The sequence below is a fragment of the Wenyingzhuangia heitensis genome (assembly GCF_011762155.1).
GTDB classification, from domain to species: Bacteria; Bacteroidota; Bacteroidia; order Flavobacteriales; family Flavobacteriaceae; genus Wenyingzhuangia; species Wenyingzhuangia heitensis.
This window is the reverse complement of record NZ_JAASQL010000003.1, coordinates 1-115343: the sequence shown is the minus strand read 5'-3', so window position 1 is coordinate 115343 and position 115343 is coordinate 1. Positions and strand designations below refer to the sequence as shown.

At 31.4% G+C, this 115343-nt stretch carries 126 protein-coding genes and 1 tRNA gene (1 of these 127 running past the window's edge); 88 read left to right on the top strand and 39 right to left on the bottom strand.

The genetic code is table 11. From position 1 onward, the window contains the following. On the top strand, positions 1-800 hold the 3' portion of the coding sequence (locus FHR24_RS11425; RefSeq protein ID WP_167188687.1) for a DUF6786 family protein. 382 nt of this gene lie to the left of the window's left edge; only the last 800 of its 1182 coding nucleotides appear in the window; the start codon falls outside the window, past its left edge; it ends in the stop codon at positions 798-800. 66 nt (positions 801-866) lie between these two features. Here FHR24_RS11425 and FHR24_RS11420 read toward each other — a convergent pair whose 3' ends face one another. From FHR24_RS11420 to FHR24_RS11405, 5 genes are all read right to left on the bottom strand, one after another. Then, positions 867-2276, bottom strand: a complete 1410-nt coding sequence (locus FHR24_RS11420; protein ID WP_167188684.1) for an FAD-dependent oxidoreductase — start codon at positions 2274-2276, stop codon at positions 867-869. 78 nt (positions 2277-2354) lie between these two features. Beyond that, the gene (locus FHR24_RS11415) at positions 2355-3230 is read right to left on the bottom strand and encodes a cupin-like domain-containing protein (RefSeq protein ID WP_167188681.1); all 876 of its coding nucleotides are present in this window, start codon (positions 3228-3230) and stop codon (positions 2355-2357) included. A gap of 440 nt (positions 3231-3670) precedes the next feature. After that, a complete protein-coding gene (locus tag FHR24_RS11410) occupies positions 3671-4651 on the bottom strand; it encodes a LamG domain-containing protein (RefSeq protein ID WP_167188678.1) in 981 nt (326 codons plus the stop codon). A 71-nt stretch (positions 4652-4722) separates the two neighbouring features. Then, complete coding sequence (locus FHR24_RS15790; RefSeq protein WP_394352394.1) at positions 4723-4893, bottom strand: InlB B-repeat-containing protein; 171 nt, start codon at positions 4891-4893, stop codon at positions 4723-4725. 87 nt (positions 4894-4980) lie between these two features. Further along, positions 4981-5928: an RluA family pseudouridine synthase gene (locus FHR24_RS11405; protein ID WP_167188675.1), complete on the bottom strand. Its 948-nt coding sequence runs from the start codon at positions 5926-5928 to the stop codon at positions 4981-4983. A gap of 140 nt (positions 5929-6068) precedes the next feature. Between FHR24_RS11405 and nrfH the strand changes: the two genes are divergently transcribed. The 3 genes from nrfH (at position 6069) to ccsA (ending at position 11416) form a co-directional block, all read left to right on the top strand. After that, positions 6069-6668: a cytochrome c nitrite reductase small subunit gene (gene nrfH / locus FHR24_RS11400; RefSeq protein ID WP_167188672.1), complete on the top strand. Its 600-nt coding sequence runs from the start codon at positions 6069-6071 to the stop codon at positions 6666-6668. Between the two features lie 30 nt (positions 6669-6698). Then, positions 6699-8192: an ammonia-forming cytochrome c nitrite reductase gene (gene nrfA / locus FHR24_RS11395; RefSeq protein WP_317166203.1), complete on the top strand. Its 1494-nt coding sequence runs from the start codon at positions 6699-6701 to the stop codon at positions 8190-8192. An 83-nt stretch (positions 8193-8275) separates the two neighbouring features. Further along, entirely contained in the window at positions 8276-11416 is a 3141-nt protein-coding gene (gene ccsA / locus FHR24_RS11390; RefSeq protein ID WP_167188665.1) for a cytochrome c biogenesis protein, read from the top strand. A gap of 52 nt (positions 11417-11468) precedes the next feature. Here the strand turns inward: ccsA and FHR24_RS11385 are convergent, their stop codons facing one another. Genes FHR24_RS11385 through FHR24_RS11375 form a run of 3 tightly spaced genes read right to left on the bottom strand, consistent with a single transcriptional unit; the run spans position 11469 to position 14389 of the window. Further along, positions 11469-12068 carry a PhnA domain-containing protein gene (locus FHR24_RS11385; RefSeq protein ID WP_167188648.1) on the bottom strand — a complete coding sequence of 200 codons (600 nt, stop codon included), beginning with the start codon at positions 12066-12068 and terminating at the stop codon, positions 11469-11471. Positions 12069-12097: 29 nt separating this feature from the next. Beyond that, complete coding sequence (gene rlmB, locus FHR24_RS11380) at positions 12098-12841, bottom strand: 23S rRNA (guanosine(2251)-2'-O)-methyltransferase RlmB (protein WP_167188645.1); 744 nt, start codon at positions 12839-12841, stop codon at positions 12098-12100. A 57-nt stretch (positions 12842-12898) separates the two neighbouring features. Then, positions 12899-14389, bottom strand: a complete 1491-nt coding sequence (locus tag FHR24_RS11375) for a BamA/TamA family outer membrane protein (RefSeq protein ID WP_167188642.1) — start codon at positions 14387-14389, stop codon at positions 12899-12901. Positions 14390-14723: 334 nt separating this feature from the next. On the opposite strand from FHR24_RS11375, the gene rpsL reads away from it, so the two are divergent. The 33 genes from rpsL (at position 14724) to carA (ending at position 32975) form a co-directional block, all read left to right on the top strand. Next, on the top strand, positions 14724-15098 hold the full coding sequence (gene rpsL, locus FHR24_RS11370; RefSeq protein ID WP_068827466.1) for a 30S ribosomal protein S12: 375 nt from the start codon (positions 14724-14726) through the stop codon (positions 15096-15098). A gap of 30 nt (positions 15099-15128) precedes the next feature. Then, positions 15129-15608, top strand: a complete 480-nt coding sequence (rpsG, locus tag FHR24_RS11365) for a 30S ribosomal protein S7 (protein ID WP_167188638.1) — start codon at positions 15129-15131, stop codon at positions 15606-15608. A gap of 5 nt (positions 15609-15613) precedes the next feature. Continuing rightward, complete coding sequence (fusA, locus tag FHR24_RS11360; RefSeq protein WP_167188635.1) at positions 15614-17737, top strand: elongation factor G; 2124 nt, start codon at positions 15614-15616, stop codon at positions 17735-17737. Between the two features lie 17 nt (positions 17738-17754). Beyond that, positions 17755-18060 (top strand): 30S ribosomal protein S10, encoded by a 306-nt coding sequence (gene rpsJ, locus FHR24_RS11355; RefSeq protein ID WP_010137088.1) that lies wholly within the window; start codon positions 17755-17757, stop codon positions 18058-18060. 98 nt (positions 18061-18158) lie between these two features. Continuing rightward, the gene (gene rplC, locus FHR24_RS11350) at positions 18159-18773 is read left to right on the top strand and encodes a 50S ribosomal protein L3 (RefSeq protein ID WP_167188631.1); all 615 of its coding nucleotides are present in this window, start codon (positions 18159-18161) and stop codon (positions 18771-18773) included. Further along, positions 18773-19402 (top strand): 50S ribosomal protein L4, encoded by a 630-nt coding sequence (gene rplD / locus FHR24_RS11345; RefSeq protein WP_167188628.1) that lies wholly within the window; start codon positions 18773-18775, stop codon positions 19400-19402. The genes rplC and rplD overlap by 1 nt, the downstream gene beginning before the upstream one ends. Before the next feature lie 9 nt (positions 19403-19411). Continuing rightward, positions 19412-19702, top strand: coding sequence for a 50S ribosomal protein L23 (gene rplW / locus FHR24_RS11340; RefSeq protein ID WP_167188625.1), 291 nt, complete (start codon positions 19412-19414; stop codon positions 19700-19702). Between the two features lie 24 nt (positions 19703-19726). Further along, positions 19727-20554 (top strand): 50S ribosomal protein L2, encoded by an 828-nt coding sequence (rplB, locus tag FHR24_RS11335; RefSeq protein ID WP_167188620.1) that lies wholly within the window; start codon positions 19727-19729, stop codon positions 20552-20554. 6 nt (positions 20555-20560) lie between these two features. After that, a complete protein-coding gene (gene rpsS / locus FHR24_RS11330; RefSeq protein ID WP_167188617.1) occupies positions 20561-20842 on the top strand; it encodes a 30S ribosomal protein S19 in 282 nt (93 codons plus the stop codon). 6 nt (positions 20843-20848) lie between these two features. Next, positions 20849-21256 carry a 50S ribosomal protein L22 gene (rplV, locus tag FHR24_RS11325; protein ID WP_167188613.1) on the top strand — a complete coding sequence of 136 codons (408 nt, stop codon included), beginning with the start codon at positions 20849-20851 and terminating at the stop codon, positions 21254-21256. A 12-nt stretch (positions 21257-21268) separates the two neighbouring features. Beyond that, positions 21269-21991: a 30S ribosomal protein S3 gene (gene rpsC / locus FHR24_RS11320; RefSeq protein WP_167188610.1), complete on the top strand. Its 723-nt coding sequence runs from the start codon at positions 21269-21271 to the stop codon at positions 21989-21991. 26 nt (positions 21992-22017) lie between these two features. Further along, positions 22018-22446 carry a 50S ribosomal protein L16 gene (rplP, locus tag FHR24_RS11315; RefSeq protein WP_167188607.1) on the top strand — a complete coding sequence of 143 codons (429 nt, stop codon included), beginning with the start codon at positions 22018-22020 and terminating at the stop codon, positions 22444-22446. Positions 22447-22457: 11 nt separating this feature from the next. Beyond that, on the top strand, positions 22458-22643 hold the full coding sequence (gene rpmC / locus FHR24_RS11310) for a 50S ribosomal protein L29 (protein ID WP_167188604.1): 186 nt from the start codon (positions 22458-22460) through the stop codon (positions 22641-22643). A gap of 13 nt (positions 22644-22656) precedes the next feature. Continuing rightward, entirely contained in the window at positions 22657-22914 is a 258-nt protein-coding gene (gene rpsQ / locus FHR24_RS11305; protein ID WP_068827442.1) for a 30S ribosomal protein S17, read from the top strand. A 1-nt stretch (position 22915) separates the two neighbouring features. Beyond that, positions 22916-23284 (top strand): 50S ribosomal protein L14, encoded by a 369-nt coding sequence (gene rplN / locus FHR24_RS11300; RefSeq protein WP_167188601.1) that lies wholly within the window; start codon positions 22916-22918, stop codon positions 23282-23284. Positions 23285-23296: 12 nt separating this feature from the next. Further along, complete coding sequence (gene rplX, locus FHR24_RS11295) at positions 23297-23605, top strand: 50S ribosomal protein L24 (RefSeq protein ID WP_167188598.1); 309 nt, start codon at positions 23297-23299, stop codon at positions 23603-23605. A gap of 1 nt (position 23606) precedes the next feature. Next, positions 23607-24158 carry a 50S ribosomal protein L5 gene (rplE, locus tag FHR24_RS11290; protein ID WP_167188595.1) on the top strand — a complete coding sequence of 184 codons (552 nt, stop codon included), beginning with the start codon at positions 23607-23609 and terminating at the stop codon, positions 24156-24158. A gap of 2 nt (positions 24159-24160) precedes the next feature. Next, positions 24161-24430, top strand: coding sequence for a 30S ribosomal protein S14 (rpsN, locus tag FHR24_RS11285; protein ID WP_073121980.1), 270 nt, complete (start codon positions 24161-24163; stop codon positions 24428-24430). A 73-nt stretch (positions 24431-24503) separates the two neighbouring features. Continuing rightward, positions 24504-24902, top strand: coding sequence for a 30S ribosomal protein S8 (gene rpsH, locus FHR24_RS11280; RefSeq protein WP_167188592.1), 399 nt, complete (start codon positions 24504-24506; stop codon positions 24900-24902). Between the two features lie 13 nt (positions 24903-24915). Beyond that, the gene (rplF, locus tag FHR24_RS11275) at positions 24916-25461 is read left to right on the top strand and encodes a 50S ribosomal protein L6 (RefSeq protein WP_167188589.1); all 546 of its coding nucleotides are present in this window, start codon (positions 24916-24918) and stop codon (positions 25459-25461) included. 11 nt (positions 25462-25472) lie between these two features. Further along, positions 25473-25826: a 50S ribosomal protein L18 gene (gene rplR / locus FHR24_RS11270; RefSeq protein ID WP_167188586.1), complete on the top strand. Its 354-nt coding sequence runs from the start codon at positions 25473-25475 to the stop codon at positions 25824-25826. A gap of 9 nt (positions 25827-25835) precedes the next feature. Beyond that, positions 25836-26360 (top strand): 30S ribosomal protein S5, encoded by a 525-nt coding sequence (gene rpsE / locus FHR24_RS11265; protein WP_167189119.1) that lies wholly within the window; start codon positions 25836-25838, stop codon positions 26358-26360. A gap of 11 nt (positions 26361-26371) precedes the next feature. Further along, positions 26372-26554 (top strand): 50S ribosomal protein L30, encoded by a 183-nt coding sequence (rpmD, locus tag FHR24_RS11260; protein WP_167188583.1) that lies wholly within the window; start codon positions 26372-26374, stop codon positions 26552-26554. Positions 26555-26565: 11 nt separating this feature from the next. Next, complete coding sequence (gene rplO, locus FHR24_RS11255; protein WP_167188580.1) at positions 26566-27015, top strand: 50S ribosomal protein L15; 450 nt, start codon at positions 26566-26568, stop codon at positions 27013-27015. Between the two features lie 14 nt (positions 27016-27029). Then, positions 27030-28364: a preprotein translocase subunit SecY gene (gene secY, locus FHR24_RS11250; RefSeq protein ID WP_167188577.1), complete on the top strand. Its 1335-nt coding sequence runs from the start codon at positions 27030-27032 to the stop codon at positions 28362-28364. Positions 28365-28366: 2 nt separating this feature from the next. Next, positions 28367-28582 (top strand): translation initiation factor IF-1, encoded by a 216-nt coding sequence (gene infA, locus FHR24_RS11245; RefSeq protein ID WP_010137062.1) that lies wholly within the window; start codon positions 28367-28369, stop codon positions 28580-28582. 11 nt (positions 28583-28593) lie between these two features. Beyond that, positions 28594-28710, top strand: coding sequence for a type B 50S ribosomal protein L36 (gene ykgO / locus FHR24_RS11240; protein ID WP_013621733.1), 117 nt, complete (start codon positions 28594-28596; stop codon positions 28708-28710). 2 nt (positions 28711-28712) lie between these two features. Beyond that, the gene (gene rpsM, locus FHR24_RS11235) at positions 28713-29078 is read left to right on the top strand and encodes a 30S ribosomal protein S13 (protein WP_167188574.1); all 366 of its coding nucleotides are present in this window, start codon (positions 28713-28715) and stop codon (positions 29076-29078) included. Positions 29079-29085: 7 nt separating this feature from the next. Next, on the top strand, positions 29086-29478 hold the full coding sequence (gene rpsK / locus FHR24_RS11230; protein ID WP_167188571.1) for a 30S ribosomal protein S11: 393 nt from the start codon (positions 29086-29088) through the stop codon (positions 29476-29478). An 89-nt stretch (positions 29479-29567) separates the two neighbouring features. Beyond that, a complete protein-coding gene (gene rpsD, locus FHR24_RS11225; RefSeq protein ID WP_167188568.1) occupies positions 29568-30173 on the top strand; it encodes a 30S ribosomal protein S4 in 606 nt (201 codons plus the stop codon). A 20-nt stretch (positions 30174-30193) separates the two neighbouring features. Continuing rightward, the gene (locus FHR24_RS11220) at positions 30194-31186 is read left to right on the top strand and encodes a DNA-directed RNA polymerase subunit alpha (RefSeq protein ID WP_167188565.1); all 993 of its coding nucleotides are present in this window, start codon (positions 30194-30196) and stop codon (positions 31184-31186) included. Positions 31187-31250: 64 nt separating this feature from the next. Further along, positions 31251-31724 (top strand): 50S ribosomal protein L17, encoded by a 474-nt coding sequence (gene rplQ, locus FHR24_RS11215; protein WP_167188562.1) that lies wholly within the window; start codon positions 31251-31253, stop codon positions 31722-31724. A 150-nt stretch (positions 31725-31874) separates the two neighbouring features. Further along, positions 31875-32975 (top strand): glutamine-hydrolyzing carbamoyl-phosphate synthase small subunit, encoded by a 1101-nt coding sequence (carA, locus tag FHR24_RS11210; RefSeq protein ID WP_167188559.1) that lies wholly within the window; start codon positions 31875-31877, stop codon positions 32973-32975. A 63-nt stretch (positions 32976-33038) separates the two neighbouring features. Here the strand turns inward: carA and FHR24_RS11205 are convergent, their stop codons facing one another. Next, positions 33039-33596 (bottom strand): acyl-CoA thioesterase, encoded by a 558-nt coding sequence (locus FHR24_RS11205; RefSeq protein ID WP_167188556.1) that lies wholly within the window; start codon positions 33594-33596, stop codon positions 33039-33041. Positions 33597-33719: 123 nt separating this feature from the next. Here FHR24_RS11205 and FHR24_RS11200 point away from each other — a divergent pair, with 123 nt between their 5' ends. Continuing rightward, positions 33720-34628: a glycosyl transferase family 90 gene (locus tag FHR24_RS11200; RefSeq protein WP_167188553.1), complete on the top strand. Its 909-nt coding sequence runs from the start codon at positions 33720-33722 to the stop codon at positions 34626-34628. A gap of 1 nt (position 34629) precedes the next feature. On the opposite strand, the gene mazG is transcribed toward FHR24_RS11200, so the two are convergent. The 7 genes from mazG to rfbA all read right to left on the bottom strand — a co-directional run bounded on the left by mazG (position 34630) and on the right by rfbA (position 40016). Beyond that, positions 34630-35409, bottom strand: coding sequence for a nucleoside triphosphate pyrophosphohydrolase (gene mazG / locus FHR24_RS11195; protein WP_167188550.1), 780 nt, complete (start codon positions 35407-35409; stop codon positions 34630-34632). A gap of 81 nt (positions 35410-35490) precedes the next feature. Further along, positions 35491-35925, bottom strand: coding sequence for a DUF5606 family protein (locus FHR24_RS11190; RefSeq protein ID WP_167188547.1), 435 nt, complete (start codon positions 35923-35925; stop codon positions 35491-35493). A 16-nt stretch (positions 35926-35941) separates the two neighbouring features. Next, a complete protein-coding gene (gene def / locus FHR24_RS11185) occupies positions 35942-36529 on the bottom strand; it encodes a peptide deformylase (RefSeq protein WP_167188544.1) in 588 nt (195 codons plus the stop codon). Positions 36530-36637: 108 nt separating this feature from the next. Then, positions 36638-37648, bottom strand: coding sequence for a dTDP-glucose 4,6-dehydratase (rfbB, locus tag FHR24_RS11180; protein WP_167188541.1), 1011 nt, complete (start codon positions 37646-37648; stop codon positions 36638-36640). 68 nt (positions 37649-37716) lie between these two features. Beyond that, positions 37717-38574 (bottom strand): dTDP-4-dehydrorhamnose reductase, encoded by an 858-nt coding sequence (gene rfbD / locus FHR24_RS11175; protein ID WP_167188538.1) that lies wholly within the window; start codon positions 38572-38574, stop codon positions 37717-37719. Beyond that, on the bottom strand, positions 38567-39139 hold the full coding sequence (gene rfbC / locus FHR24_RS11170) for a dTDP-4-dehydrorhamnose 3,5-epimerase (RefSeq protein WP_167188535.1): 573 nt from the start codon (positions 39137-39139) through the stop codon (positions 38567-38569). Before rfbC ends, rfbD begins: the two co-directional genes overlap by 8 nt. A 1-nt stretch (position 39140) precedes the next feature. Next, positions 39141-40016 (bottom strand): glucose-1-phosphate thymidylyltransferase RfbA, encoded by an 876-nt coding sequence (rfbA, locus tag FHR24_RS11165; protein ID WP_167188532.1) that lies wholly within the window; start codon positions 40014-40016, stop codon positions 39141-39143. 157 nt (positions 40017-40173) lie between these two features. Between rfbA and FHR24_RS11160 the strand changes: the two genes are divergently transcribed. Beyond that, positions 40174-40962, top strand: a complete 789-nt coding sequence (locus FHR24_RS11160) for a glycosyltransferase (RefSeq protein WP_167188529.1) — start codon at positions 40174-40176, stop codon at positions 40960-40962. Here the strand turns inward: FHR24_RS11160 and ruvX are convergent. Continuing rightward, on the bottom strand, positions 40957-41364 hold the full coding sequence (ruvX, locus tag FHR24_RS11155; RefSeq protein WP_167188526.1) for a Holliday junction resolvase RuvX: 408 nt from the start codon (positions 41362-41364) through the stop codon (positions 40957-40959). The two genes, FHR24_RS11160 and ruvX, sit on opposite strands and share 6 nt — an antisense overlap. Before the next feature lie 95 nt (positions 41365-41459). Here ruvX and FHR24_RS11150 point away from each other — a divergent pair, with 95 nt between their 5' ends. The 3 genes from FHR24_RS11150 to FHR24_RS11140 are packed head-to-tail and all read left to right on the top strand — an operon-like array spanning position 41460 to position 44527. Further along, positions 41460-42335: a GT-D fold domain-containing glycosyltransferase gene (locus FHR24_RS11150; protein WP_167188523.1), complete on the top strand. Its 876-nt coding sequence runs from the start codon at positions 41460-41462 to the stop codon at positions 42333-42335. 4 nt (positions 42336-42339) lie between these two features. Continuing rightward, positions 42340-43449, top strand: a complete 1110-nt coding sequence (locus FHR24_RS11145; RefSeq protein WP_167188520.1) for a glycosyltransferase family 4 protein — start codon at positions 42340-42342, stop codon at positions 43447-43449. Between the two features lies 1 nt (position 43450). Then, positions 43451-44527 carry a glycosyltransferase gene (locus FHR24_RS11140; protein WP_167188517.1) on the top strand — a complete coding sequence of 359 codons (1077 nt, stop codon included), beginning with the start codon at positions 43451-43453 and terminating at the stop codon, positions 44525-44527. On the opposite strand, the gene FHR24_RS11135 is transcribed toward FHR24_RS11140, so the two are convergent. Then, the gene (locus FHR24_RS11135; protein WP_167188514.1) at positions 44524-45264 is read right to left on the bottom strand and encodes a glycosyltransferase domain-containing protein; all 741 of its coding nucleotides are present in this window, start codon (positions 45262-45264) and stop codon (positions 44524-44526) included. The genes FHR24_RS11140 and FHR24_RS11135 overlap by 4 nt on opposite strands. A 303-nt stretch (positions 45265-45567) precedes the next feature. On the opposite strand from FHR24_RS11135, the gene FHR24_RS11130 reads away from it, so the two are divergent. Next, positions 45568-46677 carry a glycosyltransferase family 4 protein gene (locus tag FHR24_RS11130; protein WP_167188511.1) on the top strand — a complete coding sequence of 370 codons (1110 nt, stop codon included), beginning with the start codon at positions 45568-45570 and terminating at the stop codon, positions 46675-46677. A 42-nt stretch (positions 46678-46719) separates the two neighbouring features. On the opposite strand, the gene FHR24_RS11125 is transcribed toward FHR24_RS11130, so the two are convergent. Beyond that, positions 46720-47958 carry a glycosyltransferase family 4 protein gene (locus FHR24_RS11125; RefSeq protein WP_167188508.1) on the bottom strand — a complete coding sequence of 413 codons (1239 nt, stop codon included), beginning with the start codon at positions 47956-47958 and terminating at the stop codon, positions 46720-46722. 281 nt (positions 47959-48239) lie between these two features. Between FHR24_RS11125 and FHR24_RS11120 the strand changes: the two genes are divergently transcribed. Further along, entirely contained in the window at positions 48240-49379 is a 1140-nt protein-coding gene (locus FHR24_RS11120; protein ID WP_167188505.1) for a glycosyltransferase family 4 protein, read from the top strand. Further along, a complete protein-coding gene (locus FHR24_RS11115; protein WP_167188502.1) occupies positions 49376-50221 on the top strand; it encodes a glycosyltransferase family 2 protein in 846 nt (281 codons plus the stop codon). The genes FHR24_RS11120 and FHR24_RS11115 overlap by 4 nt, the downstream gene beginning before the upstream one ends. A 157-nt stretch (positions 50222-50378) precedes the next feature. Here FHR24_RS11115 and FHR24_RS11110 read toward each other — a convergent pair whose 3' ends face one another. Beyond that, a complete protein-coding gene (locus FHR24_RS11110) occupies positions 50379-51590 on the bottom strand; it encodes a hypothetical protein (protein WP_167188499.1) in 1212 nt (403 codons plus the stop codon). A gap of 201 nt (positions 51591-51791) precedes the next feature. Between FHR24_RS11110 and FHR24_RS11105 the strand changes: the two genes are divergently transcribed. The 15 genes from FHR24_RS11105 (at position 51792) to FHR24_RS11035 (ending at position 72469) form a co-directional block, all read left to right on the top strand. Then, positions 51792-53630, top strand: coding sequence for an ABC transporter ATP-binding protein (locus FHR24_RS11105; RefSeq protein ID WP_167188496.1), 1839 nt, complete (start codon positions 51792-51794; stop codon positions 53628-53630). Between the two features lie 16 nt (positions 53631-53646). Further along, the gene (locus FHR24_RS11100; protein ID WP_317166200.1) at positions 53647-54180 is read left to right on the top strand and encodes an L-threonylcarbamoyladenylate synthase; all 534 of its coding nucleotides are present in this window, start codon (positions 53647-53649) and stop codon (positions 54178-54180) included. Next, entirely contained in the window at positions 54180-55607 is a 1428-nt protein-coding gene (locus FHR24_RS11095; protein ID WP_167188493.1) for a CCA tRNA nucleotidyltransferase, read from the top strand. The genes FHR24_RS11100 and FHR24_RS11095 overlap by 1 nt, the downstream gene beginning before the upstream one ends. Before the next feature lie 180 nt (positions 55608-55787). Continuing rightward, positions 55788-58112, top strand: coding sequence for a polysaccharide lyase 6 family protein (locus tag FHR24_RS11090; RefSeq protein ID WP_167188490.1), 2325 nt, complete (start codon positions 55788-55790; stop codon positions 58110-58112). Between the two features lie 22 nt (positions 58113-58134). Next, positions 58135-60390: a heparinase II/III domain-containing protein gene (locus tag FHR24_RS11085; RefSeq protein ID WP_167188487.1), complete on the top strand. Its 2256-nt coding sequence runs from the start codon at positions 58135-58137 to the stop codon at positions 60388-60390. A gap of 9 nt (positions 60391-60399) precedes the next feature. Further along, entirely contained in the window at positions 60400-60750 is a 351-nt protein-coding gene (locus tag FHR24_RS11080; RefSeq protein WP_167188484.1) for a cupin domain-containing protein, read from the top strand. Between the two features lie 455 nt (positions 60751-61205). Then, positions 61206-64376 (top strand): SusC/RagA family TonB-linked outer membrane protein, encoded by a 3171-nt coding sequence (locus tag FHR24_RS11075; protein WP_167188481.1) that lies wholly within the window; start codon positions 61206-61208, stop codon positions 64374-64376. Positions 64377-64395: 19 nt separating this feature from the next. Continuing rightward, entirely contained in the window at positions 64396-65826 is a 1431-nt protein-coding gene (locus tag FHR24_RS11070; RefSeq protein WP_167188478.1) for a RagB/SusD family nutrient uptake outer membrane protein, read from the top strand. A 32-nt stretch (positions 65827-65858) separates the two neighbouring features. Continuing rightward, entirely contained in the window at positions 65859-66791 is a 933-nt protein-coding gene (locus FHR24_RS11065) for a PKD domain-containing protein (RefSeq protein WP_167188474.1), read from the top strand. A 22-nt stretch (positions 66792-66813) separates the two neighbouring features. Then, positions 66814-67728 (top strand): polysaccharide lyase family 7 protein, encoded by a 915-nt coding sequence (locus FHR24_RS11060; protein ID WP_167188471.1) that lies wholly within the window; start codon positions 66814-66816, stop codon positions 67726-67728. Positions 67729-67739: 11 nt separating this feature from the next. Then, positions 67740-68648 (top strand): polysaccharide lyase family 7 protein, encoded by a 909-nt coding sequence (locus FHR24_RS11055; RefSeq protein ID WP_167188468.1) that lies wholly within the window; start codon positions 67740-67742, stop codon positions 68646-68648. 75 nt (positions 68649-68723) lie between these two features. After that, positions 68724-69431 carry a FadR/GntR family transcriptional regulator gene (locus FHR24_RS11050; RefSeq protein ID WP_167188465.1) on the top strand — a complete coding sequence of 236 codons (708 nt, stop codon included), beginning with the start codon at positions 68724-68726 and terminating at the stop codon, positions 69429-69431. Between the two features lie 209 nt (positions 69432-69640). Further along, positions 69641-70915: an MFS transporter gene (locus FHR24_RS11045; RefSeq protein ID WP_167188462.1), complete on the top strand. Its 1275-nt coding sequence runs from the start codon at positions 69641-69643 to the stop codon at positions 70913-70915. 23 nt (positions 70916-70938) lie between these two features. After that, positions 70939-71700, top strand: a complete 762-nt coding sequence (locus tag FHR24_RS11040) for an SDR family NAD(P)-dependent oxidoreductase (protein WP_167188459.1) — start codon at positions 70939-70941, stop codon at positions 71698-71700. A gap of 16 nt (positions 71701-71716) precedes the next feature. Further along, entirely contained in the window at positions 71717-72469 is a 753-nt protein-coding gene (locus FHR24_RS11035) for an SDR family NAD(P)-dependent oxidoreductase (RefSeq protein WP_167188455.1), read from the top strand. A gap of 90 nt (positions 72470-72559) precedes the next feature. Here FHR24_RS11035 and fbp read toward each other — a convergent pair whose 3' ends face one another. Together fbp and FHR24_RS11025 are read right to left on the bottom strand one after the other, a co-directional pair. Beyond that, positions 72560-73570, bottom strand: coding sequence for a class 1 fructose-bisphosphatase (gene fbp / locus FHR24_RS11030; protein ID WP_167188452.1), 1011 nt, complete (start codon positions 73568-73570; stop codon positions 72560-72562). 169 nt (positions 73571-73739) lie between these two features. Next, positions 73740-74849, bottom strand: coding sequence for a M42 family metallopeptidase (locus FHR24_RS11025; RefSeq protein WP_167188449.1), 1110 nt, complete (start codon positions 74847-74849; stop codon positions 73740-73742). A gap of 102 nt (positions 74850-74951) precedes the next feature. Between FHR24_RS11025 and FHR24_RS11020 the strand changes: the two genes are divergently transcribed. From FHR24_RS11020 to FHR24_RS11010, 3 genes are all read left to right on the top strand, one after another. After that, on the top strand, positions 74952-75638 hold the full coding sequence (locus FHR24_RS11020) for a DUF4294 domain-containing protein (protein ID WP_167188447.1): 687 nt from the start codon (positions 74952-74954) through the stop codon (positions 75636-75638). A gap of 71 nt (positions 75639-75709) precedes the next feature. Next, positions 75710-76090, top strand: a complete 381-nt coding sequence (locus tag FHR24_RS11015; RefSeq protein ID WP_208412340.1) for an START-like domain-containing protein — start codon at positions 75710-75712, stop codon at positions 76088-76090. Positions 76091-76176: 86 nt separating this feature from the next. Beyond that, positions 76177-76995, top strand: coding sequence for an aminotransferase class IV (locus FHR24_RS11010; protein ID WP_167188444.1), 819 nt, complete (start codon positions 76177-76179; stop codon positions 76993-76995). Here the strand turns inward: FHR24_RS11010 and FHR24_RS11005 are convergent. The 5 genes from FHR24_RS11005 to FHR24_RS10985 all read right to left on the bottom strand — a co-directional run bounded on the left by FHR24_RS11005 (position 76982) and on the right by FHR24_RS10985 (position 81431). Next, positions 76982-77539, bottom strand: a complete 558-nt coding sequence (locus FHR24_RS11005; protein WP_167188440.1) for a YqgE/AlgH family protein — start codon at positions 77537-77539, stop codon at positions 76982-76984. The genes FHR24_RS11010 and FHR24_RS11005 overlap by 14 nt on opposite strands. Positions 77540-77632: 93 nt before the next feature. Continuing rightward, on the bottom strand, positions 77633-77905 hold the full coding sequence (locus FHR24_RS11000) for an HU family DNA-binding protein (protein ID WP_167188437.1): 273 nt from the start codon (positions 77903-77905) through the stop codon (positions 77633-77635). A gap of 163 nt (positions 77906-78068) precedes the next feature. Further along, positions 78069-79013 (bottom strand): methionyl-tRNA formyltransferase, encoded by a 945-nt coding sequence (fmt, locus tag FHR24_RS10995; RefSeq protein WP_167188434.1) that lies wholly within the window; start codon positions 79011-79013, stop codon positions 78069-78071. Further along, positions 79010-80902: a RecQ family ATP-dependent DNA helicase gene (locus FHR24_RS10990; RefSeq protein ID WP_167188431.1), complete on the bottom strand. Its 1893-nt coding sequence runs from the start codon at positions 80900-80902 to the stop codon at positions 79010-79012. The genes fmt and FHR24_RS10990 overlap by 4 nt, the downstream gene beginning before the upstream one ends. After that, entirely contained in the window at positions 80895-81431 is a 537-nt protein-coding gene (locus tag FHR24_RS10985; RefSeq protein ID WP_167188428.1) for an AAA family ATPase, read from the bottom strand. Before FHR24_RS10985 ends, FHR24_RS10990 begins: the two co-directional genes overlap by 8 nt. A gap of 85 nt (positions 81432-81516) precedes the next feature. Between FHR24_RS10985 and FHR24_RS10980 the strand changes: the two genes are divergently transcribed. The 6 genes from FHR24_RS10980 to FHR24_RS10955 are packed head-to-tail and all read left to right on the top strand — an operon-like array spanning position 81517 to position 86553. Next, positions 81517-81798 carry a DUF493 family protein gene (locus FHR24_RS10980; protein ID WP_167188425.1) on the top strand — a complete coding sequence of 94 codons (282 nt, stop codon included), beginning with the start codon at positions 81517-81519 and terminating at the stop codon, positions 81796-81798. Between the two features lie 13 nt (positions 81799-81811). Beyond that, positions 81812-83410, top strand: coding sequence for a peptidylprolyl isomerase (locus FHR24_RS10975; protein WP_167188422.1), 1599 nt, complete (start codon positions 81812-81814; stop codon positions 83408-83410). Further along, on the top strand, positions 83403-84245 hold the full coding sequence (locus FHR24_RS10970; RefSeq protein WP_167188418.1) for a hypothetical protein: 843 nt from the start codon (positions 83403-83405) through the stop codon (positions 84243-84245). The genes FHR24_RS10975 and FHR24_RS10970 overlap by 8 nt, the downstream gene beginning before the upstream one ends. Next, a complete protein-coding gene (locus FHR24_RS10965; protein WP_167188415.1) occupies positions 84232-85584 on the top strand; it encodes a peptidylprolyl isomerase in 1353 nt (450 codons plus the stop codon). The genes FHR24_RS10970 and FHR24_RS10965 overlap by 14 nt, the downstream gene beginning before the upstream one ends. A gap of 54 nt (positions 85585-85638) precedes the next feature. Beyond that, complete coding sequence (locus FHR24_RS10960) at positions 85639-86325, top strand: ion channel (RefSeq protein ID WP_167188412.1); 687 nt, start codon at positions 85639-85641, stop codon at positions 86323-86325. Positions 86326-86331: 6 nt separating this feature from the next. Next, the gene (locus FHR24_RS10955) at positions 86332-86553 is read left to right on the top strand and encodes a hypothetical protein (protein ID WP_167188409.1); all 222 of its coding nucleotides are present in this window, start codon (positions 86332-86334) and stop codon (positions 86551-86553) included. On the opposite strand, the gene FHR24_RS10950 is transcribed toward FHR24_RS10955, so the two are convergent. Continuing rightward, positions 86554-86742, bottom strand: a complete 189-nt coding sequence (locus FHR24_RS10950; RefSeq protein ID WP_167188406.1) for a hypothetical protein — start codon at positions 86740-86742, stop codon at positions 86554-86556. It abuts the gene before it with no gap. Between the two features lie 32 nt (positions 86743-86774). Here FHR24_RS10950 and FHR24_RS10945 point away from each other — a divergent pair, with 32 nt between their 5' ends. Genes FHR24_RS10945 through FHR24_RS10925 form a run of 5 tightly spaced genes read left to right on the top strand, consistent with a single transcriptional unit; the run spans position 86775 to position 91032 of the window. Continuing rightward, positions 86775-87161 (top strand): pyrophosphohydrolase domain-containing protein, encoded by a 387-nt coding sequence (locus tag FHR24_RS10945; protein ID WP_167188403.1) that lies wholly within the window; start codon positions 86775-86777, stop codon positions 87159-87161. A gap of 40 nt (positions 87162-87201) precedes the next feature. Further along, complete coding sequence (locus FHR24_RS10940) at positions 87202-88512, top strand: D-arabinono-1,4-lactone oxidase (RefSeq protein WP_243846545.1); 1311 nt, start codon at positions 87202-87204, stop codon at positions 88510-88512. 48 nt (positions 88513-88560) lie between these two features. Further along, positions 88561-89226, top strand: a complete 666-nt coding sequence (locus FHR24_RS10935) for an HAD family hydrolase (protein ID WP_167188402.1) — start codon at positions 88561-88563, stop codon at positions 89224-89226. A 3-nt stretch (positions 89227-89229) separates the two neighbouring features. Next, positions 89230-90459 (top strand): BaiN/RdsA family NAD(P)/FAD-dependent oxidoreductase, encoded by a 1230-nt coding sequence (locus tag FHR24_RS10930; protein ID WP_167188399.1) that lies wholly within the window; start codon positions 89230-89232, stop codon positions 90457-90459. Between the two features lie 3 nt (positions 90460-90462). Then, entirely contained in the window at positions 90463-91032 is a 570-nt protein-coding gene (locus tag FHR24_RS10925; RefSeq protein ID WP_167188397.1) for a pentapeptide repeat-containing protein, read from the top strand. On the opposite strand, the gene FHR24_RS10920 is transcribed toward FHR24_RS10925, so the two are convergent. After that, positions 91022-91258, bottom strand: coding sequence for a hypothetical protein (locus FHR24_RS10920; protein ID WP_167188395.1), 237 nt, complete (start codon positions 91256-91258; stop codon positions 91022-91024). The two genes, FHR24_RS10925 and FHR24_RS10920, sit on opposite strands and share 11 nt — an antisense overlap. A gap of 102 nt (positions 91259-91360) precedes the next feature. Here FHR24_RS10920 and FHR24_RS10915 point away from each other — a divergent pair, with 102 nt between their 5' ends. The 4 genes from FHR24_RS10915 to FHR24_RS10900 are packed head-to-tail and all read left to right on the top strand — an operon-like array spanning position 91361 to position 95342. Then, on the top strand, positions 91361-92446 hold the full coding sequence (locus FHR24_RS10915; protein WP_167188393.1) for a diphosphomevalonate/mevalonate 3,5-bisphosphate decarboxylase family protein: 1086 nt from the start codon (positions 91361-91363) through the stop codon (positions 92444-92446). A 41-nt stretch (positions 92447-92487) separates the two neighbouring features. Continuing rightward, positions 92488-93414, top strand: a complete 927-nt coding sequence (locus FHR24_RS10910) for a mevalonate kinase family protein (RefSeq protein ID WP_167188391.1) — start codon at positions 92488-92490, stop codon at positions 93412-93414. A 14-nt stretch (positions 93415-93428) separates the two neighbouring features. Then, positions 93429-94343 (top strand): geranylgeranylglycerol-phosphate geranylgeranyltransferase, encoded by a 915-nt coding sequence (locus tag FHR24_RS10905; RefSeq protein WP_167188389.1) that lies wholly within the window; start codon positions 93429-93431, stop codon positions 94341-94343. Between the two features lie 48 nt (positions 94344-94391). Further along, on the top strand, positions 94392-95342 hold the full coding sequence (locus FHR24_RS10900; RefSeq protein WP_167188387.1) for a pseudouridine synthase: 951 nt from the start codon (positions 94392-94394) through the stop codon (positions 95340-95342). A gap of 39 nt (positions 95343-95381) precedes the next feature. Here the strand turns inward: FHR24_RS10900 and FHR24_RS10895 are convergent, their stop codons facing one another. Continuing rightward, positions 95382-96122 (bottom strand): tyrosine-protein phosphatase, encoded by a 741-nt coding sequence (locus tag FHR24_RS10895; protein ID WP_208412339.1) that lies wholly within the window; start codon positions 96120-96122, stop codon positions 95382-95384. Positions 96123-96271: 149 nt separating this feature from the next. Between FHR24_RS10895 and FHR24_RS10890 the strand changes: the two genes are divergently transcribed. Beyond that, on the top strand, positions 96272-97228 hold the full coding sequence (locus tag FHR24_RS10890; protein ID WP_167188385.1) for an acetyl-CoA carboxylase carboxyltransferase subunit alpha: 957 nt from the start codon (positions 96272-96274) through the stop codon (positions 97226-97228). 35 nt (positions 97229-97263) lie between these two features. On the opposite strand, the gene FHR24_RS10885 is transcribed toward FHR24_RS10890, so the two are convergent. Further along, on the bottom strand, positions 97264-97674 hold the full coding sequence (locus FHR24_RS10885; RefSeq protein WP_167188382.1) for a DoxX family protein: 411 nt from the start codon (positions 97672-97674) through the stop codon (positions 97264-97266). Between the two features lie 20 nt (positions 97675-97694). After that, complete coding sequence (locus FHR24_RS10880; protein ID WP_167188379.1) at positions 97695-98282, bottom strand: uracil-DNA glycosylase family protein; 588 nt, start codon at positions 98280-98282, stop codon at positions 97695-97697. Positions 98283-98398: 116 nt separating this feature from the next. Between FHR24_RS10880 and FHR24_RS10875 the strand changes: the two genes are divergently transcribed. Beyond that, positions 98399-99439, top strand: a complete 1041-nt coding sequence (locus FHR24_RS10875; RefSeq protein WP_167188375.1) for a GMP reductase — start codon at positions 98399-98401, stop codon at positions 99437-99439. Between the two features lie 80 nt (positions 99440-99519). Here the strand turns inward: FHR24_RS10875 and FHR24_RS10870 are convergent, their stop codons facing one another. The 5 genes from FHR24_RS10870 to FHR24_RS10850 all read right to left on the bottom strand — a co-directional run bounded on the left by FHR24_RS10870 (position 99520) and on the right by FHR24_RS10850 (position 108285). Beyond that, positions 99520-100887: a 3-keto-disaccharide hydrolase gene (locus FHR24_RS10870; protein WP_167188372.1), complete on the bottom strand. Its 1368-nt coding sequence runs from the start codon at positions 100885-100887 to the stop codon at positions 99520-99522. A gap of 148 nt (positions 100888-101035) precedes the next feature. Next, positions 101036-105370, bottom strand: a complete 4335-nt coding sequence (locus tag FHR24_RS10865) for a PAS domain S-box protein (protein ID WP_167188368.1) — start codon at positions 105368-105370, stop codon at positions 101036-101038. A gap of 167 nt (positions 105371-105537) precedes the next feature. Next, positions 105538-106881, bottom strand: coding sequence for a glycosyltransferase family 2 protein (locus tag FHR24_RS10860; protein ID WP_167188365.1), 1344 nt, complete (start codon positions 106879-106881; stop codon positions 105538-105540). Next, on the bottom strand, positions 106868-107920 hold the full coding sequence (locus FHR24_RS10855; RefSeq protein ID WP_208412338.1) for a HEAT repeat domain-containing protein: 1053 nt from the start codon (positions 107918-107920) through the stop codon (positions 106868-106870). Before FHR24_RS10855 ends, FHR24_RS10860 begins: the two co-directional genes overlap by 14 nt. Next, positions 107920-108285, bottom strand: a complete 366-nt coding sequence (locus FHR24_RS10850) for a response regulator transcription factor (RefSeq protein WP_167188359.1) — start codon at positions 108283-108285, stop codon at positions 107920-107922. Before FHR24_RS10850 ends, FHR24_RS10855 begins: the two co-directional genes overlap by 1 nt. Positions 108286-108524: 239 nt before the next feature. Here FHR24_RS10850 and FHR24_RS10845 point away from each other — a divergent pair. Beyond that, positions 108525-108609, top strand: a tRNA-Ser gene (locus FHR24_RS10845). A 141-nt stretch (positions 108610-108750) separates the two neighbouring features. Here FHR24_RS10845 and FHR24_RS10840 read toward each other — a convergent pair. Both FHR24_RS10840 and FHR24_RS10835 read right to left on the bottom strand, forming a co-directional pair. Continuing rightward, positions 108751-109704: an ISAon1 family transposase gene (locus tag FHR24_RS10840; protein WP_167189105.1), complete on the bottom strand. Its 954-nt coding sequence runs from the start codon at positions 109702-109704 to the stop codon at positions 108751-108753. Between the two features lie 19 nt (positions 109705-109723). After that, positions 109724-110077 (bottom strand): ISAon1 family transposase N-terminal region protein, encoded by a 354-nt coding sequence (locus tag FHR24_RS10835; RefSeq protein WP_167188356.1) that lies wholly within the window; start codon positions 110075-110077, stop codon positions 109724-109726. Positions 110078-110190: 113 nt separating this feature from the next. Between FHR24_RS10835 and FHR24_RS15785 the strand changes: the two genes are divergently transcribed. The 7 genes from FHR24_RS15785 to FHR24_RS10805 all read left to right on the top strand — a co-directional run. Beyond that, a complete protein-coding gene (locus FHR24_RS15785) occupies positions 110191-110343 on the top strand; it encodes a DDE-type integrase/transposase/recombinase (RefSeq protein ID WP_394352395.1) in 153 nt (50 codons plus the stop codon). Next, positions 110340-110783, top strand: a complete 444-nt coding sequence (locus tag FHR24_RS10830) for an integrase core domain-containing protein (RefSeq protein WP_167188353.1) — start codon at positions 110340-110342, stop codon at positions 110781-110783. The genes FHR24_RS15785 and FHR24_RS10830 overlap by 4 nt, the downstream gene beginning before the upstream one ends. A gap of 18 nt (positions 110784-110801) precedes the next feature. Then, positions 110802-111995, top strand: coding sequence for a TlpA family protein disulfide reductase (locus FHR24_RS10825; RefSeq protein ID WP_167188350.1), 1194 nt, complete (start codon positions 110802-110804; stop codon positions 111993-111995). 121 nt (positions 111996-112116) lie between these two features. After that, the gene (locus FHR24_RS10820) at positions 112117-112395 is read left to right on the top strand and encodes a transposase (RefSeq protein WP_167188347.1); all 279 of its coding nucleotides are present in this window, start codon (positions 112117-112119) and stop codon (positions 112393-112395) included. A 50-nt stretch (positions 112396-112445) separates the two neighbouring features. Next, positions 112446-113291, top strand: coding sequence for an IS3 family transposase (locus FHR24_RS10815; RefSeq protein ID WP_208412337.1), 846 nt, complete (start codon positions 112446-112448; stop codon positions 113289-113291). Positions 113292-113739: 448 nt separating this feature from the next. Then, a complete protein-coding gene (locus FHR24_RS10810; RefSeq protein WP_167188343.1) occupies positions 113740-114399 on the top strand; it encodes an ATP-binding cassette domain-containing protein in 660 nt (219 codons plus the stop codon). A gap of 333 nt (positions 114400-114732) precedes the next feature. Continuing rightward, positions 114733-115343 (top strand): efflux RND transporter periplasmic adaptor subunit (locus FHR24_RS10805; protein ID WP_208412336.1); only part of this gene is annotated, 611 nt, incomplete at its 3' end.

The window sequence follows — 115343 nt, the reverse complement described above, 5'->3', positions numbered from 1 at the left end:
TCACACCTAAAGAAATAGATACAGAGGCTTTTGATGTGGTAAATCAATCAGACAAAAGCGTGCTGTTTCATAAAAAAATGAAGTTAGTTAATTACAAAGGTTTTGCTTTTGATATTGATGTAAATCGAGAAGTAACCATTTTTAACAATCAAGAAATTAAAACAGATTTAGAAATTGATCTTTCAGATGATGTAGATTGTGTAGGATATCAATCTTTTAATGAAATTATAAATACAGGGGAAGAGGCTTGGTCAAAAGATACGGGGTTACTTTCTGTTTGGATTTTAGGAATGTTTATGCCATCAGACAACACAACGGTAATTTTACCCTATAAAAATGAATTGGTTTTAAATACATCCTATTTTGGAGAAGTGCCTCCTGGCAGGTTGACAAAAACGGACAAACATGTAACTTATAAAGGTAACGGAACGGCAAGATTTAAATTAGGATTGTCACCACGTAATATTATACCTTATGTAGGTAGTTATGATGCAGATACTAAAATGTTGACAATTGTAAATTATACATTTAAGGGAGATTCTACGTATGTAAATTCTATTTGGAAATTGCAAGATGAACCTTATAAGGGAGATGTAGTAAATTCTTACAATGATGGACCTTTAGATAATGGAGACCAATTAGGGCCATTTTATGAGTTAGAATCATCCTCAAGTGCAAAAGAGTTAACTCCAGGAGCATCAATCAAACATATTCACAAAACTTATCATTTTGAAGGTAAGTTTGAAGAGTTAAATAAGATTGCTATTAAGTTATTGGGAAAAGATTTAAAAAGTTTATAAATCAAAAAGGATATTGATTATAAGAAACCTTCAAAGCTTTTATTCAAAAGCTTTGAAGGTTTTGACTTATTTCAAAAAATCTCTAATTCCATAACTTGCCAAAACACCTTCTCCTGTAGCAGCTGCTACTTGTGCAATGGCACCTTCTCTACAATCACCAGCTGCAAAAATTCCTTTTACAGAGGTTTCTGCTAGGTTTTGGGTAGTGATAAATCCTTTTTCGTTTAGATTTACAATTTCTTTAAAGCTTTTGGTGTTGGGTATTAATCCCACAAAAATAAAAGCACCATCTGCTGTAATTTCTTTTTCTTCTTTAGTAGTATTATCTTTTACAACAATTCCTTTAAATAAATTTTTATCATTTTTGGTGAATTTCACAGGAGTGTTGTCTGTATAAATTTCAATATTATCTATTGTTTCTAATTTTTCTATATAAGTTTTAGAAGCTTTAAATTGAGCTGATCTATTGATTATTTTTACTTTTTTACAAAAACCAGCTAAAAAGATACCTTCTTCTAAAGCAGAATTTCCGCCTCCAATAACAACGACTTCTTTGTTTCTATAAAAGGCACCATCGCAAGTAGCACAAAAGTGAACTCCAGAACCAATTAGGTCACTTTCATTAGGGATTCCTAGTTTTCTATAGGTAGATCCTGTAGATAGTACAACGGTTTTTGCTAAGTAAGTTCCCATAATGGTAGTGATCTCAAACAATTCTCCTTTTTTTTCTATGTTAGAAACTTCTTCTCCTGTTTTAATTTCAGCACCATAAGTTTTGGCTTGGTTTTCCATACGCTCCATAAGCTTGGGGCCAGAAATTTCATTAAAACCAGGGTAGTTCTCAATCTTTTCGGTTAAAAAAGCATTTCCACCAATATTTTTTCTTTCTAAAATTAAAGTATTAAAACGGTCTCTTTGTGCATAAATAGCTGTTGTTAAACCAGCAGCACCTCCTCCAATAATAATGCTATCATATACTTTGTGTTCTTTGTCAGCATCAATATTTAATAACTCTTTAAGTTTAGCGTTGTTTGGGTTGGTATATGGGGTTCCGTTTAAAATAATTGTAGGTATAATTCTTTTTCCGTTATTAATAGCTTCTACTTGATCGGTAGCCCATTCGTGTTGGTCTACATCAATAAATTGATAGTTGATTAAATTGTCATCTAAATAACTTTTAGCTCTTCTACAGTCTGGACACCAATCGGCACCAAATAAAATTAACTGTCCTTGCGGGTTGATACCTAATACACTTGCTAACACAGCATTATTTGGGTTGGTATAGGTGTTTTTGTTAATGATTACAGTAGGGATAATTCGCTTTCCATTATTAATAGCTTCTACTTTTTCTGTAGCTTCTTTGTCTAAATCTACATCAATAAATTGATAGTTGATATTGTTGCTGTCTAGGTAAGATTTAGCTCTTCTGCAATCCGGACACCAATCGGCACCATATAATACTATTGCTTTTTCCATTGTTTTTGTTTTGTGTATGTTGTCGTTGATAAAAAAGTTTTTTTACAGATACAAGATAATAATTGTGGTTGTATAATTTTATACAGCAATGTTTTTTATAATTTCATCAGTATCTTCTTTGGCTTTTTTGTTTTTCCAATTCATCCACTTTTCTCCTAGTGTTTTTCTCATTAAATTCTCTAGCGGAATCATTACTGTAAAATTATAAAGTGCATGTGTTAGGTTTTTAGGATGGGTTGCTAAACTGCGTAGACTCATAGAAAACCCTGGGGTTATATATTTCATATAGTGCCAATAGCCTTCAGGAATATATAGCATATCTCCGTGTTCTAGTTCTGTAATGTAGCCTTTTGCATTTTTTAAAGCAGGCCATTTTTTGATGTCTGGTTTAGAAAAATCAATTCCTCTATGCGCAATAAGTGAGTTGGGAACTTTGTAAAGATATTTTGATTGACTTTGATCGAATAAAATACATTCTTTTTTACCTTCAAAGTGAAAATGAAATATGTTGGCCAAATCAATATCATAATGCATAAATGTGTAAGAATTGTAGCCTCCAAAAAAAAGAGTAGGAATAGATTTTAAAAAAGTAACTCCTAGGTTGGGGTATTTAAAATCTTTTTGAAGATTAGGAACCTCTTTAAAAATATTCCATAAAAATATTCTGTATTTGGTGGGTTTGTTTTTAAGTAGGTTGATGTATTTGTCCATTCGCATATATGCGTGAGGACTGTTAAATTTTGCTTTAGGATCAATAGGTCTATCATCATACAAAGGAACAGATTTGTTACCAGCAACTTCTTTAATGTAGTCTAAATCCCATTTTTTATAAGCAGACCATTCTTTGGTAAATTGTTTAACAACTACAGGTTTTTGTTTTTTATAATAATTTTTAATAAAATCTTCTTTGCTGATTTTTGTAACAATGTCTACTTTTTTTAAATTTAACTCCATACCTAAATCATTTTCGTTAAAATTCTACTCTATAAAATTAAAGGAACAAATTCTAAAATTCAAATTATGGATATTGATTGTAGTCAACTTAAAAATAAGTTATCTAAATTTTTGTGGACAAGAAGCTTCTATTCAAAATCTTGATAGTGATAAAGTTTACATGCTTGTAAAAACAAATAATTTGTGGTGTAGTTAAGTGAATTGTTTTTGAAACAATTAGAGTCTTTAGTTTTGTTTAGGCCTATTTGGGTGCGAGTGTGAAAAAAATCCTATGTAGGGATTCTTTTTACTAAAACCAAGTGTTTTTGTTTGATGTTGTAGTTGTTTTGAGAGGGTAGATTTGCAAATAAAATCCCTCATTAAAAACATTTTAATGAGGGATTTGTAAACGTAATTTTTTTTTAAAATTAAAAAAATCTTAAAAACTGAATTTGTTGTGATTAGGGTATTAAAATTTTTTCAAGTTGAATAACTCCATTTTTGTTTTGAAAAAGAACCATATACAGTCCTCTTAGGTGTTGGTTTTCTACTTGTTGTCCTAATAGGTTTAATACTTTAATGGTAATTTGTGGTAGGTTTGTTTTGATAGTTCTATTTTCTGTTTTTATTTCTAATCCTTTTATTTTAGGATCTTTTGCATGTAAGGAAGAACCAAACTCTTGATATAAGAGAGCAATATCGTTTACTGATAATGCACTGGTGTAAACTCTAAAACTATCCATGCTATCTTGAAATTGTACAGAACCAATCTTTAAGTCTGGATTTCCTTCAAATAAATAGACATCTTGGTCATAATCAAACCCTTCTGCAGTTGATCCAGATTTGTCTAAAATATTGTCTATATACAATTTATAGTCATATTTTACAAGAGTATAAGCCGGATTAACAGGGTGTAGTCGGTGTTTATAAGCACCTGTTATTACAATATGATGCCAGTTGCCATCTGCAATACTACTTGATCTTAAATAAGTTTCTGCATTGTAATTAGAAGTACCTAATCTAAAGTTACCTGCGAATATAATGATTCCATTATTTAAATAAGCTCTAATACCAGCATTGCTATTAGTGTTTCTTATTCCGTATTGGCGGAAAATATATTGAGAATTTACTCCAGTATAGCTTGTTTTTATCCAAAAACTAATAGAGAAATCGGCCTCTATTATTGCATTTGTAGGGTGTTGACCTCCTAGAAGTTGTTCTCCATTTAATACAATTGCATTATTAGTGTTTATTGGGTCTGCTGTTTGAGTAAAAGTTGATGTTGTTGCAACTGTAGTCAAATCATTTGTACCAGGGTTTACAGTGTTTTGTAAACTACCATTGGTAAAGGTGTACTCTTTTATTAAGTTAGTCGTTGGGATTTGTGAAAAGGCATTAGTTGCAATTAGTAAGCCTAGTGATAGAAGTAATTTTGTTTTCATATTTATCTATTTTTATTAGACAAATTAAAGACAAGCTCTTCGTTATATGGGTTCTTTATTTCCTAACAAAGCTATTTAGTTTCCAGAAAAAAATTAGTGCTTTCTAAGCAAATTAGTAAAAGATTGTTTTCTTTCTTATCGGTATTCATGGTTGTAGATAATCGATTTGTTGTTTCCGAAGTATCTTTAGACCAATTATTAAATTGATATTCATCATCAAGGGTTGCTGTTAATACAATCAAAGCTCCAAAATCATTTTAACTAAAATTTCTCTTTATAAAATTAAGGGAACAAGTTTTTGATATTGATTGTAGCTAGGTTAAAATTAGTTATCTAAATTTTTGTGGACAAGGAGCTTCTATTAAAAAATCTTGATTGTGATGTTTAAAGCTAAGTTTCCATGCGTGTAAAAACAAACAATCTGTGGTGTAGGTAAGTGGATGGTTTTTGAAATAATTAGAATCTTTGTAACCAATATCTCCTACAATAGGGAATTCTAACTGAGCTAGATGTAATCGTATTTGATTGGTTCTTCCCGTATGTGGGGTAACTTCTAATAGTGTTTGGTTATAAGATTTTCTGCGTTCTAAAACTTTAAACTCTGTAAAAGCATCTATTCCGTTTTCTGATGAGGCTCTACCTCCTCCAGCAGTTTTGTCTAGCCCTATTTTGGTGTTGGTGTTAAAGTAGTCTTCTGTAGGGAGTCCCTCAACTAAAGCTAAGTATGTTTTTTGCGTTTGTTTACTTTCAAACTGAGCTCCTATTGTTTTTACAATTTCTTTATTTCTTCCTAAAATTACAATTCCTGTAGTATTAGCATCTAGTCTATGAATGATTTTTAAATCCTCTTTAGGAAAAGCTAATTTTAAAATTTCCGTCAAGGAGTTTCTATTAAATCTTCCGCTCGGATGCATGGGTAATGGAGCAGGTTTGTTGATTATAAAAATGTCTGCATCGCTATATAATAATTCAATAGTAGTGTTAATCCAAGGTTCTGTTTTTGGAGCAGAGCTATGTTCGGTAATGTCTCCACCTTTTACAATGGTTAGCTCTGTAGCGGGTTTTTTATTAATTAGTAAGGTTTGGTTGTTTATTTTTTCTAACCAAATATCTTTTGTAGATCTAGGTACAAGTTGTAAAAAGAAATCAATAATAAATAATCCTTCATATTTTTTTTTAACAGGTAGTTTGTAATGTGTAGGCATAGCTATGCTACCTGGCAATGGTTGTGTTGCCTTATGGATTTGACTGTTAAAATATTCTTGATTGATTTCCATTAGATTGCAAAGATAAAAGATAAGTATTTATTAATTTTTTGTTTTTATGATTTATATCATATAAGCTGATTTTTGTAACCTATAAATTTATAATCAATTGTAAAGTCCTAATTACAGCGTAACAATCTTTAGAAAAGGATATGGAAAAAAGTAAAATGTTTTTGCCTGAGAAAAAGACAAAATGGAGGTTGGTAGCAGTTTTATCAATAGCTATAGTTGTTGGTTTAGGGGCTTTTATGGCAAAAGAATCTTCTATAGTGTCTTATATGTCCGATGATCCAAAGGCTTGTGTAAATTGTCATGTTATGGTTCCTGTTTACAACGCTTGGATGCATAGCTCGCACAGGGAATGGGCTAATTGTAACGATTGTCATGTGCCTCACAACAACGTATTTAATAAATATTTTTTTAAGGCAAAAGATGGATTGTTTCACGCTTCTGTTTTTACGGCAAGAGCAGAACCAGAAGTAATGTTTATGAGGTCTGAGTCTGCAACAGTAGTACAAAATAACTGTTTAAGATGCCATATACAACAGGTAACACAAACTAAATATGATGGTTTTATAGCTACTCATGGAAAAAATAGAACTGAAAGAAAGTGTTGGGAGTGTCATCAAGAAGTGCCTCATGGAACAATTCATGGAATTTCTACGGTAAAATATAATATTGCACCCTTGCCTACAGATTCTCAAAAAACAGTAGTTCCTAAATGGTTGCAAAAATCGTTAGATAAAGAATAATCAAATCAAAAAAAACGTAAACTAAAAACTATACAAATGAAAAATAAGGTACTATTTGCTTTAACAGCAGTATTTGTGTTTTTGTTGGGGTTGTTGGCCTCAAGCATCATTAATAGAAAAAATGAAGCAAAATACAAGTATCTGCCTAAAGTAAAAATTAATGAAAATGAGCCGAGGAATGAAGTTTGGGGAGAAAATTTTCCAGCAGAATATCAATCTTATATAAAAACAGCAGATACTACTTTTGCTTCTTTTCAAGGAGGTTCTGCAAAAAGAGATATGTTAGAAGAGGATCCAAGATTGGTAGTGCTTTGGGCTGGATATGGTTTTTCTAAAGATTACAATCAGGGAGGAGGACATATGAATGCGGTAAAAGATATTAGAAACTCTTTAAGAACAGGTGGTCCAAAAGGAGAGGGAGATGGACCTATGCCCGCTACGTGTTGGACTTGTAAGGGACCTGATGTACCTCGTTTAATGAATGAAAAAGGAGTGACTGAGTTTTACTCTGGTAAATGGGCAGATAAAGGTGCTGAAGTTGTAAATCCTATTGGATGTGCAGATTGTCACGATTCTAAAACAATGAAATTAACCATAACAAGACCTGCTTTAATAGAAGGATTTAAAGCAATGGGGAAAGACATTAACAAAGCTTCTCATCAAGAAATGAGATCTTTGGTGTGTGCACAATGTCACGTAGAATATTATTTTGATAAAAAGAAACCTGGAAAAGAAGGAGTTCCTTATTTAACGTTTCCTTGGAAAAATGGAATGTCTGTAGAAGACATGGAAAAGTATTATGATGAGATTGAATTTTCTGATTGGACTCATAAATTAAGTAAAACACCTATGTTAAAAGCTCAACATCCTGGCTATGAAACATATTTAACAGGAGTGCATGCAGATAGAGGAGTTTCTTGTGCAGATTGTCACATGCCATACAAGAGTGAGGGAGGGCAAAAATATACAGATCATCATATTCAATCTCCTTTAAACAATGTGGCAAATTCATGTCAGGTATGTCATAGAGAAGATAAAGATAAGTTGATAGAGAATGTTTATGAACGTCAACAAAAATCTACAGAAAGTAGATTGAAATTAGAAGACTTTTTGGTAAAAGCACATATAGAAGCTAAAAAAGCGTGGGATTTGGGAGCAACAGATCTTCAAATGAAAGATATTTTAATGGATATTCGTCATGCTCAATGGAGATGGGATTATGCTGCGGCTTCTCATGGAGCTTCTTTTCACTCACCTGTAGAGATTGCAAGAGTTATAAGTTCTGGGTTAGATGTTGTGCAAGAAGGTCGTGTAAAGTTAGCAAGGTTGTTGGCCGATTTAGGATATAACAAACCTGTAGATATGCCAGATATTTCTTCTAAAGAAAAAGCACAAGCTTATATTGGTCTAGACATGAAACAGCTTCACTTAGAAAAAGAAGAGTTTAAAAAGACTTTATTACCAAAATGGTTAAAAGAGGCTAAAGAGCGTGAAGCTAATTATCCTGAAATAACGATAGAATAAACTAAACTAAATCTATAATTTACGGTAAAGGCACATAAGGTAATATACCTGTTGTGTCTTTACTTATTTAAAAAGTAAACGCTATGAAAATTTTATATAGAATTTTTGCTTCTCCTGCATTAGCGGTCTTATCACTAGTAACCTTTGCTGTATCTATGGCAGTAGCTACTTTTGTAGAAAATGATTATGGTACCGCAACTGCCTGGGTATTGGTTTATGATGCTTGGTGGTTTGAGATGATTATGTTGTTAATGACTGTAAGTTTTGTCTTTAATATTTTTAAATACAAATTGTTAAAGAAAGAAAAGTGGGCGGTGTTAATGTTTCATTTAGCATTTGTTCTTATTATGGTAGGAGCGGCTGTTACCAGGTATTGTTCCTATGGAGGTGTGTTAAGAGTTAGAGAAGGAAAACAAACCAACACTGTATTGTCTACTAATAATTATGTGACAATAAAATTACACCATAATGGACAAACTAAAGTTGTTCAAAAAAAGGCATCTTTTTCTCACGCAAAAGGCAATTCTTTTTATTTGTCTACAGATTATAATAATACTCCTGTAGCGTTAGAATATGTGAATTACATTCCAGATGCAACGTCAAAAATAGTGGTAGATTCAGTAGTTGGTAAACCAATTTTAGAGTTGGTAGTTTCTGTAGGAGATGGACGAAAAACAATTTTTTTAAAAGAAGGTGAAATTAGATCTGTAGGAAAAGAAGCGTATAAAATAGGGTTGAATACAGATGAAAAGAATGTAATTAATATTGTTTATCAAAAAGAAGAGTTTAAAATAAAAGCACCTAGTCAGTTAGATTATTTTATCATGGCTTCGCAAGATGCTGGAAAAATAGAAAGTAATACTTGGGGTAAAATGCATTTAAGTACATTGTATAGATTTCAGAATTTATCTATTGTGCCTTTGGCTTTTCATCCAAAAGGGAAAGTAGCTTTTGTGTCGGGAACAAAAAAAGGATCTAAAGAGAATGACAAGAATAAAGACGATGTTTTATTGTTGTTGGCAAGCTCAGGAGATCAACAAATAGAGGTTTCTTTGTTGTATCGTGAAGGATTTGCACCAGAGCCTTACAGTGTTAATTTAAAAGGAACTCATATAGATGTTTTCTACGGTTCTAAAGAAATTAAGTTGCCGTTTTCTATCAAATTAAATGATTTTCAGTTAGATCGTTATCCTGGTTCTACAAGTCCTGCCGCTTATGCGAGTGAGGTTTCTGTATTAGATGGGGATAAGGTGATTCCTTTTAGAATTTTTATGAACAATGTATTGGATTATAAAGGCTATCGTTTTTTTCAGGCAAGCTATGATACTGATGAGAAAGGAACGGTGTTGTCTGTAAATCATGATGCTATAGGAACTAATCTAACTTACTTAGGATATTTATTAATGGGTTTAGGGATGTTTTTTACTTTGTTTGGCAAAGGGACTAGATTTAGAACAATTTTGAATAAAATGAAAAAGTTAGAATCGTTAAAAGTTTGTATTCTGTTTATTGCATTATTTTCATCTTTTTTAGGGCATACACAATCGGTGCCTTTAGATAAAAATGTAGCAAACTTTGTAGCGGTTTCTATGGATAACAATCATTCTAAAAAGTTTGAAAAATTATTGGTTCAAGATTTAGATGGAAGAATAAAACCCATTGGAACTTTAGCTTCAGAATTTCTAAGAAAAATATCAGGAAAAACGTATTACAAGTATAGAGAGAATGGAGTTGTTAAAAAGTTAAACGCGAGTCAGGTGTTTTTGGCTTTGCAAATGGCATCAGAAGTAAGTCAGAATATTCCAATTATTAAGGTAGATGTAAAAAAGACCAAAGATGTTTTTAAGAACTTAAGTATTTCAGAATTTAAGACCGTTGCTTTTAGAGATTTATTACAAGATGATGGTAGTTATATGTTGTCTAAAAATGTAGAACAAGCAAATCAGAAAAAGCCAGCAGAAAGATCGGAATTTGATAAAGAGATTTTAAAAATTGACGAACGATTTAATATTTTATACAATTTGTTTATTGGGAGTTATTTAAAAATATTTCCGAACAAGTTAGATACCAATGATACTTGGTTTACTTATACACATCATTTTAAAGATTTTCCAAATGAGGATGCTCAGTTTGCAAAAAGTGTAATTGTCAATTATTTTAAAAATTTAACCTTAAAAAATTGGGAAGCTGCCGAAAAAGATTTGGCTTACATCAGTACATATCAACAAGTGTTAGGAAAAGAGATTATTCCTTCTCAAAAAAGAATTAACGCAGAATTACTATACAATAAGCTGAATTTAAATTTTTGGCTGTTTCAGTTATTTTTTAGCCTTGGTTTTGTTTTGTTAATTTTTGCAGTCGTACGTGTTTTTACCCATCATAAAGTAATTCATTATTCGTGGAAAGGAATTGTAAGCTTGGTTTGGTTAGGTTTTTTGTTGTTTGCTGCCAATATAATTTTACGCTGGTATATAGCGCAACATGCACCGTGGAGTAATGGGTATGAAATGTTGGTTTTTGTAGCTTGGGTATTGTTGTTGTGTGGTTTGGTTATTAATAAAAAATCTGATTTTGCATTGCCACTAGCCACCATATTTACAGGTGCATTATTGTTTGTAAGTTATCTAGATTGGTTAAGCCCAGAAATAACCAACTTAATGCCTGTGCTAAAATCTTATTGGCTAAAAGTACACGTGGCTACTATTGTAAGCAGTTATGCACCGTTAGCTTTGTCTGCTGTTTTAGGTATGATGGCTTTACTTTTAATGATGGTAAGAACAAACCAAAATAAAGATAGAATTAATATAAAAATAAAAGAGCTAACCTATTTAAATGAATTAGCTATGACTGTTGGTTTGTTTGTTCTTTCTATAGGAACTTTTTTAGGAGGGGTTTGGGCAAATGAATCTTGGGGGAGATATTGGGCTTGGGATCCAAAGGAGACTTGGGCATTGATTAGTATTATTGTATATGCGGTAGTGCTACATTTACGTTTAATTCCAAAGCTAAAAAACGATTATGTTTTAAATATGGTAAGTATGTTTGCTTTTTGGTCTATTATAATGACTTCATTTGGGGTGAATTATTATTTAACGGGCTTGCATAGTTATGCATCAGGTGATCCTATACCTATTCCAAAATTTACATATGTAATAATGGCACTTATGATTTTAATTTCATTAGTTGCTTACTATAAAAATAGACAGCTTAAAAATGTTAAATAACAAAAAAGCTCGTAGATATAATCTACGAGCTTTTTTGTTTTGTAAAAAGATTTTAAGACTGTTGAGGAGCATTTGCTTTTTTAACAAATTTGGTTAAAATTACAATATGTGTTCCTTCTACACGTCCTTCAATATGTTCTGCATTGTCGTGTACTAAAGAAATGTTTCTTACAGCAGTACCTCTTTTTGCAGTAAAGTTTCCACCTCCTTTAACATCTAAATCTTTAATTAAAGTAATGGTGTCTCCGTTTTCTAAAATAGCTCCGTTAGAATCTCTATGGATAATTTTTTCATCATCACTTAAATGATCTCCTGTAGCTTCAGCAAAGCGTAAGTCTGTATCTTCAAAATACATCATATCAATTAGGTCTTGTGGCCATCCTTCACCTTTTAACCTATTTAACATTCTCCAAGCTGTAATTTGCACAGCTTTATGTTCGCTCCACATAGAATCATTTAAACATCTCCAGTGATTTGCATCTATGTTTTCAGGATTCTCTATTTGATCTTTACAAGTATCACACACTAAAATATTTGTGTCTAATGTGTCTGTTAAGCTTGGTTTTAATCTAATATCGTTTAAGTTTCCTGTAGCTGTACATAGCTCGCATTTATTTCCGCTTCTGTTTTCTAATTCTTCTCTAATATTCATTTTTAAATTTTATAATTGTCAATAATCAATTAAGACATTCTCTGTCTTACGGTTTCATATAAAAATGCACCACAAGCTACGGATACATTTAAAGAACCAATTTTTCCTAACAAAGGTAATTTTGCTTTTGTGTCAGCAATTTTTAAAATAGAAGGATTAATTCCTCTGTCCTCAGATCCCATTACGATGGCTGTAGGCTGATTAAAATTAACATCAAAAATAGTATCTTCTGTTTTTTCGGTAGCACAAACAATTTTAATGTCTGCGGCTTGTAGCATAAAAATAGCATCTTTAATATGGTCTACTTTACAAACAGGTACATTAAAAGCAGCACCAGCCGATGTTTTTACGGTTTCTCCATTAATAGGAGCGTTTCCTGTTTTTGGAATAATAATTCCGTGTACACCTGTACATTCTGCAGTACGAATAATAGCTCCAAAATTACGAACATCAGATATTTGATCTAATAAGATAAATAAAGGTGTTTCTCCTTTTTCTATAGTGGCTGTAATAAGAGTATCAAGATCGTAAAAAGGAACGGGAGCAATTAAGGCACCAGCACCTTGATGATTGTTGTCTCTAGACATACGATCTAGCTTTTCAACAGGTACAATACTAGATGTTATATTTTTTTCTTTAATTAATTGTTTCAATTCAATCATTAAAGGACCGTTTACGTCTTTTTGTAAAAAAACTTTGTCGATAGAGTTTCCAGCGTTAATTGCTTCTATGATTGCTCTAATACCGAATATTTTTGAAGTTTGTTTTTCCATGGTGCAAATGTACTATTTTGATTTTAAGAATATGTGATTTTTTGTAACCTCATAAATTTAAAAAATAGTTACAAAGTTTATGTGAAATAATCCATTACTTAAGTTAAAAGTTGTGTCTTGGTTTTTTCCAACAGCATAACTAATTTTTAATAATCCAGAGGGGGTTCCTAATGTATACCCTAATCCTAAACTTACTAGATTGTTTTTGTTTGATGAATTTCTAAACTGACCAACATCTGTAAATGCGTATAAATAACTAATAGGGTTGTTAAAGTACCTGTATTCAAAATTAGCATAGTTGTATAGGTGAGATAAAATGCTTTGTTCTAAAAAACCACGCATAGTAGTGGCACCTCCAATTCTGTAGAGTTCGTTGTTAGATATGTTGTTAGATCGCAAATAAGCATTTCTGTTCTGTATGTAAAAATGATTGCTGGGAGAAATTTCTATATTGTAAATAATATCACTTTTAAAAGTTTGTTGTTGTGTAGCTTCAGTTGTTTTTTTATTTCCGTAAGCAATTTCAAATTCAATTTTTACTTTAGGAATTTTCCATTTGTTTAATACTTTGTATTCGTAGCCTAACCCTATAAAGTTTTTTTTGTATTCTGTATTGTTAGTTATATTGGTAATAGTGGTAGATGTTTCTGTAGAGTAATAAGAACGAAGCAAATGTTTAAAATGAGGTCTGTAGCTTAGGTTAAAAAATTGCTTGGTGTTTACAAAGGTGCTGTCTTGTCTAAATATATTTAACTGATACCCTAAGTTTATGGGGGTGTTAAAAATATAGGGATTATCTATGTTTAAATCAATTTCCTGTTGATCTTGACCTGAGTTGTTCCATTTAAAAGCAAACGTTTCTCCTTTGTGTAGTGTGTTGGTTAAGGATAGATCTATATAACCGTTAAACTGAATTTTATCTTGCCCTTCTTGATTACTAAATCCTATTAAGGCATCTAGTTTGTTGGCTTTTATTTTTTCTAAATACAAATAAAGGTAAGTGGAATCTTTGGTAAATAGTACTGCTGGCTTTTGTTTGTTTTGTACAAATGTTAGTTGGTTTATTTTTTGTTCAGTTTCTTCTAGTAATTCTTTGCTGAAGGGTTTTCTAGACTTTATGTAGTATTTTAAGAAACGTTTAGAAAAACGATTGTATCCTTTTATGATGGTTTTGTTAATAAATCTTTTATTGGACTCCTTTAATTGTAAATCACAGTAAAGAGTGTCGTTTTGAAATTGTTGATTTTTTAATTCGATTTCTGTAAAATTCTCTCCTTCTTTGTCAAACTCATTTGTTATTTGTTTTAACCAGATGTTTAAATTGTTCGGACTTACATAATTATATTCCTTTTTAGTTTTTAAAATATTTTTAATAAAATTAGAAGTGTTTTTAATTTTAAGAATAGATGTTTTTCTACCTAAGGATATGTTATATGTATCAATACTATCTTTTTGAATAAGTTCAGAGGTATAAAAATAGTATCCTTTATTGTTTAAGGTTTGGTTTAAATCTTCAATAGTATGAATTTCTTTTATTGTAAAATTCACATTTAAACTATCATTAAGAATAAATGAGGATGTTTTTTGTTGTCCCCAATTTGATGTGGTTATCAAAATGAAGAGAAAAAAAGGAAAAATAAATTTTAAAAAATTCATAAAATCAAAACTAGTAGATTTCTTTAGATATTGCAATTTACCTTTTCTAAATAAAAAATGAACTCTAAAAATTTAAGATGATTTTAGAGTCTAAAAAATCATAAAAATAAGTTTGAAATAAAATTAACTGCTTGATATTTGATTATTTAGAAAATATTTGTACTTTTGCAGACCCTTGGAGAGAATTCCAAGGGGAAATATTAAAACGTTATATATATATTAATTTATGCCAACTATTCAACAATTAGTTAGAAAAGGAAGAGCCCAAGTTACTAAGAAGAGTAAATCGGCTGCTTTGAAGGCATGTCCACAACGTCGTGGAGTATGTACACGTGTTTATACTACAACACCTAAGAAACCTAACTCGGCAATGCGTAAAGTAGCCCGTGTTAGATTGACTAACGGTAATGAGATAAACGCTTACATCCCAGGAGAAGGACATAACCTACAAGAGCACTCGATAGTATTAGTAAGGGGAGGAAGAGTAAAAGATTTACCAGGGGTAAAGTATCACGTAGTACGTGGAGCTTTAGATACTGCTGGTGTTGAGGGAAGAACTCAACGTAGATCTAAGTATGGAACTAAGCGTCCAAAAAAATAATCTATTAATCTTTTAAATTCTTAAGAAAACATGAGAAAAAGAAGAGCAAAAAAAAGAGTTCTTTTACCAGATCCAAAGTTCAACGATCAGTTGGTAACACGTTTTGTGAATAACTTAATGTGGGATGGGAAGAAATCTACAGCGTTCAAGATTTTTTACGATGCATTAGAGATTGTAGAAAACAAAAAAGGTGATGAAGAAGAGAAGTCTTCATTAGAAATATGGAAAGATGCATTGTCAAATGTAATGCCTCAAGTAGAAGTACGTAGCCGTCGTGTAGGGGGTGCTACTTTTCAAATTCCAATGCCAATTAGACCAGACCGTAAGGTTTCTATGGCAATGAAATGGTTGATTTCTTACTCTAGAAAGAGAAATGAAAAGACTATGGCTCAAAAATTAGCTGCAGAAGTATTAGCTGCTGCTAAAGAAGAAGGAGCTGCTGTTAAAAAGAGAGTGGATGTTCACAAGATGGCAGAAGCTAACAAAGCATTTTCACATTTTAGATTTTAATAGAAATGGCTAAAGATTTAAAACTTACAAGAAATATTGGTATTGCAGCGCATATTGATGCGGGTAAAACTACCACTACAGAACGTATTTTGTATTATACAGGAGTTTCTCATAAAATTGGAGAAGTTCATGATGGTGCAGCGACTATGGACTGGATGGAGCAAGAGCAAGAAAGAGGTATTACAATTACTTCTGCTGCTACAACTTGTACATGGCAGTTTCCTTTAGAAAATGCACAACCATTACCTGAGACTAAAGGTTATCATTTTAATATTATTGATACTCCTGGTCACGTAGATTTTACGGTTGAAGTAAACCGTTCTTTACGTGTATTAGATGGATTGGTTTTCTTGTTTAGTGCTGTTGATGGTGTTGAGCCTCAGTCAGAAACTAACTGGAGATTAGCTGATAACTATAAAGTGCCTCGTATTGGTTTTGTAAACAAAATGGACCGTCAAGGATCTAACTTTGCAAACGTATGTAAGCAGGTTAAGGAAATGTTAGGTTCTAATGCAGTTGAAATCGTTTTACCTATTGGTGAAGAGAACGAATTTAAAGGTATTGTTGATTTAGTTAAGAACAGAGCTATTGTTTGGCATGACGACACACAAGGGGCTACTTTTGATGAAATTGATATTCCTGAAGATTTAGTTGATGAAGCTGCAGAAGCTCGTGCTAGATTGATTGAAGAGGTTGCAGGTTACGACGAAAACTTGTTAGAGAAGTTCATGGAAGATGAAAACTCTATCACAGAAGAAGAAGTGCATGCTGCTTTAAGAGCTGCTGTTATGGATATGGCTATCATACCTATGATTTGTGGATCTTCATTTAAAAACAAAGGAGTTCAATTCTTGTTAGATGCAGTTTGTCGTTACTTACCTTCTCCTATGGATAGACCAGAGATTGTAGGAACAAACCCTGACACAGATGAGCAAGAGACAAGAAGCCCAGATGTAAAAGATTCTTTTGCAGCTTTAGCTTTTAAAATTGCTACAGATCCTTTTGTAGGACGTTTAGCATTTTTCCGTGCTTATTCAGGACGTTTAGATGCAGGTTCTTATATATTGAATAACCGTTCAGGTAAAAAAGAACGTATTTCTCGTATCTACCAAATGCATGCAAACAAACAAAACTCTATCGATTATATTGAAGCTGGAGATATTGGAGCTGCTGTTGGATTTAAAGATATTAAGACTGGAGATACTATGTCTGCATTAGATGCACCAATCGTATTAGAGAGTATGGATTTTCCTGCTCCGGTAATTGGTATTTCTATTGAGCCTAAAACTAAGGCAGATGTTGATAAGATGGGGTTAGCCTTGTCTAAATTAGCTGAAGAGGATCCTACATTTACTGTTAAAACTGATGAGGCTTCTGGTCAAACAGTTATTTCAGGAATGGGTGAGTTGCACTTAGAGGTTTTAGTAGACCGTATGAAACGTGAGTTTAAAGTTGAAGTGAACCAAGGACAACCACAAGTAGAATATAAAGAAGCTGTAACAAAAACAACAGAACACAGAGAGACTTACAAAAAGCAATCTGGAGGACGTGGTAAGTTTGGTGATATTGTATTTGAAATGGGACCTGTTGATGAAGATTTTGAAGGGTCTGGATTACAGTTTGTTGATCAAATTAAAGGTGGACGTATTCCTAAAGAATTCATTCCAGCTGTAGAAAAAGGATTTAAAGAGTCTATGGCAAATGGACCTTTAGCTGGATTCGTTATGGATTCATTAAAAGTTGTTTTAAAGGATGGATCTTTCCACCCAGTGGATTCTGATGCATTATCATTTGAATTGGCAGCAAAATTAGGATATAAATCTTGTGCGAAAGCTGCAGGTGCTGTTATCCTAGAGCCTATCATGAAAATGGATGTAATTACACCAGAAGAAAACATGGGAGATATTGTTGGTGACTTAAACAGACGTAGAGGTCAAGTAAACGATATGAGTGATAGAGGAGGAGCAAAAGTTGTTAAAGCTGATGTGCCGTTATCAGAAATGTTTGGATATGTAACTACTTTACGTACGTTATCATCTGGTAGAGCAACTTCTACAATGGAGTTCTCTCACTATGCACAAACACCTTCTAACGTATCAGAAGAAGTAATCGCAGCTTCTAAAGCTTAATTTTAAAACATTAGAAAATGAGTCAAAAAATCAGAATAAAATTAAAGTCTTACGACTATAACTTAGTAGATAAATCTGCTGAGAAAATCGTAAAGACGGTAAAGTCTACAGGAGCTGTTGTAAACGGTCCTATTCCTTTGCCAACAAATAAAAAGATTTTTACGGTTTTACGTTCTCCACACGTAAACAAAAAATCTAGAGAGCAATTCCAATTATCTTCTTATAAAAGATTGTTAGACATTTATAGTTCTTCATCTAAGACTATTGATGCTTTAATGAAATTAGAATTACCTTCTGGTGTTGAAGTAGAAATCAAAGTTTGATAAAACTTAATAGACATGTAAAACCAGTCTAACCTTGTTAGGCCGGTTTTTCTGTCTCTTAAAATATAGAATTTAATAACAATAATTAATTAATAATAATGTCTGGGTTAATAGGAAAAAAAATCGGAATGACTAGCATTTTTGATGAGAACGGGAAAAATATTCCTTGTACTGTAATTCAAGCTGGTCCATGTGTAGTTACCCAAGTCAGAACTGAGGAAGTAGATGGTTATTCTGCTATCCAATTAGGTTTCGATGACAAATCTGACAAGAATACTACCAAAGCTTTGCAAGGTCACTTTGCAAAAGCTGGTACTACTTCTAAGAAGAAAGTCGTTGAGTTTAGTTTTGATGAGGAGTTGAATTTAGGTGATACAGTAGGTGTAGATCTATTTGTAGAAGGTGAATTTGTTGATGTAAGTGGGATTTCTAAAGGTAAAGGTTTTCAGGGTGTTGTAAAACGTCATGGATTTGCTGGTGTAGGTCAAGCTACTCACGGTCAACATAACCGTTTAAGAGCTCCAGGATCTATTGGTGCTGCATCTTACCCTGCACGTGTATTCAAAGGAATGCGTATGGCAGGAAGAATGGGAGGAGATCAAGTTAAAGTTGAAAACTTAAGAGTTTTAAAAGTTGTTGCTGACAAGAACTTAATCGTAGTAAAAGGATGTGTTCCTGGTGCTAAGAACTCTTACTTAACTATCGAGAAATAATGAAAGTAGCAGTTTTAGATTATACAGGAAAAGATACAGGACGTCAGATTGAATTGTCTGACTCAGTATTCGCTATAGAGCCAAACGATCATGCAGTTTACTTAGATGTAAAACAGCACTTGGCAAATAGAAGACAAGGTACTCACAAAGCTAAGGAAAGAGCTGAGATTGCAGGGTCTACAAGAAAGATTAAGAAACAAAAAGGTACAGGTACTGCTCGTGCAGGATCTATCAAGTCTCCAGTGTTTAGAGGAGGAGGTAGAGTTTTTGGACCAAGAAACAGAGATTATTCTTTCAAATTAAACAAAAACTTAAAGAGATTAGCTAGAAAATCTGCTTTTAGTTTACAAGCAAAAGAGGCAAATATTATCGTTTTAGAGGACTTCACTTTTGAAGCTCCAAATACTAAAAATTTCATTAATGTATTGAAAGCATTAGAGTTAGATAATAAAAAATCTCTATTTGTGTTGGGTGAATCAAATAATAATGTATATTTGTCTTCACGAAATTTAAAAGGGTCTGAGGTTGTAACTAGTTCAGAATTAAACACTTACAAGGTATTGAATGCTGGTAAGGTAGTTTTGTTAGAAGGTGCAATTGCAGATATTGAAGCTAATTTAAGTAAATAGGATACAGATATGAGTATTTTAATAAAGCCTATTATTACAGAAAAAGCAACAAAAGATAGCGAGTTATTAAACCGTTATGCTTTTGTTGTGAATTTGAAAGCTAACAAGATTGAAATTAAAGAAGCTGTAGAAGCAACTTATGGAGTTTCAGTTGAGAAGGTAAGAACAATGGTATATCCAGTAAAACGTTCGACTAAATATACCAAAAAAGGTATTGTTCAGTCGAAAATTTCTGCATATAAAAAAGCTATCATAGAGGTAGCTGAGGGAGAGAATATTGACTTTTACAGCAATATTTAATTATAAATAATTTTAAATTTTAACATGTCAGTTAGAAAATTAAAACCAATCACACCAGGTCAGCGTTTTAGAGTAGTAAATGGGTTCGACGCCATCACTACTGATAAGCCGGAAAAGTCATTATTGACACCGAATAAAAGATCTGGAGGTCGAAACAACAGTGGTAGAATGACAATGCGCTACGTAGGTGGTGGTCATAAAAAAAGATACCGTATTATCGATTTTAATAGAGATAAATTCGGTGTTGAAGCAACTGTAAAAACAATTGAGTACGATCCAAATCGTACTGCATTTATTGCATTAGTAGAATATACTGATGGAGAAAAAAGATACGTTATTGCTCAAGCAGGATTACAAGTAGGTCAAACTATTGTTTCTGGAGCAGAAGGTGTTACTCCTGATGTTGGTAATGCAATGCCTTTAGCAAACATGCCTTTAGGTACAACAATTTGTTGTATTGAACTAAGACCAGGTCAAGGAGCTGTTATGGCTCGTTCTGCAGGTTCTTTTGCGCAATTAATGGCAAAAGAAGGAAAGTATGCTACAGTAAAGTTACCGTCAGGTGAAACAAGATTGATCTTGTTGACTTGTATCGCAACTATCGGAGTTGTTTCAAACTCTGATCACCAATTACTAGTTTCTGGTAAAGCTGGTAGATCTAGATGGTTAGGTAGAAGACCAAGAACAAACGCTGTTAGAATGAACCCAGTCGATCACCCAATGGGAGGTGGAGAAGGACGTTCTTCAGGAGGTCACCCAAGATCAAGAAATGGTATACCTGCTAAAGGATACAAGACTAGATCTAAGACAAAAGCGAGTAATAAGTATATTTTAGAACGTAGAAAAAAATAAGAAGACATGGCACGTTCATTAAAAAAAGGACCTTTCATTTTTCATAAACTTGAGAAAAGAGTAGTTGCTAATGCTGAGGCAGGTAGCAAAGAAGTAATCAAGACTTGGTCTAGAGCTTCTATGATTACTCCAGATTTCGTTGGTCAAACTATTGGAGTTCACAACGGAAGAACATTTGTACCAGTATATGTTACAGAAAACATGGTAGGTCATAAATTAGGAGAGTTTTCACCAACACGTACCTTTAGAGGTCATGGTGCTGACAAGAAAAACAAAGGAAAAAAATAGTAGGATATGGGAGTTCGTAAACATAATATGGCAAAACAGATCAAGGAGGCAAAGAAAGAAGTAGCTTTCGCTAAATTGACTGGTTGTCCTACATCACCAAGAAAGATGAGATTGGTGGCTGATTTAGTAAGAGGAGTAGAGGTTGAAAAAGCTTTACAAATCTTGAAGTTTAGCTCTAAGGAAGCATCTATAAACGTAGAAAAGTTATTGTTATCTGCAATTGCTAATTGGCAAGCAAAGAACGAAGACGCTAGTTTAGAAGAAGCTAATTTATATGTTAAAACAATTACTGTAGATTCTGCAGCAATGTTAAAGAGATTAAGACCAGCTCCACAAGGTCGTGCACATAGAATTCGTAAGCGTTCTAATCACGTTACTATTGTGTTGGGAAGTAAAAATGTTGAAAGCAAATAATCATAAGTAGAAATGGGACAAAAGACTAATCCAATAGGAAATCGTTTAGGAATCATCAGAGGATGGGACTCAAACTGGTACGGAGGTAATGACTACGGAGATAAGATTGCTGAAGACAATAAGATAAGAAAGTATTTAAACGCTAGATTATACAAAGCAAGCGTTTCTAGAATAATTATTGAACGTACACTTAAACTTGTAACCGTTACTATCACTACTGCTAGACCTGGTATTATTATCGGAAAAGGTGGACAAGAGGTAGACAAGTTAAAAGAAGAGTTAAAGAAATTAACTGGAAACGAAGTACAAATCAATATTTTTGAAATTAAACGTCCAGAATTGGATGCTAATTTAGTTGCAGCAAGTGTTGCTCGTCAAATTGAAAATAGAATTTCATACAGACGTGCAATTAAAATGGCTATTGCTGGAACAATGCGTATGAACGCTGAAGGGATTAAAATCCAAATTTCAGGTCGTTTAAACGGAGCAGAAATGGCACGTTCAGAGCACTATAAAGAAGGTAGAATTCCTCTATCTACTTTTAGAGCTGATATTGATTATGCTTTGGTAGAAGCACATACAACTTACGGTAGAATCGGGGTTAAAGTGTGGATAATGAAAGGTGAGGTTTATGGTAAACGTGAATTATCTCCATTAGTAGGCTTGTCTAAAAAGACAGGAGGAAAAGGTGGAGCTAACACAGGAGCTAAGAAAGGACCTCGTAGGAGAAAATAATTTTTCACAAAAATTAGAATTTAGAAATGTTACAGCCTAAAAGAGTAAAGTACCGTAAGGTACAGAAAGGTAAAGGTAATATGAGCGGTGATTCTCACAGAGGGAATCAATTAGCTTTTGGTATGTTCGGGATGAAATCTTTAGAACAAGCCTTAATTACCTCTAGACAAATAGAAGCAGGTCGTATTGCTGCGACACGTTATATGAAAAGAGAAGGTCAATTATGGATCAAAATTTTTCCAGATAAACCTATTACAAAGAAACCATTAGAGGTTCGTATGGGTAAAGGAAAGGGTGCTCCTGAATATTTCGTAGCGGTAGTTAAGCCTGGTAGAATATTGTTTGAAATCGGAGGGGTACCTTTCGATGTTGCTAAAGAAGCATTGCGCTTAGCAGCTCAAAAAATGCCAGTTAAAACTAAGTTCGTTGTTGCGAGAGATTATGATAACGCTTAATATCTAAGAGAATGAAACAATCAGAAATTAAAGAATTATCAGTTGCAGACTTACAAGAGAAATTAGTTTCTCTTAAAAAGAGCTATACTGATCTTAAGATGGCTCATGCTATTTCTCCATTAGAGAATCCTTTAGAGTTGAGAGCGCTTAGAAAAACTGTAGCAAGAGTAGCTACTGAGTTAACTAACAGACAATAAGTATTTTTACAAGATGGAAAATAGAAATCTTAGAAAAGAAAGAATTGGTGTTGTATCTAGTAACAAAATGGACAAGTCTATTGTTGTTGCAGAGGTAAAAAAAGTGAAACACCCAATGTATGGAAAATTCGTGTTAAATACGAAGAAATACGTTGCACACGATGAGCAAAACGATTGCAACATTGGAGATACTGTAAGAATCATGGAAACAAGACCTTTAAGTAAATCTAAGCGTTGGAGATTAGTAGAAATCCTAGAAAGAGCGAAATAGTATGTTACAAACAGAATCAAGATTAAACGTAGCAGATAACACTGGAGCTAAAGAGGTCTTAGTGATCCGTGTTTTAGGAGGAACAGGAAAGCGTTATGCATCTATTGGAGATAAAATTGTAGTAACTGTAAAGTCTGCAACTCCAAATGGAAACGCTAAAAAAGGTCAAGTATTTAAAGCTGTTGTTGTTCGTACCTCTAAGGAAGTACGAAGAAAAGACGGTTCTTACATTCGTTTTGATGACAACGCTTGTGTGTTGTTAAATGCGACTGGAGAAATGTCTGGAACACGTGTATTTGGACCTGTAGCAAGAGAACTTCGTGATAAGCAATTCATGAAAATTGTATCATTAGCACCTGAGGTGCTTTAATATTTGTAAAAGATGGCAAAGATTAAAATTAAATCAGGAGATACAGTAAGAGTAATTGCTGGAGATCAGAAAGGTAAAGAAGGGAAAGTAGTAAAGATTATTACTGATAAAAACAAAGCAATTGTAGAAGGTGTAAACTTAGTTTCTAAGCACACTAAACCAAGCGCTCAAAACCCTCAAGGAGGAATTGTAAAGAAAGAGGCTGCTTTGCCAATTTCTAACTTAGCTATTTTAGAAGATGGAAACACTACTAAAGTTGGTTACAGAGTAGAAGATGGTAAAAAAGTACGTTTTTCTAAAAAATCAGAAAAAGCTATTTAATATGAGTTATATTCCAAGACTTAAACAAGAGTACACTGACAGAATTAAGGCTGCCTTAACTGAAGAGTACGGATATAGCAATATTATGCAAGTACCTAAATTAGAGAAAATAGTTATCTCTAAAGGTGTAGGTGCTGCTATTGCAGATAAGAAATTAGTAGATTACGCTGTTGAAGAGTTAAGTACTATTTCAGGACAAAAAGCAGTTGCAACATTGTCTAAAAAAGATATTGCAACATTTAAACTACGTAAAGGTATGCCAATTGGGGCAAGAGTTACTTTACGCGGAACTAAAATGTATGAATTCTTAGATAGATTAATTACTGCTTCTTTACCACGTGTAAGAGATTTTAATGGTATTAAAGCTACTGGTTTTGATGGAAGAGGAAATTATAACTTAGGAATTACTGAGCAAATTATTTTCCCTGAAATTAATATTGATCAAGTGAAAAAGATTGGTGGTATGGATATTACTTTTGTAACTTCTGCACCTACCGATAAAGAAGCTAAATCATTATTAACAGAATTAGGTTTACCATTTAAAAAGAACTAGTCATGGCTAAAGAATCAATGAAAGCTCGTGAGAGAAAAAGAGCTAAAACAGTTGCTAAATACGCTGAAAAACGTAAAGCTTTAAAAGAAGCTGGTGATTACGAAGGATTACAGAAGTTACCAAAAAATGCTTCTCCTGTACGTGGTCATAACCGTTGTAAGTTAACAGGAAGACCAAAAGGATATATGAGACAATTTGGAATTTCTCGTGTAACTTTTCGTGAAATGGCTAACCAAGGGTTGATCCCAGGTGTTACAAAAGCAAGTTGGTAAAATTTTAAGAATTAATTTTAGATGCTAGCCCTGAACTTGTTTCAGGGTGATAATCTAAACCAATACAAATAATATGTATACAGATCCAATAGCAGATTACTTAACAAGAGTAAGAAATGCTTATTTAGCGGGACACAGAGTAGTGGAGATTCCTGCATCAAAGGTTAAAAAAGCAATCACAGAGATCTTATTTGACCAAGGATTTATTTTAAGTTATAAATTTGAAGAAAGAGATGCTCAAGATTCAATTAAAATAGCTTTAAAATACAATCCTGAAACGAACGAATCAGTTATTAAGAAAATTGAACGTATTTCTACACCAGGTTTACGAAAGTATGTAGGTGTTGAAGATTTACCACGTGTATTAAACGGATTAGGTATTGCTATTGTTTCTACTTCTAAAGGAGTAATGACATCTAAGCAAGCTAAAAGTGAAAACATTGGTGGAGAAGTAATTTGTCACGTTTACTAAAAAATAGAATAGTATGTCAAGAATAGGAAAAAGCCCAATCGCAATTCCAGCTGGTGTTACTGTTACTATTAACGGAGACACAGTTACTGTAAAAGGGAAATTAGGAGAATTATCTCAAGAAATTACTGATGGAATCAGTATTAAAGAAGAAGAAGGAAAACTTATCTTAGATAGACCTACTGAATCTAAAACGCATAGAGCAAAACACGGATTATACAGAGCTTTAGTCAATAACATGATTGAAGGTGTGTCTAATGGATGGTCTAAGCAATTAGAATTAGTTGGTGTTGGATATAGAGCTTCAAACCAAGGTCAAGTTTTAGATTTAGCAATTGGATACTCTCACAATATTGTGTTAGACATAGCTCCAGAAGTTAAAGTTGAAACAGTATCAGATAAAGGGAAAAACCCAATCGTAAAACTTACTTCTTTCGATAAGCAATTGGTAGGTCAAGTAGCAGCAAAGATTCGTTCTTTCCGTAGCCCTGAACCATACAAAGGAAAAGGAATTAAGTTTGTAGGTGAAGAATTAAGAAGAAAAGCAGGTAAATCTGCATAATTTATAGTATTATGGCATTATCAAAGCTTGAAAGAAGACAAAGAATTAAGCGTAGAATCAGAAAGATTTCTACAGGTACAGCATCTAAACCAAGATTGTCTGTATTTAGAAGTAATAAAGAAATTTACGCTCAATTAGTTGATGACAAATCAGGAGTAACATTAGCTTCTGTATCATCAAGAGATAAAGAAATCGATGCGAAAGGAACAAAAATTGAAGTAGCTGCATTAGTAGGTAAATCAATTGCAGAAAAAGCTTCTGCAGCAGGTGTTGCAACAGTTGCATTCGATAGAAATGGTTATTTATACCATGGTAGAGTTAAAGCATTAGCTGAAGCAGCTAGAGAAGCTGGTTTAAAATTTTAAGAAAATTATATTATGCAAGGATATAAAAACGTAGAAAGAGTTAAGCCAAGCGGATTAGAATTAGTGGATCGCTTAGTAGCTGTAAACCGTGTGACTAAAGTTACAAAAGGTGGACGTACTTTTGGATTTTCTGCTATTGTAGTAGTAGGAAATGGTGAAGGTGTGGTTGGTTACGGATCTGGTAAATCTTTAGATGTTGCATCTGCAATTGCTAAGGCTGTGGAAGAGGCTAAAAAGAATTTAGTTCGTATTCCATTAATAAGTGCAACTTTACCTCACGAACAAAAAGGTAAATTTGGTGGATCTAAGGTATTATTATTACCTGCATCTCATGGTACCGGAGTTATTGCTGGTGGTGCTGTACGTGCGGTATTAGAATCTGTAGGTGTACATGATGTATTATCGAAGTCTCAAGGATCATCTAACCCTCACAACGTTGTAAAGGCAACTTTTGATGCTTTATTACAATTAAGAAGTCCACAACAAGTGGCTGCTGAGAGAGGAATTTCTTTAGACAAAGTATTTAACGGTTAATATTGAATACCATGGGAAAAATTAAATTAACACAAGTAAAGAGCCAAATTAATCGTACGCAAGTTCAAAAAAGAACTTTAGAAGCGTTAGGTTTAACTAGAATTGGAAAGGTTGTTGAGCATGATGCTACTCCATCAATTGTAGGAATGGTTAATAAAATTAAACACTTAATTTCTGTTGAAGAAGTTAAATAAGTTATAAAAAGATGAGTTTAAACAATTTAAAACCTGCCAAGGGTTCTGTAAAGAGTGGTAAACGTATTGCTAGAGGTGAAGGTTCTGGTCACGGAGGTACTGCTACTAGAGGACACAATGGGCAGCAATCACGTTCGGGTTATTCTAGAAAAGTAGGATTCGAAGGAGGTCAAATGCCATTACAAAGAAGAGTACCTAAGTTTGGATTTACCAACATAAACCGTAAGGAATATAATGGTATTAATTTAGACAAGTTACAATCTTTAGTAGATAGTGGTAAAATTACAGATACTGTTGATTTAGCTGTATTAGTTGAAAATGGTTTAGCTGGTAAAAACGACTTAGTAAAAATATTAGGTGGTGGAGAATTAAAAGCTAAATTAAATGTAACTGCTCACAAATTTACAGGAACTGCGAAAGCTGCTATTGAAGCTGCTGGAGGAGAAGCTGTAACTTTATAATTATTATTAAGTAGATGAAGAAATTTATCCAAACTATAAAAGACATTTGGTCAATTGATGAGTTAAAAGGTAAAATATTATTAACTCTTGGGTTAATGGCAGTTTACAGGTTTATGGCTCAGGTAACATTACCCGGTATAGACCCTCAACAATTAACAGCATTAGGTGATAAAACATCGGATGGTCTTTTAGGTTTATTAAGCGCATTTACAGGTGGTGCATTCTCAAGAGCTTCTATTATGGCTCTTGGGATTATGCCATATATATCAGCATCTATTGTAGTTCAGTTAATGGGAATTGCGGTTCCTTATTTACAAAAATTACAAAAAGATGGTGAAAGCGGAAGAAATAAGATCAACCAAATTACACGTTGGTTAACAATAGGTATTACTGTTGTGCAAGGAGGAGCTTATTTAACAAGTTTACCAACCTTAGGTATCCCTCAAGAGGCATACTTGTTAGGTCAGGGTGGAATGTTCTGGATTTCTTCAATGATCTTATTAACTGCAGGAACCGTTTTTGCAATGTGGCTAGGAGAGCGTATTACAGAAAAAGGAATTGGTAATGGAATATCATTATTAATTATGATTGGTATTATTGCTAGATTCCCAGGTGCATTCATGCAAGAATTAACATCTAAATATGCAGCAGGTTCTGGAGGTTTCATGATGATTCTTTTAGAAATTATAGTATGGTTGGCAATTATTTTGGCAAGTATATTATTAGTAACAGCTGTAAGAAAAATTGCAGTGCAATACGCTAGACGTACTGTTGTAGGAAGTATAGATGATGCTCAAGGAGCAAGACAGTATATTCCGTTAAAGTTAAATTCAGCTGGAGTAATGCCAATTATTTTTGCACAAGCAATTATGTTTGTACCGGGATTAATTGCAAGAAACTCTGATGGAACTTTACAAACAGTATTTAATGCATTGTCTGATTTTAATGGTTGGGGTTACAATATTTTATTCTGTGTTTTGATTATTGTGTTTAGTTATTTCTACACAGCAATTACAATTCCTACGAATAAAATGGCTGATGACCTTAAAAAAAGTGGAGGATTTATCCCGGGAACCCGCCCAGGTACTGAGACTGCAGAAAAATTAGATAGTATTTTGTCAAAAATTACGTTACCTGGATCTATTTTCTTAGCTTTGCTGGCTGTTTTCCCGGCCATTGTTGTTCATTTTGGTGTACAACAAAACTGGGCTCTGTTTTATGGAGGTACTTCGTTAATAATTATGGTAGGTGTTGCTATAGACACTATCCAACAAATTAACTCGTATTTACTAAACAGACATTATGACGGTCTAATGAAAACTGGAACTAAAAGAAGAGCGACAATTTAATTATGGCAAAACAAGCGTCAATACAACAAGACGGTACAATTACAGAAGCATTATCTAACGCTATGTTTAGAGTAGAATTAGAAAATGGTCACATTGTTACTGCACACATTTCTGGTAAAATGCGTATGCATTATATTAAGTTGTTACCAGGAGATAAAGTTAAGTTAGAAATGAGTCCTTACGATTTATCGAAGGCTCGAATTACTTATAGATACTAAAATATCATACGATGAAAGTAAGAGCATCAATAAAAAAGAGAAGTGCCGAGTGCAAGATTGTGCGTAGAAAAGGCAGATTATATGTAATCAATAAAAAGAATCCTAGATTCAAACAAAGACAAGGTTAGTTATGGCAAGAATTTCAGGTATTGACATTCCAAAGAACAAACGTGGTGTTATCGCGTTGACTTATATTTTTGGAATTGGTAGAACTAGAGCTAAAGAGATTTTAGCAAATGCTGGAGTAGATGAGAATATCAAAGTTCAAGATTGGACAGATACTCAAATCGGAGCAATTCGTGAACAAGCAGGTACATTCACTATAGAAGGTGAATTGCGTTCAGAAATCCAAATAAACATTAAGCGTTTAATGGATATTGGATGTTTTAGAGGAATCCGCCACCGTGCTGGTTTACCGTTAAGAGGTCAAAGAACCAAAAACAACTCTAGAACAAGAAAAGGAAAACGTAAAACTGTAGCGAACAAAAAGAAATAATTAAGTTATGGCTAAATCTAATACAAAGACCGCTAAAAAGCGTAAAGTTATTGTTGAGTCTGTTGGTGAAGCGCACATTACTGCATCATTTAACAACATCATCATTTCTTTAACAAATAAAAAAGGAGATGTAATCTCATGGTCATCTGCAGGTAAAATGGGATTCCGTGGATCTAAAAAGAACACTCCTTATGCTGCACAAACAGCTGCTGAAGATTGTGCAGGTGTTGCACATGAAGCAGGGTTGCGTAAAGTTAAAGTTTACGTAAAAGGACCTGGAAATGGTAGAGAATCTGCTATCCGTACAATACATAATGCTGGAATTGAAGTATCAGAAATTATTGATGTTACTCCATTACCACATAACGGATGTAGACCTCCAAAAAGAAGAAGAATATAATTTATTTTTTTATTAACATTAAATTGGCACATTAAGTTATCGAAGGACTAAGCCTTAATTCATAACTGCCAATTTTTTAAATTTTTATTATGGCAAGATATAATGGACCTAAAACTAAAATTGCTCGTAAGTTTGGTGAAGCAATTTTTGGTGACGACAAGTCTTTTGAAAAACGTAATTACCCACCTGGACAACACGGACAGGCAAAGAAAAGAGCTAAACGTTCTGAATATTCTTTACAATTACAAGAAAAGCAAAAAGCAAAGTATACTTATGGTATTTTAGAACGTCAGTTTTCTAATTTATTTAAGAAAGCTTCAGCTAGTAAAGGTATTACTGGTGAAGTTTTATTACAGTTATGTGAATCTCGTTTAGATAATACTGTATTCCGTATGGGATTATCAAATTCAAGAAGTGGTGCTCGTCAATTAGTATCTCACAGACATATTACTGTTAACGGAGAAATCCTTAACATTCCTTCTTACCAATTGAAGCCTGGTGATGTTGTTGGTGTAAGAGAAAAATCTAAATCACTTACAGTAATTGAGGATAGTTTAGCGACTACTTCAACTGTCTTTGAGTGGTTAACTTGGAATAATGATACTAAAACTGGAACTTTTGTAAGCGTTCCTGAAAGACTTCAGATTCCAGAAAACATCAAAGAGCAATTAATCGTCGAGTTGTACTCGAAATAATAAATAGACACCAGTTAGCTATGGCAATATTAAATTTTCAGAAACCAGATAAAGTTATCATGATTGAATCTACCGATTTTGAAGGTAAATTCGAATTCAGACCGTTAGAGCCAGGTTTTGGTTTAACAGTAGGTAATGCTTTGAGAAGAGTATTATTGTCTTCTTTAGAGGGTTTCGCTATTACATCTTTACGCATTGAAGGAGTTGAGCATGAGTTCTCAACTGTGGAAGGTGTTGTAGAGGATGTTACTGAAATCATCTTAAACTTAAAACAAGTTCGTTTTAAGCAACAGATAGAAGACACTGATAAAGAAACTGTTTCTGTATCAGTATCAGGTCAGAACCAAATCACTGCTGGTGATATACAAAAGTTTACTTCAGGTTTTCAAGTATTAAACCCAGATTTAGTAATATGTAACTTAGATAGCTCTGTAGCTGTAAGTTTTGATATTACTATTGAAAAAGGTAGAGGATTTGTTCCTGCTGAAGAAAACAAAAAAGTAAACGTGCCTTTAGGAACTATTTTTACAGATTCAATTTACACTCCTATAAAGAATGTAAAATATGCTGTAGAAAACTATCGTGTAGAACAAAAAACTGATTATGAAAAATTAGTTTTTGATGTGATTACTGATGGATCAATCAATCCTAAAGATGCTTTAACTGAAGCTGCAAAAATTTTAATTCACCACTTTATGTTATTCTCTGATGAGCGTATCACTTTAGAGGCAGATGAAATTGCTAGAACAGAGACTTACGATGAGGAGTCATTACACATGAGACAGTTGTTAAAAACTAAATTAGTGGACATGGACCTATCTGTAAGAGCTTTAAATTGTTTAAAAGCAGCAGAGGTAGAAACGTTGGGTGATTTAGTATCATTTAACAAAAATGACTTAATGAAATTTAGAAACTTTGGTAAAAAATCTTTAACAGAGTTAGACGAATTGGTAAACGTTAAAAATTTACATTTCGGAATGGATTTAAGCAAATATAAATTAGACAAAGACTAATAACTCTTTCATAGTTTGCTCCCCAAAGAGGGTATGAGCAAGATGAAAGCCAAAATCATTTAAAATGAGACACGGAAAGAAATTTAACCACTTAGGTAGAAAAACAGCGCATAGAAGTGCAATGTTAGCAAACATGGCTTGTTCTTTAATAGAGCACAAGCGTATCAACACAACTGTAGCTAAAGCAAAAGCTTTACGTATGTATGTTGAGCCTATTATTACAAAATCTAAAGAAGATACTACTCATAACCGTAGAACTGTTTTTTCTTATTTGAAAAACAAATATGCTGTATCTGAGTTATTTCAACAGATTGCTGTAAAAGTAGCTGATAGACCAGGTGGATATGTACGTATCATTAAACTAGGAAATCGTCAAGGAGATAATGCACCAATGGCAATGGTAGAATTAGTTGATTACAACGAAATTTACAACCCTAACGGAGCTAAAAAGAAAAAGACGACTCGTAGATCTAAGAAGAAGGCTGATGCACCTCAAGTTGAGGCTGCTGCTGAATCTAAAGAAACTACTGAAGAGTAATCATGATTTACTTAGATTGAAATATAAAAGGGATAAACTATTAAATAGTTTATCCCTTTTTTTATATTTGCAAAAAAAAAATATTTTTACAAACATTCTTTGTTGAAAGCTTAGGTGAACAACCTCCACCCAACAACAAAAACAACTTTTATGAAGTACAAAGAATTAAAGAAAGCAATTCTATTATTGGAAGACGGAACTATTTTTGAAGGAAAGTCTGTTGGAATTGATGGAACTACTATAGGTGAAATCTGTTACAATACTGGAATGACTGGTTATCAAGAAATTTTTACAGATCCTTCTTACTTTGGTCAAATTATGGTAACTACTAATGCACACATTGGTAATTATGGTGTAAATAATGACGAAGTAGAATCTGACGGAATTAAGATTGCTGGATTAGTATGTAGAAATTTTAGCTATGAATATTCTAGAGAACGTTCTAATGGTTCTTTGGAGGACTATTTAAAAGAGCATGGATTAATTTCTATTACAGATGTTGATACTAGAGCCGTGGTTAGCTATATTAGAAAGCATGGTGCTATGAATGCATTAGTATCTACAGATGTTGATAATGTTGAAGGTTTAATGAGAAAATTAGCTGAAGCACCTAGTATGGTTGGTTTAGATTTAGCTTCTGTTGTATCTACAAAAGAGCCTTATTATTTTGGCGATGAGAATGCTACTTATAAAGTTTCTGCTTTAGATTTAGGAATTAAAAAGAACATTTTAAGAAATTTAGCAAAAAGAGATTGTTATATAAAAGTATATCCATCTACAGCTACTTTTGATGAAATGGCTGCTTTTAACCCTGATGGATACTTTTTATCAAATGGACCTGGTGATCCAGAACCATTAGAATCTGCTCAAGAAATTGCAAAAACAATTATAGAGAAAGGTTTAACGTTATTTGGTATTTGTTTAGGTCATCAAATAATTGCCTTGTCTCAAGGAATTTCTACCTATAAAATGCACAATGGACATAGAGGTATCAATCACCCAATAAAAAACCTAGTTACAGGTAAAGGTGAAATTACATCTCAGAATCATGGGTTTAATATTAGTAGAGAAGATGTTGAAGCGAATGAAAATGTTGAAATTACACACGTTCATTTAAATGACAATACTGTAGCAGGGATTGCTATTAAAGATAAAAAAGTGTTTTCTGTACAGTACCACCCAGAAGCGGGACCTGGACCGAATGATGCGACTTACTTATTTGATCAATTTATTGATAATATGAAGAGTTAAGAATATCTTAATTATAAAATATAAAAAAGCCTTAGTTTATTAATAAACTAAGGCTTTTTCTTTTTAATCCAACAATGATGGATCTATATATACATTAAAGTTATTTAGCTCTTCTAAATGTTCTTTGTAATTAAAAGACTGCTTGCTAAAAGCTTGTTTCCTTAATTTGTTAGTTTCTAATCTACTTTTAGAACGAATAAAACGTCTTACATCTTCGGAGTTTCTTAATTTTAATTTAGGAACTGTAGCATTTTTACCTTCTTTAGTTTTAGCCACCATTACAAAGTATGATGAGTTACAATGTTTTTTTTCTCCAGTTTGTATGTTTTCAGAAATAACTCTAATTCCAACAGTCATAGATGTATTACCTACATAATTAACTCTCGCTTTTAATGTTAAAAACTCACCAACACTTACAGGGTTTTTAAAATCTACAGTATTGACAGAAGCAGTTACACAATATTGTCCAGAATATTTAGAAGCACAGGCAAATGCAATTTGATCCATTAAATTTAAAATGTACCCTCCGTGTATTTTACCACTAAAATTAGAGTTTAAAGGTTTCATTAATTCTGTTATTTCTACGGCTGAATCTTGAGGGCTTTTTATGTTTTCTGGCATAATTATAGTTTTGTTTCTTGGAACAAATATACGTATATATTACGTAAATGTACTTAGTTTTTAGTTTCTTGATTTCTACAAAATATATTGTAGTTTTGAGGGGTAAAGATAAGATTTGTATTTATGGGATTCACAAAATTAAAGTACTATGTTAAAAACACAATTTTAGACATATTACCTCGTACTTTATTTAAAAAAGGAACAAATCGATCCGACTTTAATATTAAAAATAGACTTGATTATTATAATAAATTAGAATCAACTTATAAAGTAATCTCTGGAACTACAATTGAAGCATTTAGAAAACCTAAAAAATTAAAAACATACTATTTTGATTTGATTGAATTCTTACGCTATTATTCAAAATCAAACAAAATTAATTATGAGTTTGGTGATGTTGTAAAAATCCCTGCAGTTCCTACCTTTGTGAAAAGTAGACCTATAAAAGGAGATAATCAAAATTCGGTTTTGATGAAATTAAACAAAGTAAGACACTTTAAGTTTGTAAAAGACAGCATCAATTTTAGTGATAAAAAAAATCAATTAATTGGAAGAGCTAAAATATTTGCATACCATCCACATAGAATTGCTTTTTATGAAAAATATTTTCATCATCCTTTATGTAATTTAGGAGCGGTAAATTCACCCAAAGTAACACAAGAATGGGATACTCCAAAACTTTCTATTAAAGAGCATTTACAGTATAAATTTATTTTATCATTAGAAGGAAACGATGTGGCAACCAATTTAAAATGGGTAATGTCTTCTAATTCTATAGCGGTAATGCCCATGCCCACATACGAAACTTGGTTTATGGAAGGAACGCTAATTCCTAATTATCATTTTATTTGTATCAAAGATGATTATTCTGATTTGGAAGAAAAACTTACTTATTATATAAACAATACGGATGAAGCATTGGAAATTGTTAAAAATGCAAATGAATATACTTTACAGTTTAAAGACGACAAGTTAGAAAGCGCAATTTCTTTTGGTGTGGTTGATAAGTATTTTGAATTGCAAGAAGTTTAGATTAATCAAACTTTTTTGCTTCTTCCCAATAGACATCCATTTCTTCTAAAGATAAATTGCTAAGCTGAATTCCTTTTTTCATGGTACGATCTTCTAAATACTCAAAGCGCTTTTTAAATTTAATATTGGTGCGTTCTAAAGCATTTTCAGGGTTAATCCCTATTAGTCTAGCGTAATTTACCATAGAGAATAAAATATCACCAAATTCGGCTTCTATGTTGTTTTTATCACCTGTTTTTAATTCATCATTAAACTCTCCTAGTTCTTCTTGTACTTTTTCCCAAACTTGTTCCGGATGTTCCCAGTCGAAACCAACAGCAGAAACTTTTTCTTGAATTCTATTGGCTTTCACCAAGGCCGGCAAAGAAGTAGGGACACCTTGTAAAAGAGAAGTAGTTCCTTTTTCTTTTAATTTAAGTTGTTCCCAGTTTTGTTTTACTTCTTCTTCATCTTTCACTTTTACATCACCATAAATATGTGGATGTCTGTGAATTAATTTTTCAGATATAGAGGTGGCAACATCACCAATATCAAAGGATTTAGATTCGCTTCCTATTTTTGCGTAAAAAACAATGTGTAAAAGCAAATCTCCCAATTCTTTTTTTATTTCTTCCAAGTCATTGGCAAGAATAGCATCCGCTAACTCATAAGTTTCCTCAATGGTTAAGTGACGTAAACTTTCTAAAGTTTGTTTTTTATCCCAAGGACATTGTTCTCTTAACTCGTCCATAATGGTTAACAAACGATCTATAGCAGCTAATTGTTCTTTTCTTGTATTCATAAAATTGTGGGAAATAAAAAAGAGTTATAATTTCTTGTAAAACTAGAAATTATAACTCTTTTAAAAGTATGTTTTTAAAAATTATTCAGCCTGATTTTGAGCTTCTTCTAATTTTTTAATGTCTTCTTTAATGGTTTCAAAGTCAAAACCAGAAGTAATTAAAAGGTTGTACCATTGTATTACTTTTTTGATGTTAGAAACATATACTCTTTCTTCATCATATGCTGGTAAAACCTCGCTAAATAAAGCAGCCAATTCATTGTTTGGTGCTTTGTGGCTAATAGCTTCTTTTCCTTCAAATTTTTCGTGAAGTGCTAAGAATACTTCTCCTAAAGGAGCTTCGGTTTCATATGTATAAATTCCTATATCGCTTAAAACACTTACGTTTTGAGTATTTTTAACAGGAGCTTTTTTTCCATCAATTAATGACGTAGTAATAAACCCACCTTTTGTTTGTCCTAAAATCTCATACAATCCTGGTTTACCAGCAATTGCTATTACTTTTGTTAAACTCATTCTAATTATGTTTAATTTATTTTCTTTTTGCGTTAAAGTATCGCATTCTATAATCAGCTCCAATTTTACCTTTAGAGATGTTATCCAGTTTCTTTTTGATCAATCTCTTTTTTAAAGAAGAAAGTTTATCCGTAAATAACACTCCTTCTATATGATCATATTCGTGTTGAAAAACTCTAGCAGCTAAACCACTATATGTAGCTTTTTGTGTTTCAAAATTTTCATCTTGATAGGTTACATGAATGGTTTCGCTTCTCCAAACATCTTCTTTAATTTCAGGAATACTTAAACATCCTTCTTCAAAAGCCCATTCATCACCTTCTTCACTTTCTATTTTAGCATTGATAAATACTTTTCTAAAAGAAGACAATACTTCTTTCTCCTCAGGAGTTGCTTCTTCATCATCTGCAAAAGGAGTTGCATCAATAACAAATAAGCGAATGTCTTTACCAATTTGAGGAGCAGCCAAACCTACACCATTTGCGTTTTCCATAGTTTCCCACATATTTGCAATTAAGGTAGAAAGTTGTGGATAATCTTTGTCTATTTCTTTACCTACTTTTCTTAAGACAGGGTCTCCATAGGCAATAACTGGTAATATCATAATCGTTTGCTAAAATTCGAATGCAAAAGTACAAAGAATTGCTTTATACTTTTGCATTACAGTAATAAAAAAGCCAAAGTGATTTGCTTTGGCTTTTGATTTTATGGATTAAGAAGTATATTTTTCTAAATACCATTCTATGGTTTTAAGAATCCCAGATTCAAAATTTTCATCCGCTTTCCAGCCTAAATCAGATTCAATTTTTGTAGCATCAATAGCATAACGTCTATCGTGACCCGCTCTGTCTTCTACATAATTAATTAAATCTTTGTAGCTGTTTTTTGCAGGCTTAAGAGTATCTAAAATTTCACAAATTTTATCGGCAATGTAATTGTTGTTTCTTTCGTTTCTACCTCCAATATTGTAAACTTCTCCAAACACTCCTTTGTGATAAGCCAAATCTATTCCTTTGCAATGGTCTAAGACATACAACCAATCACGAATGTTTTTACCATCACCATAAATAGGAATTTCTTCTCCATTTAAAGCTTTTCTAATTACGGTCGGAATCAGTTTTTCATCGTGTTGTTGCGGTCCGTAATTGTTAGAACAGTTGGTAATAATGGTGTTCATTCCATAAGTATGATGATAACTACGCACCAACATATCACTACTCGCTTTAGAAGCACTGTAGGGAGAGTTAGGGGCATAAGAAGTGGTTTCTGTAAACAAACCAGTTTCTCCTAAAGTTCCATAAACTTCATCGGTAGATACGTGTAAAAATTTACAGTTTTCATAACCTTTTTTAAAGGTAAATGGTTTTTCCATCCAATGTTTGTAGGCAACATCTATCAAGGTAAAAGTTCCGTTTACGTTGGTTTCTACAAACACTCCAGGATTGCTAATAGAATTGTCTACATGAGATTCTGCAGCAAAATGAAGTACTCCTTGTACATCGTTTTCTGAAAATATTTTTTCAATTAAAGGTCTGTCACAAATATCCCCTTTAATAAAGGTATGTCTAGCGTGATTTTCTACCTCTGTTAAATTCTCTAAACTACCTGCATAAGTTAATTTATCTAAGCTGATTAATTGATAATCTGGGTAAGATTTTATAAAATGATAAATAAAGTTAGAACCGATAAAACCTGCTGTTCCTGTGACTAATATTGTTTTCATTTGTTCATGGTTTTGTTTTGCTAGTTAGCTAAGCAATAAGTATCTCGCCTGTGCTTGATGCCCTATTTTTATAATTTTTCTAAACAATTTTTTAAAGAAGTTTTCCAATGTGGAATTTCAATATCAAAGGTTTTTTTAATTTTTGATTTGTTCATTAAACTAAATAAAGGTCTTTCTGCTGCTGTAGGATACTCCTTGGTTTCAATAGGCAACACTTTACAGTTTGTTTGGGTTTGACTAAAAATTTCAAAAGCAAAATCGTACCAACTACAAACTCCTTCATTAGAATAATGATAGGTTTCTACGTTTGTATTGGTCACTTTTGGTAAAATGTCTAACATGGTTTTTGCCAAATCATACGCATAGGTAGGAGTCCCTGTTTGATCTGCAATAATGGTTAACAACTCTCTAGTCTCGGCCAATTTTAACATGGTTTTTACAAAATTGTTTCCGTAAGTAGAGTACACCCAAGAAGTTCTAATAATTATAGAATTTGTTGGATTTATTTTCTTCATAGCTTCTTCTCCCAACCATTTTGTTTTTCCATAAACATTGATGGGATTTGGAGTATCGTCCTCTTTAAAACCTACATGGTTCATTCCGTTAAACACATAATCTGTAGAGGTATGTATTAGCTGAATATTTTGTGCTTTTGCTACCGTTGCCAAATTAAAAGTAGCAGTATTGTTTACAGCATTGCACAAATCTGTTTGTTCTTCCGCTTTGTCTACAGCCGTATAAGCTGCGCAATTTAAAATTACGTTGATATTGTTTGTAAGACAAAAATCTTCTACTTTTTTTAAATCAGTAATATCTAAAGTAGCAACATCTGTAAAAAAGAAATTGTACTGAGGATAGTTGTTTGCTAAAGATTGAATTTCAGATCCTAATTGACCGTTAGAACCTGTAACTAATACATTACTCATAATAATTGGTGTTATAGTCTAATAATTCGGCTTTTTCTAAAGTCGGGTTTTGAGTGTCTTTTTCGGACAAGACAAATTCATCAGGATTTAATTGCCAATCAATCCCTAAAGAAGCATCATCAAAAGCCAATCCTCTTTCGTTTTCAAAACTGTAAGGAGCATCTACTTTGTAGCTAAAAATGGCAGTGTCACTTAGTACAATAAATCCGTGAGCAAAACCTTTAGGAACTAGCAATTGTTTTTTGTTTTCTGCAGATAATTCTACAGCCACATGTTTTCCAAAAGTAGGAGATCCTTTACGGATATCTACCGCAACATCTATCACACTACCTTGTATCACTCGTACCAATTTGGTTTGTTCAAAACCATTAATTTGATAATGCAACCCTCTTAAAACTCCTTTGGTAGAGCTAGATTCGTTGTCTTGACAAAAATTGATTGTATATCCTAAAAATTCGGCAAGTGTATCTGCTTTGAATGATTCCATAAAATAACCTCTATGATCTCCAAAAACTTTGGGTTCACAAACAATTACATCTGGGATTTCTGTACGTGTAAATTTCATGTTATTTTTTGGCTCTTCTAATTAAGTATTGTCCGTATTCGTTCTTTTTCATTTCTTCTCCTAATAGGGTTAATTGCGTGTTAGAAATGTATCCTTGTTCAAAAGCAATTTCTTCTATACAAGCTACTTTTAACCCTTGTCTTTTTTCTATGGTATGTATAAAGTTAGAAGCTTCTAGCATGGATTCGTGTGTACCCGTGTCTAACCAAGCATAACCTCGACCCATTAATAAAACGTTTAATTCTTTCTGGTTTAAATAAGCCTGATTTACAGAAGTTATTTCTAACTCTCCTCTGTGGCTAGGTTTTACGTTTTGAGCTATGTTTACTACATTGTTAGGGTAAAAATACAAACCAGAAACAGCGTAATTACTTTTCGGTTCTTTAGGTTTTTCTTCTATGCTTAAAGCATTTTTGTCTTTGTCAAATTCAACAACTCCGTAACGTTGTGGATCACTAACGTAGTAACCAAAAATAGTTGCTTTTTGTTCTTCTTTACAACTTTTAATCGCTTGGGTTAGTAAATCAGGAAATCCTTGTCCGTAAAAAATATTATCTCCTAAAATTAAAGCAACATCATCATCTCCAATAAATTCTTTACCAATAATAAAAGCTTGTGCCAACCCTTCTGGATTGGGTTGTATTTCGTAAGAAAGTTGTATCCCTAATTGAGTCCCATCTCCTAATAAGTTTACAAAACGTTCTTGATCTTCGGGAGTGGTAATAATTAAAATATCCTTAATACCTGCTAATAACAATACAGATAAAGGATAGTATATCATAGGTTTGTCATAAATAGCTAATAATTGTTTGGAGGTGGCTTTGGTTAAAGGATACAACCTTGTTCCTGATCCTCCTGCTAGTATGATTCCTTTCATAATATGTTTTATTACAAATTAAAAGGATTTGTTATTCATTTGAAAGGTTTCAAAGTAATTATTATTAACAAACCTTAATAATAAAATAGAAGATTTAACAAAAATTATATTTTTAATTTCTATATAAAAGAATATTTTTGTCAAAAAACTTATTTTAATGGAGTTGTCTATCATTATATCTTACTACAAAGCTTTAGATAATTTAAAGCTGATTTTGAGTGCGTTAAATATGCAAAGTAAGCAGGGTTTTGAAGTAGTTATATCTGAAGACGATTGCAGTGATGTTACGGATGATTTTATAAAAAATGAAGCTCAGTATTATAATTTTAGAATACTACACACCAAGCAAAAAGAAGATAACGGTTTTAGAAAATGTGAAATGCTAAACAAATCTGTGCGTATTGCCAATGCAGATAAAGTGGTTTTTATTGATGGAGATTGCATTCCGCACAAGCATTTTGTAAAAACGTATGTTAAATTAATAGAGTCAGGTTATTTTTATTGTGGTAGACGAGTGATGTTGGGTAAACAAATTTCTGACAAATTAAAAGAATCAAAAGAAATAGAAAAGCTATCTTTTTTAAATGTATTGTTTTCTGATTCTAAAAAAAAGAAAGAAGGGTTTTATAGTTCTGTTTTAAATTTTAAAAAAGATAGAGGTATTTTAGGTTGTAATTGGGGTGTTATGAAAGAACATTTGTTAGCACTTAATGGTTTTGATGAGGATTATAAAATTGCTTCTGTAGGAGAAGATACCGATATTGAATGGAGATTAAGAAATAGCGGACTTAAAATGGCCTCCGTAAAAAATAAAGCTATTGTATATCATATTTTTCACGAAGAATGTTACTGCAAAAATGGCTTGCGTTTAAATATGGAATTAATGCAACCCAAAAAAGAAAACAATGCTATTGTGTGTAAAAATGGTTTGTCTAAAGGTTTATAAACTATCTAGATAGCCTTGTAAAATAATAGTCGCACTAATTTTGTCTACCAAACCTTTATTTTGTCTTTTCTTTTTACCAATACCGCTAGCAATCATAGTGTCAAAAGCCATTTTAGAAGTAAAACGTTCATCAAATCTAACAATAGGAATGTGGTATGTTGTTTTTAATTTTTTGATAAACTCCTTAATATACACTTCACTTTCGCTTTCTAAACCATTCATTTGTTTAGGTTCTCCAACTACAAAAAGATCTACTTGATTGTTTTTTAAATAGTTGTTTAGGTAACTAAAAATTTCTTTGGTAGGAACAGTATCCAAGCTAAAAGCCATCATTTTTAGATCATCAGTTTCTGCCAATCCGGTTCTTACGGTTCCGTAATCAAAAGAGAGTATTTTAGACATTTTTATTTTTAGTTTAGTTAGTAACAAAGATATCTGATGGATTGTAATTAATAAAACATAAAAGATTGTATTTTTGAGAAAAAGAAACTTAATCAGTGAAGCATTTAAAATATTACTTTCAAAAAAGAAAATATTCTATAAATAAAGATCAATCCGTTACAACTATGGGGATTGATGAAAGTTTTAATGAGGTATTTAGAAGGTTTGAAGAGAACAGACCATTTTACTATGTTCGTTTTGGTGATGGAGAGTTTTTAACTTTATTAGGAAAAAATCATAGAAATTATAAATACAACAATAATTTAGCCAAGGAGTTAGAGGCTTCTTTTTTAGTTGAAGATATTGATTATTTAATATCACTACCAATAAGTTATCCTTATGATGGATATTGGGTTCGTGGAATTTATGGGCGTTTTAATTGGGAAAATAAAATGATTGATTTAATAGGAGAAAACTCATATAAGTTAAAACCGGTTTATCACAATCCATGTATTATCCATATAATGATGATTTTTAAACCTAAAAAATTAAAAGAGCTATTAGATAATTATGTTAGACCAAAAAAGAAAATGTTTGTGGGGGGGGCATCTAAAGAAGATGCTGAAAAATTATATGGGAATATAGACTATTACATTCAAACACCTTTTAAACACGCATATGAAAGAATAGGAGAATGGTGGCCGTTAGTTGAGGAAAATATGCATAATGTAGATTTAATTATACCTAGTATAGGGAGTTCTTCCAATGTAGTTCAAGTAAGATTATGGAACGCGGGTATACGATGTTTTGTGTTTGATTTCGGATCTGTTATTGATGCTGTTAGTTTAAAACAAACAAGAACTTGGATTAGATTACAAGGGCATAAAGTTTTAAATATTTTATCAAAAGGAACAATAAAAATTAGTTTAAAACAAAAAATAATTTTCACATTAAAAGATGTAAAGTTCTTTTTTAAAAGACAAATTCAATAAAAACATGAGGGTCGGTTTTGATGCAAAACGAATTTTTCATAATATCACAGGTTTAGGAAACTACAGTAGAGATACGGTTAGAATAATGTCGAGTTATTTTTCTAAAAACTCTTATTTTTTGTACAATCCAAAACCAGGTAAAATAGATAGACTTAAAATTGCTGATAATTTAAAAGTTTGTTTTCCAAAAAGTAAAGTTTGGCAAAAGTTAAATTCTTTATGGAGGCAAAAAGCAATTGTAAAAGATTTAGTATCAGATAAAATTGAGATTTATCATGGGTTAACGAATGAATTGCCTGTAGGGATAGAAACCACAAATATTAAAACGGTAGTTACTATTCATGATTTAATTTTTGTTCGTTATCCAGAATTGTACTCTTATATAGATGGAAAAATCCATTACAAAAAATTTAAAAGAGCCGCTCAAGTTGCAGACAAGGTAATTGCAATTAGTGAGCAAACAAAAAGAGATATTGTTGAGTTTTTACAGGTCTCTCCAACAAAAATAGAGGTGGTGTATCAAGGATGTCATTCGGCATTTCAAAAAGATTACACATCTAAAGAAAAAGAACAAGTCGCTAAAAAGTATGATTTACCTAACAAGTATTTATTAAATGTAGGAACCATACAAGAGCGTAAAAATTTATTGACGATTGTAAAAGCCATCAAAAATACAAACCATTATTTGGTGGTGGTGGGAAAAGAAACCAATTACGCAGATAAGGTTAAAGCGTATATAAAAGAGAACAACATGCAAAACCGTGTTTGTTTTTTAAAAGGAGTAAGTATGGAAGAATTGGCAATCATTTACCAAAAAACTTCTATATTTATTTATCCAAGTATTTTTGAGGGGTTTGGAATTCCAATAGTAGAGGCATTGTATTCTAAAACTCCTGTAATATCTTCTGTAGGTAGTTGTTTTTCAGAAGCTGGTGGACCAGATTCTATATACATAGAACCGCATGATGATTTGGCATTGTTAAAAGAAATAAATAGAATAGAAAACGATACGTTATTGCAAGATAAAATGAAAGAACAAGGATGGAACTACGCTCAGCAATTTAACGATACGGTAATTGCCAACGCTATAATGGATTTGTATAAGGGACTGTAATATGAAAACAATTTGTTTATTTAATTCTGAACTGGCCTGGGGAGGTGGAGAAAAATGGCATTTAGAAACCTCATCTTATCTAAATAATAAAGATTATAGAGTTATTGTTTATTGTCATAAAAATGGAGAACTGCGTAAAAAATTAGAAAAGGACGGAATTGAAATTAGATTGATCTCTATTGGGAATTTGAGTTTTTTAAACCTTTTTAAAATTTTACAATTAATGTTTTTGTTTATAAAAGACAAGCCCAATGCTGTCATTTATAATATATCAAAAGATATTAAGGTAGGTGCTTTGGCGGCAAAATGGGCAGGTGTAAAGACAATTATTTACCGGAGAGGTAGTGCAATCCCTATAAAAAACAATTTTTTAAATAGATGGTATTTTAAAAACATAATATCTCAAATACTGGTGAATTCTTTTGAAACTAAAAAGACCATTAACCAGAAAAATGCCAATATGTTTCCTGAGGATAAAATAAAAGTAATTTATAACGGATTGCGGTTAAATCATTATAAGTTTAAAGAAAAGCAAGCAAAAGATATTTTTACCATAGGAAATTTAGGGAGGTTAGAGTATCAAAAAAATCAGACAGCGTTGTTAGATTTGGCCGTAGTTTTAAAACAAAAAATAACAGATTTTGAAATTGTAATAGGAGGAGATGGAAGGTTGTTACAAGAATTAAAGCAAAAAGCTGAGCAATTAAAAGTAACAGATGTTGTTAGGTTTACAGGCTATGTTACTAAGGTAAGCGAATTTATGTCGCAAATTGATGTGTTTGTGTTAACGTCTCATTGGGAGGGATTTGGTTATGTGGTTGCAGAAGCTTCCTACTTTAAAAAACCTGTAATTGCTTATAATGTAAGTAGTAATCCTGAAGTGGTTTTAGATAATAAAACAGGTTTTTTGGTAGCAAAAGATAATATTGAGCAAATAGTAAAACATGTTGTTGAATTGCAAAAAAATAGAGATTTAATAGCTCAAATGGGACTGGCAGGAAATACGTTTGTTAAAGAAAATTTTGATGCGAAAGTAAATCAGCAAAAGGTAGAGAATTATCTTTTGGAGTTGATTTAATACGTTCCTTTTAATAGCTTTTTAAGTTTTACTTTAAATAGTTTACGACTAAAATTTGTTCGGTTGGAGCCTAAGTTTAAAAACCAGTCATTCCTTTTTACTCCATTACCAGGTAAATAGTTTATGGTGAAATTAGTTTTCCAGGCTGCATAATTACAACTTAGCTGGTCTCTACGACTCCAAGAGGTTAGTTGTTGCCACCACTCGTTCATAAATTCAATTACCTTAGTATTGTTGTGATTTCTTATCAGTACAGAACCTCTTATCATACCATTGTCTTTAGGATATCCTTCAGATTTATAGTTTTCTAATTGAGCTTTCATGAGTTTAGGATCATCTTTAAACTCACCACGTAGTTCTCCTAAGTACAAAATATGTTCTAATTCTTTGTAAATACAATTTCTGGCATCTCCTGTAATTTTATTGTGATTAAAGCACATAAAGGTGTTGTCTTTGTATACTTTTTTTAAAAGAGAAGGAACGTTACCCGTAATTAAATAATTGACATCAAGATAAATACTAAGATCGTATTCTTTAAAAAATAAATGAGGCAGAATTTTTACGTACCTATTGTTTCTAGTAGGGTCATCAAACCAAGGCTCTACCTTTCTTACTTCCCAGTGTTTAGAGCTAATATCTTGATCTGTATAGCATACATACTTAACATTCTTAAATGCAGGTTGTTTAAAAAGACCAATTTTTTTTCCGAAAATGGCAGTATATATAACTGTTTTCATACGTTTTATTTAAGTACTAGACTTGTTAGCAAAGGAACAATTAATTTGTAATTGATGAAAGTAAAATTTCACGCAACCTTTTTGTTAAAGTTACGTCTATAAATATGGTTTGGTTATGAATAAACTTATTTTGATAGATTATGTTTTAGGTCTTGAACAATTATATGCTTTGCTAGACGTTTGATAAGTGTTATCTTTGTTGCTTTATATTTTTACGAAGTGTTAATTTATTGTTAACGAAAAGTGTTGAGTTGTTTTAAGCAAATCATATGTTTAGATAAACTATTTAGGAGTGAAAATTGAATGAAAAAGAAAAAAATAAAAGTTTTAGTAGATCTAGAAAGGCTGAGATATTCCAATTCAGGGATTGCAAATGTTTTTAAAAACCTTGCTAAAGGCTTATCGGAGATAGTAACCAAAGAATCTAAAAGTAAAATAGATTTATATGGTCCGTTAACTCCTTTGAAAAACTTAAATACTAGCTTTCCATTAATAAAAAGAGAGTCTTTTCATAAAATTGTTCCTTTTTATAGTTTTAGTTACGATGTGTTACATACAAGTCATCAGTTATCTTCATATTTTAGATTTAAAAGATTTTGTCAGAAAAAAATTGTAACACTACATGATTTAAATTTTCTGCATGAAAATATTTCTGAAAAAAAATATAAAAAAGAGTTAAACAAGGTCCGCAAAAACTTAAAAAATGCGGATGTTATTGTTTGTATATCAGAGTTTGTAAAGCAAGATTTTTTGTCTAATAAAAGTCTGTTTTCTTTTGATAAAGAACCTAAAGTTAAAGTTGTACATAATGGGATTTCTTTTCCAGACACTAAAGTTAATTACGATTTAGGAGCCTTTTCTTTTTTAAAAGAGAAAAATTATGTTTTAAACATAGGAGTTTTGTTTGCCAAAAAAAATCAATTGTCTTTGGTTAAAATGTTGCCTTATATTAAAGAAGATTTGGTTTTTGTCGTTTCAGGGGAAAATCAGTTTTATGCTAAGGAAATTCAAATAGAAATACAAAAACTAGAACTTACAGACCGTGTGCATTTTTGTTACCATGTGTCTGATGAGCAAAAGTGGGCTTTGATACAAAATTGTAAGGTTATGTGTCACCCTTCTACAGCAGAAGGTTTTGGAATACCTCCTATAGAGGCTATGTGCTTTGGAAAACCTGTCTTTTTAAGCAAACTAACCAGTTTGCCAGAAATAGGTGGTGATGTTGCTTTTTATTTTGATGATTTTGAAACTAAAAACATGGTAGCTAGTTACAAGAGAGGAGTGGAATTGTTTGATGCTAGTCCCCAGAAAATGAGAGAGCAGTTAATTAATAGATCTAAAGAATTTGATTATAAAGTAATGGCTTCTCAATATTATAAGATATATCAATCTTTATTAATAAAAAATAATTAAACAGTTTTAAAATAATAGTCGTTTAGCTAGACTAGATCAGAATTAAGAATTTTTAATAAACTTAATAGCTGAGTCAAATTTTTCTATAATATGTGGCCAAGTGTAATTCTGTTTAACATACTTCCTTGCTTTCTCTCCATGTTGTTTTAATTCATGTTCAGAAAGACTCATTAATTTATTGATGGTATTGTAAAATTCATTTTCATTATGATAGTAAAATCCAGAATCGCTATTTGTAATATGATTTTTTAGAACTTCACAATTCCCATTAGCAATAACTATCTTTTTTTCAAACATAGCTTCTAGTGTAACCATGGATAAACTTTCATAATATGATGGGATTATCAAAGCTTCACAATTTAATAAAAGATGTTGTTTTACATTATTTGAAACAAATCCAGTGAAAATTATATCATTATTAGGAAGTAGCTTAGGGTTTTTCTTTCCAACAAAAATTAACTTTAACTTTAAATTAGGATTTGATACTTTAAATTTATTGAAAAAATCATAAAGTTCAAAGCACCCTTTTCCTCCTTCAATTCTACCTATATATAACAGATATTTAAATGAGTAGTTGTGCTCAGGTTGTTGATTATAATTAACTTGTTCTAGTCCAATTCCTGCAATATTATTACGTTTTGTTTTTGCTATTTTATGGTTTGCCTCTATAAGCTTTTTTTCAAAAGAAGTGTTGTACATTATGAATTTCGCATTTTTATAAGTACTGTTGTAAACAGATGCATAAAATTCTGGTTCATCATGTGCTGTGGGTACGTATATACTTTTGTTGCCTACAATTTTTAAGCCTTCAACTGTTGTGTAATATAGATATGTGAAAAAAATAAAACAATCATACTGGTCTTTATTTGTATAGATATATTCAACTAATTCGGGGCTATTAGGCCCAACTGATTTTAACCAGAGATCATTTTCCTTTTCTGTTGCTTCAAAATATTTTCTTTTATTAAAAAATGAATAAAGACCTACTTTGGATAATAATTGTTGAAATTTTGTTCTTTTAAGAATAATTCGTCTATATTTTCTGAATTTTTTATCTGGTTTAGATGAAGTACAAGAAAAACGTTTTGTTTTAATATTATCTATATATTCTAAATCTTCAGAGTAATAATCTTTCCAATTAGAGTGATCTACTGCTTTTGTTGTTAGAATAGTAATTTCATAATCAATGCTTAGTTTTTTAGCTAAAAGTCTAGCGTGTGTTTCTGCCCCTCCATTGATTTCGTCTCCATATCGTTGTATTACGATAGCTATTTTAGTCATTTTTTTTAATTAAAAAGATAAAAGTAATCATTTTAAGTTTAAATTTGGTGTTTCGATTATTTTGGAAAATGTTAGATCAACAAGTTGTGCTGATTGACAAAATGTTTATATTTTAAGTTGAAAATGAAAGAATGATAAAAAAGGTTTAACTGTAATCAAAAATTGAAATTTTAGACATATGATTTACATTTTTTTGTGATAAATGTAGCAAGAAAAATAGGGTTGTATTGATAAAAGAAAGTAAAAATTTAAAGAATAGTAGTGTTAAAATAATTATGTAAATGAAACTTTTAATAGATCCCCAAGTATTTAACTTTCAGAAATATGGAGGTATATCAAGATACTATACAGAAATATTTTCTAGAATAGAAAAACAAACAAATAATAAAATTATAAATCCTATTTATAATTCAAGAAATATATACTTTAATGAAAGTATTCTAATAGGACCTAAGCAAATTTTACATAATTTTATTTATTTACTTATGAAACTCCTAGGTAAAAATTTAAGAGATTATTATGATAAAAAAAATATAAAAAAAACAATAAGTAAATTAACTAAAGGAGAATTTGATGTCTTTGTAACGACTTATTATAATCCTTATTTTTTGGATTACATAGGTGACAAGCCTTTTGTAGTAACAGTTTACGACATGATTCATGAATTGTTTCCGGAATATTTTCAAGATGATTCTTTTAATGTAGTTCAGAATAAAGAGATTCTATTAAAAAAAGCTTCTAAAATTATAGCTGTTTCAAAAAACACTAAAAAAGATATTTTAAGATTTTATCCTGAAATTGATGAGAAAAAAATTGAAGTTGTTTATCATGGACAATCAATCAAAAAATCGGATTTTAATATACCAAGCATAAAACTTCCTCAGAAATATATCCTATACGTAGGAAGTAGAGCTACATATAAAAATTTCGAGTTTTTTTTAGATTCTGTTACACCAATTTTAAAAAATGATGCTAGTATTAGTGTTTTATTTGCTGGGGCTGGTGAGTTTACAGAAGAAGAGTGTGGTAAGTTTAAAGCTTTAGGGATAATGAATCAAGTAAATCAATATGATTTTAAGGAAAATGAATTAGGTACAATATATAATAAAGCATTGTGTTTTGTGTTTCCTTCTAAATATGAAGGGTTCGGTATTCCTGTTTTAGAGGCTATGTATTGTGGGTGTCCTGTTGTTTTAACAAATTATAGCTCATTTCCTGAGGTTTCTGATAATGCAGGTGTTTATTATGAGAAAGATAGTGTAGAAGATTTGAGAGACAAAATAGTGATGCTAATAAATAATTCAGAAAAACGAAAAAAGCATATTGATTTGGGGTATAAAAGAATTCAACTATTTAACTGGGATATTGCCACAGAAGAATGTAGTAAAGTTTATAAAAGTGTATTAAAAAATAATTCATGAATAAGGTATCAATAATTACAATTAATTATAACAATGAAAAAGGATTAGTAAAGACTATTAATAGTGTTGAAAATCAGAGTTATAAAGAGTTTGAGTTTATTATAGTTGACGGAAATAGTGATGATGATTCAAAAAATGTTATTGAAAGATGTAAAAGAAAAGACAAGTATATATCTGAAAAAGATAAAGGTGTATACAATGCTATGAATAAAGGAATAAAAATGGCTTCTAATGAATATGTTATTTTTATGAATAGTGGAGATATTTTTTACGATGATTTTGTTTTAGAGAAAATTGTACCAGAACTAAATCAAAGTATAGATTTAGTATATGGAAATACATTATATTATAATGATGATGGTTATGAGAGAGAAGAATTCCCTCCCAAAAAAATGACTTATAGTTTTTTAAGAGTTGGAGGAATTAATCATCAAGCAGCTTTCATTAGGAAACAATTGTTTTATGAAACCTTTTTTTATAATGAAGATTATAAAATTTGTTCTGATTGGGAGTTTTTTATAAGAAACATCTGCTTGAATAGTATTTCTTATAAAAAAATTGAGCTTTTTATCTGTAAATATGATTTTTCAGGAATATCAGCTGATCCCAAAAACTTGGATCTTTATTATAATGAGCGAAATTTTACTTTAAACTCTTATTTTGACTCTTTTTTCGATGATTTTTATGAAAGTAAATTATCAAGGATAAGTCCAAAGAGGTTAAAGCATTTTATTTACTTTAGTCAAAAAATATATTCGTGGAAAATAATCAAGTTACTGTTTAATGTATTGATTTTATTTACATCTAAAAGTGAATTAAATAAATTTATGGAAAAAACATAAAATGGATATATTAAATAGATACTGCTTCAAGTATTGTTATATATAATGAAGGAAATAGTATTAAAAACTAAAATTTCTATTAGAAAAAGATTGTTTTTGATAAAGGTATAATACTTTATGATGAATTCTAAAAGTAGACAAATAATAGTAAAAGAACTTACCTGTTTTTTTTAATATAATTTTTTTTAATTTTTTTTACTGTTTTACTAAGGATGTATAATATACTTTTATTTTGAAGTTTTATTATATCAATTTTAGTTTTACACTGTTCTTTGGTGATCTTTTCTATATTGTTGCTTAGTTCAGTCGCTAGTTGTTGAGTTTTAACTAAATCGTTATTTATGGACTCTAATAGTGTTTTATAAACTTCATGAGGTTTGAGTTCTAATTCTAGTATAAACTTGTAACCCCAATAAGTGTTTCTTATAGGTCTAATATCAAGGTAGTCAATAGTTAATTGTTTTGAAAGGCTATTGTTAGAGGTATCAAACATATAATTCCAAAAATTTTCGTCCATTGTGTAGGGAACGCTTTTACAATCATCAGATATATATAAGCTAGAAAACTGTGTTACTTTTTTGTTAAAGAATTTGGCTTCCTTGGCAACGCTAGAAGATACTGTAATTACGTGCTCTATACAATCAGAACTAAGAAGTCTGTAAATTTCTATATCAGTGTTAATAATATTTGTTGCGTTTGCAATTTTATCGTTATTTTTTTTAGCAAAGGGATGTGGCTTGTAATAAATAGTATTATAGTTAGAAGCAATCTTAATGATTTCATCAAAATAATCATCTAAGTTTGTATACTTTATTCCATCCCAAACAGACAAATCAGCTTCTACTTGCCCTATTAAAAGGATACTTTTAGGTTGAATATCTAAAGGAGATTGTTTGTTATTGACAAGGTTTTTAACGTAATTAGCTTGTTGTTGATAATAGTTAATACCTAAATTACTTACTTCAACTATTTTTTGTTGTAATTCTTTATCATTAGAACTTAAGGTAAAGGTTTGTCTATTAGAATACCTTAGTGGACTAAAATAAATATAAATAATTTTAGGGTGTATTTGTTCTAAAATAATGCGAGTTTCTTCACAGCATTCAAAAGCTATAACGTAATCAAAAGAGGGGATTGTTTCTTTTAAATAATTAGTTATTTTAGTAATAGAAGAGTTTTTTAGTACGGAAGTATAGGGTTTCTTTGGGAGTTCTGGTCCTATATTAGACTCGTTCGGTTTTAGAATATCGTTTATTTTAGTAATGGTATATTTTTTATTCGAAAACCATAAATTAGCTAACCAATCGTGGTTTGTAGGCAAATGATCTACAGGATGTTTATAAATATCAGTTAAAAATAAAATCTTCATACTACTTTTTTAAAACTAAAAATAAATTTATATATGTTTTATTAAACTAAACATATTATTTTTTTATTTAAAGTTGATTTAGAAAAGCTAAAATAACGGATATATTTTGAAGGTTTGCTTTATAGTTTTAAAGTTTTAAGATAAAATTAAGGCTAGTTACAATTATAAAATATATAAATTTGCATTAACAAATTAATTTAAATGAATAACCTAAAGCATTTTTTTAAATACTTGGCTCCTTATAAGCTAAATTTTTTCTCAAGTATTTTCTTTAACTTTTTATACTCCTTTTTTTCGGCATTGTCTATGTTGTCTCTAATGCCAGTTATGAATGTACTTTTTAAAGAATCAGAAAAAGTGTATGAAAAACCTGTTTTTACTGGTTTTAGTAGCTTAAATAAAGATAGTTTAGAAGATTTTCTTAATTATTTTATAACAACAAATACGCAAGAAAAAGGAGCTTTTAGTACTTTAATTTGGATGATGATTTTTATGATCATAGCCTTCTTTTTAAAGAATTTATTTGCATACTTATCTATGGTCTATATGACCTATTTAAATAATGGAGTTTTAAAAGATTTAAGGAATGATGTTTATAATAAAGTTACTTCTTTAAATGTTTCTTTCTTTTCAGGAGAGAAAAAAGGGGACTTAATATCTAGAATGACAGCTGATATTACGACCATTAAGACATCATTTATGAATGCAATTATGATGATTGGTAGAGAGCCTTTAACATTGTTATTTACTTTAGGAGCAATGCTATGGATTAGTTGGAAGTTAACCATTTTTGTGTTAGTATTCCTACCAATAGCTGGTTTGTTAATATCAAGATTAGGTAGAACGATAAAGAGTATTTCTGGTGATATTTTTGCTATGGAAGGAAATTTACTTTCTAAAATAGAAGAAACACTTGGGGGAATAAAGATTATTAAAAACTTTACAGCAGAAACTTTTTTTAAAAATAAATTTAGCAAACAAGCGGAACAGATTAATTATATGAATAATGTAATTGGTGCTAGAATGGCTATGGCAGGGCCACTGAGTGAATTTTTAGGAGTTTTTACAATCTCTATTTTATTTGTTTATGGAGGAACTTTAGTGTTAGTAGAAGAGAGTTTGACTGGTGGAGCATTCATTACTTATATGGGGCTGGCTTATCAAATTTTAACGCCAGCAAAAGCTATGGCAAAAGCAAGTCACGCAATTCAAGGAGGAAATGCTGCTTCTGAAAGAGTACGTTTTATTCTGGATGCTTTAAACCCATTAAAAGATAAAGAAGGAGCCAAAGTGATTGATGGATTTAATAAAGAAATTAGATTTGAAAATGTCTCTTTTAAATATGATAATGAATATGTACTAAGAGATTTTAATTTAACCGTTCCTAAAGGAAAAACAATAGCTTTGGTAGGAGAGTCTGGTAGTGGTAAATCTACATTGGCAAATTTAGTAACTAGGTTTTATGATGTGAATGAAGGTAGAATTACATTTGATGGTTTAGATATTAAAGAAGTTACCACAAAGTCTTTAAGAAGTCAAATGGGAATTGTAGCACAAGATTCAATACTATTTAACGATACTATATCAAATAATATATCATTGGGTGTAGATGAAGCTTCTCAAGAAGATGTGGTAAGAGCTGCAAAAATTGCAAATGCTCACAACTTTATTACAGAATTTGAAAAAGGATATCAAAGTAATGTAGGAGATGGAGGGAATTCACTTTCAGGTGGACAACGTCAAAGAGTTGCCATTGCAAGAGCGGTTCTAAAAAACCCTCCTATTATGATTTTAGATGAAGCCACTTCTGCTTTAGATACTGAATCTGAAAAAGTAGTACAAGATGCTTTAGAAAAAATGATGAATAATAAAACATCTATTGTTATTGCACATAGATTGTCTACCGTAAAAAATGCAGACTTAATTGTAGTCATGAAAAAGGGTAGAATTGTAGAACAAGGAACCCACCAAGATTTAATAGCAATGGGAGGAATGTATTCTAAACTAGTTAGTTTACAATCTTTAGATATTTTAAATTAAGATTATTAATATAGTTGTGGGATTTATAAAAAATAAAACAATTTTATACCCAACAGATACCGTTTGGGGAATTGGTTGTGATGCTACAAATGAAATTTTAGTAACTAAAATTTATAAAATTAAAAATAGAGAAGAAGCTAAGAGTTTAGTTGTATTAGTAGATTCTTTAGAAATGTTACAGCAATATGTTGCTAAAGTTCCTTTAAAAGCTATAGAAATATTAAAAAAAGCAACAAATCCAACAACTATCGTTTATGACAATCCCGTTGGTTTAGCAAAAAATGCCATAGGAAAAGATAATACTATCGCTATAAGAATAGCTTCGGATACATTTTGTAAAGAAATGATTCGCAACTATGGAAAGCCTATTATCTCTACCTCAGCAAATATTAGTGGAGAAGCTACACCAAAACAGTTTTCGGAAATAAACCCAGCTATTTTGAATGCAGTAGATTATGTAGTAGATTTGCACCACGATAAAATTTGTGAAAAATCCTCGACCATTATCAAGGTCACAAATCAAAATCAGGTAACCGTAATAAGACCTTAATGCGAATTTTAGAGAATTATACCCAAGCCATTCAACATTCCGTTTTTGAATACATTACTCAAGCAGCCAAAAATTTAAGCGTAGATGCATATGTGATTGGCGGTTTTGTACGTGATTTTGTTTTAGAACGTGGTACAGCAAAAGATATTGATGTAGTTGCGATTGGTAGCGGAATTGATTTAGCTTTAAAAGTAGCAGAATTGTTACCAAACAAACCTAAAGTTCAGGTTTTTAAAACCTATGGTACCGCTATGTTAAGGTATCAAGACATAGAAATTGAATTTGTAGGGGCTAGAAAAGAATCATATTCTGAAGATAGTAGAAATCCACAAGTAGAAGAAGGGACTTTAAAAGACGACCAGAACCGAAGAGATTTTACCATTAACGCATTGGCTATTTCTTTAAATGAAAATAGTTTAGGAGCTTTGTTAGATCCTTTTGATGGAGTAGCAGACTTACAAGCTAAAATTATTAGAACTCCTTTAGATCCAGACATTACTTATTCTGATGATCCTTTAAGAATGATGCGTGCCATTCGTTTTGCGACTCAGTTAAATTTTGAAATAGAAAAAGAATCTTTAGAAGCTATTTTAAAAAATCAAGAGCGATTAAAAATCATTACCCGAGAAAGAGTTATGGTTGAGGTGAATAAGATATTAGAAGCTCCAGTTCCATCCATTGGTTTTTTACATTTAGAACAAACAGGTTTGTTACAACAAATATTGCCAGAATTAACCGATTTAAAGGGAGTACAAGAGGTAGAAGGACAAAAACACAAAGATAATTTTTACCATACGTTAGAGGTGGTAGATAATATTTCTGAAAACACAGAAGATGTTTGGTTACGTTGGGCTGCGTTGTTACACGATATTGGTAAAGCACCTACAAAACGTTTTTCTAAAAAAGTAGGGTGGACGTTTCATAATCACGAATTTGTAGGATCTAAAATGGTTTATAAATTATTTAAGAGATTAAAATTACCTTTAAATAACAAAATGAAATTTGTTCAAAAAATGGTGTTGTTAAGTTCTAGACCTATTGTTTTGGCATCAGAAGTTACGGACTCTGCCATTCGTAGATTGGTATTTGATGCAGGTGATGATATAGAAAGTCTAATGACGTTGTGTGAGGCAGATATAACGACTAAAAACCCAAACAAGTTTAAAAGATACCATAACAACTTTAAAATTGTTAGAGAAAAAATTAAAGAAGTAGAAGAGAGGGATAAGGTTCGTAATTTTGAACCACCTATTACAGGGGAAATTATTATGAAAACTTTTGATTTAAAACCTTGTAGAGAAATAGGTCAGATTAAAGACTATATAAAAGAGTCTATTTTAGATGGTGTCATTCCTAATGATTACCAAGAAGCTTATCAACTAATGATCAAAAGAGGCGAAAAGCTAGGTTTACAAATTAAGGTCTAGTAATCTTATATATTTATAGTATTTAAAAAGTCAAAGAAATTTCTTTGGCTTTTTTGTTTATAACTCAAGGTTTTTGGTGTTTTATTAGGATTTTCTCATAAATTACAGGATAATATTTTTTTTAATCAAAGTAAATAAATATATTTGGTAAACCAATTTGGTAAACCAATTAATCTTGTTATGTATAAAATTAAATATTTTTTAGTATCAGTTAGTTTATTGTTGCTAGCATGTAAGTCAGAAAAATCAAATTCTATAAATGCCGTAAGCACTGTAGAGGCATTTCATCAAAAAGTTGCAAATGCTAAACCTGGTGATGAAATTGTATTGGCTAATGGAGTTTGGAACAATGCAGAATTGTTGTTTGAGGCGAACGGTACAGCAGAAAATCCAATTGTTTTAAAAGCAGAAGAAAACGGAAAAGTAACCTTAGAGGGGAATTCTAATTTAAGAATTGCAGGAAGTTATTTAGTGGTAAAAGGATTGGTTTTTAAAAACGGATTTACACCTACAACAGAGGTAATATCTTTTAGAAAAGACAGCAAAACATTGGCTAACAATTGTAGATTAACAGAATGTGTAATTGATAGTTATAACAATCCTGAAAGACACGATACCGAAACTTGGCTGGCTTTGTACGGGAAAAATAACAGAGTAGATCACAATCATTTACAAGGGAAAAACACAAAAGGTGTAACCATGATTGTGCGTTTAAATAGCAAAGAGAGTCAAGAAAACAACCATAAAATAGATCATAATTATTTTGGGCCTAGAGCGGTTTTAGGAGCTAACGGAGGAGAAACCTTACGTATTGGGACAAGTCATTACTCGTTAACCAACTCCAAAACAGTAGTAGAAAATAATTATTTTGATAGATGTAATGGAGAGCATGAAAATATTTCTAACAAATCTTGTCAGAATATATACAGAAACAATGTTTTTTATGAGTGTAGAGGTACCTTAACCATGAGACATGGTAACGAAACTTGGGTAGAAGGAAATGTGTTTGTTGGTAATGGAAAAGCTTGTACAGGTGGAATTAGAGTAATTAACGGACAACAAACTGTTGTGAATAATTATGCTGTTGGTTTAACAGGAAATAGATTTAGAGGAGCGTTTGTGATTATGAACGGAGTGCCTAACTCTAAAATAAATCGTTACCACCAAGTAAAAGATGCTAGAGTGGCAAACAACACGTTTATCAATTGTGACAATGTACAATTGTGTGCAGGTAGCGATGCAGAAAGAAGTGCCGTTCCAAAAAATTCGGTGGTTTTAAACAATATTTTTTACAACGAACATAAAGACGATGTATTTACAGCTTATGATGATATTAGTGGAATTTCATTCACAAACAACATCCTTAGTCCAAATATTAAACCTGTAAGCAAAAGCGGTTTTAGAAAAGAAAAATTAGCATTAACTAAAAATAAATTAGGTCTTTTGGTTCCAACAGACACTACATTAAATGTAGGAGCAACTATTAAAGAAATGGTTTCTAAAGCAGAAACAGGAGTTTCTTGGTATCCTAAAAAGGACAAAGAGGTTGCTTTTTCATCAGGAAAAACAATTAAGGTAAAAGGAGGGTTAAACACATTAATAGAAGCTACTATAAATAGTAAGGCTGGTGATGTGCTAGAATTGGATGAAAACGAAACGTATGTTGTTAGTAAGGTTGTGTCTATAAAACATCCTATTACGGTAACGTCTTCTGGAGCTAAAAAACCTTTGCTTTTATTTGAAAAAAAGAATTTATTCCAAATAGAAAATAACGGAGCTTTAAAGTTACAAGGGTTAAAAATTGATGGAAAAAAATCTCCAGACGATACCGGTAATGCTGTTATTTCTACCAGTAAATATTCTATGAATACCAATTACAAATTGTTGGTTGATGCTTGTGATTTTGTAAATCTAGACATTAATTATGCTTTTGATGCGATTAAAGTTTACAAAAACACCTTTGCAGATACCATTAGTATTACCAACTCTAAATTTAACAATGTAACGGGTTCTGTAATGGCTTTAGATAAAGAGATTGATGACATTGGAATTTACAATGCAGAATATGTAATTCTAAAAAACAACTTATACAAAAATGTAGGTTGTACAGTTTTAAATCTTTACAGAGGAGGAACAGATGAAAGTACGTACGGTCCTTTTTTAGAGTTAGAAAATTCAGTTTTTGACAATGTAGGAAACAACAAAAGAAACAAAGCTAAATCTGCGATAACTTTATATGGAGTACAAAAAGCACAGCTAAAAAACAATATATTTAAGAATAGTAAAGGAATAGATATGTACTTGGTGGTAGGAGAGCCTGTGGTAGAAGTTTATAACAATAACTTTTACAAATCTGGGGACTTAACCATTACGGGGGATCAAAAATACAAGGTGAAAAACATATGGAAATTAGATCCTAAATTTACAGAAGATTATGCCTTGTCATCAACATCAGCATTAAAAAATAAGGGAACAGATCATAAAGATTTAGGAATTACTAAGTAATTAATAGATAAAATCAATAAGTATGAAATTGAAGTACAACATAATTTTAATGCTAGTTTTTATCAGCTTTTTAGGAGTACAAAACCTAAAAGCTCAAGAACATCCTAGTTTAATTTTAACAAAATCTGGAGTTCAAAAAATTAGAAAAGAACTAGGGAATGTACCTCTTTTTGATAAAACGGTAGCTTTGGTAAAAGCGGAGGTGGATGCGGAAATTGAGCTGGGAATAGATACACCTATTCCTAAAGATTACTCTGGAGGATACACACATGAAAAACACAAAAGAAACTTTTTAATGTTGCAAAAAGCAGGAGTTTTGTTTCAGGTTTTGCAAGATGAAAAATATGCCATTTATGTAAGAGATATGTTGTTTCAGTATGAAAAAATGTACAAAGACTTACCACCGCATCCGCAAACAAGATCTTATGCTAGAGGAAAATTATTTTGGCAATGTTTAAATGATTCTAATTGGTTGGTATATGTGAGTCAAGCATATGATTGTGTATACGATTGGTTGTCTAAAAAAGAACGCAAAAAATTAGAAAAGAATTTATTAAGACCTTTTGCGGATTATATTTCTGTAGAAAATCCACAGTTTTTTAATAGAGTGCACAACCATAGTACTTGGGGAAATGCAGCTGTAGGAATGTTAGGTTTGGTTATGAATGACAAAGAATTAATCAGCCGAGCTTTGTACGGAATTAAAGACGATGGATTGGCTATAGGAGCCAAAGATAATGATGGTGGTTTTATAAAAACGGTAGGACAAAAAGCAGGTTTTTTAGCCAATATAGACGAACCTTTTTCTCCTGATGGCTATTACACAGAAGGTCCCTATTACCAACGTTATGCCATGTATCCGTTTTTGGTTTTTGCAGAAGCCTTGGCCAATGTAAAGCCAGATTTAAAAATATTTGAGTACAAAAATAAAGTGTTGCTTAATTCTGTAAATGCACTTTTAAATTTAACCAATGCCAAAGGAGAATTCTTTCCTTTGAATGATGGACAAAAAGGAATGTCTTATTATTCTAGAGAGTTGGTTACAGCAGTAGATGTTGCTTATTATTACGGAGGATTAAACCCACAATTATTAAGTATTGCCCAAAAACAAAACAAAGTTGTCTTAAGTGATGCAGGTTTAGAAACCGCAATGGCTATTAGAGATCATAAGGCAGTTCATTTTAAAAAAAAATCTATCAATTTATCAGATGGACCTGATGGACAACAAGGTGGGGTTGGAGTGTTACGATCCGGAAATGAAGATCTAACATTGGTGTTTAAGTACTCTGCTCAAGGTTCTAGTCACGGACATTATGATAAGCTTTCTTATTCATTATACGAAAAAGGAACTGAGATTATTCAAGATTATGGATTGGCAAGATTTGTAAATATTGAACAAAAAGGAGGAGGAAATTATTTAAAAGAAAACAAGACTTGGGCAAAACAAAGTATTGCACACAATACCATTACCCAAAACGAAACATCTCACTTTAACGGTAAATATGAAATAGGAAGCAAGCATCATTCAGATTTAGTTTTTTATGAAGATACAAATCCTAATTTGCAAATAATAAGTGCCAAGGAATCTAACGCATATTCAAACACGTTATTACAAAGAACCATGGCTATTGTTAAAGTACTTGGTATAGCAAAACCTTTGGTGATTGATGTGATGAAGGTGGTTTCTAAAGAAAAAAATCAATATGATTTACCTGTTTATTTTAAAGGACAAATCATCAGTACCAATTTTAAATACAACCTACCCCAAGTATTAAAACCTTTAGGAGCTAAAAATGGATATCAACATCTTTGGTTAGAAGGAACAGGAAAACCAAGCTCTTATAACAGTAAAGTATCTTTTTTAAACCAAAGTAAGTTTTATACTATTACGGCTACTACAAACAACAATGATGAATTATTGTTTACAAGAATTGGAGCTAATGATTCTGAATTTAATTTAAGAAGAGATGCTGGGTTTATGATCAGAAGAAAAAATACAGCATCAACTACTTTTGCTTCTATTATAGAACCGCACGGAAGCTATAGTTATGTGTCAGAATTTTCGGTAGATTCTAAAAGTCATGTGTCAGATTTAGAAGTGATTGCAGATTCAGAAGCTTATACAGCTATAAGTTTTAAGGTGAAAAATGAAGCTACTAATTTGTTGATTATTGCCAACCAAAAAACAAGTAAAGAAACAGAACACACATTAAAAATTAAGGATAAGACTTACCATTGGCAAGGAGCTTATCATTACAAACAAACACAAACTAAATAAAAAATAATCATGGAATCATTTGGAGCAAGTAAAGAGTTTTTATTCGATAGCGAAACAGCGTGGGAATCTGTAGGAAACGGAGTTCAACGTCAAATTATGGGATACGATGATCGTATTATGTTGGTAAAAGCAAAATTTGAAACAGGAGGAATTGGTCAAATGCATGAGCACCACCATTCACAGGTAACCTATGTGGTAGATGGAGCTTTTGAGTTGACCATTGGAGAGACTACTAAAATGGTAAAAGGAGGAGATTCTTTTTACATTCCACCACACGTAATGCACGGAGCTATATGCAAAGAAGCAGGTTTGTTAATAGATGTTTTTAGTCCTATTAGAGAAGATTTTATGAAATCTTAAATCAATGTAGTTATACTTTTTTATTAAAAAAAGACAATGTAAAATAGCACATACCTACCGGTATGTGTTTTTTTTTGGTTTTTTCGTAATAAATCACATTATTAGTTGTTAATAATGTTTTAATTCTATATATTTGGTAAACCAAACTGGTAAACCAATTGAAGCTAAGCCTATTTCTAATCTTAAAAATTAATGAATTATATATGAAATAAATTTTTGGAATAAAAAAAAGGATGGGTGCACGCCCATCCTTTAAAAGGGAAATTACTTCATTCTCAAGGGAAGTAAGATCTAAAGTATGCAAACAGTAGTTTAACACACTTTTACAAAAGTAATCATTTTTATTAATGTGTGGTGTGTTAAATGGGGAGAGAAGAAATAGCAATTAAAAATTGAAGGTATCATCTCAAGCAAAGCCCCAAAAATTATGATTAATTAACTTAATACTAACACAAATGGAACTAAAGAAAATTTTAACACTAACAGCCCTATTGGTTTTTAATATTGCTGTTTTTGCTCAAGAGCAGTTTAATCTGACAGGAATTGTTTTGTCTAGTACAGACGGTGTGCCAATACCTGGAGCTACGGTGGTTATAAAAGGATCTTCTAAAGGAACTATTTCAGATTTTGACGGTAATTATCAATTAAACGTTAAAAAGGGAGATGTTTTAGAGATTTCTTTTATTGGTTACGAAACGAAAACGATTTCGGTAGGAGATGATATAAAAATAACAACACAATTAGATGAGAGTTCAGCTCAATTAGATGAGATTGTAATTGTGGGTTATGGTACTCAAAAAAAATCACACTTAACAGGGGCAATTTCAAAAGTATCTAACGAAAAATTAGATCAAATAGCAGTGTCTAGGGTAGATGATGCTTTAATCGGTCAAGTATCCGGGGTAAACATTCAAGCTACAGATGGAGAAGCAGGAGCAGCTCCAACCATTAATATTCGTGGTGTAGGTTCTATGTCTGGAGACTCTACTCCTTTAGTAGTGGTAGATGGTGTAATCGTAGATTCAGACTTTTTAGGATCTTTAAACATGAACGATGTGGCTTCTTTTGAAATTTTAAAAGATGCAGCTTCTTCTTCTATTTATGGTTCTAAAGGTTCTAACGGTGTAATTATGATTACCATGAAAGATGGTGTTGTGGGGAAAACAAAAATTAGTTACAACTCATACATTGGTTTCAAAGAAGCTAGAAAGAGTGATAAATACGAATTTTCTATAGCAGAAACTGCAGCAGCAGAAACTGCATATTACCAAGCTTTAGAAGCTAATGATCCTGCAGCCTTTGCAGCATTAGGACACAGAGCAGAAAATGGAGGAGTTTATCTTTCTGACAGAACAAAGTACAAGCAGTTAGTGGGGGTTGACCGTTCTTGGCAAGATGTTATTTTTGATGGAGGAACCATTAAAAGTCACTCTTTATCTGTTAGAGGTGGTAACAAAAAAACAAAATATGCAACCAGTATCAACTATTCTGATGATGAAGGAGTCTTGTTAACAGACAACTTTAAAAGATATGGTTTAAGATTAAAAGTAGATAGTAAATTAAACGATCAGTTTTCTGTGGGGGTAAATTTAAGTCCATCATTTACAAAAAGAAGACGTTTTGATGGTTCTACACACGATATTTTAAGACAAACCAATTGGTTGCCAGTGTATCATGATGATAACACAATTCAGTATGTAGACAGAGGAGTATATCCTGATGTGCAAATTGGAGATTATGCATTCCAACGTCATTTTGACAATTATGATTTGTATGGAGACGGAAGCACGTTGGTAGATATTAGTAATACATCTAATGCCAACCCTGCTGCTAAAATTTTAGAGCGTGAACGTACAGATGATAAATTTAAAATGTTTGGTAGCGTTTACGGAAGCTATAATATTTTAAAAGGATTGAACTTTAAGACTACGTTATCAGGTTCTTATCAAGATACAAAACGTGCCAGATGGCAAGGAACAGAGTCTAACAGAAACGGGGCTTCTGCAGCTCAAATGAATGAGATTTCTCAGAGAGAATTGTACCTTATTTCTGATAACTTTTTTAACTACAATACAACAATTGATGAGGCTCACGAAATTGGAGCAACTGCCGGTGTGGTGGTAGAATCTAGAAACTTTTCTTTCTCTTCTATTTCAGGAACAGGATATACCAATGATTTGGTAAAAGAAATTACGAACGCTTCTATTATTAGTGGAGCAGATGCTTTTGAATGGCAAAAAAGAGGAATCTCTTACGTGTCTAGATTCAATTATGCATATGATGATAAGTACTTAGCTTCTTTTAGCTTTAGACGTGATGGTAGTTCAATCTTTGGATCAGAATACAAGTTTGGTAACTTTCCAGCGGCTTCTGTAGGATGGAATATCTCTAATGAAGATTTTATGGAGGATAACAACATCATCAACAGATTAAAAGTAAGAACTAGTTATGGGGTTACAGGTAACGACCGTTTAAATACAGGTAGTGTAGATCCAGATGTAAGTAGTAGTACAAGTAGTTTAAGTACAGGTAATGTGTTGGTAGATTACTATCCTTCTTTAGCGTTGTTACAAGCAAACACTGCGGTTGTAGATGGTGCTATTACTACAGGTTTTGCTCCATTAAACATTGCAAACCCTGAATTAAAGTGGGAGCGTTTGGTAGAAATTAACCCAGGAATTGATTTTGGATTGTTAAACAACAGAATTACAGGATCTATTGACTGGTACCAAAGAACAAGTGACCAATTATTATTAAACAACCCAGTATCTTATACCACTGGTTTTGAAAGTGCTTTGGTAAACTTAGGAGAGGTTAAAAACGAAGGTTGGGAATTTGAATTAAGAACTAAAAATGTTTCTACAGAAAAGTTTAGTTGGAATTCAACATTAATTGCAACAACAAACAAAAACACTTTAGTAGACTTTGCTGATTCAGATGGTCAAATATCTAGTGTAGATTCTAAAAGAGCTGCTGAATGGATCAACTTAGAAGGACAACCTATTTCAACTTTTTACGGATGGGTAGTAGATAAAGATATTCCGCAAGAATATTTAGCAAATCCATTCCATCCTATTGGAGGAGAAGCTCAAGATGTATATGTAAAAGATTTAAATGGTGATGGTATTATTGATGATGAAGATAAAGCTGCATTAGGAGATCCATATCCAGAATTGGTTTGGAGTATTACCAACGAGTTTAAAGTAGGACAAGTAGATTTAAGTTTTATGATTCAAGGATCACATGGTGCAGAAATCAGAAACATGGGAGATCAATATATTTTTAACCAGTTTAACAGTGCACAAGATTTTATAGCAAGCACTCCAGATCAAGAGTTCATCAAACAAAAAATATTTACAGATGATATTATTCAAGATGCTTCTTACTTAGCATTACGTAACGTAAATATTGGATATAATTTTCCAAAAGATTTCTTATCAAAGTATAAAATTGAAGGGTTAAGAGTATATGCAACAGGTCAAAACTTAGTATATCTAACTGCTGATAATTATACAGGATTCAATCCAGAATCTATTGATAGAACAAGTCCAACAAACTATGGTTACCAAAGAGCAGGTTCTCCAATTTACAGAACAATTTCTTTCGGTTTAAATCTAGATTTCTAAAACTTAAAAAACTTATATCATGAAAAAAATAAAATTAATATTATCGCTTATTATAGGAGGTGCATTGGCTTCTTGTAGTAGTGATTACTTAGAACTAAAACCTACGGCAGGAATTACTGCAGATGCATACTTTAACAATGCTAGCGAGGTAGAAACAGGACTAATTGGTATATATGATGCAATTCAGGGAAACAATAGTACAGATCCAGATGACAATCACGGAATTATGTATGAGTACTATTTAACAGAAATGCGTAGTGATAATACCAGAACTAAAAGTCAAGAAGGAGAAGCATCTCAGTTTGAATTTTATACAGTAGAAGCTACCAATGGTATTGTTAAAGATTATTACGCTAGTTTTTACAACGTAATTTATAGAGCTAACATTGTTTTAGAAAACTTAGAGGTAGTAGCAGATGAAACAACTAAGACTGCCTATGAAGCCGAAGCGAAGTTTTTAAGAGCCTATGCATATTTTAATTTGGTAAGATTATTTGGAGACATTCCATTAATTGATAGAGTAATTACTCCGTTAGAAACAGAAATGCAATACACAAGGGTTGCTTCAGGTACTGTTTATGAATTAATTGTAAGTGATTTAACAACGGCAGTAGAAGGATTAGATAACAGTTATAAAACAAGAGCATCTAAAGCTGCAGCTCAAACATTGTTGGCAAAAGTATATTTAACACAAGAAGAAAAAAAGTATACAGAAGCACAATTGTTATTAGAAGATGTAATGACTAGTGGATATTCTTTAATGCCAAACTTTAATGATGTTTTTTACCAAGAGCAAAACGCTGAAATTATTTTTGCAATCGGTTACAACACTACAAGTGATGACAGTCAAAACTTTTCTGCAGAATGGATGAATGGTGTAGGTAGAACTTCTGGAGTTAACTATGTAACTGCAGATGCGGTTGCTGTTTTAGATGCTTCAGGAGGAGATAGAACTCAATATTCTTACAGAATTGATCCAAGTCAGACGACACAAAACCAGGTAATTAAATATTTGCCTAATGGTGAAGATGGAGCAGCAGATGGAAAAACCTTTGTATTAGATGCCACTTTAGCAGGAAACGATTGGGTTGTTTTACGTTATGCAGATGTATTGTTACTACATGCAGAAGCTATTATGGCTGGAGGAACGGATACTTCTAATGCAAATGCTTTAGATTCTTTTAACGAAGTTAGAAATCGTGCAGGATTGGCAGATGATGCTGATGGTACGATTACAAAAGATGAATTGTTATTAGAAAGAAGAGTAGAGTTGGCTTTTGAAAATCATAGATTTTTTGATTTGGTAAGATTAGAAAGAGCAGAGGCAGTGTTTTCAGCATTTTCAGCAACCAATGGTTTAGGATATTCATCATCAGATTTATTACTACCAATTCCTCAAAGAGAAATTAACTTAAGTAATGGGCTTATGAAACAAAATCCAATTAACTAAGGAAAAGGTTTAACCAATTAAAAAAAGAAATCATGAACAAAATAAATAAATTTAAAAGTCGTATTTCAGTTTCTCTATTGGGACTAATGGTGTTAACAGTGTTGTCTGTTATATCCTGTGATACAGAATACGATTTACCAGAAGCAAATTCAAAAGAGGATACAACTCCTCCCTCTGCAGGTTTTTCTGCATCAGTAACAGAAGATTATTTAACGTATACATTTGCCAATTCGTCTACCAGTGCAACAGAATACACTTGGGATTATGGAGATGGAAACACATCTGCAGGAGTGGATGGAGAAAATACATTCCCTGATGAAGGAACGTATACAGTAACTTTAACGGCATCAGATAAATTGGGAGCAACAAGCACAACTTCTGTTGTGGTTGAAGTTGTAGAACCAGAAACTCCTGCAGCAATAACTCCAGATGTTGTTAATGGTGATATGGATGAAAGTTCTCCTAGAACAGGATGGGGATGGACTACTTTTACAGACGGAGATACTTATCCATTTGGTAGTACAGGTGATGGGTCTACTTTACTGTATTCTGGAGAAGAAAATGCTGATGGGAATACTGGTGGAGCTAAATTTACCAAAGGAACTTCTGGTGGAATATACAGAAGTACTAAGAGTAGATATGGTGGACAAGCAATTACAGTTTCTGCCAACCGTGAGTACGTGTTAGAATATGAGTATGCTATTAAAAATGATGACGATCTTAATACAGGAGCTAAAATAGTGGTAGAAATATTAGATGGTCATTTTGAAGACGGTAAAGATGCTGTAGACACAGCTCCAAGAATTATTACTAATGAGGGAACTAAACTAGAGGGTAAAGGAAACTTTACCAAAGTAACTCAAAACTTTACAGCCAACGCTACCGGTAATGTTATGATCCTTTTCTGGGGAGAAACACAACAAGATGCTTATTTAGACAATGTAAAAGTTTATCCCGTAGAATAAATAAAAGAGAATTCTAAAAGAGATGAGGTATTTAAAAGAAATTAGTACAGTTTTAGTATGTATGTTCTTTTCTGTAAATGCTACTTGCCAAACAAAGGCAAGTAGTGTTACAGAAACCGAAACAAGTGTTGAGGTGAAAAAGAAGAAAAAGAAACGTAAAAAATACAAGTTGTCAAAAATTGATTTAAGCCATTGGAGTGTAACCACACCAGAATTAAATCACAAAGGAAAAGCAACCAATATAGAACCACCAGAAATTTTAGAGTATGCTACAGACAAAAGGTTAATTCCGTACATGTATAACGATTCTATTAAAGGAGGTTTGGTTTTTTATGCGTATCCAAGTAATGCTACTACGGCAAACACCAAATACTCTAGGTCGGAACTTAGAGAGCAGATGGTTCCAGGAGATAACAATACCAACTGGACTTTTAAGCAAGGAGGAACTATGAAAGGAGTTCTTAAAGTTGATAAAATATCCAAAGACAGTGAAGGGAAATATCACAAGGTAATTATTATGCAAATTCACGGTCGTTTAACCAACGAGCAAAGAGATTTAATTGGGCAAAAAGACAATAATGCTCCACCAATTTTAAAAATATATTGGCACAAAGGAAAAATTAGAGTAAAAACCAAAGTGCTTAAAAATTTAGAAGCAACAGGAACAGAACTATTGCACGAAGATGCTTGGGGAGATGATGACGGGTATACATTTGATCAAAAAGTAGGGCATAAAAAATTTACATTAGAAGTAAAAGTGTCTGAAGGAAAAATGGTAATCGTATTAAATGGTTATGATTACAAGGTCTACGAAGATATTCATATGGAAAAGTGGGGAGTTTTTGAAAACTATTTTAAAGCAGGAAACTACTTTCAATCAAGAGACGAAGGAGCTTATGCAAAAGTTAAGTATTACAAATTAGAAGTAAGTCACTAAAACAATCAACAATGAACATTAAAATTCTTTACAAATGGATTTTTATAAGTTTTCTATTCAGTTTTACAAATTGTAATTCAGAATCAGAAGTAGACTTACCTATCGTAAAAGAAGAACCAAATATAGAGGAGAAAGAGAATGATGAAGAAGAAACTCCAGCAGAATACAAAATACCCAACATAGATTTAAGTCATTGGAAAGTTACTTTGCCTATAGGAAAACCAACAGAAGTAAGTCCACCAGAAATTTTAGAATACGGAACAAATCAAACCTTAAAACCGTTTATGTATAACGATTCTATTAACGGAAGTTTGGTTTTTTACACCTATCCTGGGAGTACCACAGCAAATACATCTTACTCTAGAACAGAATTAAGAGAGCAAATGGTTTCTGGTAGTAATAGTACCAATTGGACATTTAAACAAGGTGGATATTTAAAAGGAAAATTAGCAGTTACGGATATTAGTAAAGATGATGAGGGTGATTATCATAGAACAATCATCATGCAAATTCACGGAAGATTAACCAATGAGCAGCGTGATTTAATTGGTCAAAAAGACAACAATGCACCTCCTGTGTTAAAAATTTATTGGCACAAAGGGTATGTAAGAATAAAAACAAAAATTTTAAAAGATGTAAATGCATCAGATACAGAAATTTTAGAAACTGATGCCTGGGGAGATGATGAGGGTTACAACTTTCCGGAATATGTAGGTTTTGATAAGTTTACTTTAGAGGTAAAAGTATCAGAAGGAAAAATGGAAGTAATTATGAACGGGAAATCTAAAGTTTACAAAGATATTCACATGCAAAGATGGGGAGTTTTTGAAAACTATTTTAAAGCAGGTAACTACTTAACTACACTAGATAATTGGGCAGGTGCAAAAGTGGAATATTATCAATTAATTGTTGAACATTAATTAGGTTTTAACTATAAATATTTCATATATTTATACTGACCAGATTGGTTAACCAATTTTTTAAAATGTGAATCTATGAAGTTAGAAGTATTGTTAAAAGGAGATCACCAAACTACTCAAAATCAGATTATAGCCAAGTTAAGAGATTTAATAAATCTTAAAAACTTAGAACCAGGAGACAAATTGCCTTCAGAAAGAATGTTGTCTGAAAAGTTTGAAGTGAGCAGAAGTAATATAAGAGAAGCTATACAGTTGTTAGAATTTTATGGTTTGTTAAAATCTAAACCACAAAGTGGAACTTTTGTTGCAGACATTGGCCAAGTAGCTATGAATGGAATGATTGACGATATTTTAGCTTTGGGAGATCCAGACTTTAGAGCTTTGGTAGAAACCAGAATTTTATTTGAACTAAAAACAGTGAGATTGGCTGCTCAAAGAAGATCTGAAGCAGATTTAGAGAGTATTAAAAATGCTTTAGAAGCTTATAAAGAAAAGGTGCTGAATTGTGAAAATGCAGTACAAGAAGATTTGTTGTTTCATTTAGCAATTGCTAAAGCTAGCGGTAACAGTACCATGAACACATTTATGTTAATGATTACTCCAAAAATCATTACAGATTTTGAAAAGTATCACGTATGTGATAAGGGGCAGGCTCAAAAAGGAATTACAGAACATCAGGAAATTTTTGAAGCCATCCAAAAACAAGATACACAGCTGGCTAAAGAAAAAATGAAAATTCATTTTGGAGCCTTGTATCAATATTGTTACAACACAAAAGAATAAACGATACGATTGCACGGTCGTGTTTAGATATAAATAAAAGGGAAATTAAATAAGAACATCATTTTTAAGGCTGTAGTACACCCATAGCGTTGTCACTTTTTAATCAGTTATTAGAACAGTAAAAAATCAAGTCATTTTTTCTGAATAGGATTTTCTTGCCAAAAAATAAAAAGAATCAAAATAAATATTTCACTAATAATCATGTAGTTATGAAAGTTAAAGGATTAAGATGGTGGGTAATAATGCTAATATGTTTGGCAACCGTTATCAATTATATAGACAGAACAGCATTTGGGGTCATGTGGCCAGAAATGGGAAAAGATTTAGGGTTAGATGAATCTGATTATGCAGTCATGTTAAACATTTTTATGGCGACATATGCGTTGGGTAAATTCTTATCAGGAAAGTTGTATGATGAGATTGGAACTCGTTTAGGGTTTGTTGTTTCTATTGTAGTATGGTCATTATCATCTGTGTTACATGCCTTTGCAGGAGGATTGGTAAGTTTAACTGCTTTTAGAGCCTTTTTAGGATTGGGTGAAGCAGGGAATTGGCCAGGAGCTGTAAAAAGTAATGGAGAGTGGTTTCCTGTAAAACAACGTGCTATTGCTCAAGGTATTTTTAATGCAGGAGCTTCTTTAGGAAGTGTTATAGCTCCCGTTTTAATTGCCTATTTGTACAGTCACTTTGGGTGGAGAACTACTTTTATTATTATTGGAGCAATAGGATTGTTATGGGTAATTCCGTGGTTGTTTGTAAACAAATCAAACCCAGAGGTACACCCTTGGATTACGGATGAGGAACGAGCTTTAATTCTAAAAGATAGAATTGTACCTGTAGAAGAACCAGGAAAAAAACAAAAAGGATTGTCGGTCCTTCAAATATTAAGTCATAAGGAGTCTTGGGGAGTTTTAACGGCAAGATTGTTTATAGAACCTATTTGGTGGTTGTTTGTAGGTTGGATGCCGTTGTATTTAAATTCAGAATTTGGATTTAGTATTGAGGAAATTGGAGCCACTATTTGGATTTCTTACCTAGGAGGTATGGCGGGTAGTATTGTTGGAGGATGGTACTCTGGAAAACTAATGGAAACAAAATCTGTAGATGTTGCTAGAAAAACAACCATTACCATTGGAGGAGCTTTGATCTTTTTAGGATTGTTAGGGATTATATTTTTGGTAAACGAGAACAATCCAATGACATTTATATACATAGTTGCGGTAGTCTTATTTGGATTCCAATTCGCGATAGGTAATATACAAACTATATCAAGTGATTTGTTTAGTGGTAAATCCGTAGGAACCTTAGCAGGCTTAGCAGGAACTGTGGCAGCAATATCCGTAATAATAATGAATACATTAATACCGTTAATAGCATCGGTATCTTACACACCTGCTTTTATTGTAATAGCAATATTAGCACCACTTGCAGTAGGATCCATCTATGTGTTAATCAAAAAAATAGAACCAGTAAGAATTAATTAATAAATGCACAAAATTTAAACAAAATGGAATTAAAAGGGAAAATAGCAGTAATTACCGGAGCTACCGGTGGAATTGGATTTGAAGTAGCAAAGAGATTAGGTAAAGACGGGTATACCGTAATTTTAAATGGTATTGATGACAAAGCAGGAGCAGAAAGAATTCAAACTTTAACAGAAGCTGGAGTTACAGCTGAATATTATGGATTTGATGTAACGGATGAAGAGCAGGTAACATCAAATATTAATAAAATAGGAGAAAAATATGGTAGAATTGATGTACTAGTAAACAATGCTGGTGGATTAGGTGGTAGGTCTAGATTTGAAGAAATGACGACCGAGTTTTATAGGTCGGTAATGGCTTTAAATTTAGATTCAACTTTTTTTGCATCTAGAGCAGCAATCCCTTTTCTTAAAAAAGGAGAAAATGCAACGATTATAAACTATACCTCTAATGCAGGTTGGAATGCGGGAGGACCAGGAGCTGGAATTTATGGAACTTCTAAAGCAGGAGTACATGCCATTACAAGAGCATTGGCTAAAGATTTAGCAGAGTACGGAATTAGAGTAAATGCAGTGTCGCCAGGAACTATTGATACTCCTTTTCATGCACAAATTAAATCTACTAAACCAGAAGTATTTGCTTCTTGGAAAAACAATATTATGTTGGGTAGGTTAGGACAACCAGAAGAAGTCGCTTCTGTTGTTTCCTTCTTGGCAAGTGATGATGCTGCTTTTATTACAGCAGAAACAATTCAAATTGGAGGAGGACAAGCTTTAGGAATCTAAACAGAAATAAAAAGGAATGAAGTTAAAAGGCAAGGTAGCTGTTGTAACTGGAGGAGCAAGAGATATTGGTAGAGCTGTATCTTTAAAGTTAGCCAAAGAAGGAGCTAAAGTTGTGGTGAATTATTGTAATAATTACGACGATGCAGTAATAACAGCAAAGCTAATTCAAAAACTAAATGGAGAGGTAATTATTGTTCAAGGAGATGTTACCAAATTAACTGATATTAACAATTTAGCAGTTAAAACTATAGCTGCTTTTGGAGATAAAGTTGATATTTTGGTAAATGTAGCTGGAGGTTTTTTTGGAAGGAAAAAGATTGATGAAATTGACGAAGAATTTTACCATTTGTTAATGGATGTAAATTTTAAATCTTGTGTTTTTATGACTCAAGCTTTTAAGCCTTATTTAGTAAGTGGTGCTTCTATTGTAAACTTTGCTTCACAAGCAGGTAGAGATGGTGGTGGTCCCGGAGCTTCTATATATGCAGCATCCAAAGGAGCAGTAGCTACATTTACACGCTCTATGGCTAAAGAATTAGGAAGCTTGGGAATTAGAGTAAACGCTGTAAATCCAGGCATGATTGCAACAAAATTTCACGATGATTTTACGAAAAATGAAGTTCGTAAAAAAGTCGCTGCAGCAACTCCATTAGAAAGAGAAGGAAGTGCTAATGAGGTAGCAGATTTGGTGAGTTACTTGGTGTCGGAACAAGCCTCTTTTTTAACAGGAAATGATATTGATATTAACGGAGGTTTGGCCTTTAGTTAATCGTATTTTAAGTAAGTTAAGTTGTTTTTAAAAAGTAAATAGCCTAAGATTGATTTCTTAGGCTATTTCTGTTTTGTATAATAAGAATTGTTAAGAAGAGTATTCTTTCATAAACTCCTCAGCTTTGTTTACCATATTTGTACTACCACAAATAAAGGGAACTCTTTGGTGTAGTTCGGTGGGTTTTATGTCTAAAATTCTAGTAAAACCATCACTGGCTTTTCCGTTTGCTTGTTCTGCTAAAAAGGCCATTGGATTACATTCATATAACAAACGTAATTTACCTTTAGGGTTTTTGGTGCTTTTAGGATACATATAAATTCCGCCTTTAATCATGTTTCTATGAAAATCAGAAGCTAAAGAACCAATGTATCTACTTGTATAGGGTCTGTCATCTTCTATTTGTTGACAGTATTTAATGTATTTTTTAATTCCATCAGGGAACTCTAAATAGTTTCCTTCGTTTACAGAATAAATGTTTCCATCTACAGGAAATTCCATATCTGAATGAGATAAATAAAATGAACCAATAGCAGGGTTTAAAGTAAAACCATTAACACCGTGACCGGTAGAATACACCAACATGGTTGAGGTTCCATAAATTACATATCCTGCTGCAACTTGGTGTTTTCCTTCTTGAAGAAAATCCTCTATTGTAACTGGAGTTCCAATAGGAGTTACTCTTCTGTAAATAGAAAAAATGGTTCCAACGGATACATTTACATCAATATTAGAAGATCCGTCTAAAGGATCTATTAGTACAATGTATTTATTTTGATGATCGTTGTTAATGCTATTGATTGCAACAAAATCATCTTCTTCTTCACTAGCAATACCACAAACAATATTTCGGTTAATTAAAGCTTGAATAAAAACATCGTTGGCATAAACATCTAGTTTTTGTTGGTCTTCTCCTTGAATGTTTGTGTCCCCTGCAGCTCCAATAATGTCTACAAGACCTGCTTTGTTAACTTCGTGGTTTACAACTTTTGCTGCTAATCGGATAGAGTTTAATAAATTTGATAATTCCCCGCTTGAGTATTTAAATGAATGTTGGTTTTCAATAATAAATTCTCCTAATGTTTGATTTTTATTTGACATTGTTAAGATTAGTTAGATTTTATAAATATCGGTAAATTTTAATTTACTACAACGATTTCGTAACTGTTTTTTCCTTGTTTTTAGTGCTATTTATAAGAATTTAACAAAAAACAAAAAAAGGCCTGAAAAATAATTTTCAGGCCTTTGATAAAATTAAGTGTTTTTAAACTTAAATAGTATAACTTTTTTTGTCAAAATAGCTAAACTTATCTCCGGCTTTAATTTGTTTCACGGTTTCAAAAATTAATTTGATCACGTTTTCTACATCATTTCTATGTACCATTTCTACAGTAGTGTGCATGTATCTTAAAGGCAAAGAAATTAAGGCAGAAGGAACTCCTCCGTTGCTATAAGCAAAAGCATCAGTATCTGTACCTGTTGCTCTAGAAGATGCATGTCTTTGGAATGGGATATCATTTTTCTCAGCAGTACCAATAATCAACTCACGTACGTTGTGTTGAATGGCAGGAGCGTAAGAAATTACAGGTCCATTACCAATTTTACTATCTCCTTCTTCAGATTTTTTAATCATAGGAGTTGTGGTGTCATGACAAACATCGGTAACAATTGCTACGTTAGGCTTAATAGTTTGTGTAATCATTTCTGCACCACGCAATCCTATTTCCTCTTGTACAGAGTTGGTTACGTACAATCCAAAAGGTAATTCTATGTTGTTTTCTTTTAATAAACGAGCAACTTCGGCAATCATAAAACCACCCATTCTGTTGTCTAGTGCTCTACAAACAAATTTATTTCCGTTTAATACTTCAAATGTATCTGGGTAAGTAATTACACAACCTACATGTACTCCCAAGTCTAACACTTCTTGTTTGGTATCGCAACCAACATCAATCGTAATATTTTCTATTTTAGGAGTGTCTTCCTCTTTTCCTTTTAAACGTGTGTGTATTGCTGGCCATCCAAAAACACCTTTTACAATTCCTTTTTTAGTGTGAATATTTACACGTTTTGATGGAGCAATAATATGGTCACTTCCTCCGTTTCTAATTACGTGGATTAATCCATTATCTGTAATGTAGTTTACATACCAAGAAATTTCATCAGAATGCCCTTCTATAACTACTTTGTACTCAGCCTTAGGATTGATAACACCCACGGCAGTTCCGTAAGCATCGGTAATAAATTCATCAACATATGGTTTTAAATAATCCATCCATATTTCTTGACCTTTGCTTTCGTATCCTGTTGGCGAAGCATTGTTTAAGTATTCTTCTAAAAAGTCTAAAGACTTTTGGTTTAAAATTGTATGTTCACTCATCATTTTTCATTTTATAATAAACTCAAAAGTACTATTTTGATTTTAGATGGAATGCATGTGAATTGTTGTTTTTAAGTAAGTTATTTATGTATTTTTGAATTCATGGATTTTAGGAAAAAGAAAAATGTATTTGTGGTTTTATTCTTTGTTTTTTTTCTGGGAAACGCTCAGCAAAAAGATTGGGAAAAATTAAAAGAACAGTACGATGATTATTATTTAATTACTGATCCCAATCAAGAAATTGAGTTGGATACATTGGTTTTGTTTCCTCCTCCTAAATTTAAATCATATTACGATAAAAGATATTATTTGTGGTTTAAAAAGAAAACCTATAGAGCGTATCCGTATGCCATTTTGGCTAAAGAAAAAATGACGATTTTAAACGACTCTGTTCAAAAAATAAAATCGAAAAGAAAACAAAAAAGATACATAAAAGATCAGCAAAAAATTTTTGAAAAACAATTTACAGAAAACATTAAAAAATTAACTAGAACAGAAGGTAGAATACTGATTAAATTAATACATAGGCTTACCGGATTAACCGTAAATGAACATGTGCAAGACAAACGCGGAGATTTTAAAGCTTTTTGGTATCGATTTTCGGCAAGTTTTTTTAAAATTGATTTAGATGCAGAGTATCATCCAGAAGAATTAATGGAAGATTATATGATAGAATCTATTTTGCAACAAGCGTTTACAAAAGGAGATTTAAGGGAAGAACCATCTGTTTTAGAAACTGCTAATATGGTCTATCCGAGTAGGGTAATTGAGATAGAAAAAAAGAAATAACTTTAAACCTCATTTTTTTTTTAATAACTAAAAAAATGCTACTTTGCCATCCATCAAAAATGAAGACGATCATGACTAAAGAAAAATTTCAGTTAGAGTTTCCTATACACGCATCACCATCAATGTTGTATCAATATTTTGCCACACCTTCTGGTTTAGGAGAGTGGTTTGCTGATAATGTTAACTCTAGAGGAGAAATGTTTACTTTTATTTGGGATGATAGTGAAGAGCAAGCAAAATTATTAGCTTCTAAAACAGATGATCGTGCTAAATTTCATTGGGTAGAAGATGAAGATGATGATGCTTATTTTGAATTTAAGATTCAGGTAGATGCCTTAACAAAAGATGTTTCTTTAATCATTACAGATTTTGCAGAAGAAGATGAAATTGATGAATCAAAAATGCTTTGGGAAAATCAAATAGCAGAATTAAAACATATAATTGGAGCTTAATTTTTAAGACTCTAAAATACTTTACAAAGCTTTGATGAAAATCAAGGCTTTTTTTATTGTAAATTTGCCACAAATTTTTAAAAAAGATGATCAATTACAACGGACAAATCATTTCGGAAAACAGCAATCAAATTAATTATAACAATAGAGGTTTTAAGTATGGAGATGCTCTTTTTGAAACTATAAAGGTAGAAGATGAAGCTGTTGTTTTTTGTGAGGATCATTATTTTAGATTAATGGCCTCTATGCGTATGTTGCGTATGGAAATTCCTATGGAACTAACATTAGAGTTTTTTGAAGCAGAAATTTTAAAAACAATTAATGCAAATTTAGGGACCGAGAATAGAGTGAAATTTACGGTGTTTAGAGATGCTGATGGTTTGTATGCACCTAATCAAAATAAAATAGCCTATGTTGTTGAGGTTAAAAAGGTAGATATACAGGTTAAAGAAAGTTATCAGGTAGATTTGTACAAGGATTTTATGATCAACCCTAATTTGTTATCAACGGTAAAAACAAATAACAAAATAACCAATGTATTGGCAAGTATATATGCCAAAGAAAACGAGTTAGATAATTGTGTTTTGCTAAACTCTAATAAAAATGTTGTGGAATTTACCAACGGAAATATTTTTCTAGTGAAAGGAAAGACAATTACAACTCCACCTTTGTCTGATGGTTGTGTAAAAGGAGTAATGCGTAAAAATATATTAGATGTGTTGGAAAAGAATACAGAATATGTTTTAGAAGAGTCGTCTATATCTCCATTTGCCATTCAAAAAGCAGATGAGGTTTTTTTAACCAATGTAATAGTTGGAATTCAGCCAATTACACAATATAGGAAGAAAACATTTAAAACAGAAACTGCGGGTAAACTTAAAGATTTATTAACTAATTTAAGCTAGGGTTTCCTGGTGCATTTGCCCAAATTTTATATTTTCCACCTAATTTCATAATATGGTCCTTCCATAAATTTGTATGAGCGGTGTTAAATATGTTTTTGTGTTTATTTTCTGATACCAACCAAGATTCGCTTTCCCATTCGTAATTTAGTTGTCCTTCTCCCCAGCCAGAATATCCTAAAAAGAATCTAATATCATCACTTTTTACCAATCCCTGGTTTAATAAATTAGAGAGTTGTGAAAAGTCTCCTCCCCAATAAATTCCATCTGTTACTTCTATACTATTGGGTAGTAGGTTAGGGATTTTATGTATAAAATATAAGTTGTCTTGTTCTACAGGTCCTCCCTGAAAAACTTTAAAGTCGCAATTTACTTCTGGAATTAAATCTTTTAAACTGTAGCCTAAGGGCTTATTCATTATAAATCCAATCGAGCTATCATGAGTGTGCTCTGTAAGTAAAATAATAGACCGATTAAAAGATACATCACCAAGTATAGATGGTTCTGCAATCAATAATCTTCCTTTAGATGGTTTTAAGCAGTTCATGTTAATTAGCATTTTTAATAAATCTAAGAAAAAAAAAGCACAAAAAAAACCCCTTTAAAATAAAGGGGTTTTTAAACAAAATAAATTTTGTTATTAGTTTACTGCATCAGATAAACCAGCACCTGGCTTAAACTTTACAATATTTTTCTCTGCAATTTGGATAGTAGCTCCAGTTTGAGGGTTTCTACCTTCTCTAGCTGGTCTTTTAGATACTGACCAAGTTCCCCATCCAATTAAAGAAACTTTTCCTCCGCTTTGTAATGTAGAAGTTACATTGTTTGTAACTGATTCTAATGCAGCTTTAGCAGCTGTTTTAGAAATACCTGCATCAGCAGCAATTGCATCGATTAAATCTGATTTGTTCATAACGGTTATTTTATTAAATTAAATAAGTTTATTTGAAAACAAATATATAAGGAATCTTGGGGTATGCAAGTCAGGAACCCTTAAAAACATTGAATTGTTAATAACTTTTACAATTTGTTAACAAACGAAACTGTAAAAGGTTGTTTTTTAAGACTCCTAGTATTTACTGCATGTTTGAGTTGTTTGCAATTTGATAACCATTTAATAGACTTGTACTGTCCATTGATTTTTTTCCTGCTAGTTTTATTTTATGGATTTGAATAAATCCATCTTGAGTAGCGGTTTTAATCGTTTTTTTATCGGTAATTACAGTTCCAGGTTTGTAATTGTGTGCTTCGTTTATAATTTCAGCATCATATATTTTTGCATTTATTTCTTCACCATCATTTATTAAGGTTGTCCAAGCAGCTGGGTATGGATTTAATCCACGAATAAGGTTGTATATAGTTTGGCTAGATTGATTCCAGTTAATTTTACAAGTATCTGTGTGAATTTTATAGGCTAGTTTGTTGCTGTGGGCTGCTTGCTTTTGTGTTGTAACTTTGTTAGTTTCTATTAACTGCAACGTTTCTATAACCAAATCACTCCCTAAATGCATTAATTTATCGTGTAACTCTCCTACGGTTTCTGTTGCCCCAATGGCTGTTTTGTTTTGCAGAATAATTTCTCCTGTATCTATTTTATCATCTAAAAAAAAGGTAGAAGTTCCTGTTTCGGTTTCACCATTAATAATAGCCCAGTTAATAGGGGCAGCTCCTCTATAGTCTGGCAATAAAGATGCGTGTAAATTAAACGTACCATATTCTGGTAAACTCCACACAGTAGCTGGTAACATTCTAAAGGCAACCACAATTTGTAAATTGGGTTGTAAAGCTTCTAATTCTGCTTGAAATTCTGGTGATTTTAAATTGGAAGGTTGTAAAACGGTTAGGTTATTTTCTACCGCATATTTTTTTACAGCAGATTGTTGTATTTTTCTACCTCTACCAGCTTGTTTGTCTGGAGCAGTAATAACTCCTACCACATTATAGTTGTGTTGTAATACTTTATCTAAAATGGTTACCGCAAAATCTGGGGTTCCCATAAATACAATTCTTAATTTGCTCATGTTAGTTGATAAAATTGTTGGTTTTGTATAATTTTATTTTCGTTAATTAACTCTGTTAAAAGGTATTTTAAAACCTGAGAATTAACTTTTATGTTGGTTAATAGTTCGTTAAACGTACAGGGTTTAGTCTTTAAGAGAGTTGCTATTTGATTGTTGAGTACTGAAGTAGAAACAGGATTGTTTTTCTGAATACAAATATCGCAAATACCACAGTCTTTAACGTAGGGTTGATTAAAGTAATTTAAAATAATATTATTTCTACATTCCTCCTGATTTTTAAAATAAGAAATACTGCTTTTGTGTTTGATCAATTCAATAGTATGCAATGCAGTAATGTCTTTTTCTACAGGATTTAAGGTGTTTTTGTCTTCTCTTGGAACTAAAAAAGTAAGCGTATGATTGTTTTGTTTTAGCTTAAGGTCTATAAAATTTAGCTGTTGTAAATAAGATAATTTTTTGTGAATTAAATGTATTGACAATCCTGTTTTAGATGCCAGTCTAGGGATGTTTAGTTTTTTAGAAACTTCAAACAAACCAGAATAGTTTCTTAAAACAGTATCAATTAGCTCTTTGTAACTAGTATGTTCGTTACAAAAATGCATTAATTGATAATGGCTGCATGTAATTTTAATATGAGTATCACTTTTGTGTTGCTCTTTGTAGTTAAGAATTTGATAATTATCTAAACGTCTTAAAGCTTTTTCGGTATTGTTAATATTTAGTTGATATCGTTGGCAAAATCCTTGTAAATCAAAGTCTAATTCTTCTTCGTTATGGTCTCCATAGGCAATTTGAAAATGTTGATTTAGTTTTAAATACACATCGTATACATGTTGAAACGTAATATTTGATTGTATTTGGTGGTCGAATTTTTTAAAATCGTTTTCTGATAAAATAACACATGAAAAAGATTTTTGTCCATCTCTACCTGCTCTACCTGCTTCTTGTAAATAATTTTCTAAGGTAGATGGAATTTCTAAATGAATTACCAAACGCACATTGCTCTTGTCTATTCCCATTCCAAAGGCATTGGTAGCAATCATAATGTGCTTTTCTTCACTATTCCAAGCATTAAAACTTTTGTCTTTTTCGGCAGTAGATAAACCTGCGTGATAATAAGTTGTTGGTAAACCTATACTGTTTAATCTATCTGAGAGTTCCTTAACCGCCAGTCTATTTTGTAAATAAACAATGGCAGTAACTTTTCTTTTACTTAATATTTTAGTTAGTAAATCAAATTTTTGAGGAGTTTCAAATAACTGATACGCTAAGTTTTCTCTAGAAAAAGAACCAATATGAAACTTTGGTTTTTTTAATTGAAGCAAACTAATAATTTGCTCTTGTGTTTTTTTTGTAGCAGTTGCTGTTACAGCTAAAAAAGGAATTTTGGATAGCATGTTTCTAATCAATCCTACCTTAATATACGAAGGTCTAAAATCGTGTCCCCATTGAGAAATACAATGAGCTTCATCTACGGCAATAAAAGAAATATTTAGTTGCTGTAGTTTTTCTTGTAAAATAGGTTGCGATAATCTTTCGGGAGATAGATATAAAAGTTTTATTTTTTTGATTTTAATATTGTCAAACAGTCTAACAATATCATCAATAGAACTGTTACTAGGGATAGAAATAGCTTCTATTCCTTTTTGTTTTAGTTGGTAAATTTGATCTTTGATTAATGCTGTTAATGGAGAAATAACCACACAGGTTCCCTCCATATATAGAGCCGGAATTTGATAACAGATAGACTTTCCTCCTCCTGTAGGTAAAATGGCTAAAGTGTCATTTCCGCTAATAATGTCTGTAATAATAGATTCTTGTAAAGGTCTAAAGGAGGTATGATTCCAATGTTTTTGGAGAATTTCCTTAAGTTTTACAGAATTAGGCATGGCATTTTTTTAAAATAAAATTTACTCTTTCTTGTGGAGTTCCAAAAGGCACTACAATAATATTTTCGTGGGTCTTTTTGTATTCGTCTACAATAGCAAAGTGCAGTTCCTTGGCTTCTTCAAAAGTCTCAAAACGTTCGCTATCTGTTGTGTAAATTTGCTCCCAAGGTGGAAATATAAAAATAGTATCGTAAGTGTATTTTTTATTAGATTGTTTAAAGGTTTCCTCATAAGCAATTCTATTTTTGTTTAAATAGGCAGTTATATCAGGTACTCCTCTGTCAAAAAAACAATGAGACTGATTGCTGTTACTTGCTTGTTGGTATTGAATAATTCGTTTTCCTAAAACAACTTTACTAAATAAAATAGGCTGAGATAAGAATAGTTTTTTAGACCCCATTCGCTCTGCTTCTTTAATAATCTCTCTAGATATTTCTTCTTGACAAAAGTAGCCTTTGCTGCGAAGTAAATTAATTACGGTAGATTTTCCAGTACCAGGAGCTCCTGTAAGTACTATTTTTTGTGGCATATATAAAAATAAATATTCGTACGAAGAAGTAAAAATAAGAAATAATTATAGTTTTGTAGCCTGATATACAAAGTAGAATGATAATATGGATAAAAAAGAAAAATTTTATAAAGATTTAAAGGAGAAATTAGAAGATAACACTAAATTTCCCTCAGATTATCTGTATAAATTTATTGTGCCCACCACAAAAAATCAGGTAAAAGAAATTGAAGGTTTTTTTAAGGGTAAAAAAGCAAAAATATCAACAAGAGCCTCTAAAACAGGTAAGTTTGTTAGTGTTTCTATTTTAATAAAAGTAAAAAGTGCTGATGAGGTTATTGCAAATTATCATTTGGTAGAAGGGGTAGAAGGGTTAATATCGTTATAATATTTTTAAAAATATGAAAAAGTACATTTTAGGAATTTTAATTTTAGGAAGTCAACTTGTTACCATTGCTCAAAAAAAAGAAAAAACCCTATTTAAAATAGACAAGGTACCCACTTATGTATCTGAATTTGAAAAATTGTTTAGCAGAAACAATGCAACCATAGGAGCTAGTGATTTTGAGCAAAATTTACAATTAATGGTAGATTACAAGCTAAAATTAAGACAAGCAAAACTAGAAGGGATAGATACATTAACGTCTTTGCAAAAAGAATTAAAAAAGTACAAAGCCGATTTAGCTTCTCCTTTTTTTACAGATGATGAAACGTTAAAAGATTTGTTAAACGAAGCATATAGCAGAAGTTTACATCAGGTAAAAGCAAGTCATATTTTAATTATGACAAAAGATAATGATACTATTGAAGCTTTTAACAAAATAAATAAAATAAAAAAAGAGTTAGACAAAGGAGCTGATTTTGAAAAACTAGCAGTACAATATTCTGAAGATAAAAGCGTTGAAAAAAACAAAGGAGATTTAGGATACTTTAGCGTTTTTAGAATGGTATATCCGTTTGAAAATGCTGCTTATTCTACACCTGTAGGGCAAGTGTCAAAAATTATAAAAACTCGTTTTGGATACCATTTGTTAAAAATTTACGACAAATCTAAAATAGATGGAAAACTAAAAGTAGCTCATGTAATGGTTGCGGGTTTAGAGGAGGATAAAAAACAAAAAATAGACAGTATCTATAAGCAATTAAAAGCTGGAGAAAAGTTTGAAATATTGACTAAAAAATATTCAGACGATAAAAGATCTGCGAATAATGGGGGGGAGTTAAAACCGTTTACCAAAGGAAGTTTACCACCTTCTTTTGAAGAGGTCGCATTTTCTTTAACGATCCCAAACTCTTATTCAGAACCATTTGCAACTCCTTACGGCTGGCACATTGTAAAGTACATTGGAAACGAACCAATGCCTAGCTTTGAAGAAGCTAAAGAAGGTTTAAAAAAGAAAATTTTAAACGACGATAGAGGAACAAAACCTAAAGAAGTAGCATTTAATAAATTAAAAGAAAAACACCATATAACAATTGATAAACAAGCGTTAAAAGTTTTTGAAAACGATAAAGTCTATCAAATATCTGCAGATAGTTTACAAAAAGTATTGATTCGTTTTAAAGATGAAGAAATAAAACAAAGTGACTTTGCTAACTACATTAAATCTAGAAGAGCTAGTAATCCTTCTGTTTATTTTGACAAATTTAAAACAGAAAAAACAAAGGAGTATGTTGTTGACCATTTAGAAGAAGAAAATGATAAGTTTAAAGAAACCATAAGTACATACAGAAATGGATTGGTTATTTTTGAACTGATGAAAACACATGTTTGGGATGTGCCTGTAAAACAACCTGAAAAAGTAGAAGACTTTTACCAAGAAAATTTTGAAAACTATAAAGAAAAAGGAGATAAATTTGAAGAAGTAAAAGGATATGTAGAAAGTGATTATCAAGACAAAATACAAAAAGAATGGTTGGCGGAATTAAGAGCCAATAGCAAAATTAAATTTTCTAGAAGACAAGTTAAAAAGCTAAAGAAAGCTTATCAAAATGAATAAACTCATCGCAATTTTTTCTTTGTTACTATTGGTTACTAGTTGTAATCAACAAAAAAGCACACCAACAAATGTAGTGGCTAAAGTCTATAACTATGTGCTAACTAAAGAAGAGTTAAAAGCAAATGTTATAAAAACCAATAGCATTGTAGATAGTTTAAAAGCAACGCAAGATTATATACAAAGCTGGTCTAGACAAAAATTATTGTACAGAAATGCCTTAATAAATTTAGACAACACCAAAGAGTTAGATGATTTAGTTAGAAAATACAAAGAAGAACTATATGTATCTTACTATAAAAATGCATTGGTAAATAAAAAGCTAGATACCTTAGTTTTTGAAAAAGAGATAGACAGTTTTTATGTTAAAAATTTCACCAATTTTAAATTAAATGAAAATTTAATTAAATTTAAATATATACACATAGATCCGAGTAACAGAAAGAAATACAACATAAGAAAGTTATTTGAAACAAATGATGTAGATGACAAACAAGAGATTTTAACAGATTATAAGGGGTATAACGATTTTTATTTTAACGATTCTACTTGGGTTTCCTTAAGAGATGTATACAGTAGAAAACCAGATTTTCCATTGTTAAGCTCTTTTGATCTGGCAAGAACCAACAGGTTAATAGAGAAAACCGGTGTAGATAAAAGTTTGTATTATATTTACATCAAAGAAATAGTGAATAAAGGAGATATTGCTCCATTGGCATATGTAAAGCCTACAATTAAGAATATATTATTACATAAAAATAAGATTAAGTTCTTTAATCAAATGGAACAAATTTTGATTGATGATGCTGTAAAACAAAAAAAATATGAAGTTTATTAAAAAAAGCCATGTGCTGATGATGCTACTTTTAAGTGTTGGATTTGTAAATGCCCAACAAAAAATAAAAGTAGATGGTGTTGCTGCTGTGGTGGGGGATAAAATAATTTTAGATTCTGATATTGTTAAATACAAACAAGAAATAGAAGCTAGAGCAGAAGGTGATGTGAATTTTAATAATTGCGAAGTAATGGAAGACATTATGACTCAAAAATTACTAGCGCATCAAGCAGTTATAGACAGTATTTTGGTGTCTGATGCAGAAGTAAATGCAGGAGTACAAAGAACTTTAGAACACTTTAAGTCTCAAATGGGAGATATGAATAAAGTAGTTTCTTTATATGGTTTTGATGACTTAGAAGATTTAACAAGTGAATTGACAAGAATTGAAAAAGAAAACTTACTAATTCAGAGAGAAAGACAAAGTGTGGTGAGCGAGGTTGTAGTAACTCCAGACGAAATTCGTTTTTTTTACAACGATTTAAAATCAAAAGGAGATTTACCAAGTTTTGGAATAGAGGTAGAATTATCACAAATAACCATTGATGCGCAACCTACAGAAGAAGCTGTTAAAGAGGTAATAGACAAGCTAAGCCAAATAAGAACAGATATAGAAAACGGATATAGTATGCGTTTAAAAGCCATTTTGTATTCAGAAGATCCAGGAGTAGCTCAAAATGGAGGTTTGTATACTATAACAAGACAAAGTCAGTTTGTAAAAGAGTTTAAAGAGGCAGCCTTTAGTATGGAAGAAGGAGAGGTTTCAGAACCTTTTAAATCTCAGTTTGGATACCATATTTTACAAGTAGAAAAAATTAAAGGACAACAAAGAGATGTAAGACATTTGTTGATTCAACCTAAAATTGAAGAAGAAAAGTTAACAGCAGCAAAAGATAAATTAGAAAAGGTACGAGCAGAAATTTTAGCTGGAGACATTACATTTGAAGAAGCTGTTGTTAAATATTCTGACGATAAAGCTACTCGTTTAAACAAAGGTAAATTGGTAAATCCTTATACAAATGATGCAAAGTTTGAACTAAACAAAATGGATCCTAAATTGTTTGCACAAGTAGACAAGTTAAGTCAAAACGATATTACAGCTCCTTTTTACGAAGAAACTAGAGAGGGTGAAAAAATGTATAAAATTATTAAAGTAACCAATAGAGTTGATGCTCATGAAGCTGATTTTGCAAAAGATTATGTGAAAATTCAGCAATTAGCATTACAAAAAAAAGAGCAAGAAACTTTAGACAAATGGTATACTTCTAGAATTAAAGACACTTATGTAAAGTTAAGTGCAGATCAAGAAACATGTGATTTTAAGTACAAGTGGTTACATTAAAAAGTAGTAAACAGCCTTGATTTTTAATCAAGGCTGTTTTTTTATAACGTTTTTATGGCAAAAGTTTTAAAAGATCCAGGTGTTGGTTACAAATCAAACAGAAATGCACAAAGAGTAATTGTTAACGGTCAATCTAATGTAAAGCACATTAATAGGTCTAAAACAATAGATGATTTATACACCTATTTAATCACCATTTCCTGGCCTTTGTTTTTTGGCTATGTATTGTGTGGTTATCTACTTATCAATTTAATATTTGCCCTTTTTTATTTTTCTATAGGTATTGATGAATTTAGAAATTCATCAGGAAATATATGGGAAGATTTTAGCACACTCTTTTTCTTTAGTGCACAAACAATTACAACTGTTGGCTATGGAGCTATAGCTCCCGAAGGAATTTTGGCAGGAGTACTGTCTTCTTTTGAAGCTTTAATCGGTTTGCTGTCTTTTTCTTTTATTACAGGTTTGCTATACGGTCGTTTTTCTAAACCAAAAGCAAAAATTTTGTTCTCAAAAAATCTTATTATTAGAGAGTTTGAAGGAGAAAGAACACTGATGTTTAGGGTCATGAGTAAGCGAACTAATTTAATGATAGAGCCTACACTAAATGCTGTAATTAATATTACAGAAAAAGACAATGGTGGGGAGTTTAGTAGGCAATTTTATCAATTAATTTTAGAAACCAATAAAATTATGTACTTACCTACTATGTGGACATTGGTGCATAAAATAAATAAATAAAGTCCTTTGTATAAATACTCTAATCAACAATTAAAAGAGCTGGAGGTAGAAATTTATATAGTGTTTAAATATCACGAAGAAGCTTTTAATCAACAATTGTATCAATTACATTCTTACGATTTTGGTCAACTTAAAATAGGCTATAAGTTTGGTCCTTCTTATACTTTTGATGAAGATGGATATACTGTTATAAACCACGATGAATTAAACAATCTGATTAAACTTTAATTATTTTAAAACAATCCTAATTAGGATAAAAGCAATAGTAATTAAAATACCACCTAAAAATACTTTGATTGCTGTATTTTTATAATGAATTTTATGACGTTGTAAATCTTTTCTATAGCTCCATATCATGGCAGCGGTAAAAGCAGTTACAAAAAAGATAGCAAAGTAAATTTGTCCTGTAGAAAACATAAAAAATAATTTTTAGCAAAATTAACAAACTAATGAAGAATAAAATCAAAGCCGTTCAAGAATTTCACACAGCATACAAATTAGGTTATAAAAACGAACCAATTGCTGCTATTGGAGAAGATAAAATTAAATTAAGGTTTAATTTAATGGACGAAGAAAATAAAGAATATTTAGAAGCAGCCGAGGAAGGAGATTTGGTTGAGGTAGCAGATGCTTTAGGAGATATGCTTTATATTTTATGTGGAACTATTATAGAACACGGAATGCAACATAAAATAGAAGAAGTTTTTAATGAAATTCAGCGTAGTAACATGAGTAAACTAGGAGAAGATGGAGAACCTATTTACAGAGAAGACGGAAAAGTATTAAAAGGACCTAACTATTTTAAACCAAATATTGAAAAAATATTAAAGAGTTAAGATTCCAAAATCAAACCAAAACCAAACCAAGAATATTATTTTGGAACAAAATACTCAAAACAAAAACAATCAATGGATCAGCTGGAATGAAAATGTAAAACATTCGTATTCTAACATGATCAAAGTTGCAAACGAACAAGACTTACAAATAGCAATTAAAGAAAATTCATCAATAAGAGTTTTTGGAAATCGTTTTTCTTCTGCAGACATTAGTGCTGGAACTCAAACTTTAGTAGAAATAAGTGCTTACAATAAAATTGTAAGTATAAATAGAAATACTAAAGAGGTAACCGTACAGGCAGGAGCAAGTCTAGAAAACGTAATTAATGTAATTCAGGCCTGTGGTTGGTGTATTCCATGTTTACCAGACATCGATAAAGTAACCATAGGAGGAGCATTGGCAACAGGAACGCACGGTACCAACGGATACATATTGTCTAAATATGTATCAAAATTTCGTATGGTATTAGCAGACGGAAGTATTAAAGAATTTACAAATGATGATTTAGAAACCGATGCCGTTCGTGTTTCTCTAGGCTTACTAGGTGTGTTCTCAGAAATCACCTTTGCGTGTGAAGACAATTATATTCTACATTTAAAAGAAGAACCTATGCGAGATTCTGCGTGGTTAGGCCAATTAGATGATTATTTAGCTACATATGATTTTGTGAGAATACTTTGGTTGCCACACACAGATCACGGATACGTAATTTTAGGAACCAAAGTAAATAAAGACTTTCAATTTGATAGAAAAGATACTCCAGCATACATAAAACATAGAAGAAAAACTTCTAAATTTTTATATCAGTACACACATAAGTATCCAAAATTTACGGCTACTGCTAATAAAATTTTATATAAATTATTTTTCACTCCAAAAAAAGAACATGCAGGTAGTTTGTATGATGCTACAGTAACTAAATCAAGAGGTGCTACTATGGAATTGGCAGAGTGGAGTGTAGATTACTCTAAATTTAAAGATTTGTTTGTAGAGTTAAAGCAAGTTTTAGATGATAAAACAAACAAAGCATATGTACACGTTCCTATGGATATTCGCTTTTTAAAAAAAGACAATGTTTGGTTAAGCAATGCATGTGATACTAATGTTGTAACCATGGGCTGTGTTTGTAGAAACTCTCCTGTTGCAGATGATTATGAAGCTTTTGATACTATTGAAGAGCTATTTTTAAAATATGGCGGAAAACCCCATTGGGCAAAACGTTTTAAAGTACAACACGATGGCTTTTTGAAATTATATCCAAAATGGAAGGATTTTAAAGCTTTAAGAGAAAAAATGGATCCGACGAATAAATTTCTAAATCCATATTTAACAAAAATTTTCACCAAATAATAGATGCCCTGAATTTGTTTCAGGGTATTTTTGTATAAAAATATCACAATGAGTAAACTTCCTTTTCCCAAAGCCGTATTGTTTGATTTTGATGGAGTTGTTGTAGACAGTGCCAATTGTCACGATGATGCCTGGGCTTCAGCTTTTAGAGAAATTTTTAACAAAGAAATTTGTCCGTTTCCTAGAGAATCTCATGCGGGAAAGGCTCCTTATTTAATTGCAGATTATTTTGCGGAATTTGGAGGAGATGTAAGTAGAGGAGCTGAGTTAAACAAATTAAAGCAAGAACATATTTTAAAAACTACAGTTCCACCCAAATTATTGCCAGGAGCTGTAGAAATTCAACAATTTTTAGAAGAAAACAAAATCCCTCACGGAATCGCAAGTAATGCGTATAGTGGTTTTGTGCAAAATTCAGTCAATCAAACAGGTATTGGTTTTAAAATATGCATGGGAGTAGATCAGTTTTCAGAACCTAAACCCAGTCCAGTTCCTTATTTAACTTTAGCAGAAAGGTTAGGCGTTAAAAAAGAAGACTACGCACATACTATTATTTTTGAAGATAGTTTAACGGGTATGAGAGCAGCAGCAGCTACAGGAATGGTGGCAGTAGGTGTGTTAACTCAATATTCTAAAGAAGAATTGTTGGCAAATGGAGCGGTAAAAGTGTTTCCAACTTTGTTAGAAGCTTACCAAGAGATTGTATCTTTGTAACCTATGCAAAAACATTACAACGTACTTATTGTAGGAGGTGGAGCAGCAGGTTTTTTTACGGCCATAAACACCAAGGAGAAAAACAGAAATCTATCTGTTTGTATTTTAGAAAAAGGAAAAGAAGTTTTACAAAAAGTAAAGATTTCTGGAGGAGGACGTTGCAATGTAACACATGCTTGTTTTGATCCTAAAGAATTAACAGAATTTTATCCTAGAGGAAAACGTGAATTGTTAGGGCCTTTTCATCAATTTATGACAGGTGATACCATGGAGTGGTTCGAGAATCATGGAGTACCTTTAAAAATTGAAAGTGATAATAGAATTTTTCCAGAATCAAACTCTTCTCAATCTATTATTGATTGTTTTTTAACAGCTACCCATGATTTGGATATCGAAATCAAAAAATCAGAAGGGGTTAAAGAAATTGATAAGATAGAAGAAACTCATCAATGGAAAGTAGTAACTAATAATGCAGAATATACTTGTGATTATTTGGTAATTACAGCAGGAAGTAGCAAACCTGTCTGGAAACTATTAACGGATAAAGGACACTCTGTTGTAGAACCGGTTCCATCTTTATTTACGTTTAATATTAAAGATCCTCTGTTAACAGATTTACCAGGTGTGGCAGTTCAAAATGTAGAAGTTTCTATAAAAGATACCAAACTAACAAGCACAGGTCCTTTGTTAATTACGCATTGGGGAACTAGCGGACCAGCAGTTTTAAAATTATCGGCTTTTGGAGCTATTTTGTTGGCAGAAAAAGACTATCAATACCAAGTAAAAGTAAATTGGTTGAGCTGTAATAAACAACAGGCTTTAGATGTATTGTTTAAAGCTAAAAAAACAGACGTAAAATCGATGTTAGAGAAACGCAGTCCGTTTGAAACCATTAGCAAACGTTTATGGAGCAGATTCTTAGAGGTGTGCGAGATTGATGGACAAACCAAATGGGCGGATATTTCTAATAAAAAATTAGAAGCATTGGCAAATCGTCTTACCGATACCGTGTTTCATGCACAAGGGAAAAGTACCTTTAAAGATGAATTTGTAACTGCGGGTGGCGTAAAACTAAAAGAAGTCAACTTTAAAAAATTTGAAAGTAAATTGCATCCCAATTTGTTTTTTGCAGGTGAAATTTTAAATATTGATGCCGTTACAGGTGGTTTTAATTTTCAAAATGCTTGGACAGGCGGATGGGTAGTTTCAGAAGCAATTACTTCTAATCTATAGAATATGGAAGATTATTTTGATGAGGTAGTTTTTGCCAATAAAGATTTTTCGGAGACAAAATTCCCTAAAGGAGAGTACGAACAATGCACTTTTAAAAATGTGAATTTTGCGAATACGGATTTGTCCAATATTGTGTTTTCTGATTGCGAGTTTATAGATTGTAATTTAAGCAATGCAAAAATTAGAAATACCTCTTTTCAAAATATAACGTTTTGCAATTGTAAAATGTTAGGGTTGCTTTTTAACCAATGTAATTCCTTTGGTTTTTCTGTGAACTTTAAAAATTGCCAGTTAAACGACTCTTCCTTTTATCAGGTAAAATTAAAAGGAAGTCAAATAATAGCATCCAAGTTGTTAAATGTAGATTTTACAGAAACAGACCTAACAAACGCAACAATTAAAGAGTGTGATTTGTTAAATGCTAGTTTTGAAAATACAATTTTAGAAAAAGCAGACTTTAGAACTTCTGTTCATTATAAAATTCACCCAGAAAACAATCGCATAAAAGGAGCTAAGTTTTCTTTAAGTTCTGTAACAGGTTTGTTAGATACTTATAAGATTGTTATTGATTAAAAACCTCACCTCTATGTGGTTTTAAGGCATCTCTGTACGTTTTCATATCGGCTTCATCAACTACAATAAAAGCAGTAGCCCACATTTCATTCACTTCGGCATGATCTACCAAGTAATAATGTAGTTTTTCTGCTTCGGCAAATTCTTTTAAATGGATGCAATGGTGTTTAGCGGTTCCTAATCCAGAAGGACCTTTAAAATCCCAAATCAATTTTAATTTTCTCATGCTTACAAATATAGTTTATCATCATTTAAAATAGGAATAGGGCTAGTTTAAATTTTAAAACTAATCAACTTAAAACTATATTTGCTCAAAATTGAGAAGAGTATGATGGGTCAAATTTTTATTCCAAAAACAGCAGGAACTTTAAAAGAATCTGGAACCGTAACTTGGCAAACACCTAGTAACATTGCCTTGGTTAAATATTGGGGAAAAAGAAATCCGCAGTTGCCAGAAAATACTTCTATCAGTTTTACGCTATCTAACTGTCATACTAAAACAACGCTTAGCTATACTAAAAAACAAGAGGTAGACAATCAGTTTGATTTTGATGTGATTTTTGAAGGAAAGAACAACAAAGCTTTTAAACCAAAAATCGAAACATTTTTTAAAAGAGTAGAGGCTTACGTTCCCTTTTTAAAAGAATACAGTTTTGTAATAGAGTCTAAAAATTCTTTTCCGCACAGTAGCGGAATTGCTTCCTCGGCGAGTGGAATGAGTGCGATTGCTTTGTGTTTAATGAGTATTGAAAAAGAAATCAATCCCAATTTAACAGAAGAGGAATTTTATCATAAAGCTTCTTTTTTAGCGCGTTTAGGATCTGGAAGTGCTTGTAGAAGTGTAAAAGGAGAAATTGTGGTGTGGGGAGAGCACCCGGAGGTTAAAGGAAGTTCAGATTTGTATGGAGTTGAGTTTAAAGATACGATAGCTCCTGTTTTTAAAAACTATCAAGACACTATTTTGTTGGTAGACAAAGGAGAAAAACAAGTAAGTAGTACCGTTGGGCACGATTTAATGCACGGACATCCGTTTGCAGAACAACGTTTTGCACAAGCACAAGAAAACATCAGTAAAATAAAAACCATTTTTGCCAAAGGAGCTGTAGATGATTTTATTGCATTGGTAGAAAGTGAGGCCTTAACCTTGCATGCGATGATGATGACAAGTAGCCCGTATTTTATTTTGATGAAACCAAATACGTTAGAAGTTATTAACAAAATATGGGCGTATAGAAAAGAAACAGGAAGCAAGTTGTGTTTTACGTTAGATGCAGGTGCCAATGTTCATGTATTGTATCCAGAAAGTGAAAAAGCAACCGTTCAACAGTTTATAAAACAAGATTTGGCTGTTTTTTGTAAAAATGGTGAGTATATACACGATCAGGTGGGAATGGGAGCAAATAAATTAACATAGAACAATTTTAATGTCTATATTTGCCCTATAATTAGGTAGTTATGAAAGGACCTTTGTTTTACGCAAAAATATTATTGTTTGGAGAATACGGAATTATTAAAGACTCTAAAGGTCTTGCAATTCCTTATAATTCCTACAATGGAGCTTTTAAAAAAGCAGACGTTTTAGAAGGAAAAGCATTAAAGTCTAATGGATACTTATTAGCATATTACAACTACTTAAAATCTTTAAAAACAGATCTTGTTCAGTTTGATTTGGCTCAGTTAGAACAAGACATTACGAACGGAATGTATTTTGACTCTAGTATTCCGCAAGGATACGGAGTGGGAAGTTCTGGAGCTATTGTAGCTGCTATTTATGAAAAATATGCAGAAGACAAAATAACTGTTTTAGAAAATTTAACAAAAGACAAACTGTTAAGGTTAAAAGCTATTTTTGGGTTGATGGAATCTTATTTTCATGGAACCAGTTCTGGTTTAGATCCTTTAAATAGTTATTTAAGTTTGCCTATATTAATTCAATCAAAAGACAATGTAGAATCTGTAGGGATTCCTTACCAGCAAAATGGAAAAGGAGCAGTGTTTTTACTAGACTCTAAAATGATTGGAGAAACAGAACCGATGGTAAATATTTTTATGGAAAAAATGAAGAACGAAGGTTTCCGTAAAATGTTAAGTGATGAGTTTGTAGCACATACAGATGCATGTGTAGATAATTTTTTACGAGGTGATGCAAAGTCTTTATTTGGAAATGTTAAAAAATTATCTAAAGTTGTATTAGACAATTTTAAACCAATGATTCCTAGTAAATTTCACGCTTTGTGGAAAAAAGGAATTGATTCTAACGACTATTATCTAAAACTTTGTGGTTCTGGTGGTGGTGGTTACATTTTAGGGTTTGCTCCAGATTTTGAAAAAGCGAAAGCATCTTTAACAGGTCATGACTTAGAATTGGTATATAGATTCTAAAAACAACTTTGGTCATGGAAAGTGCGACAACAAAAAAACATAAATTTTTAGGGTTGTTTTCGGCAATACGTGGTTACAATGTAGCTATGTTGATGTTGGCACAATATTTAGCCGCTATTTTTGTGTTTGCGGTAGACAAAACGTTAAAAGAAATTTTGTTAGATATTCATTTACATATTGTAGTAATAGCAACTTTTTTTGTGGTTTCCGCAGGGTATATTATCAACGATTTTTACGATGCCAAATTAGATGCAATTAACAAACCCATAAAAACACATATAGGGAATTGGGTGAGTAAAAACACCAAACTCCAAGTTTATTTTCTCTTTAATTTTATCGCTTTTGTATTAGGGTTTATAATTTCTTGGAAAGCAGCTACTTTTTTTGCCATTTATATTTTTTTAATATGGCTATATTCTCATAAACTTCAAAAATTTCCTGTAGTTAGAGTGTTGTCGGTATCTATATTAGACATACTTCCATTTTTTGTGATGTTTGTTTATTTTAACTACGTTTCCGAAATTATTTTGATGCACGGTGCTTTTTTGTATGGTTTGATATTGGTGAAAGAAATTATCAAAGATTTTGAAAGAACCAAAGGAGCTTTGCTCATAAACAGAGCAACTTTAATAACTAAATATGGAAAACGTAGTGTAAAAAGATATGTGTATTTAGTGTTAATAGGAGTTGCTTTTCCTGCTTATTACATTCTTAGTTTTCCAGAAATTGGGCTAATGCAATATTATTTTTACGGAGTGGTTTTATGGATTCCTTTCTTTTTATTTTTGTTGATAAAAGCAAAAACCTTTAAACATTATTTAATGTTACACAATATGCTAAAAGTAGTATTGGTGATAGGAGTTTTTAGTTTAGCTTTAATAGATACTTCGGTCTTGTTAATCAGGATATTAAATCAAGTAAAAATATAGTTATATATTGTAGATTCTTTCGTATTTTTGTCGTCCAAAATATATATAATGAATACAAATAAAAACTCGTCGGGAAGACGACAACAAGGTCAAGGAGGAAAAGGAAAGCCTTCTGGAAATTTTAAAGCCAACAGTAAGCGTTTTACAAAAAGACCTGCAACAGCTACTACAGAAAGTGATGAAGAGGTAAAAAAAGGTGCCAAGCCATTTTCTAAAAGTAAGCCTTTTAAGAAAACTTCAGCAACAGATGCTCCTAAAAAAAGAGTAGTAACTGTTCCTTCTAATCAAACAGGAATTCGATTAAATAAATACATTTCTAATGCGGGAATTTGTTCTCGTAGAGATGCAGATTTATATATAGAAACCGGAAGTGCTACCGTAAATGGTAAAGTAATTACGGAAATGGGATACAGAGTTCAACCTACAGATGAGGTTCGTTTTGACAATGTATTAATTAGCCCAGAAACAAAAAGATACGTTTTATTAAACAAACCTAAGAACTATATTACCACTATGGAAGATGAGCGTGGTAGAAAAACAGTGATGGAAATTGTTGATAAAGCTTGTAAAGAACGTATTTATCCGGTAGGAAGACTGGATAGAGATACTACAGGATTATTGTTATTTACCAACGATGGTGAACTAGCAAAAACCTTAACACATCCTAAACACAACAAACGTAAATTATACCATGCAACGTTAGATCATAAAGTGTCTTTAAAGCATTTACAATCCATAGCAGATGGACCTGTAATTGACGAGAAAAAAGTATGGGTAGATGATGTTGCTTATGTGCAAGGACAATCTAAAAATGAAGTAGGAATAGAAATTCACTCAGGACGTAATCGTATTGTACGTAAAATATTTGCTCATTTTGGGTATACCGTTGTAAAACTAGATAGAGTTATTTTTGCGGGATTGACCAAAAAGGATTTACCAAGAGGTCATTACAGACATTTAACACCACAAGAGGTGATTAATCTTAAAAACGGATTGTAAAAATAAAACCCCAACTAATTTAGTTGGGGTTTTTTATATTTAAAAAGAGAACTCTTTTATGTTGTTCTCAAACAACGGAGTTAATAATTTTTTTGTTTTTTGATTGGCCAACGTTTCCATTAATTTTACGTGTCTTTTATGATGTGTGTCTGAGCCAACAAACGTGTACATTCCTTCTTTTAAAAGCCTTTGTGCTGTTTTGGTAATTTCTTTACCATATTGAGGAGTTAAAGACAGTATGTTTAACTGAAACAAACAACCTGCATCTATTAATTTTTGATATTCAGAAAAGTCTTTATGATAAAAAGCATAACGTTCCGGGTGTGCTAAAACAGGAGTATATCCTTTGATCTGAATTTGAAATAAAATATCATCTAAGTTAAAAGGAGCATTAAAAAAAGACATTTCTACCAAAACATATTTTCCTTTTAAGGTTAAAATATCATCATTAGTAAGTAATTTACTAAAATTATTATCCATCATGTACTCTGCAGAAGCACTAATTTGAATGTCGTGATAGCCTCTTTCTTTTAATTCAGCTTGTAATAAAGCTTCTTTTTCTTTAATTGTGGCAGAACTATTTTCCCAAACATCACCCAAAACATGTGGAGTAGTTCTAAATTGCTTGATTCCAAAAGCGTACAGTTTCTCTATTAAAGCAATAGAATCTTCTATGTCTTTAGCCCCATCATCAATACCTGGTAACAAATGCGAGTGAATATCTACATAGTTTACAGGGTATAATTCGTTGATGTTAATTTTTTTATTAAATAAGCCCATTTTTACTTTAATTTCATTGAATTACAAAAGTAATTGTTTTTTAAGATAAGCAATGTGTTGACCTATGTTAATGTTAATTAAAAATTAAATAAAAGAGAAGCATAATTGTTTGAACTTAGTATATTTGTCCCTAGCCAAAATTTATAATGATGGAATATTTAGACTTTGAATTACCTATTAAGGAATTAGAAGAGCAATTACAAAAATGCGCTATTATTGGAGAAGAAAGCGAAGTTGATGTAACCAACACCTGTAAAGAGATTGAGGAAAAAATCATTCATCTTAAAAAAGACATTTACGAAAATTTAACGCCTTGGCAAAGAGTACAATTGTCAAGACACCCAAATAGACCTTATACATTAGATTATATTAAAGCTTTGGCTGGAGATACTTTCATGGAATTGCATGGAGATAGAACGGTAAAAGATGATAAAGCGATTGTTGGAGGACTTGGAAAAATAGGGGATCAGAGTTTTATGTTTATTGGACAGCAAAAAGGAATCAATACCAAAATGCGACAATACAGAAACTTTGGGATGGCCAATCCAGAAGGATACCGTAAAGCTTTACGTTTAATGCGTATGGCAGAAAAATTTGGAATTCCTGTTGTTACTTTTGTAGATACACCAGGAGCATATCCAGGTTTGGAAGCGGAAGAACGTGGACAAGGAGAAGCTATTGCTCGTAATATTTTTGAAATGTGTGTGTTAAAAACACCCATTATTACAATTATTATTGGAGAAGGAGCCTCTGGAGGAGCTTTAGGAATAGGTGTTGGAGATAGAGTGTTAATGATGGAAAACTCATGGTACTCTGTAATTTCACCAGAAAACTGTTCTTCTATTTTATGGAGATCTTGGGAGTTTAAAGAAAAAGCAGCAGCTGCTTTAAAATTAACATCTAAAGATATGAGTGCTTTAAAATTGGTAGATGGAGTAATTCCAGAACCTTTAGGAGGAGCGCATTCTGATAGAGAAACTACTTTTGCAACCGTAAAAGAGACGATAGAGAAATTGTTAAAAGATTTACAAGCTAAAGAGGTAGCAACTATGGTAAATGAACGTATTAATAAATACGCTAACATGGGAGTTTACGAAGAAAACTAGAAATTTTTCTTTTATAAAATAATAAAAATCCGAGTTTATACTCGGATTTTTATGTGGTCTAAAGCAAAATAATTTTGTTCTATATTACTTATTAAAAAGTAAAAGAAAATGGAGTAGAGCATTTGTGTAGCTGCCCAATCCCAGTTTTCAATTAAGCAAGACCCTAAAATTAAAGTGATAATAACCAAAGCACCTGCAATGGTAGTTTGATAGGTTTTGTAGCCTACAATTAACAAAATTCCAATGGCTAATTCAACAAAGGGAAGTATGCTTCCCCAGGCATAAACAGACCAATTGGGCAATAGGCTATTTTCAAATGTATTAACCATCCAATTTCTAAAGCCATTTAACTTAGGAATTCTAACCAATCCGTGTGCAAAAAAATTAACACCCATTGTAATTCTTAACAATGCGTAGGCTGTTTGTTTAGGTGTACTAGTTTTCATTTTTAGTTTTTGAGTATTAATTACTTATCAACATTTATTCCTTTTAGGATTTTTTGAACATGATTTTGCAAAAAAGGCAATGTTTCTTTTTCAAACCATTCATTTTTCTTTAACCAAATATTATTTCTGGGAGATGGATGTGGTAATACCAAAAACGTAGGTAAATATTCATGATAATTTTTAACAGTTTCAGTCAGCGTTTTTTTAGCATTTTCTAAATAATAATTCTGAGCATAACTCCCTATTAAAATAATCAAATCAAGCTCTTTTAAAGCATCAAACAAAGGAGGATGCCATTTAGGAGCACATTCTTTTCTAGGAGGTAAATCGCCAGTTTTTCCTTTACCAGGATAACAAAAACCCATAGGAATAATAGCAATTAGCTCTTGGTTGTAAAAAGTATCTTTATCAATATGTAGCCAACTTCTTAAACGTTCTCCACTTTTATCATTCCATGGGATACTAGTATTGTGAACAATAATGCCGGGAGCTTGTCCTATAATGGCAATTTTACTTTTAGGATGTGCAGACAAAACAGGATTGACTCCGTTGGTTAAATGAGGCAAACACAGCTTGCATTGTTCTATTTCTTGTAAAAGAAGTTTCATATACCTTAAAACTATAAAAATTTATTGTTAATAAGTAATGAATAGAAATGACTTTTAGTTCATATTCGCTATAAAAACAATCCGTAAATTTAAATAAGAAGCTTTAAAATGTCATTATGAGAATAGAATACGATATTAAACTAGGATTTAAAGATGTAATGATTAGACCCAAAAGATCTACTCTTAAAAGTAGATCTCAGGTAGATTTAGACAGAGAGTTTACTTTTTTGAATAGCAAAGCTACTTGGAAAGGAGTGCCTATAATGGCGGCTAATATGGATACAGTAGGGACTTTTGAGATGGCTTTGGCTTTGTCTCAGCATCATGTTTTTACCGCGATACATAAACACTATACAGTGGCAGAATGGAATTCTTTTTTAGCATTAGCTCCTAATGACATAGAAGAGTATATTGCCATTAGTACAGGAACAGGAGAAAAAGATGCTGATAAATTAGCAGAGGTTATTCATCAAAATCCAAAACTAAAATTTATTTGTATTGATGTAGCTAACGGATACTCAGAACATTTTGTAAACTATGTTCAAAATACAAGAAATTTATATCCTGATAAGGTAATTATTGCCGGGAATGTAGTTACAGGAGAAATGGTAGAGGAGTTGTTATTGTCTGGTGCCGATATTGTAAAAGTTGGGATTGGACCTGGTTCTGTTTGTACTACTAGAGTTAAAACAGGTGTAGGGTATCCACAATTATCGGCTATTATAGAATGTGCAGATGCTGCACATGGTTTAGGAGGACAAATAATTAGTGATGGAGGTTGTTCTATTCCAGGAGATGTTGCCAAAGCGTTTGGAGCAGGAGCAGACTTTGTAATGTTAGGAGGTATGCTAGCAGGTCATGATGAAAGTGGAGGAGAACTGATTGAAAAGAACGGAGAAAAATTTAAACAGTTTTACGGAATGAGTTCTGCGACAGCTATGGAAAAACATGTAGGTGGAGTAGCAGAGTATAGAGCTAGTGAGGGAAAAACCGTTGAGGTTGCTTACAGAGGAGAAGTGGCAATAACTGTTAAAGATATTTTAGGAGGCATTAGAAGTACTTGTACGTATGTGGGGGCAGAAAGATTAAAAGAACTGACTAAAAGAACTACTTTTATTAGAGTTGCAGAACAAGAAAACAGGGTGTATACCAAATAAAATAAATACAAATTGATCTAAAAAAGGATTATTAACAATGTTAATAATCCTTTTTTAGATTTTAAGAAAAGAAGTTAAATCTATAGTTCTTTAATTTTTATATTTTTAAAATGAACCTCATTACCGTGATCTTGTAAAAGAATTAATCCTTTTTTTGCTTCACCAAAGTTAGGCCAGTTTTTGTATTTACTATATTTAACCAATGCTCTCCATTGTTGTGTTCCTCTTGTGTATTCTACCATTTTACAGCCATTTAAAAAATGCTGTACTTTTTGTCCATTTACAACAATACGTGCTCTATTCCATCCTGTTTTGTTAATGTATTTTTTGGTGTATAAAGACGGAATGTATTCTTGAGCATCTGCTCTAATTAAATCATATAAAGAAGAAATAGTTCTGTTTCCATCATTTCCTTTTTTAGCATCGGGGTGTTTTTGGTCATCTAAAATTTGAAATTCACAACCAATAGCAGATCCTTTGTCTTTGTTTAATTCTGTATCAACAAAATATTTAATACCACTATTAGCACCAGGAGTGTATTTAAAGTCTACCTCTAGTATAAAATTTTCATAAGGTCTGGTAGTAACAATGTCTCCACCGTGTTCCGACTCTCCTCCTCCAGAGGATAAAACAGTTAAAACACCGTTTTCTATTTTCCATCCTTTTTTAGGAAATTGATCAATTTTAGCACCTCTCCAGCCTTTAGTTGTTTTACCATCCCATAAAAGTTTCCAATCTTTATCAATTTCTTCTTTGGTTAGTTTATTGTTTAGATAACTAATAAGAGGAGCAGTTGTTTTAAATTTATAATTATCAGGTATGTTAGTGATTTTAATATTTTTCCAACGTGTTTTTTTACCAACTTTAGAACCACCACCTGCATGTACTTGCAAAGCAATAAATCCAGTATCGATGTGTTCTTCGTACAAATTAGAAACATTTACTCCGTTTACCCAAGTGGCAATTCTTTGTCCGCTAGCAATGACTTTAACTGCATTCCATTCTCCATTTTTATAGGCTTTTTTTACTTCAGGATTGTATTCAATAGTATATCTCCAACCGTATCTACTTTGGTCAAACAAACCACCGCTCCAACCTCTTGGAGAGGTATCTGCCTCTACTTGCAAACCAAATACAGAGTCTTTTCCCCTAGCTGCATTGTGATGACTTCTAATTTGTACGCCACCATTTAAAGGAGTATCAATGTTTATTTCATATTCTAAAATAAAATTAGTGTACTCTTTTTCTGTGGCTAAATACGTACTGGGAGATCCTTTGGTGGTAATCCCAACAATAGCATTGTTTTCTACATAATATTTAGCAAATCCGTTAAGAGCTTTCCATCCTTCTAGGTTTTTACCATTAAATAATTTTGTAGAAGTGTTTTGGGCATTTATCAAACAGATAAACGCAAAAAATGTAAATAAACTTAAAACAGTTTTTTTCATAATTAACGATGTTTTTTTAGATATCTCAAATATAGTGTGCGTAAACGTTTTATGAAGAATAATAAGTCTTTTTTTGATAAATTAAATATTGATCAAAAACCACACACACTGTTTTTGCAGTGTGTGTGGTTAATTTAGTGACTTAATTTTATTCGTTTTTTAAAATATCTAAAACAATTTTAATCTCTTTTTTTAATTGATTCCATAAGTCAGAAATTAAAGTTTCATCATATTGGTCTAAAAGTTCAAACTCCATACCAATTTTAGCAAGTATAGGTAAGCCAGCAGTACTACTGGTACCATATAATTTATGTCCAATAGCTTTTATTTCTTCAATTTTTTTATGATCTATTGCTGTTGTCATATGGATTGTTACTTCTTCTATTTGTTCTATAATAAGAAGTTTCATTTGATTGATGGCTTCTAAATCATCACCATAATAGGTTTTTAACTGTTCTATATTAAAGTGATCAGTTTTGTTAAACTCTATCGTTGTCTTGTTTAGAGTTTTGTCTGGTTTTGGTAACCATTTGTTTATAACGTCTACCAAATCTTCTTCTACAATTGGTTTTACAACAAAATCTGTCATCCCAATATTTAAACATTTTTCTCTTTCACCTTTTACGTTACCTGCTGTAATTGCTACAATGGGAATGTTAGCTTTGTTATTTTCTAATTCTCGAATCATTTGTGTAGCTTCATAACCATTCATAATAGGCATTTGAATGTCCATTAAAATAATATTAAAGGCTTGTTTTTTGTATAGATCTACGGCTTCTTTACCGTTTACAGCTTCTATAGTTGTAGCGTTAGGAAACTTTCTTTTGATAATAGTTTTGGCAAGTAGTCTGTTTACGCTATTGTCTTCTACTAATAGGATTAAGCTTTCTGCCAATTTTAAATTTTCAGCTTTTTTTTCTTCTAAAACAACAGCTTTGTTTTCTTCTTCTGAGTTTAACATAGAAAGACAGGCATAAATTTCTTTCATTTTAGCAGGTTTTGTTAACCTTTGTGTAATTCCTAATTCTTTTACCTCGGATATTAAGCTTGCATCACTAGAAGAGCTATATAAAAGTATGGCAGGTTGTATCTCATCATGTAATCCAAAAAAGTTTTCTCTTATTTTTTTAATGGTTTCAACCCCATCCATATAAGGCATATGATAATCCATTATAATTACATCGTATTGTTTGTTTTCTGAAAGTAATTGTAGGGCTTCAAATCCGCTTTTTGCTTGATCTGTATTGATGTCTTTTAATCTTAATATTTGACTTATAATGTTTCTGTTGTTTTGATTGTCATCAACAATTAAAACATTGTTAATTTTATCTAAATTATCCCATTGATTTTGTTCTCCGTGTTCGCTTTTAAATTCAACATCAAAATAAAAGGTGCTACCTACACCTAGTTTACTTTCAACTTGAAGCTGACTGTCCATCATTTTTAAAAGTTTATTAGAAATGGTTAGTCCTAGTCCTGTTCCTCCATATTTTTTAGTGGTAGAGGTGTCTTCTTGAGAAAAGGCATCAAAAATTTTATCCTGCTTTTCTTTTTTTATTCCAACACCTGTATCTCTAACGCTAAAGCGGAATGTATTGGTGTTTTTGTTAAGTTTAATGACTTCAATTTTTAATTCTATTTCTCCGTGTTCTGTAAACTTAGCAGCATTACCTAGCAAGTTGATTAATATTTGTTTTAACCTAATAGAATCTGCCCAAATAAATCTAGGCAAATCGGGAGGTAAGTTAAGTAGTAGTTCTAAGTTTTTCTTTTGTATTTGATAATTTACTATATCTGAGGCATAACATCCAATTTCAAAAACATCACATTTATCGATGTCTAGTTCTAGTTTACCCGCTTCAATTTTAGAAAAGTCTAAAATATCGTTGATAATATTTAAAAGTCCGTTAGCAGATTGATTTACAATGTTTAAATATTGTTCTTGTGTTTCTGATAATTCTGTTTTAAGTACTAAGTCTGTAAAACCAATAACTCCATTAAGAGGGGTTCTAATTTCGTGGCTCATATTGGCTAAAAACTCTGATTTAGCAACACTAGCTTGTTCTGCCAGTTGTTTAGCTTTTTTAAGTTCTTCTCTCTGTTTTATAATAGGAGTAATATTTTGGGTAGAGATCATAATTCCACCAATTTCACCTAAATAATTGTACCAGGGTCTCATTTCCCAACTAATGGTTTTTTGATTTCCTGTTTTTTGAGAAATGTACACTTCTTCATCTTTTTTTAGAATACCACCATTTAACACGGTTTTATAACGTTCTTTTCTATCTCCGTTAATATCTGGAAAAATTTTGGAATGTGACATTCCTACAATATCGATGTTTTTTAAATGGTATTTCTCTCTCCATTTATAACTTACATTAATATAGTTTAAGTCTTTGTCTACCATGGCAACTGCTGCAGGAGCGTGTTCTACAAAGGCAGCTAATCTAGCTCTTTCATCTCTTAAAACGTTTTCTATATTTTTACGTTTGGTAATATTTGTGGCAATGGCTAAGAAACCAATCATTTGTTGGTCGTCATTTTTAATGGGGGTAACCACTAAAGATATGGTAAGTTTTGTCCCGTCTTTTTTTACGGCAGTCCATTCTTTGTGCTCAGAACCCTCTCTAACGGGAATTTCTGTGAAAATTCTTTCTTGTTCTATTTTAATTCCAAATTGTTCAGTTAGTTCTTTACTCCTCTGTTCTAATTCTTCTGGAATGTGAATAAAAGCAGGAGTTTTTTTACCAATAACCTCTTTGGGGCTGTAGCCATATAATCTTTCTGCTCCTTTGTTGTATACGGTAATAATTCCTTTTCTGTCTGTTGCAATAATACTTACTTCTGAAGATGCATTTAATACATCATCTAAGAATTTTTTAGATTCGTTAAATTTAATTTCTGCAATTTTACGTTTGTTAATGTCTTGAAAAGTACCAAAAACCTTTATACATTGTCCGTTTTCAAATTCAGGATTACCGATAGCTCTAACCCATATTTCTTTCTTTTTAAGGGTGATAATTTGTAATTCTAAATCAAAAGGCTCCTCATTTTGAATGGCATTGTTTACTGCTTTTGTTATTCTATCTCTATGAATTCCTTCTTTGTAAAAATTAATTCCTTTTTCTAAATCAGGTTGGAAATTTTCGGGAACATCATGGATTTGTTTGGTCATAGAAGTCCAATAAATTTTTTGTTTTACCAAATCTAATTCCCAACCACCAACTCTGGCTACTTTGTTGGTTTGCTCTAATAACTGTTTAACCCGTTGCAGGTTTTTTTCTAGATGATATTGTTCTGTAATATCTGCAGCATTTCCAATTACATATGGGTTGTCTGTATTTGTAGCTTCTAATGTATTGTTAAAAATCCAAATTCTTTTAGAGCCATCTTTACCAACAGTAAGCATTTCTCCTTTATACTTTCCTGTTTTCTTAATGTATTCAAAGTAGTTTTTTAAATCATTGTGTCTGTGCTCTGGTACAATATCAAACAAAGAAAAATCTTTAATTTCTTCTTTGGTATAACCTAACGCTTTTGCCCCAGAATTGTTAACAGTTAAAAGTTTACCTTCTAAATTATGAGTACACATTAATCCTTGTGAACTTTCAAAAAAAGTTTTAAAACGTTTTTCGTTACTTTCTATTTGTTTGGCTCTTTCAACCTCATCTGTAATGTCTCTTGCAATGGCAAAAATATTTCCAGTTTCAGGTTCTGGTGAAGCCACCCATTGTAATACTCTATAAGTTCCTTTTTTATCTCTAAATCTATGAGTAAAGTTTACGGTATCGTGTCCTTCGCCTAACTTCATAATTTCTTTGGCACTTACTTCAATATCATCAAGGTGAATAAAGTCAAAAAAAGAGTTTTCTAATAATGTTTTAGTATCCCAACCTAAAGCTTCTTCAAACGCAGGGTTCACTTTTTTAAAATATCCATCGGTACCTGCTATACAAATTAAGTCATTAGATAATACAAATAGTTTTCCAAAGTGTTTATAGTCTTCTTTTGCTTTTCGATCAACAATAAGGTCTATTACTTCATCAGCCAATAATCTTAATGCTTCTTTTTGACTTTTGTTTAATTTTTTTGGTTTTTGGTCTATTACACACAGTGTTCCAAGTGTATATCCGTTTGGATCTATTAGGGGTTGTCCGGAGTAAAATTTAATATTTGGATCGTTGGTAACAAGAGGATTTTCTTTAAAACGATCGTCAACACTGGCATCAAAAACTTCATAAATTTCTTTTTGCTGAATGGCATGATGACAAAAAGCAATATCTCTTTGAGTTTCTTCTACTGTAACTCCTATTTTAGCTTTAAACCATTGTCTGTCTTCGTCAATTAATGAAATTAATGAAATGGGGGTTTCACAAATTAAAGAAGCTAATTTTGTAATTCTATCAAATTCTTTTTCTTCTTTAGTGTCTAATAAATCATAAGACATTAAAGCTTTTATTCTTTGTTTTTCTTTTGCAGACATTGTTTTTTTTTTCTTTTAGAACTACTAGATAAGGATGTAAATAGTAAGGGGGATTTCTTTAGTAAGAAAAATAACAATATTAATTGGGTTTTTAAAATTTTTTCTTTTTTTCTTTTTAGAAGCTCTTAGCTGATGATAAGATTTGCAGTATTTTATGAAAACAAAAATTATTTTTTTGTAAAATACTGTAAACTACCTTTAAAAAAAGAGAAAATAACAATAGGTGTAAATATAATAGGTTCTAAAATAGCGGCTACTATTTGTTTTACTACAGAATTGTTTTGGTTATTTTTATGTTGTGTGATGATTTTTGTTAAAATAGCAATAAAAGAATATGTTATTTTTAGACTATACAATAACACCCCTAAAGAAATAATTGATAACCAAGAAATTTGTTTTGTGCTACCTAAAACTAGCAAATAAATAAAAGTAATGACCTTTACTATGGGTGTGAGAAATTTAAATAAAAACCAGTAAGGGTAACTAACTAAGCCTAAAGTTCCGTATTTTCTGTTGAATATTATTTTTTTATTTGATTTTAAGCTTTCTAATTTTTTTAACGTCCAATTGCTTTTTTTTGTTAGAATATTCTTAAAATTGATTTCTTCTTTTTTCCAACATAAAATATCAGGTATAAAAGATATGGTATATGCTGTTTTATGTTCCTCCATATACTGTCTCATACGCATGGTTAGTTCCATGTCTAAACTAGAGGTGTTTGGGGTGTAGCCTTTACATTTAATAGCTATTTCTCTATCAAAAATCATAAATAATCCAGGAGTAAATAATAGTTCATTTACCTTTGTCCAAGCCATATACTCTAATAAAAGTATTCTAGTATGTTTTAAACTAATTATTCTAGATAATATAGTTGCAGATTTTTTGTTCTCTGCATATTTAATAACACTACCAGAGGCTATTACTTTTTGGGTGGTTTCTTTTAAAAAAGGTTTTGACAGTTTTAAAATAGCATCTTGTTTTATAACGTAATTAGTGTTAATATGTGTTATGTATTTTCCGCTGGCAATATTAATTCCCGTGTTTAAAGAATCGGCATTATTACTTATAGGTTTGTCTACAATAATTAATTTTTTGTAAATAGGGTTAGTACTTTTGTAAATAGTTTTTACAGGTCCAGAATCAATTTCTTTATTAATATAAACATTTATAGGTTTTAAGTTATAAGTTTTTATTAAGTTTTGCAACGAATTGTCTGTACTACCATTGTTGATAATTATAATTTCTAAGTTATTATAATGTGACAAAAGCAATAATTTTACACTTTGAAGTATTGTGTTTTCTTGATTGTAAATAACTTTAATAACAGAAATATTAGGGGCATTGGATGATGAAGCTAATGTATTGTAATCTGTAAATTCTTTTCTATTTAAATAGATTTGATTTTTTAGAATAGATGTTATAGCAATGCACACATGAATGATTACAGACAACACAATATAAAAACCTATCAATTGTAGTATAAAGAAAGGAGTGTTATTAATCCAATTCATAAGCTTGTTCCTCTTTTAGTTGTAAAATAATATTATTTAATGGTGGGGTGTGTGCATTGGGTATTTTTTCTAAAAGCAATATTCCTTCAGTATCAATTTTAGCAATTGTTTTAATAATTACTATTTGTAAAGTAGGAGTTTCTTGTTTTAGTAATTCTATAAGGTACGGAATTGTGCTTTGTTCTTTAAAACTAGAGAGTTCTTTTAAAATTGCAATTTTATTTTCTGTAGTTTCATTTTCAAAAATTGAAAGTAATTCTTTAGGTGTATTTTTATTGAAAATTTTAGCAAGGGTACGTATGGCTTGCAATCTTATTTTATGATTTTTATGATGTAAAAGTTTTACAGTGTCTGGGTAAAACTCAAATAAGTGATAATTTGCAATTAGTTTTAATGTAAAAACAATAACACTTTTGTTAAAAGATTTTAACCATATTTTAATTCCCTTAAACTTCTCTGGATCTAGTGTTTTTAACTCTCTTAGTAAAACAATTTGATACCATTCTGAAATAGGATAGGTAATTATATTTAAAAATTTTAATCCTTTAAAACCAGTAAGTCTTATTAATGCTACTTGAGCTTCTATTCTAATTAAGTCGTTTTTGTGATTGGTGTTTTCAAAAACAATTTCTTCAAAGTTTTTTAAATTCATAACACCAACATTTCTAATAGCTCTAGTTTTTAAATGTCCTAAAACATGCTTTGTATCGTGTAATGTGTCTTTATCCAGCTCTAAAAGAAGGTATAGTTGTTTTAAATTACGTGTAGTTTCTCCCGAAAAATTTTTAACAGCTGTAATTATTTTTTGAGAAATAAATGTTCTGAAAAAAGGATTTTTTTTAAGAGTATGTATGTCATCTGGTAGTTCTAAAACAGTATTATTATCTATAAAAATAAAGGTATTAATAAGTTCATTACTCTCTTTTTCCCAAACACTATATTTTTGTTTTTTAACTTTATTTAGGTACGAAAAAAAAAACATCATCAATAAAAGGACAATGCTAGTGTATACAGTAATATAAAATAAGAGCTGTAACATTAAATCTTTTTAATTGCGAATCTTTTAATTCTAACAGACAATTCATTAGGGCTAAATGGTTTTGGTATAAAATCATCAGCTCCTAATCCAAAAGCTTCTAAAACCACATCTTCTTGTCCCATAGTAGTTAGCACTATAATTTTTATTTGATTCTGATATTTTTCCTTAATCAGTCCCACAAGTTCTAAACCTGAAATATGAGGCATCATGATATCTGTAATTACTAAATCAGGAATTTGTTCGTCTATTTTTTTTAAAGCATCCTTACCGTCAATAGCAAGTGTTACATCATGATTGTCTTTCTTAAGTCTAAATTCAAGTGCACTTCGGATTAGGTTATCATCTTCTGCTACTAGTATTTTCATGATAGATTATCTTTTTTTAAGGTGCAATAAAAGTAACAAAATATTGTCATTTGTTAGTTGGTGTATCCGTATTTCTTTTATTGAACAAGTTAATACTTTATTGTTTAGTTATTTATACGAATTATTATAAATAAGGTTTGCTTTTTAGCAGTTATTTGTAATTTTTTTAAATGTTTTGTTGGAAAACAAAACATTGTTGTTATATTTGCACTCGCAAACGAGAAATCGTGAGACGCTCAGGAGAAATGGCAGAGTGGTCGAATGCGGCAGTCTTGAAAACTGTTGACTGTAACAGGTCCGGGGGTTCGAATCCCTCTTTCTCCGCAAATTCAGCTGTTAATCAGGTCTTTGAATTAAAAACACACCTTTTAACACCCGCTTTTTATTAAAAGCGGGTGTTTTTATTTTAACTATTTTCGTAAAAAGAAAGAGGGATCATGGAGGATCATACCTAAAAGTTGTGTTTTAGGCAAAAATATTAGTCAATCTAAAGAGGAAGAATTCAACGTTTTTAACACCTCTGAACTGAGCTCTAAAAGCTTTGATTTTGGCATTGAAAGATTCAGCAGCAGCGTTTGTACTTCTATTATTAAAGTAATTCAATATGGATCTATAGTTATTATAGATGGTGTTTGCGACTGTATTAAAAGCTTTAAATCCTGATATTTCTACTTGATGATACCACTGTGCTAACCTTGTGTATGCAATTTTTATTGATTTAGCTTGGTTGAATATATTTCGGAGGTTTTGCACTAAGTCGAATGCTTTTTTGATGTCTGGGTATTGTTGGAATAGAATTTTACTTCTGAAGTCTTGATTTTGTGTCCAATTGGAAGGAGCTTTGTAGAGTAAATATCTACTTCTAGCGAGTAGTTGTTTTCTAGTATCTCCATTATCAAGAGTTTCAGGAATAAAGAGTATCTTTTTCTGTTTTGCTAATTTTATAGAGTTGTTTTCCCTATCAATAGCTTCCCATCTATGTTTGATTCTGATATCTTGTAAAGCTTCTAATGCTAGTTTTTGTACATGAAATCTGTCTGTTACTTGTGTGGCTTTTGGAAAACAAACTCTGGCTATTGTTTTCATAGAATTAGCCATGTCTAATGTGATTTCTTTGACTTTGTTTCTGATTTTAGAAGGAATTTTAAGCAGTTGTTCAATGATAGGTTCTACTTTAGTTCCAGCGCATATAGCTACAATACTCCCTTTTTTACCTTTTGCTTTTTTGTTAGTGATAATGGTGTAGAGTTCCCCTTTAGATAAAGCAGTTTCATCAATAGAGAGGTGTTTATCTATGTTCTCGGGGTAGATTAGGTATTGTTTAGCATGTGTTTTATGTTTCCATTGCTTAAACTCACTTATATAGTCTCTATATTGTCTTTGTAGTTTTTTACCATTAAGATTATAGAAACTAGCTATGGTATGACAATCATTAGCTTTAGTATCGACTAATTTCTTTTAAAAAAGTTGCGAATTCGTTTGTCATACGAGTTCCCTTAGCTACTAGATTCCAGTCTCTTTGTAAAATTTGTCCATTGTTTTTATCTAACCATCTTCTACGTTTGATATGTAGGTAAACTGTATTTCCTCTAATAGGGAAATCTTGTATGGTTATTTGTTTGTGGAATCCATGGGCAATAATTATTTGCTGAGTAAACTCTTTAGGAGCTGTTATTTTCTCTTCAAAATATAGATGAAGTGTTTCTTTCGCTTTAGAATGTTTTGTTAAATCGAAGTTATCGATTAAGAATTCAGGAAGTATAAGTTTTAAAAGGTCTAAAGTAAGTTCCAATACGAATAAATTTAAACTTCAAAACTAAAACTACCCTAATTCATAGACAACTTTTGTGATTGATCGGTTTTTAGGAGCTAAAAAACACAACTGCTGTTGCGTTAGAACATTGAATCCAAGAAGACAAAGTAGTACCTACCAGAGTCGAACAAGTTTGGATAACGGATATCACCTATATTAAAACGGACAAAGGACATGCATACCTAGCACTCGTAACAGATGCGTATTCTAAGCAAATTATGGGATATAAGATAGATGTAAAATGAAAACTGAACTCTGTTTAAAAGCAATTAAAATGGCTATCAAAAACAGAAAGTTTCCTAGTCAAAAAATCATTCATCACTTAGATAGAGGGATACAATATAGTAATCCTACTTACACAAAGTTTGCGGTAGAGAATGGCGTAACAATGGGTGTGACCGAAAAATATGATCCCTACGAAAATGTAATTGCAGAAAGAATTAACAAAACTTTAAAATATGAATATGGACTAAAACATGTCATAAAAAATCTTAAATTAGCCAAAACGATGACCAAAAAGGCGGTCGATATTTACAACAATTTTGGTCCACATTGTAGCTTTGATTTATGCACTACGAAACATATCCATTTAAATCAAAATAGAAACTACAAATCGTACCGAAGAAATAATAACAAACTGGAATTGTTAACCTATTTCAGGACGATACAAAATGTCAAAAGCTGAATTTAAATAAGAAAAAAAATGAATTTTTTTTTAATCACTATATCTAAAATTATTTTAGGTATTTTATCTATAATTATTATTTTTATAGCACTTGTTTATCCAGTAGATAGAATTTTACAAATTCATCAATATGATCAATTAAAGTGGTTTGCACTGTTAATTTGTACATTAGGATTTTACATTTCTGGTTTAATAAATAAAAAAACACCTTTAAAGCTTATTCCTTTACTTTATATATCACTTCTCCTATTTATTCCTATGAGATGTTTTTATTTTCCTCTAATTTATTTTCTTGTCTTATTTGCAACAATAAGTTTATTAGTAACAAGAAAAGAGGTTAATAAAACAATGAAGTTAGCTTTATTAACTGTAATGGGCGGACTATTTGTATATTTCCTTTTTTCACAACCATTAATTATCAGACAAGGAGAATCAATAAAATTGGACCAATATGGTAAATTAATAAATGGAAAGATAGTTTGGGATTTTACAGAAAAGAAGAGAAAATTGTTACCCGAATCAATTTTTTTAGATTCTAAATTTGTACCATTTGATTTAAAATCTATAAAAAATAAAACATTATACATCTCATTTTGGGCTACTTGGTGTGGTCCTTGTCGTGCAGAAAAACCACAACTTGAAAAATTAAAATCTTATTTTAAGAACAATCTAAATATAGTATTTATAGATATTTCTGTTGATGGAAATAAAGAGAAATGGAAAGAGTATATTGAATCAAATAAACCTTCAGGAATTCAGCTTATTTCAAAAGATTACGCGAAAACAAGAAATTTGTTTGAATTATCTGGGATTCCTGCACATTTAGTAGTTAATTCGAAAGGAGAGTTTATAAAAAAGAGAAGTATTGACCAAGTATACTATCTATTATCCGATTCGACTAAACTTGATAATTTTATAAATGGAATGCAACGAAAGGCTGTTAAGAAGTTTACAATTGAAAATTTCAGAACAGTGAAATATATTAAATTAGATTCTACAAAAACTATTTATTATACAACGGACGGAAAAAATAGATTATTAGCACCTCAAGTAAATACTTTTCTTGACACATTAAGAAAAATGGAAAAAACAAGTTTTGTGAAATTACAAGTTGAAAGAAAACCTATTTTAAATAAAGATTCAATTATTTATAAAATAGGAGTTAATATAAGTAACATAGAAACTTTGGAAGATATTCAAACTGATGACTAATTAATTTTGTATTCTAACTGAATGTGTCGATAAATATGCTAATAATGTGTAAAATAATAGTATTTTAGCCCCCAATAAGTTCGGAGTGTTCTTTTAAATTTCAAATTAATAAATTTGAGATATGAAATACAAGAAATGGGAGTTATCCCAAAAGCTAGAAACCTGTCGTAAACACGGAGTAAGCACAGGAACCTTTTATAGTTGGAAGAAGAAGTTTGAACATCAAGGAGAATCAGGTTTAAAAGTAACTTATGATACTAAAAAAAGCAAAGAACTTAAAGCAGCCGAAGAGGAGAATCGAGTTTTACGTAAGTTGCTTAGCGATAGAGAGATTGAACTAGAGGTACAACGTGAACTTCTAAAAAAAAAGTTTGGAACGTCCGATCCAAGAAAGATTTAGTGAATATTATTTATGAAAAATATAAGTGTAGTAAGTCTAAGATTATAAAAATGGTAGGTATAGTTCCTAGCAGTTATTATAGAGAACCAAGTCTAGGTAGAAAGGGTAATAACCCCTCTAAGTACACCTATCATCAATCAAAAGGCTTCGTGTCTCAAGAAGATGTAGTAAATGCGGTAAAAGAGATTTTAAACCATGAATTTATAGATTGTGGTTACCGATTAATGACTAGCTATTTAAAGAAAGAAGGTTACAATATTAATCATAAGAAGTTATACCGAATTATGAAAGAAGCAGGCTTATTGAAGCTTGAAAACAGAATAGATAGAAGTGGTTCTGGACGTAAATTTGTAAAATATAGAGTAGTGCATACCACTAGACCTTTGGAGTGCTTAGAAATGGATATTAAAATGGTCTGGATTCCTCATGTAGGAAAGAATGCTTATCTACTCTCTGTTATAGATATCCATTCACGTAGAATATTAAAGGATTATTTTTCATTTACCATAAAACAGAACCATGTAATAGCACTTCTATCCTCTTTATTTGAAGATTATAATTATCCTGAAAACATAGTTATTAGAAGTGATAATGGCAGTCAGTTTTTAGCTAAAAAAGTACGAGAATACTTAAGCCTTATAGGAATTCAACAAGAGTTTACTCATGTAGCTACACCAGAAGAGAATGCACATATAGAAGCCTATCATGGAATCCTAAAAAAGGAAGTGTTTACCAGGTTTGATTATCGTCATTTTGGAGAGATAGAACAAATATTAAAACGATATGTAAAGTTTTATAATAACGAAAGACTCCATGGACTCTTAGGACGTATTACTCCTATGGAAAAATGGAACTCTGATAAACACTTGATTTTAATGGAAAAATTAACAGCGTAACTAATAATCGAAATTTAAAAGATTACTCTTGCTTTATAGGGGTCAAAACAAATAGCGATTTTATCGTTTTAAATGAAATATAAAATTTATCAGAAACATAAAAAAACTATTTTAAAAAAAATATAAATATTCTAAATCCGTTAGTTACCATAATGAAAATCATCAGATTGATATTGATTTTTTATAGATTATATGCTTTTCTAAGTTTTATAGTTAATCTTGCTTGCGTATCAATTATTAGCACATGGGGAATTAGAGGAATCACAGCAGTATTTTGGTTTAAAATATTCATATCGGGCTTTATTTATTACTATATAAATAACAATAAAAAAGAAGAGTTTTTTTATTATAAAAATCTTGGACTTTCTAGAAAAAACTTATGGATTTCAACTTTTATAATTGATTTATCTTTATTCATAACAATAATAATTCTAACACTTAAATTTACATGAAAAATATTCTTGAAATAGATAGTGTTCTTCTTAAATTTAAATCTACAGTTATTCTAAGTAATGTTTATTTAAAAAGTGAAACTGGAATAATAACAGGACTGTTAGGAAGAAATGGAACAGGAAAATCTTCTCTTATGAAAATTATATATGGAGAAATTATTCCTAATGATAAATCTATAAGAATCAATAATTCAACTTTATTTAAATCTTCCCGTTCTCCAAAAGATATTAGGTATCTTCCACAAAATAAATTTATTCCTATGTATTTAACAGTGCAAAGGTTATTGAAAGATTTTAATCTAGATTTTTTAGATTTAACATCATTTTTTCCTGAATTTCAAAAGCATTACAAATCAAAACTGGAAAATTTATCTGGAGGAGAAAGAAGAATTATTGAAATTTATTTAATACTTGTTTCTAAAACTAAATTTTGCATGCTAGATGAACCGTTTTCTCAAATAATGCCTGTACATATTGAAACAATTAAAAAATTAATAATTAGAGAAAAACAAAATAAAGGAATTATTATAACAGATCATATGTATGAGCATATAACTGAAATTAGTGATAGTTTATATGTTATAAAAAATGGGAAAACACATTTAACAAACAGTATTAAAGATTTACAAAAATTAGGATACATTAGAGGTTTATAGGAATTAAGGATGCTAACACTTACTATAATTAATGCCTCTTCTATGCTTTATATGTTATATTATTTGTCATTATTAAGTTATAGTAAATTTATTAAGGATTGTAGTTACACAAATACAGATTATTATAGTTAGGTTTATTTACTCTCAAAGAAACATAGATAATTATTTTCTATCATTAGCAAAATGGTTGTTGTTCTATAAACTGTGTATAATCTCAGTTTTTGAGAAAAACATTAAAGATTGTTTGTGTGTTTGAATTTAAAAAGTTTTTTTTGAAAAAAAAAAGCTAATATTTTTTTTAGATTCTGATAAAAATGCAGAATTATATTTATTATGAAAAACAATTCTTTAAATGGTCATAAAATGATCTGTCTTTTGCTGTTGTCAATGTTTTTAATAAACTGTTCAGATGTTGCAGAAGAAAAAGAAAATTTAAAAAAAAGAACTTATCTGCTTCGTGATAATGAGGTTACTGCCGAAGTTCTAAAAACTAGATCTTTTCAAAAGGAATTGATTAGTAACGGAAAACTAATTGCGATTCAAAAAAACATTTTAAAGTTTGAGATAGGAGATGAATTGGAAGGACTGTATGTTTGTAATGGAGAAAGAGTGAAGAAGGGGCATACGCTAGCACGTTTGTCACAACGAAATTTTTTAGAAAAACTAGAGAAAGCGGAGCTTAATCTAAAAAAATCAACTTTTGATTTGGAAGATAATTTACTAGGACGTGGTTATACGTTATCTCAAAAAGAGAGCATTCCTAATGAAGTATATGAAATGTTAAGTATTAAGTCGGGATATCGAAGTGCACTACAACAAGTAGAAGAAGCTAAATATCAGTTATCCTTGAGTAGTTTAAAAGCTCCTTTTAATGGTAAAGTAGCCAATTTAACTGCTAAAAAATATGATCAAATTAGTTCGGGTACGTCATTTTTAACATTAAT

Excerpts from the sequence above, each read along its gene's own strand:
- FHR24_RS11420 (WP_167188684.1), bottom strand. The coding sequence starts at position 2,276 with ATGGAAAAAGCAATAGTATTATATGGTGCCGATTGGTGTCCGGATTGC.
- FHR24_RS11415 (WP_167188681.1), bottom strand. The coding sequence starts at position 3,230 with ATGGAGTTAAATTTAAAAAAAGTAGACATTGTTACAAAAATCAGCAAA.
- FHR24_RS11410 (WP_167188678.1), bottom strand. The coding sequence starts at position 4,651 with ATGAAAACAAAATTACTTCTATCACTAGGCTTACTAATTGCAACTAAT.
- FHR24_RS11405 (WP_167188675.1), bottom strand. The coding sequence starts at position 5,928 with ATGGAAATCAATCAAGAATATTTTAACAGTCAAATCCATAAGGCAACA.
- nrfH (WP_167188672.1), top strand. The coding sequence starts at position 6,069 with ATGGAAAAAAGTAAAATGTTTTTGCCTGAGAAAAAGACAAAATGGAGG.
- ccsA (WP_167188665.1), top strand. The coding sequence starts at position 8,276 with ATGAAAATTTTATATAGAATTTTTGCTTCTCCTGCATTAGCGGTCTTA.
- FHR24_RS11385 (WP_167188648.1), bottom strand. The coding sequence starts at position 12,068 with ATGAATATTAGAGAAGAATTAGAAAACAGAAGCGGAAATAAATGCGAG.
- rlmB (WP_167188645.1), bottom strand. The coding sequence starts at position 12,841 with ATGGAAAAACAAACTTCAAAAATATTCGGTATTAGAGCAATCATAGAA.
- rpsL (WP_068827466.1), top strand. The coding sequence starts at position 14,724 with ATGCCAACTATTCAACAATTAGTTAGAAAAGGAAGAGCCCAAGTTACT.
- rpsG (WP_167188638.1), top strand. The coding sequence starts at position 15,129 with ATGAGAAAAAGAAGAGCAAAAAAAAGAGTTCTTTTACCAGATCCAAAG.
- fusA (WP_167188635.1), top strand. The coding sequence starts at position 15,614 with ATGGCTAAAGATTTAAAACTTACAAGAAATATTGGTATTGCAGCGCAT.
- rpsJ (WP_010137088.1), top strand. The coding sequence starts at position 17,755 with ATGAGTCAAAAAATCAGAATAAAATTAAAGTCTTACGACTATAACTTA.
- rplC (WP_167188631.1), top strand. The coding sequence starts at position 18,159 with ATGTCTGGGTTAATAGGAAAAAAAATCGGAATGACTAGCATTTTTGAT.
- rplD (WP_167188628.1), top strand. The coding sequence starts at position 18,773 with ATGAAAGTAGCAGTTTTAGATTATACAGGAAAAGATACAGGACGTCAG.
- rplW (WP_167188625.1), top strand. The coding sequence starts at position 19,412 with ATGAGTATTTTAATAAAGCCTATTATTACAGAAAAAGCAACAAAAGAT.
- rplB (WP_167188620.1), top strand. The coding sequence starts at position 19,727 with ATGTCAGTTAGAAAATTAAAACCAATCACACCAGGTCAGCGTTTTAGA.
- rpsS (WP_167188617.1), top strand. The coding sequence starts at position 20,561 with ATGGCACGTTCATTAAAAAAAGGACCTTTCATTTTTCATAAACTTGAG.
- rplV (WP_167188613.1), top strand. The coding sequence starts at position 20,849 with ATGGGAGTTCGTAAACATAATATGGCAAAACAGATCAAGGAGGCAAAG.
- rpsC (WP_167188610.1), top strand. The coding sequence starts at position 21,269 with ATGGGACAAAAGACTAATCCAATAGGAAATCGTTTAGGAATCATCAGA.
- rplP (WP_167188607.1), top strand. The coding sequence starts at position 22,018 with ATGTTACAGCCTAAAAGAGTAAAGTACCGTAAGGTACAGAAAGGTAAA.
- rpmC (WP_167188604.1), top strand. The coding sequence starts at position 22,458 with ATGAAACAATCAGAAATTAAAGAATTATCAGTTGCAGACTTACAAGAG.
- rpsQ (WP_068827442.1), top strand. The coding sequence starts at position 22,657 with ATGGAAAATAGAAATCTTAGAAAAGAAAGAATTGGTGTTGTATCTAGT.
- rplN (WP_167188601.1), top strand. The coding sequence starts at position 22,916 with ATGTTACAAACAGAATCAAGATTAAACGTAGCAGATAACACTGGAGCT.
- rplX (WP_167188598.1), top strand. The coding sequence starts at position 23,297 with ATGGCAAAGATTAAAATTAAATCAGGAGATACAGTAAGAGTAATTGCT.
- rplE (WP_167188595.1), top strand. The coding sequence starts at position 23,607 with ATGAGTTATATTCCAAGACTTAAACAAGAGTACACTGACAGAATTAAG.
- rpsN (WP_073121980.1), top strand. The coding sequence starts at position 24,161 with ATGGCTAAAGAATCAATGAAAGCTCGTGAGAGAAAAAGAGCTAAAACA.
- rpsH (WP_167188592.1), top strand. The coding sequence starts at position 24,504 with ATGTATACAGATCCAATAGCAGATTACTTAACAAGAGTAAGAAATGCT.
- rplF (WP_167188589.1), top strand. The coding sequence starts at position 24,916 with ATGTCAAGAATAGGAAAAAGCCCAATCGCAATTCCAGCTGGTGTTACT.
- rplR (WP_167188586.1), top strand. The coding sequence starts at position 25,473 with ATGGCATTATCAAAGCTTGAAAGAAGACAAAGAATTAAGCGTAGAATC.
- rpmD (WP_167188583.1), top strand. The coding sequence starts at position 26,372 with ATGGGAAAAATTAAATTAACACAAGTAAAGAGCCAAATTAATCGTACG.
- rplO (WP_167188580.1), top strand. The coding sequence starts at position 26,566 with ATGAGTTTAAACAATTTAAAACCTGCCAAGGGTTCTGTAAAGAGTGGT.
- secY (WP_167188577.1), top strand. The coding sequence starts at position 27,030 with ATGAAGAAATTTATCCAAACTATAAAAGACATTTGGTCAATTGATGAG.
- infA (WP_010137062.1), top strand. The coding sequence starts at position 28,367 with ATGGCAAAACAAGCGTCAATACAACAAGACGGTACAATTACAGAAGCA.
- ykgO (WP_013621733.1), top strand. The coding sequence starts at position 28,594 with ATGAAAGTAAGAGCATCAATAAAAAAGAGAAGTGCCGAGTGCAAGATT.
- rpsM (WP_167188574.1), top strand. The coding sequence starts at position 28,713 with ATGGCAAGAATTTCAGGTATTGACATTCCAAAGAACAAACGTGGTGTT.
- rpsK (WP_167188571.1), top strand. The coding sequence starts at position 29,086 with ATGGCTAAATCTAATACAAAGACCGCTAAAAAGCGTAAAGTTATTGTT.
- rpsD (WP_167188568.1), top strand. The coding sequence starts at position 29,568 with ATGGCAAGATATAATGGACCTAAAACTAAAATTGCTCGTAAGTTTGGT.
- FHR24_RS11220 (WP_167188565.1), top strand. The coding sequence starts at position 30,194 with ATGGCAATATTAAATTTTCAGAAACCAGATAAAGTTATCATGATTGAA.
- rplQ (WP_167188562.1), top strand. The coding sequence starts at position 31,251 with ATGAGACACGGAAAGAAATTTAACCACTTAGGTAGAAAAACAGCGCAT.
- carA (WP_167188559.1), top strand. The coding sequence starts at position 31,875 with ATGAAGTACAAAGAATTAAAGAAAGCAATTCTATTATTGGAAGACGGA.
- FHR24_RS11205 (WP_167188556.1), bottom strand. The coding sequence starts at position 33,596 with ATGCCAGAAAACATAAAAAGCCCTCAAGATTCAGCCGTAGAAATAACA.
- FHR24_RS11200 (WP_167188553.1), top strand. The coding sequence starts at position 33,720 with ATGGGATTCACAAAATTAAAGTACTATGTTAAAAACACAATTTTAGAC.
- mazG (WP_167188550.1), bottom strand. The coding sequence starts at position 35,409 with ATGAATACAAGAAAAGAACAATTAGCTGCTATAGATCGTTTGTTAACC.
- FHR24_RS11190 (WP_167188547.1), bottom strand. The coding sequence starts at position 35,925 with ATGAGTTTAACAAAAGTAATAGCAATTGCTGGTAAACCAGGATTGTAT.
- def (WP_167188544.1), bottom strand. The coding sequence starts at position 36,529 with ATGATATTACCAGTTATTGCCTATGGAGACCCTGTCTTAAGAAAAGTA.
- rfbB (WP_167188541.1), bottom strand. The coding sequence starts at position 37,648 with ATGAAAACAATATTAGTCACAGGAACAGCAGGTTTTATCGGTTCTAAC.
- rfbD (WP_167188538.1), bottom strand. The coding sequence starts at position 38,574 with ATGAGTAATGTATTAGTTACAGGTTCTAACGGTCAATTAGGATCTGAA.
- rfbC (WP_167188535.1), bottom strand. The coding sequence starts at position 39,139 with ATGAAATTTACACGTACAGAAATCCCAGATGTAATTGTTTGTGAACCC.
- rfbA (WP_167188532.1), bottom strand. The coding sequence starts at position 40,016 with ATGAAAGGAATCATACTAGCAGGAGGATCAGGAACAAGGTTGTATCCT.
- FHR24_RS11160 (WP_167188529.1), top strand. The coding sequence starts at position 40,174 with ATGGAGTTGTCTATCATTATATCTTACTACAAAGCTTTAGATAATTTA.
- ruvX (WP_167188526.1), bottom strand. The coding sequence starts at position 41,364 with ATGTCTAAAATACTCTCTTTTGATTACGGAACCGTAAGAACCGGATTG.
- FHR24_RS11145 (WP_167188520.1), top strand. The coding sequence starts at position 42,340 with ATGAGGGTCGGTTTTGATGCAAAACGAATTTTTCATAATATCACAGGT.
- FHR24_RS11140 (WP_167188517.1), top strand. The coding sequence starts at position 43,451 with ATGAAAACAATTTGTTTATTTAATTCTGAACTGGCCTGGGGAGGTGGA.
- FHR24_RS11135 (WP_167188514.1), bottom strand. The coding sequence starts at position 45,264 with ATGAAAACAGTTATATATACTGCCATTTTCGGAAAAAAAATTGGTCTT.
- FHR24_RS11130 (WP_167188511.1), top strand. The coding sequence starts at position 45,568 with ATGAAAAAGAAAAAAATAAAAGTTTTAGTAGATCTAGAAAGGCTGAGA.
- FHR24_RS11125 (WP_167188508.1), bottom strand. The coding sequence starts at position 47,958 with ATGACTAAAATAGCTATCGTAATACAACGATATGGAGACGAAATCAAT.
- FHR24_RS11120 (WP_167188505.1), top strand. The coding sequence starts at position 48,240 with ATGAAACTTTTAATAGATCCCCAAGTATTTAACTTTCAGAAATATGGA.
- FHR24_RS11115 (WP_167188502.1), top strand. The coding sequence starts at position 49,376 with ATGAATAAGGTATCAATAATTACAATTAATTATAACAATGAAAAAGGA.
- FHR24_RS11110 (WP_167188499.1), bottom strand. The coding sequence starts at position 51,590 with ATGAAGATTTTATTTTTAACTGATATTTATAAACATCCTGTAGATCAT.
- FHR24_RS11105 (WP_167188496.1), top strand. The coding sequence starts at position 51,792 with ATGAATAACCTAAAGCATTTTTTTAAATACTTGGCTCCTTATAAGCTA.
- FHR24_RS11095 (WP_167188493.1), top strand. The coding sequence starts at position 54,180 with ATGCGAATTTTAGAGAATTATACCCAAGCCATTCAACATTCCGTTTTT.
- FHR24_RS11090 (WP_167188490.1), top strand. The coding sequence starts at position 55,788 with ATGTATAAAATTAAATATTTTTTAGTATCAGTTAGTTTATTGTTGCTA.
- FHR24_RS11085 (WP_167188487.1), top strand. The coding sequence starts at position 58,135 with ATGAAATTGAAGTACAACATAATTTTAATGCTAGTTTTTATCAGCTTT.
- FHR24_RS11080 (WP_167188484.1), top strand. The coding sequence starts at position 60,400 with ATGGAATCATTTGGAGCAAGTAAAGAGTTTTTATTCGATAGCGAAACA.
- FHR24_RS11075 (WP_167188481.1), top strand. The coding sequence starts at position 61,206 with ATGGAACTAAAGAAAATTTTAACACTAACAGCCCTATTGGTTTTTAAT.
- FHR24_RS11070 (WP_167188478.1), top strand. The coding sequence starts at position 64,396 with ATGAAAAAAATAAAATTAATATTATCGCTTATTATAGGAGGTGCATTG.
- FHR24_RS11065 (WP_167188474.1), top strand. The coding sequence starts at position 65,859 with ATGAACAAAATAAATAAATTTAAAAGTCGTATTTCAGTTTCTCTATTG.
- FHR24_RS11060 (WP_167188471.1), top strand. The coding sequence starts at position 66,814 with ATGAGGTATTTAAAAGAAATTAGTACAGTTTTAGTATGTATGTTCTTT.
- FHR24_RS11055 (WP_167188468.1), top strand. The coding sequence starts at position 67,740 with ATGAACATTAAAATTCTTTACAAATGGATTTTTATAAGTTTTCTATTC.
- FHR24_RS11050 (WP_167188465.1), top strand. The coding sequence starts at position 68,724 with ATGAAGTTAGAAGTATTGTTAAAAGGAGATCACCAAACTACTCAAAAT.
- FHR24_RS11045 (WP_167188462.1), top strand. The coding sequence starts at position 69,641 with ATGAAAGTTAAAGGATTAAGATGGTGGGTAATAATGCTAATATGTTTG.
- FHR24_RS11040 (WP_167188459.1), top strand. The coding sequence starts at position 70,939 with ATGGAATTAAAAGGGAAAATAGCAGTAATTACCGGAGCTACCGGTGGA.
- FHR24_RS11035 (WP_167188455.1), top strand. The coding sequence starts at position 71,717 with ATGAAGTTAAAAGGCAAGGTAGCTGTTGTAACTGGAGGAGCAAGAGAT.
- fbp (WP_167188452.1), bottom strand. The coding sequence starts at position 73,570 with ATGTCAAATAAAAATCAAACATTAGGAGAATTTATTATTGAAAACCAA.
- FHR24_RS11025 (WP_167188449.1), bottom strand. The coding sequence starts at position 74,849 with ATGAGTGAACATACAATTTTAAACCAAAAGTCTTTAGACTTTTTAGAA.
- FHR24_RS11020 (WP_167188447.1), top strand. The coding sequence starts at position 74,952 with ATGGATTTTAGGAAAAAGAAAAATGTATTTGTGGTTTTATTCTTTGTT.
- FHR24_RS11015 (WP_208412340.1), top strand. The coding sequence starts at position 75,710 with ATGACTAAAGAAAAATTTCAGTTAGAGTTTCCTATACACGCATCACCA.
- FHR24_RS11010 (WP_167188444.1), top strand. The coding sequence starts at position 76,177 with ATGATCAATTACAACGGACAAATCATTTCGGAAAACAGCAATCAAATT.
- FHR24_RS11005 (WP_167188440.1), bottom strand. The coding sequence starts at position 77,539 with ATGAACTGCTTAAAACCATCTAAAGGAAGATTATTGATTGCAGAACCA.
- FHR24_RS11000 (WP_167188437.1), bottom strand. The coding sequence starts at position 77,905 with ATGAACAAATCAGATTTAATCGATGCAATTGCTGCTGATGCAGGTATT.
- fmt (WP_167188434.1), bottom strand. The coding sequence starts at position 79,013 with ATGAGCAAATTAAGAATTGTATTTATGGGAACCCCAGATTTTGCGGTA.
- FHR24_RS10990 (WP_167188431.1), bottom strand. The coding sequence starts at position 80,902 with ATGCCTAATTCTGTAAAACTTAAGGAAATTCTCCAAAAACATTGGAAT.
- FHR24_RS10985 (WP_167188428.1), bottom strand. The coding sequence starts at position 81,431 with ATGCCACAAAAAATAGTACTTACAGGAGCTCCTGGTACTGGAAAATCT.
- FHR24_RS10980 (WP_167188425.1), top strand. The coding sequence starts at position 81,517 with ATGGATAAAAAAGAAAAATTTTATAAAGATTTAAAGGAGAAATTAGAA.
- FHR24_RS10975 (WP_167188422.1), top strand. The coding sequence starts at position 81,812 with ATGAAAAAGTACATTTTAGGAATTTTAATTTTAGGAAGTCAACTTGTT.
- FHR24_RS10970 (WP_167188418.1), top strand. The coding sequence starts at position 83,403 with ATGAATAAACTCATCGCAATTTTTTCTTTGTTACTATTGGTTACTAGT.
- FHR24_RS10965 (WP_167188415.1), top strand. The coding sequence starts at position 84,232 with ATGAAGTTTATTAAAAAAAGCCATGTGCTGATGATGCTACTTTTAAGT.
- FHR24_RS10960 (WP_167188412.1), top strand. The coding sequence starts at position 85,639 with ATGGCAAAAGTTTTAAAAGATCCAGGTGTTGGTTACAAATCAAACAGA.
- FHR24_RS10950 (WP_167188406.1), bottom strand. The coding sequence starts at position 86,742 with ATGTTTTCTACAGGACAAATTTACTTTGCTATCTTTTTTGTAACTGCT.
- FHR24_RS10945 (WP_167188403.1), top strand. The coding sequence starts at position 86,775 with ATGAAGAATAAAATCAAAGCCGTTCAAGAATTTCACACAGCATACAAA.
- FHR24_RS10935 (WP_167188402.1), top strand. The coding sequence starts at position 88,561 with ATGAGTAAACTTCCTTTTCCCAAAGCCGTATTGTTTGATTTTGATGGA.
- FHR24_RS10930 (WP_167188399.1), top strand. The coding sequence starts at position 89,230 with ATGCAAAAACATTACAACGTACTTATTGTAGGAGGTGGAGCAGCAGGT.
- FHR24_RS10925 (WP_167188397.1), top strand. The coding sequence starts at position 90,463 with ATGGAAGATTATTTTGATGAGGTAGTTTTTGCCAATAAAGATTTTTCG.
- FHR24_RS10920 (WP_167188395.1), bottom strand. The coding sequence starts at position 91,258 with ATGAGAAAATTAAAATTGATTTGGGATTTTAAAGGTCCTTCTGGATTA.
- FHR24_RS10915 (WP_167188393.1), top strand. The coding sequence starts at position 91,361 with ATGATGGGTCAAATTTTTATTCCAAAAACAGCAGGAACTTTAAAAGAA.
- FHR24_RS10910 (WP_167188391.1), top strand. The coding sequence starts at position 92,488 with ATGAAAGGACCTTTGTTTTACGCAAAAATATTATTGTTTGGAGAATAC.
- FHR24_RS10905 (WP_167188389.1), top strand. The coding sequence starts at position 93,429 with ATGGAAAGTGCGACAACAAAAAAACATAAATTTTTAGGGTTGTTTTCG.
- FHR24_RS10900 (WP_167188387.1), top strand. The coding sequence starts at position 94,392 with ATGAATACAAATAAAAACTCGTCGGGAAGACGACAACAAGGTCAAGGA.
- FHR24_RS10895 (WP_208412339.1), bottom strand. The coding sequence starts at position 96,122 with ATGGGCTTATTTAATAAAAAAATTAACATCAACGAATTATACCCTGTA.
- FHR24_RS10890 (WP_167188385.1), top strand. The coding sequence starts at position 96,272 with ATGGAATATTTAGACTTTGAATTACCTATTAAGGAATTAGAAGAGCAA.
- FHR24_RS10885 (WP_167188382.1), bottom strand. The coding sequence starts at position 97,674 with ATGAAAACTAGTACACCTAAACAAACAGCCTACGCATTGTTAAGAATT.
- FHR24_RS10880 (WP_167188379.1), bottom strand. The coding sequence starts at position 98,282 with ATGAAACTTCTTTTACAAGAAATAGAACAATGCAAGCTGTGTTTGCCT.
- FHR24_RS10875 (WP_167188375.1), top strand. The coding sequence starts at position 98,399 with ATGAGAATAGAATACGATATTAAACTAGGATTTAAAGATGTAATGATT.
- FHR24_RS10870 (WP_167188372.1), bottom strand. The coding sequence starts at position 100,887 with ATGAAAAAAACTGTTTTAAGTTTATTTACATTTTTTGCGTTTATCTGT.
- FHR24_RS10865 (WP_167188368.1), bottom strand. The coding sequence starts at position 105,370 with ATGTCTGCAAAAGAAAAACAAAGAATAAAAGCTTTAATGTCTTATGAT.
- FHR24_RS10860 (WP_167188365.1), bottom strand. The coding sequence starts at position 106,881 with ATGAATTGGATTAATAACACTCCTTTCTTTATACTACAATTGATAGGT.
- FHR24_RS10855 (WP_208412338.1), bottom strand. The coding sequence starts at position 107,920 with ATGTTACAGCTCTTATTTTATATTACTGTATACACTAGCATTGTCCTT.
- FHR24_RS10850 (WP_167188359.1), bottom strand. The coding sequence starts at position 108,285 with ATGAAAATACTAGTAGCAGAAGATGATAACCTAATCCGAAGTGCACTT.
- FHR24_RS10830 (WP_167188353.1), top strand. The coding sequence starts at position 110,340 with ATGAAAACTGAACTCTGTTTAAAAGCAATTAAAATGGCTATCAAAAAC.
- FHR24_RS10825 (WP_167188350.1), top strand. The coding sequence starts at position 110,802 with ATGAATTTTTTTTTAATCACTATATCTAAAATTATTTTAGGTATTTTA.
- FHR24_RS10820 (WP_167188347.1), top strand. The coding sequence starts at position 112,117 with ATGAAATACAAGAAATGGGAGTTATCCCAAAAGCTAGAAACCTGTCGT.
- FHR24_RS10815 (WP_208412337.1), top strand. The coding sequence starts at position 112,446 with ATGGTAGGTATAGTTCCTAGCAGTTATTATAGAGAACCAAGTCTAGGT.
- FHR24_RS10810 (WP_167188343.1), top strand. The coding sequence starts at position 113,740 with ATGAAAAATATTCTTGAAATAGATAGTGTTCTTCTTAAATTTAAATCT.